Annotated in this window: 110 protein-coding genes and 2 tRNA genes (2 of these 112 cut by a window edge); 55 read left to right on the top strand and 57 right to left on the bottom strand. The window is 62.1% G+C overall.

Annotation, left to right across the window (positions count from 1 at the left end; genetic code table 11):
* From AC1DLV_RS02535 to AC1DLV_RS02495, 9 genes are all read right to left on the bottom strand, one after another.
* Window positions 1-247 carry the 5' end (the start) of an ABC transporter ATP-binding protein gene (locus AC1DLV_RS02535; protein WP_476799641.1) on the bottom strand. The gene continues 506 nt to the left of window position 1, outside the view, so the window shows 247 of its 753 coding nt (coding positions 1-247); the start codon lies at window positions 245-247; the stop codon falls past the left edge of the window.
* On the bottom strand, window positions 247-1,074 hold the full coding sequence (locus AC1DLV_RS02530; protein ID WP_476799642.1) for an ABC transporter permease: 828 nt from the start codon (window positions 1,072-1,074) through the stop codon (window positions 247-249). Before AC1DLV_RS02530 ends, AC1DLV_RS02535 begins: the two co-directional genes overlap by 1 nt.
* Complete coding sequence (locus AC1DLV_RS02525) at window positions 1,071-2,057, bottom strand: ABC transporter permease (protein ID WP_476799836.1); 987 nt, start codon at window positions 2,055-2,057, stop codon at window positions 1,071-1,073. Before AC1DLV_RS02525 ends, AC1DLV_RS02530 begins: the two co-directional genes overlap by 4 nt.
* 284 nt (window positions 2,058-2,341) lie before the next feature.
* Window positions 2,342-3,949 carry an ABC transporter substrate-binding protein gene (locus tag AC1DLV_RS02520; protein WP_476799643.1) on the bottom strand — a complete coding sequence of 536 codons (1,608 nt, stop codon included), beginning with the start codon at window positions 3,947-3,949 and terminating at the stop codon, window positions 2,342-2,344.
* Between the two features lie 241 nt (window positions 3,950-4,190).
* On the bottom strand, window positions 4,191-5,018 hold the full coding sequence (locus AC1DLV_RS02515; RefSeq protein WP_476799644.1) for an ABC transporter ATP-binding protein: 828 nt from the start codon (window positions 5,016-5,018) through the stop codon (window positions 4,191-4,193).
* Window positions 5,015-5,869: an ABC transporter ATP-binding protein gene (locus tag AC1DLV_RS02510; protein ID WP_476799645.1), complete on the bottom strand. Its 855-nt coding sequence runs from the start codon at window positions 5,867-5,869 to the stop codon at window positions 5,015-5,017. Before AC1DLV_RS02510 ends, AC1DLV_RS02515 begins: the two co-directional genes overlap by 4 nt.
* 1 nt (window position 5,870) lies before the next feature.
* Window positions 5,871-6,779 carry an ABC transporter permease subunit gene (locus tag AC1DLV_RS02505; RefSeq protein ID WP_476799646.1) on the bottom strand — a complete coding sequence of 303 codons (909 nt, stop codon included), beginning with the start codon at window positions 6,777-6,779 and terminating at the stop codon, window positions 5,871-5,873.
* Between the two features lie 9 nt (window positions 6,780-6,788).
* Window positions 6,789-7,793: an ABC transporter permease subunit gene (locus AC1DLV_RS02500; protein ID WP_476799647.1), complete on the bottom strand. Its 1,005-nt coding sequence runs from the start codon at window positions 7,791-7,793 to the stop codon at window positions 6,789-6,791.
* A gap of 110 nt (window positions 7,794-7,903) precedes the next feature.
* The gene (locus AC1DLV_RS02495) at window positions 7,904-9,499 is read right to left on the bottom strand and encodes an ABC transporter substrate-binding protein (protein ID WP_476788767.1); all 1,596 of its coding nucleotides are present in this window, start codon (window positions 9,497-9,499) and stop codon (window positions 7,904-7,906) included.
* A 732-nt stretch (window positions 9,500-10,231) separates the two neighbouring features.
* Between AC1DLV_RS02495 and AC1DLV_RS02490 the strand changes: the two genes are divergently transcribed.
* Window positions 10,232-12,253, top strand: a complete 2,022-nt coding sequence (locus AC1DLV_RS02490) for a long-chain-fatty-acid--CoA ligase (RefSeq protein WP_476799837.1) — start codon at window positions 10,232-10,234, stop codon at window positions 12,251-12,253.
* Window positions 12,254-12,372: 119 nt separating this feature from the next.
* Here AC1DLV_RS02490 and AC1DLV_RS02485 read toward each other — a convergent pair whose 3' ends face one another.
* From AC1DLV_RS02485 to AC1DLV_RS02465, 5 genes are all read right to left on the bottom strand, one after another.
* Window positions 12,373-13,893 carry a DUF1254 domain-containing protein gene (locus AC1DLV_RS02485; RefSeq protein WP_476799648.1) on the bottom strand — a complete coding sequence of 507 codons (1,521 nt, stop codon included), beginning with the start codon at window positions 13,891-13,893 and terminating at the stop codon, window positions 12,373-12,375.
* Window positions 13,894-13,912: 19 nt separating this feature from the next.
* Entirely contained in the window at window positions 13,913-14,410 is a 498-nt protein-coding gene (locus tag AC1DLV_RS02480) for a hypothetical protein (RefSeq protein ID WP_476799649.1), read from the bottom strand.
* Between the two features lie 14 nt (window positions 14,411-14,424).
* Window positions 14,425-15,843 carry a DUF1254 domain-containing protein gene (locus AC1DLV_RS02475; protein WP_476799650.1) on the bottom strand — a complete coding sequence of 473 codons (1,419 nt, stop codon included), beginning with the start codon at window positions 15,841-15,843 and terminating at the stop codon, window positions 14,425-14,427.
* A gap of 783 nt (window positions 15,844-16,626) precedes the next feature.
* Window positions 16,627-17,079, bottom strand: a complete 453-nt coding sequence (locus AC1DLV_RS02470) for an SRPBCC family protein (protein ID WP_476799651.1) — start codon at window positions 17,077-17,079, stop codon at window positions 16,627-16,629.
* Window positions 17,080-17,152: 73 nt separating this feature from the next.
* Window positions 17,153-17,893, bottom strand: a complete 741-nt coding sequence (locus AC1DLV_RS02465) for a class I SAM-dependent methyltransferase (RefSeq protein ID WP_476799652.1) — start codon at window positions 17,891-17,893, stop codon at window positions 17,153-17,155.
* 190 nt (window positions 17,894-18,083) lie between these two features.
* Between AC1DLV_RS02465 and AC1DLV_RS02460 the strand changes: the two genes are divergently transcribed.
* Window positions 18,084-19,886 (top strand): IlvD/Edd family dehydratase, encoded by a 1,803-nt coding sequence (locus AC1DLV_RS02460; RefSeq protein WP_476799653.1) that lies wholly within the window; start codon window positions 18,084-18,086, stop codon window positions 19,884-19,886.
* 323 nt (window positions 19,887-20,209) lie between these two features.
* Here the strand turns inward: AC1DLV_RS02460 and AC1DLV_RS02455 are convergent, their stop codons facing one another.
* From AC1DLV_RS02455 to AC1DLV_RS02440, 4 genes are all read right to left on the bottom strand, one after another.
* Window positions 20,210-20,977, bottom strand: a complete 768-nt coding sequence (locus AC1DLV_RS02455) for a DUF899 domain-containing protein (protein ID WP_476799654.1) — start codon at window positions 20,975-20,977, stop codon at window positions 20,210-20,212.
* Window positions 20,978-21,057: 80 nt separating this feature from the next.
* Window positions 21,058-21,507 (bottom strand): GFA family protein, encoded by a 450-nt coding sequence (locus AC1DLV_RS02450; protein WP_476799655.1) that lies wholly within the window; start codon window positions 21,505-21,507, stop codon window positions 21,058-21,060.
* A 105-nt stretch (window positions 21,508-21,612) separates the two neighbouring features.
* On the bottom strand, window positions 21,613-22,074 hold the full coding sequence (locus AC1DLV_RS02445) for an SRPBCC family protein (protein ID WP_476799656.1): 462 nt from the start codon (window positions 22,072-22,074) through the stop codon (window positions 21,613-21,615).
* Window positions 22,058-22,417: an ArsR/SmtB family transcription factor gene (locus AC1DLV_RS02440; protein ID WP_476799657.1), complete on the bottom strand. Its 360-nt coding sequence runs from the start codon at window positions 22,415-22,417 to the stop codon at window positions 22,058-22,060. Before AC1DLV_RS02440 ends, AC1DLV_RS02445 begins: the two co-directional genes overlap by 17 nt.
* 146 nt (window positions 22,418-22,563) lie before the next feature.
* On the opposite strand from AC1DLV_RS02440, the gene AC1DLV_RS02435 reads away from it, so the two are divergent.
* Window positions 22,564-23,274 carry a DUF6065 family protein gene (locus AC1DLV_RS02435; protein WP_476799658.1) on the top strand — a complete coding sequence of 237 codons (711 nt, stop codon included), beginning with the start codon at window positions 22,564-22,566 and terminating at the stop codon, window positions 23,272-23,274.
* Between the two features lie 78 nt (window positions 23,275-23,352).
* Here AC1DLV_RS02435 and AC1DLV_RS02430 read toward each other — a convergent pair whose 3' ends face one another.
* The gene (locus AC1DLV_RS02430; protein WP_476836108.1) at window positions 23,353-23,703 is read right to left on the bottom strand and encodes a hypothetical protein; all 351 of its coding nucleotides are present in this window, start codon (window positions 23,701-23,703) and stop codon (window positions 23,353-23,355) included.
* Window positions 23,704-23,869: 166 nt separating this feature from the next.
* Between AC1DLV_RS02430 and AC1DLV_RS02425 the strand changes: the two genes are divergently transcribed.
* Together AC1DLV_RS02425 and AC1DLV_RS02420 are read left to right on the top strand one after the other, a co-directional pair.
* On the top strand, window positions 23,870-25,453 hold the full coding sequence (locus AC1DLV_RS02425; RefSeq protein WP_476799660.1) for a peptide ABC transporter substrate-binding protein: 1,584 nt from the start codon (window positions 23,870-23,872) through the stop codon (window positions 25,451-25,453).
* Between the two features lie 99 nt (window positions 25,454-25,552).
* Window positions 25,553-25,951, top strand: coding sequence for a hypothetical protein (locus AC1DLV_RS02420; RefSeq protein ID WP_476799838.1), 399 nt, complete (start codon window positions 25,553-25,555; stop codon window positions 25,949-25,951).
* 10 nt (window positions 25,952-25,961) lie between these two features.
* Here AC1DLV_RS02420 and AC1DLV_RS02415 read toward each other — a convergent pair whose 3' ends face one another.
* Window positions 25,962-27,551 (bottom strand): trimethylamine methyltransferase family protein, encoded by a 1,590-nt coding sequence (locus AC1DLV_RS02415; RefSeq protein ID WP_476799661.1) that lies wholly within the window; start codon window positions 27,549-27,551, stop codon window positions 25,962-25,964.
* Between the two features lie 179 nt (window positions 27,552-27,730).
* A complete protein-coding gene (pdxR, locus tag AC1DLV_RS02410; protein ID WP_476799662.1) occupies window positions 27,731-29,224 on the bottom strand; it encodes a MocR-like pyridoxine biosynthesis transcription factor PdxR in 1,494 nt (497 codons plus the stop codon).
* Window positions 29,225-29,473: 249 nt separating this feature from the next.
* On the opposite strand from pdxR, the gene pgi reads away from it, so the two are divergent.
* From pgi to AC1DLV_RS02395, 3 genes are all read left to right on the top strand, one after another.
* Window positions 29,474-31,132, top strand: a complete 1,659-nt coding sequence (pgi, locus tag AC1DLV_RS02405) for a glucose-6-phosphate isomerase (RefSeq protein ID WP_476799663.1) — start codon at window positions 29,474-29,476, stop codon at window positions 31,130-31,132.
* 92 nt (window positions 31,133-31,224) lie between these two features.
* Entirely contained in the window at window positions 31,225-31,935 is a 711-nt protein-coding gene (locus tag AC1DLV_RS02400; protein WP_476799664.1) for an HAD family hydrolase, read from the top strand.
* A 38-nt stretch (window positions 31,936-31,973) separates the two neighbouring features.
* Window positions 31,974-32,435: a GNAT family N-acetyltransferase gene (locus tag AC1DLV_RS02395; protein WP_476799665.1), complete on the top strand. Its 462-nt coding sequence runs from the start codon at window positions 31,974-31,976 to the stop codon at window positions 32,433-32,435.
* Window positions 32,436-32,694: 259 nt separating this feature from the next.
* On the opposite strand, the gene AC1DLV_RS02390 is transcribed toward AC1DLV_RS02395, so the two are convergent.
* Window positions 32,695-33,870, bottom strand: coding sequence for an Mrp/NBP35 family ATP-binding protein (locus AC1DLV_RS02390; RefSeq protein ID WP_476799666.1), 1,176 nt, complete (start codon window positions 33,868-33,870; stop codon window positions 32,695-32,697).
* A 238-nt stretch (window positions 33,871-34,108) separates the two neighbouring features.
* On the opposite strand from AC1DLV_RS02390, the gene AC1DLV_RS02385 reads away from it, so the two are divergent.
* The 14 genes from AC1DLV_RS02385 (at window position 34,109) to AC1DLV_RS02320 (ending at window position 46,472) form a co-directional block, all read left to right on the top strand.
* Window positions 34,109-34,522 (top strand): VOC family protein, encoded by a 414-nt coding sequence (locus tag AC1DLV_RS02385; protein ID WP_476799667.1) that lies wholly within the window; start codon window positions 34,109-34,111, stop codon window positions 34,520-34,522.
* A gap of 33 nt (window positions 34,523-34,555) precedes the next feature.
* Window positions 34,556-34,963, top strand: a complete 408-nt coding sequence (locus AC1DLV_RS02380; RefSeq protein WP_476799668.1) for a DoxX family protein — start codon at window positions 34,556-34,558, stop codon at window positions 34,961-34,963.
* Window positions 34,964-34,989: 26 nt separating this feature from the next.
* Window positions 34,990-35,541 carry an SRPBCC family protein gene (locus tag AC1DLV_RS02375; RefSeq protein ID WP_476799669.1) on the top strand — a complete coding sequence of 184 codons (552 nt, stop codon included), beginning with the start codon at window positions 34,990-34,992 and terminating at the stop codon, window positions 35,539-35,541.
* Between the two features lie 85 nt (window positions 35,542-35,626).
* On the top strand, window positions 35,627-36,004 hold the full coding sequence (locus AC1DLV_RS02370) for a VOC family protein (protein ID WP_476799670.1): 378 nt from the start codon (window positions 35,627-35,629) through the stop codon (window positions 36,002-36,004).
* Window positions 36,005-36,432: 428 nt separating this feature from the next.
* On the top strand, window positions 36,433-37,332 hold the full coding sequence (locus tag AC1DLV_RS02365; RefSeq protein ID WP_476799671.1) for a LysR family transcriptional regulator: 900 nt from the start codon (window positions 36,433-36,435) through the stop codon (window positions 37,330-37,332).
* 139 nt (window positions 37,333-37,471) lie between these two features.
* A complete protein-coding gene (locus tag AC1DLV_RS02360; RefSeq protein ID WP_476799672.1) occupies window positions 37,472-37,951 on the top strand; it encodes a formate dehydrogenase subunit gamma in 480 nt (159 codons plus the stop codon).
* Window positions 37,948-39,504, top strand: coding sequence for a formate dehydrogenase beta subunit (locus AC1DLV_RS02355; protein ID WP_476799673.1), 1,557 nt, complete (start codon window positions 37,948-37,950; stop codon window positions 39,502-39,504). Before AC1DLV_RS02360 ends, AC1DLV_RS02355 begins: the two co-directional genes overlap by 4 nt.
* An 11-nt stretch (window positions 39,505-39,515) precedes the next feature.
* On the top strand, window positions 39,516-42,395 hold the full coding sequence (gene fdhF, locus AC1DLV_RS02350) for a formate dehydrogenase subunit alpha (protein WP_476799674.1): 2,880 nt from the start codon (window positions 39,516-39,518) through the stop codon (window positions 42,393-42,395).
* A gap of 7 nt (window positions 42,396-42,402) precedes the next feature.
* On the top strand, window positions 42,403-43,230 hold the full coding sequence (gene fdhD / locus AC1DLV_RS02345; RefSeq protein ID WP_476799675.1) for a formate dehydrogenase accessory sulfurtransferase FdhD: 828 nt from the start codon (window positions 42,403-42,405) through the stop codon (window positions 43,228-43,230).
* Entirely contained in the window at window positions 43,220-43,471 is a 252-nt protein-coding gene (locus tag AC1DLV_RS02340; RefSeq protein WP_476799676.1) for a formate dehydrogenase subunit delta, read from the top strand. The genes fdhD and AC1DLV_RS02340 overlap by 11 nt, the downstream gene beginning before the upstream one ends.
* A 194-nt stretch (window positions 43,472-43,665) precedes the next feature.
* Window positions 43,666-45,117: an alpha/beta fold hydrolase gene (locus tag AC1DLV_RS02335; RefSeq protein WP_476836118.1), complete on the top strand. Its 1,452-nt coding sequence runs from the start codon at window positions 43,666-43,668 to the stop codon at window positions 45,115-45,117.
* 106 nt (window positions 45,118-45,223) lie between these two features.
* Window positions 45,224-45,697 (top strand): carboxymuconolactone decarboxylase family protein, encoded by a 474-nt coding sequence (locus AC1DLV_RS02330; RefSeq protein WP_476799677.1) that lies wholly within the window; start codon window positions 45,224-45,226, stop codon window positions 45,695-45,697.
* Between the two features lie 52 nt (window positions 45,698-45,749).
* The gene (locus AC1DLV_RS02325) at window positions 45,750-46,112 is read left to right on the top strand and encodes a nuclear transport factor 2 family protein (protein ID WP_476782735.1); all 363 of its coding nucleotides are present in this window, start codon (window positions 45,750-45,752) and stop codon (window positions 46,110-46,112) included.
* A 42-nt stretch (window positions 46,113-46,154) separates the two neighbouring features.
* Entirely contained in the window at window positions 46,155-46,472 is a 318-nt protein-coding gene (locus AC1DLV_RS02320) for a hypothetical protein (protein WP_476799678.1), read from the top strand.
* Here AC1DLV_RS02320 and AC1DLV_RS02315 read toward each other — a convergent pair.
* Together AC1DLV_RS02315 and AC1DLV_RS02310 are read right to left on the bottom strand one after the other, a co-directional pair.
* On the bottom strand, window positions 46,469-47,086 hold the full coding sequence (locus AC1DLV_RS02315) for a DedA family protein (protein WP_476799679.1): 618 nt from the start codon (window positions 47,084-47,086) through the stop codon (window positions 46,469-46,471). The genes AC1DLV_RS02320 and AC1DLV_RS02315 overlap by 4 nt on opposite strands.
* The gene (locus AC1DLV_RS02310) at window positions 47,083-47,682 is read right to left on the bottom strand and encodes a class I SAM-dependent methyltransferase (RefSeq protein WP_476799680.1); all 600 of its coding nucleotides are present in this window, start codon (window positions 47,680-47,682) and stop codon (window positions 47,083-47,085) included. Before AC1DLV_RS02310 ends, AC1DLV_RS02315 begins: the two co-directional genes overlap by 4 nt.
* A gap of 209 nt (window positions 47,683-47,891) precedes the next feature.
* Between AC1DLV_RS02310 and AC1DLV_RS02305 the strand changes: the two genes are divergently transcribed.
* Both AC1DLV_RS02305 and AC1DLV_RS02300 read left to right on the top strand, forming a co-directional pair.
* Window positions 47,892-48,566, top strand: coding sequence for a response regulator transcription factor (locus tag AC1DLV_RS02305; protein ID WP_476799681.1), 675 nt, complete (start codon window positions 47,892-47,894; stop codon window positions 48,564-48,566).
* Window positions 48,563-49,948 carry a sensor histidine kinase gene (locus AC1DLV_RS02300; protein WP_476799682.1) on the top strand — a complete coding sequence of 462 codons (1,386 nt, stop codon included), beginning with the start codon at window positions 48,563-48,565 and terminating at the stop codon, window positions 49,946-49,948. Before AC1DLV_RS02305 ends, AC1DLV_RS02300 begins: the two co-directional genes overlap by 4 nt.
* Before the next feature lie 3 nt (window positions 49,949-49,951).
* On the opposite strand, the gene AC1DLV_RS02295 is transcribed toward AC1DLV_RS02300, so the two are convergent.
* Entirely contained in the window at window positions 49,952-50,716 is a 765-nt protein-coding gene (locus AC1DLV_RS02295) for a DeoR/GlpR family DNA-binding transcription regulator (RefSeq protein ID WP_476799683.1), read from the bottom strand.
* A 213-nt stretch (window positions 50,717-50,929) separates the two neighbouring features.
* Between AC1DLV_RS02295 and AC1DLV_RS02290 the strand changes: the two genes are divergently transcribed.
* From AC1DLV_RS02290 to AC1DLV_RS02280, 3 genes are all read left to right on the top strand, one after another.
* Window positions 50,930-51,814: a phosphotransferase gene (locus AC1DLV_RS02290; RefSeq protein WP_476799684.1), complete on the top strand. Its 885-nt coding sequence runs from the start codon at window positions 50,930-50,932 to the stop codon at window positions 51,812-51,814.
* A gap of 2 nt (window positions 51,815-51,816) precedes the next feature.
* The gene (locus AC1DLV_RS02285) at window positions 51,817-54,258 is read left to right on the top strand and encodes a GcvT family protein (protein WP_476799685.1); all 2,442 of its coding nucleotides are present in this window, start codon (window positions 51,817-51,819) and stop codon (window positions 54,256-54,258) included.
* Between the two features lie 74 nt (window positions 54,259-54,332).
* Window positions 54,333-54,824, top strand: a complete 492-nt coding sequence (locus AC1DLV_RS02280) for a CAP domain-containing protein (protein WP_476799686.1) — start codon at window positions 54,333-54,335, stop codon at window positions 54,822-54,824.
* A 204-nt stretch (window positions 54,825-55,028) separates the two neighbouring features.
* Here the strand turns inward: AC1DLV_RS02280 and AC1DLV_RS02275 are convergent, their stop codons facing one another.
* The 7 genes from AC1DLV_RS02275 to AC1DLV_RS02245 form a co-directional block, all read right to left on the bottom strand.
* Window positions 55,029-55,949 carry a DMT family transporter gene (locus AC1DLV_RS02275; RefSeq protein ID WP_476799687.1) on the bottom strand — a complete coding sequence of 307 codons (921 nt, stop codon included), beginning with the start codon at window positions 55,947-55,949 and terminating at the stop codon, window positions 55,029-55,031.
* Window positions 55,950-56,060: 111 nt separating this feature from the next.
* Window positions 56,061-56,306, bottom strand: a complete 246-nt coding sequence (locus tag AC1DLV_RS02270) for a hypothetical protein (RefSeq protein ID WP_476799688.1) — start codon at window positions 56,304-56,306, stop codon at window positions 56,061-56,063.
* A gap of 84 nt (window positions 56,307-56,390) precedes the next feature.
* Entirely contained in the window at window positions 56,391-57,683 is a 1,293-nt protein-coding gene (locus tag AC1DLV_RS02265) for an amidohydrolase family protein (protein ID WP_476799689.1), read from the bottom strand.
* Window positions 57,680-58,621, bottom strand: coding sequence for an ABC transporter permease (locus AC1DLV_RS02260; RefSeq protein WP_476799690.1), 942 nt, complete (start codon window positions 58,619-58,621; stop codon window positions 57,680-57,682). Before AC1DLV_RS02260 ends, AC1DLV_RS02265 begins: the two co-directional genes overlap by 4 nt.
* 2 nt (window positions 58,622-58,623) lie before the next feature.
* On the bottom strand, window positions 58,624-59,673 hold the full coding sequence (locus tag AC1DLV_RS02255; protein ID WP_476799691.1) for an ABC transporter permease: 1,050 nt from the start codon (window positions 59,671-59,673) through the stop codon (window positions 58,624-58,626).
* A complete protein-coding gene (locus AC1DLV_RS02250) occupies window positions 59,663-61,201 on the bottom strand; it encodes an ABC transporter ATP-binding protein (protein WP_476799692.1) in 1,539 nt (512 codons plus the stop codon). Before AC1DLV_RS02250 ends, AC1DLV_RS02255 begins: the two co-directional genes overlap by 11 nt.
* Window positions 61,202-61,357: 156 nt before the next feature.
* Window positions 61,358-62,383: a BMP family protein gene (locus AC1DLV_RS02245; protein ID WP_476799693.1), complete on the bottom strand. Its 1,026-nt coding sequence runs from the start codon at window positions 62,381-62,383 to the stop codon at window positions 61,358-61,360.
* Between the two features lie 221 nt (window positions 62,384-62,604).
* Between AC1DLV_RS02245 and AC1DLV_RS02240 the strand changes: the two genes are divergently transcribed.
* From AC1DLV_RS02240 to AC1DLV_RS02225, 4 genes are all read left to right on the top strand, one after another.
* Window positions 62,605-64,359, top strand: a complete 1,755-nt coding sequence (locus AC1DLV_RS02240) for an ABC transporter ATP-binding protein (protein ID WP_476799694.1) — start codon at window positions 62,605-62,607, stop codon at window positions 64,357-64,359.
* 165 nt (window positions 64,360-64,524) lie between these two features.
* The gene (locus AC1DLV_RS02235) at window positions 64,525-65,172 is read left to right on the top strand and encodes a glutathione S-transferase family protein (protein WP_476799840.1); all 648 of its coding nucleotides are present in this window, start codon (window positions 64,525-64,527) and stop codon (window positions 65,170-65,172) included.
* A 12-nt stretch (window positions 65,173-65,184) separates the two neighbouring features.
* Complete coding sequence (locus tag AC1DLV_RS02230; RefSeq protein ID WP_476799695.1) at window positions 65,185-65,538, top strand: ArsR/SmtB family transcription factor; 354 nt, start codon at window positions 65,185-65,187, stop codon at window positions 65,536-65,538.
* A complete protein-coding gene (locus AC1DLV_RS02225) occupies window positions 65,535-66,005 on the top strand; it encodes an SRPBCC family protein (RefSeq protein ID WP_476799696.1) in 471 nt (156 codons plus the stop codon). Before AC1DLV_RS02230 ends, AC1DLV_RS02225 begins: the two co-directional genes overlap by 4 nt.
* A gap of 2 nt (window positions 66,006-66,007) precedes the next feature.
* Here the strand turns inward: AC1DLV_RS02225 and AC1DLV_RS02220 are convergent, their stop codons facing one another.
* From AC1DLV_RS02220 to AC1DLV_RS02180, 9 genes are all read right to left on the bottom strand, one after another.
* Complete coding sequence (locus AC1DLV_RS02220; RefSeq protein WP_476836107.1) at window positions 66,008-67,489, bottom strand: aldehyde dehydrogenase family protein; 1,482 nt, start codon at window positions 67,487-67,489, stop codon at window positions 66,008-66,010.
* 120 nt (window positions 67,490-67,609) lie between these two features.
* Window positions 67,610-68,254, bottom strand: coding sequence for a carbonic anhydrase (locus AC1DLV_RS02215; protein ID WP_476799698.1), 645 nt, complete (start codon window positions 68,252-68,254; stop codon window positions 67,610-67,612).
* 419 nt (window positions 68,255-68,673) lie between these two features.
* Complete coding sequence (locus AC1DLV_RS02210) at window positions 68,674-69,987, bottom strand: BatD family protein (RefSeq protein ID WP_476799700.1); 1,314 nt, start codon at window positions 69,985-69,987, stop codon at window positions 68,674-68,676.
* Window positions 69,984-71,549: a vWA domain-containing protein gene (locus AC1DLV_RS02205; RefSeq protein ID WP_476799701.1), complete on the bottom strand. Its 1,566-nt coding sequence runs from the start codon at window positions 71,547-71,549 to the stop codon at window positions 69,984-69,986. The genes AC1DLV_RS02210 and AC1DLV_RS02205 overlap by 4 nt, the downstream gene beginning before the upstream one ends.
* Window positions 71,546-72,553 carry a vWA domain-containing protein gene (locus AC1DLV_RS02200; protein WP_476799702.1) on the bottom strand — a complete coding sequence of 336 codons (1,008 nt, stop codon included), beginning with the start codon at window positions 72,551-72,553 and terminating at the stop codon, window positions 71,546-71,548. Before AC1DLV_RS02200 ends, AC1DLV_RS02205 begins: the two co-directional genes overlap by 4 nt.
* Window positions 72,540-73,067, bottom strand: coding sequence for a DUF4381 domain-containing protein (locus tag AC1DLV_RS02195; protein ID WP_476799703.1), 528 nt, complete (start codon window positions 73,065-73,067; stop codon window positions 72,540-72,542). Before AC1DLV_RS02195 ends, AC1DLV_RS02200 begins: the two co-directional genes overlap by 14 nt.
* A 2-nt stretch (window positions 73,068-73,069) precedes the next feature.
* Window positions 73,070-74,068, bottom strand: a complete 999-nt coding sequence (locus tag AC1DLV_RS02190; protein WP_476799704.1) for a DUF58 domain-containing protein — start codon at window positions 74,066-74,068, stop codon at window positions 73,070-73,072.
* Window positions 74,069-74,079: 11 nt separating this feature from the next.
* Window positions 74,080-75,054, bottom strand: a complete 975-nt coding sequence (locus tag AC1DLV_RS02185) for an AAA family ATPase (RefSeq protein ID WP_476799705.1) — start codon at window positions 75,052-75,054, stop codon at window positions 74,080-74,082.
* Window positions 75,055-75,133: 79 nt separating this feature from the next.
* Window positions 75,134-76,720 (bottom strand): arylsulfatase, encoded by a 1,587-nt coding sequence (locus tag AC1DLV_RS02180; RefSeq protein WP_476799706.1) that lies wholly within the window; start codon window positions 76,718-76,720, stop codon window positions 75,134-75,136.
* 348 nt (window positions 76,721-77,068) lie between these two features.
* Between AC1DLV_RS02180 and AC1DLV_RS02175 the strand changes: the two genes are divergently transcribed.
* The 12 genes from AC1DLV_RS02175 (at window position 77,069) to AC1DLV_RS02120 (ending at window position 91,006) form a co-directional block, all read left to right on the top strand.
* Complete coding sequence (locus AC1DLV_RS02175) at window positions 77,069-78,076, top strand: HAD family hydrolase (protein ID WP_476799707.1); 1,008 nt, start codon at window positions 77,069-77,071, stop codon at window positions 78,074-78,076.
* Between the two features lie 141 nt (window positions 78,077-78,217).
* Complete coding sequence (locus AC1DLV_RS02170; protein ID WP_476799708.1) at window positions 78,218-79,171, top strand: formylglycine-generating enzyme family protein; 954 nt, start codon at window positions 78,218-78,220, stop codon at window positions 79,169-79,171.
* Window positions 79,172-79,331: 160 nt separating this feature from the next.
* Window positions 79,332-79,577: a hypothetical protein gene (locus tag AC1DLV_RS02165; protein ID WP_476799709.1), complete on the top strand. Its 246-nt coding sequence runs from the start codon at window positions 79,332-79,334 to the stop codon at window positions 79,575-79,577.
* A gap of 390 nt (window positions 79,578-79,967) precedes the next feature.
* Window positions 79,968-80,963 carry a BMP family lipoprotein gene (locus tag AC1DLV_RS02160; protein WP_476799710.1) on the top strand — a complete coding sequence of 332 codons (996 nt, stop codon included), beginning with the start codon at window positions 79,968-79,970 and terminating at the stop codon, window positions 80,961-80,963.
* A 17-nt stretch (window positions 80,964-80,980) separates the two neighbouring features.
* Window positions 80,981-82,564, top strand: coding sequence for an ABC transporter ATP-binding protein (locus AC1DLV_RS02155; protein WP_476799711.1), 1,584 nt, complete (start codon window positions 80,981-80,983; stop codon window positions 82,562-82,564).
* A complete protein-coding gene (locus AC1DLV_RS02150) occupies window positions 82,539-83,636 on the top strand; it encodes an ABC transporter permease (protein WP_476799712.1) in 1,098 nt (365 codons plus the stop codon). The genes AC1DLV_RS02155 and AC1DLV_RS02150 overlap by 26 nt, the downstream gene beginning before the upstream one ends.
* 2 nt (window positions 83,637-83,638) lie before the next feature.
* The gene (locus AC1DLV_RS02145) at window positions 83,639-84,598 is read left to right on the top strand and encodes an ABC transporter permease (RefSeq protein WP_476799713.1); all 960 of its coding nucleotides are present in this window, start codon (window positions 83,639-83,641) and stop codon (window positions 84,596-84,598) included.
* A gap of 1 nt (window position 84,599) precedes the next feature.
* Window positions 84,600-85,397, top strand: a complete 798-nt coding sequence (locus tag AC1DLV_RS02140; RefSeq protein WP_476799714.1) for a purine-nucleoside phosphorylase — start codon at window positions 84,600-84,602, stop codon at window positions 85,395-85,397.
* Window positions 85,398-85,444: 47 nt separating this feature from the next.
* The gene (locus tag AC1DLV_RS02135) at window positions 85,445-86,431 is read left to right on the top strand and encodes a sugar-binding transcriptional regulator (RefSeq protein WP_476799715.1); all 987 of its coding nucleotides are present in this window, start codon (window positions 85,445-85,447) and stop codon (window positions 86,429-86,431) included.
* Window positions 86,428-87,663: a phosphopentomutase gene (locus AC1DLV_RS02130; RefSeq protein WP_476799716.1), complete on the top strand. Its 1,236-nt coding sequence runs from the start codon at window positions 86,428-86,430 to the stop codon at window positions 87,661-87,663. The genes AC1DLV_RS02135 and AC1DLV_RS02130 overlap by 4 nt, the downstream gene beginning before the upstream one ends.
* Complete coding sequence (deoC, locus tag AC1DLV_RS02125) at window positions 87,656-88,663, top strand: deoxyribose-phosphate aldolase (RefSeq protein WP_476799841.1); 1,008 nt, start codon at window positions 87,656-87,658, stop codon at window positions 88,661-88,663. The genes AC1DLV_RS02130 and deoC overlap by 8 nt, the downstream gene beginning before the upstream one ends.
* Before the next feature lie 15 nt (window positions 88,664-88,678).
* Window positions 88,679-91,006, top strand: a complete 2,328-nt coding sequence (locus AC1DLV_RS02120) for an aldehyde dehydrogenase family protein (RefSeq protein ID WP_476799717.1) — start codon at window positions 88,679-88,681, stop codon at window positions 91,004-91,006.
* Window positions 91,007-91,430: 424 nt separating this feature from the next.
* Here AC1DLV_RS02120 and AC1DLV_RS02115 read toward each other — a convergent pair whose 3' ends face one another.
* From AC1DLV_RS02115 to AC1DLV_RS02100, 4 genes are all read right to left on the bottom strand, one after another.
* On the bottom strand, window positions 91,431-92,045 hold the full coding sequence (locus tag AC1DLV_RS02115; protein WP_476799718.1) for a hypothetical protein: 615 nt from the start codon (window positions 92,043-92,045) through the stop codon (window positions 91,431-91,433).
* Window positions 92,046-92,318: 273 nt separating this feature from the next.
* Window positions 92,319-92,395: transfer RNA gene (locus tag AC1DLV_RS02110), tRNA-Arg, on the bottom strand.
* Between the two features lie 200 nt (window positions 92,396-92,595).
* The gene (locus tag AC1DLV_RS02105) at window positions 92,596-93,111 is read right to left on the bottom strand and encodes a GFA family protein (RefSeq protein ID WP_476799719.1); all 516 of its coding nucleotides are present in this window, start codon (window positions 93,109-93,111) and stop codon (window positions 92,596-92,598) included.
* 2 nt (window positions 93,112-93,113) lie between these two features.
* On the bottom strand, window positions 93,114-93,761 hold the full coding sequence (locus AC1DLV_RS02100; protein ID WP_476799720.1) for a TetR/AcrR family transcriptional regulator: 648 nt from the start codon (window positions 93,759-93,761) through the stop codon (window positions 93,114-93,116).
* A gap of 124 nt (window positions 93,762-93,885) precedes the next feature.
* Between AC1DLV_RS02100 and AC1DLV_RS02095 the strand changes: the two genes are divergently transcribed.
* Window positions 93,886-94,251 (top strand): VOC family protein, encoded by a 366-nt coding sequence (locus AC1DLV_RS02095; protein WP_476799721.1) that lies wholly within the window; start codon window positions 93,886-93,888, stop codon window positions 94,249-94,251.
* Window positions 94,252-94,268: 17 nt separating this feature from the next.
* Entirely contained in the window at window positions 94,269-95,102 is an 834-nt protein-coding gene (locus AC1DLV_RS02090) for an alpha/beta fold hydrolase (protein ID WP_476799722.1), read from the top strand.
* 24 nt (window positions 95,103-95,126) lie between these two features.
* On the opposite strand, the gene AC1DLV_RS02085 is transcribed toward AC1DLV_RS02090, so the two are convergent.
* The 3 genes from AC1DLV_RS02085 to AC1DLV_RS02075 all read right to left on the bottom strand — a co-directional run bounded on the left by AC1DLV_RS02085 (window position 95,127) and on the right by AC1DLV_RS02075 (window position 97,808).
* A tRNA-Arg gene (locus AC1DLV_RS02085) sits at window positions 95,127-95,203 on the bottom strand.
* A 172-nt stretch (window positions 95,204-95,375) separates the two neighbouring features.
* A complete protein-coding gene (locus AC1DLV_RS02080; RefSeq protein ID WP_476799723.1) occupies window positions 95,376-96,212 on the bottom strand; it encodes a universal stress protein in 837 nt (278 codons plus the stop codon).
* Between the two features lie 108 nt (window positions 96,213-96,320).
* Complete coding sequence (locus AC1DLV_RS02075; protein WP_476799724.1) at window positions 96,321-97,808, bottom strand: ATP-binding protein; 1,488 nt, start codon at window positions 97,806-97,808, stop codon at window positions 96,321-96,323.
* A gap of 349 nt (window positions 97,809-98,157) precedes the next feature.
* Between AC1DLV_RS02075 and rpmH the strand changes: the two genes are divergently transcribed.
* The 5 genes from rpmH (at window position 98,158) to yihA (ending at window position 102,103) form a co-directional block, all read left to right on the top strand.
* On the top strand, window positions 98,158-98,292 hold the full coding sequence (gene rpmH, locus AC1DLV_RS02070) for a 50S ribosomal protein L34 (RefSeq protein WP_287093473.1): 135 nt from the start codon (window positions 98,158-98,160) through the stop codon (window positions 98,290-98,292).
* Between the two features lie 16 nt (window positions 98,293-98,308).
* Window positions 98,309-98,677 (top strand): ribonuclease P protein component, encoded by a 369-nt coding sequence (rnpA, locus tag AC1DLV_RS02065; protein WP_476799725.1) that lies wholly within the window; start codon window positions 98,309-98,311, stop codon window positions 98,675-98,677.
* Window positions 98,678-98,686: 9 nt separating this feature from the next.
* On the top strand, window positions 98,687-100,495 hold the full coding sequence (gene yidC, locus AC1DLV_RS02060) for a membrane protein insertase YidC (protein ID WP_476799726.1): 1,809 nt from the start codon (window positions 98,687-98,689) through the stop codon (window positions 100,493-100,495).
* A gap of 298 nt (window positions 100,496-100,793) precedes the next feature.
* A complete protein-coding gene (locus tag AC1DLV_RS02055) occupies window positions 100,794-101,444 on the top strand; it encodes a CatB-related O-acetyltransferase (RefSeq protein WP_476799727.1) in 651 nt (216 codons plus the stop codon).
* Window positions 101,441-102,103, top strand: a complete 663-nt coding sequence (gene yihA / locus AC1DLV_RS02050) for a ribosome biogenesis GTP-binding protein YihA/YsxC (RefSeq protein WP_476799728.1) — start codon at window positions 101,441-101,443, stop codon at window positions 102,101-102,103. Before AC1DLV_RS02055 ends, yihA begins: the two co-directional genes overlap by 4 nt.
* Before the next feature lie 36 nt (window positions 102,104-102,139).
* On the opposite strand, the gene AC1DLV_RS02045 is transcribed toward yihA, so the two are convergent.
* From AC1DLV_RS02045 to AC1DLV_RS02025, 5 genes are all read right to left on the bottom strand, one after another.
* Window positions 102,140-102,472, bottom strand: coding sequence for an antibiotic biosynthesis monooxygenase family protein (locus AC1DLV_RS02045; protein WP_476799729.1), 333 nt, complete (start codon window positions 102,470-102,472; stop codon window positions 102,140-102,142).
* Window positions 102,473-102,562: 90 nt separating this feature from the next.
* Window positions 102,563-103,060, bottom strand: a complete 498-nt coding sequence (msrB, locus tag AC1DLV_RS02040) for a peptide-methionine (R)-S-oxide reductase MsrB (RefSeq protein WP_476799730.1) — start codon at window positions 103,058-103,060, stop codon at window positions 102,563-102,565.
* Window positions 103,061-103,226: 166 nt separating this feature from the next.
* Window positions 103,227-103,778 carry a fasciclin domain-containing protein gene (locus tag AC1DLV_RS02035; RefSeq protein WP_476799731.1) on the bottom strand — a complete coding sequence of 184 codons (552 nt, stop codon included), beginning with the start codon at window positions 103,776-103,778 and terminating at the stop codon, window positions 103,227-103,229.
* 192 nt (window positions 103,779-103,970) lie between these two features.
* Window positions 103,971-104,684 (bottom strand): anti-sigma factor, encoded by a 714-nt coding sequence (locus tag AC1DLV_RS02030; protein WP_476799842.1) that lies wholly within the window; start codon window positions 104,682-104,684, stop codon window positions 103,971-103,973.
* Entirely contained in the window at window positions 104,681-105,220 is a 540-nt protein-coding gene (locus AC1DLV_RS02025) for a sigma-70 family RNA polymerase sigma factor (protein WP_476799732.1), read from the bottom strand. The genes AC1DLV_RS02030 and AC1DLV_RS02025 overlap by 4 nt, the downstream gene beginning before the upstream one ends.
* Window positions 105,221-105,401: 181 nt before the next feature.
* On the opposite strand from AC1DLV_RS02025, the gene argB reads away from it, so the two are divergent.
* From argB to AC1DLV_RS02010, 3 genes are all read left to right on the top strand, one after another.
* Window positions 105,402-106,304: an acetylglutamate kinase gene (argB, locus tag AC1DLV_RS02020; protein WP_476783454.1), complete on the top strand. Its 903-nt coding sequence runs from the start codon at window positions 105,402-105,404 to the stop codon at window positions 106,302-106,304.
* 12 nt (window positions 106,305-106,316) lie between these two features.
* On the top strand, window positions 106,317-106,985 hold the full coding sequence (locus AC1DLV_RS02015) for a transporter substrate-binding domain-containing protein (RefSeq protein WP_476799733.1): 669 nt from the start codon (window positions 106,317-106,319) through the stop codon (window positions 106,983-106,985).
* A gap of 228 nt (window positions 106,986-107,213) precedes the next feature.
* Window positions 107,214-107,954: a DUF1194 domain-containing protein gene (locus AC1DLV_RS02010; RefSeq protein WP_476799734.1), complete on the top strand. Its 741-nt coding sequence runs from the start codon at window positions 107,214-107,216 to the stop codon at window positions 107,952-107,954.
* A gap of 9 nt (window positions 107,955-107,963) precedes the next feature.
* Here AC1DLV_RS02010 and AC1DLV_RS02005 read toward each other — a convergent pair whose 3' ends face one another.
* Window positions 107,964-108,440, bottom strand: coding sequence for an Lrp/AsnC family transcriptional regulator (locus AC1DLV_RS02005; RefSeq protein WP_476799735.1), 477 nt, complete (start codon window positions 108,438-108,440; stop codon window positions 107,964-107,966).
* 134 nt (window positions 108,441-108,574) lie between these two features.
* On the opposite strand from AC1DLV_RS02005, the gene phhA reads away from it, so the two are divergent.
* Window positions 108,575-109,408, top strand: a complete 834-nt coding sequence (phhA, locus tag AC1DLV_RS02000; protein ID WP_476799736.1) for a phenylalanine 4-monooxygenase — start codon at window positions 108,575-108,577, stop codon at window positions 109,406-109,408.
* 9 nt (window positions 109,409-109,417) lie between these two features.
* On the opposite strand, the gene AC1DLV_RS01995 is transcribed toward phhA, so the two are convergent.
* The 3 genes from AC1DLV_RS01995 to AC1DLV_RS01985 form a co-directional block, all read right to left on the bottom strand.
* A complete protein-coding gene (locus tag AC1DLV_RS01995; protein WP_476799737.1) occupies window positions 109,418-110,323 on the bottom strand; it encodes an EamA family transporter in 906 nt (301 codons plus the stop codon).
* Window positions 110,324-110,467: 144 nt separating this feature from the next.
* The gene (locus AC1DLV_RS01990) at window positions 110,468-111,913 is read right to left on the bottom strand and encodes an MFS transporter (protein WP_476799738.1); all 1,446 of its coding nucleotides are present in this window, start codon (window positions 111,911-111,913) and stop codon (window positions 110,468-110,470) included.
* A gap of 448 nt (window positions 111,914-112,361) precedes the next feature.
* Window positions 112,362-113,123, bottom strand: coding sequence for a GGDEF domain-containing protein (locus AC1DLV_RS01985; RefSeq protein ID WP_476799739.1), 762 nt, complete (start codon window positions 113,121-113,123; stop codon window positions 112,362-112,364).
* A 161-nt stretch (window positions 113,124-113,284) separates the two neighbouring features.
* Here AC1DLV_RS01985 and AC1DLV_RS01980 point away from each other — a divergent pair, with 161 nt between their 5' ends.
* Window positions 113,285-113,330, top strand: the 5' portion of a protein-coding gene (locus AC1DLV_RS01980; protein ID WP_476799740.1) for a pyrimidine 5'-nucleotidase. 665 nt of this gene lie beyond the right edge of the window; the window shows 46 of its 711 coding nt (coding positions 1-46); the start codon lies at window positions 113,285-113,287; the stop codon falls past the right edge of the window.

The raw sequence follows: 113,330 nt of genomic DNA, 5'->3' as shown, positions 1-113,330 counted from the left end.
AAACGAACCCGATGTCGCGGCCGTTTCGCGCCACCCGCCCCAGTTCCGGCCAGTCGATGCTGCCTGTAACCTTCGCTGCAGGTGGCAAAAGCCCAGCGATGGCGCGTGCGAGCGTGCTCTTGCCGGAACCGCTCTCGCCAATGACCGCCAGCCGCTCGCCGGCATCGAGGTCGACATCGACACCTTCAAGCGCCAGGACATCATTGCCATAGTGGACACCCAGCCCGCGCACGGTGAGCAGCGGCATCACGAATTCCCCCGCTTGGTCGCCGCGCTTTCGACGATGCCCTCGCCGGCGAGGTAGACGCCGAGCACGGCGAGCACCAAGGCGATGCCGGGGATGATCGACAGGAAGGGTGCCGAGCGCAGCACCGCCCTGCCCTCCGCGATCATGCCGCCCCAGGTGACGCGGTTGGGGTCGCCGAGGCCGAGGAACGACAGCGCCGCCTCGGTCAGGATCGCCGCCGCCACGATCACTGACGAAAGCGCCAGCACCGGCGGCAGCGCGTTGGGCAGCACCTCTCGGAACGCGATCTCAAGCGGATGCATGCCGATCACCCTCGCGCTGGCGACATAATCGCGCTCGCGGATCGACAGAACTTCGGCACGCGCGATGCGCGCCGGCCCGGTCCAGGCGCTGAGCGCAATCGCTACCACGACGACGCCGAGCGAAGGTCCGACAACGCTGACCAGCGCCAGCGACAGCAAGAAGCCGGGCACGGTCTGGAAAGCGTCGGTGATGCGCATCAGCACCTCGTCGACAAGCCCACCGGCAAAGCCGGCGACGGTCCCAACAATACTGCCGACAAGGATCGAGGCGGCAGCCGCCGCAAGGCCTACGGCAAGCGAGGTGCGCGCGCCATGAAACAGCCCGGCCAGCACGTCGCGGCCCAGCCTGTCGGTGCCGAGCGGTGTCGCCCAATCCTGAAACGGCCGCAGCAAAGCGGGGCCAGCGATGGAAAGCGGGTCGCGTGGAAACAGCACCGGTGCCAACAGCGCCATCAGCACCAGGCAGCCAAGAATGATGAAGCCGGCGACAGCCTCGGGCGAGCGTGTCAGGCGAGAGAACGTCATACGTTCACCTCGCTTGCGCCGACGCGCGGATCGAGCACGGCATAAAGCAGGTCGACGACAAGGTTGATCAGGATCACCAGCACGGCACTGACCAGGATGATGCCGATCAGCAGTGGTGTGTCACGCGCCCCGACCGCTTCCTGCGCCAGCCGGCCGAGGCCGGGAATGGAAAACACGCTTTCGATGACGACGCTGCCGCCGAGCATCGCCGCCGACTGCAGGCCAAGCATGGTGACCAGCGGCAACAGCGCATTGCGCGCGACGTGCCTCAGCACGATGCGGCGGCGGCCGATGCCCCGGGCCCGCGCGGCAAGGGTAAAATCCATGCGCCAGACCTCGGCCATGCCGGCACGCATCATCCTGAGATAGAGCGCGAGATAAATGATGCCGAGGCTCGTCACCGGCAGCACGAGGTGCCAGGCGATATCAAGCGCGCGCGAAAAACCGGTTTTGTCAGAGGCAATCGTCTCGATGCCGGAGAGCGGCAGCCAGCGCAGTTGCACCGAAAAGACAATCGTCAGCACCAGTGCGAGCCAGAAGCCAGGCACGGCATAAAGCGCCAGCGAACCGATCGAAAGAAAGCGGTCGCGAAAGCTGCCCGGCCGCGAGCCCGCGACGATGCCGAGCGCCGTGCCAAGGAAGAACGACAGCGCTGTGGCGCTGCCCATCAGCAACAGCGTGTTCGGCAACCGCTCCAGCACGACTGACAGGACCGGCCGCGACAGGGCAACAGAGTGGCCGAGATCGAGATGCAGCAGCGACCAGAGATAGGCGGCAAGCCGCGTGGCCGGCGAAGCATCGAGCCCCCAGCTCTGCCGCAGCGCCTCGATCATGCCGGCGTCGCCGCCGACCGAAGCGATATAGGCGTCGACGGCATCGCCGGGCGCTGCCTCCAGCAGCAGGAACGAGCCGACGACAACGATCAGCAGCACCGGAATGCTGCCAATTAGCCGGCGCCGGAGAAGGCGAAACGCGCGGTTCATCGCGGCACCGCCGATGCCCCAACTTTGAAACGACCACGCAGGGCGGCGCTTGATGGCGCCCCCCTCTGGCCCGCCGGCCATCTCCCCCTCAGGGGGGGATAATAGCTCTCGTCCAACCTACCCCTAATCTTCAACGTTGAAAGAACGCACGCTGACACCCGCGACAGCTGATCTCCCCCCTTGAGGGGGAGATGGCCGGCAGGCCAGAGGGGGGTCATTCTAGGCACTGCAATTTCCAGGGGCATGCTTACGAACAGATCATCATCCCAACTGGAAAGATGATGTCACGTTTCGACATAGGTGTCCGCCCAGTTCGAAACCGCCCAGCGCGGGTTGTTCGCGACGTTCTTCACGCTGTCGCGGGCAACGGTGATGAAGCCCCATTCGGCGACGTTGATCAGCGGCAGGTCCTCGACCACCATCTTCTGGAACTCGTCGTAGAGATCGGTGCGAGCCTTGTCGTCCAGCGTCTCCGCCGCCTTGGCGATCAGCGCGTCCAGTTCCGCGTTCTTGTAGCCGCCCTGGTTTGAGAAGGGCACGCCATCGGGGATGCCCGATTGCACCAGTATGGTCGTCGAGATCGCCGGGTCGCCACGGAACACCGGCGGCGCGATGGCAAGGTCGAAGGCGTGGTCGGTGTAAACCGCCTTCTGGTGCGCGGCGGAATCGTTGTTGACCAGCTCGGCATCGATACCGACGGCGGCGAGCGCCTGGCGCAGATAGTCGCCAAACTGCTTGGTCTCGCTGAAATAAGGCGCGGGCAAAAGCTTCAGGCTGAAGCGGTTGCCGTTGTCGCCCTTGGGATAACCAGCCTCGTCCAGCAGCGCATTGGCCTTGGCGACATCGAAGGCGTAAGTCGGCACGTCAGTTGAATAGAACTGCTTGTCGTTGACCGGCACCGGCCCGGTCGAGGGCGTGGCATGGCCGAGGAAAATCGTCTTGACGACAAAATCCTTGTCGATGGCGTGCGCGATCGCCTGGCGCACCTTGAGGTCGGCGAGTTCCTTGCGGCGATGGTTGATCTCGACGACGAGCTGATAGGTCAGCGCCTCATAGCCCTCGCCGATGACCCTGATGCCCGGCACCTTGGAGATGCGCTCGAGGTCGGCCAAGGGCACCGCCGAAAACGCAGCGAGCTGGATCTCTTCCGCCTCCAGCGCACCGGCCGCAGCCGCACGGTCGGGCAGCACACGATAGATGATCTCGTCGAGCTGCGGCTCGCCTTCGCGCCAGTATTTGTCGTTGCGCTCAAGCCGGTAATATTCGCCCGCCTTATGCTCGGCAAACTTGAACGGCCCGGTGCCGATCGGCGCATTGTTGGCCGGATTGGCGGCAATGTCGGTGCCTTCATAGACATGCTTGGGCACGACCGACGTCAGCGCCGGCAGCGCGTTCTTGATCAGCTGCAGCGGCGTCGGCGTGGAGAATTTGAAGACGGCGGTGTGCGCGTCGGGCGTCTCCACCGCTTCGAGGTTCTTGAAGACGACGCGGCCGAGATTTTGCAGCGGCTTCCAGATGCTGAGCGCCGAAAACGCCACGTCGGCCGAGGTGAACGGCTTGCCGTCATGCCAGGTCACGCCCTCGCGCAGCTTGAAGGTCACCGACAGCCCGTCAGCGGAGCCTTCCCAGCTTGTCGCAAGGCGCGGGGCGAGCCCGCCCTCGCCGTCGAAGGAAGCTTCGGCCAGCGGCTCGATCACCTTGCTCGAAACGAAGAACACGCCGTTGGAGGCAACGATCGCCGGGTTGAGATTGCGCGGCTCGGAATCGGCGGCAACGACCAGGCGCCCGCCCTTCCTGGCCTGCGTCCAGCCAATCGACGGCAGCGCGGTCGAAGCCAGCAGCAATGCCGACCCAGCCAGTACCTTGCGCCTGGAAATTTTGAAATCAGCCATGACAGCCCCCTGAACCTTCGGCGCAGCGACATCGCCGGCCCGTCAATTGATGGCCGGGATTATGATCCGGGAAAGCCGTTTTGCGAGAGACGAAATTGGCGTTTTCGGCCTCTGGCCCAAAACATTGTGCTCTTTGAGCGACGATCGGCTCTCAAACACCCACCTACGCGTCGGCCCGGAAACCGTTTTCAGGTTTCCGGGCCGAGACTTTGAGCCGTCAGTCGAAGATTCGGGGCAGCCGTCAGGCGGCCTTCTTCTTGGCCAGGCGGGCGCGGATGCTTTCGACATCGGCGCGCGGCGTCGCCGCAAACAGCGTCTTGGTGTAGCTGTGCTTGGGGTCGGTAAAGACCTCATCGCGGGTGCCATATTCGACCGCCTCGCCGAAATACATCACCATCACCTCGTCGGCGATGTAGCGCACCACCGACAAGTCGTGGCTGATGAAGACGTAGGTCAGCTGGAACTCGTCCTGCAAGTCGGCCAGAAGGTTGAGCACCTGGGCCTGCACCGACAAATCGAGCGCCGAGACAGGCTCGTCCAGCACCAGCAGCTTCGGGTTCAGCATCAGCGAGCGCGCGATGGCGATGCGCTGGCGCTGGCCGCCCGAAAACATGTGCGGGTAGCGATTGTAGTGCTTCTCTTCGAGGCCAACCTTCTTCAGCAGCTTCATCGCCCTGTCGCGTCGTTCGTCGGCGGGCGTGTCGGTGTTGATGACCAGCGGCTCGGTCAGGATGTCGCCGATCTTCTGGCGCGGATTGAGCGAGCCATAGGGGTTCTGGAACACGATCTGCACCTTGCGGCGCATCTCCGGCGTCAGATCGCCCTTGGCGATGTCGACCTTCTTGCCTTCGATCAGCAGGTCGCCCGAGGTTGCCGGGTCGATCAGGGTCAGGATGCGGCCGAGCGTGGACTTGCCACAGCCGCTTTCGCCGACGATGGCAAGGGTCTTGCCCTTTTCGACGGTGAAGCTCACGCCTTTGACGGCGTGCACGGTCTTGGCCTTCTTCAGAAAGCTGCCGGGCACGTGGTAGTCGCGCACGATGTTGCGCGCTTCGAGAATGACGCTCATCGTGCGGCCCCTTCCAGGTTCTCGTCGTCGACGAAGAGTTCCGAGATCGTCGGCAGGCGGTCGCCCGTCGCATTGTCCGGCAGTGCCGCCAGCAGCGCGCGCGTGTAGTTGCTCTTCGGGTTTTCGAACAGCGTCAGCACGTCGGCTTCTTCCATCTTTCGGCCCTTGTACTGCACGACGACGCGGTCGGCGGTCTCGGCCACGACACCCATATTGTGGGTGATCATGATCAGGCCCATGCCGTGGTCGGCCTGCAGCTTCATCAGCAGGTCGAGGATCTGCTTCTGGATCGTCACGTCGAGTGCTGTGGTCGGCTCGTCGGCGATGAGCAGCTTGGGATTGCAGGCAATCGCGATGGCGATCATCACGCGCTGGCACTGGCCGCCCGACATCTGGTGCGGATAGGAGCCAAGGCGATCGGCCGGGTCGGGAATGCCGACAGATTCAAACAGTTCGATCGCGCGCTTGCGGCGGGCGGCCTTGTCGAGCCCCAAATGGACACGCAGGACTTCCTCGATCTGGAAGCCGACGGTGAAGCACGGGTTCAGGCTCGCCACCGGCTCCTGGAAGATCATGGCAATGTCCTTGCCGATGATCTTGCGCCGTTCGTTGGCGGGCATGGAAAGCAGGTCGCGGCCGTTGAAGGTCAGCTTGTCGGCGGTGACCTTGGCTGTCCAAGGCAACAGCCCCATGGCGGCCAGCATCGACACCGACTTGCCCGAGCCAGACTCGCCGACGATAGCGAGAACCTCGCGCTCATGGACCTTCATCGACACGCCGTTAACCGCCCGGAAGGGGCCGGAGGCCGTCTCAAATTCGACGACCAGGTTTTCGATTTCGAGAAGCGCCATGTCAGGACCTCTTCAGCTTGGGATCGAGCGCATCGCGCAGGCCATCGCCCATCAGGTTGATCGCCAGCACGGTGATAAGGATCGCCACGCCGGGGAGCGTCACCACCCACCACTTGCTCTGGATGAACTCGCGTGCCTCGGCGAGCATGGTGCCCCATTCCGGCGTTGGCGGCTGCGCGCCCATGCCCAGGAAGCCCAGTGCCGCCGCATCGAGAATGGCGCTCGAAAACGACAGCGTTGCCTGGACGATCAGCGGCGCCATGCAGTTCGGCAGGATCGTCTTGAACATCAGGCGGGCATGGCTCGCCCCTGCGACCTTGGCGGCGACGACGTAGTCGCGGGTCTTTTCGCTCATTACGGCGGCGCGCGCCAGGCGCACGAAATGCGGTTGGTACACCAGCGAAATGGCGATCATCGCGTTGACCAGGCCCGGCCCGAGGATGGCAACCAGCACAAGTGCCAGCAGCAGCGACGGGAATGCGAGGATGATGTCCATCACGCGCATGATGACGGTGTCGACCCAGCCGCGGTAGTAGCCGGCGATGACGCCGAAGGTGACCCCGACGGCGAGCGACAGCGTCGTCACGATGACGCCGACAAACAGCGAGAACTGGGTGCCGTAGATCAGGCGCGAAAGCATGTCGCGGCCGACGGCGTCGGTGCCAAGCAGGAAGTCGGTGCGCCCGCCCTCCTGCCAGAACGGCGGAACCAGAACCGCGTCGCGGTATTGCTGGGTCGGATCATGCGGCGCGATCAACGGTGCGAAGATCGCCAGCATAACCAGAAAAATGAAGAACACGAGGCCGATGACGGCGCCACGGTTTTCGGAGAAATAGTACCAGAATTCAGCCAATCGCGCCCGGCGGGACGGATCGGTCGAAATGGCGCTTGTTGCAGCAGCTTGAGACATGACGTCCTCCTAGTGCCGGATGCGCGGATTGATGAGACCGTAGAGCAGGTCCACGGCGAGGTTCACCAGCATGATCACGGCAGCGATCATTAGCAGGCCACCTTGGATGACGGCATAGTCGCGGCGCGACACGGAATCGACCATCCACTTGCCGATGCCCGGCCAGGAGAAGATCGTCTCGGTCAGGATCGCGCCGGCCAGCATCACACCGACCTGCAGGCCGACTGTGGTGACGACCGGGATCATGGCGTTGCGCAGCGCATGGATGCCGACGACGCGGAAGGTCGAAAGGCCCTTGGCACGCGCCGTGCGGACATAATCCTCCGACAGCACTTCGAGCATCGCCGAGCGCGTCTGGCGTGCGATGACGGCGAGCGGGATGGTGCCCAAAACGATGGTCGGCAGGATCAGGTGGCTGACGGCCGACTTGAACGCGCCGGCTTGGCCGGACAGCAGCGAGTCGATCAGCATGAAGCCGGTGACGGAGGGGAAATAATACATCAGCGAGATGCGGCCGGAGACGGGCGTCCACCCGAGCACGCCGGATATCAGCATGATCAGCAACAGGCCCCACCAGAAGATCGGCATGGAGAAGCCGACGAGTGCCGTTCCCATCATCGCCTGGTCGGCAAAGGAGCCGCGCTTGATCGCGGCGATAATGCCGGCGGGGATGCCTAGCAGGAGGGCGAAGATGATGGCGCAGAGCGAAAGTTCGACGGTCGCCGGGAACAGTTCGAAGAACTGGTCGACAACCGGCCTCTTGGTGACGATCGACGTGCCGAAGTCGCCACGGACAACGCCCCAGAGATAGTCGAGGTACTGGATGACGATGGGTCGGTCGAAGCCGAGCTGGGCGGAGATTTCCGCGTGCCGCTCTGGCGACATGACGCGTTCGCCTGACAAAAGGGCGACAGGATCGCCGGGCAGAAGTCGGATGAACGAGAATGCAATGATGGAAACCCCGATGAATGTCGGGATGAGGACGGCGAGCCGCCCCAACAGGAACCGGAGCATGTCGAACCTTTAAGTGAATGTTCCGAGAAAAGGTAAGGGTAGCACAAAATGTGCATTGGGGCGCTTGTGATCCAAGCGCCCCAACCCAAGGCTGGCCTGTTTAGGCAACCTTACTCGGTGATGTCAACACCGTCGAATGCGAAGTCGCCGAGCGGGCTCTGGACGAAGCCTTCAACGCCCTTGCGCATCGGGACGATCGACAGCGAGTGGTCGATGGTCGCCCAGGGAGCTTCCTTCTTGAACACAACCTGCGCCTGCTCGTAGAGCTTGGTGCGCTCGGCCAGGTCGGTCGTCTCCTTGGCCTTCTTCACCAGATCGTCGAACTCCTTGTTGCACCACTGCGCGCGGTTGTTGCCGCCCACGGCCGTGCAGCCAAGCAGGGTGTCGAGGAAGTTGTCCGGATCGCCATTGTCGCCGGTCCAGCCGAGCATGACAGCGCCGTCACGATCCTTGGCCTTCGACTTGTCGAGGTACTCAGCCCACTCGTACGAGACGATCTCGGCCGTGACGCCAACCTTGGCGAAATCGGACTGGATCAGCTCGGCCGCGCGGCGGGCGTTGAGCATGTAGGGACGCGAAACCGGCATCGCCCACAGCTTCATCTTGAGGTCCTTGACGCCAGCGGCTTCAAGCGCCTTCTTCGATGCTTCCGGATCGTACTTATCGTCTTCGATCGACTTGTTGTACGACCACATCGTCGGCGGGATCGGGTTGGTTGCAGGGGTTGCTGCACCCTGGAACACGGCGTCGACGATGGCCTGCTTGTTGATGGCCTGGTTCAGCGCCTTGCGCACTTCAGCCTTGTCGAACGGAGCCTGGGTGGTGTTGTAGGCCATGTAAGCGACGTTCAGGCCTTCCTGCTCCATCACCTTCAGGTTCGGATCGGTCTTCATCGCAGCGACGTCGGCAGCGTTCGGGAACGGCATCAGGTGGCATTCGCCGGCCTTCAGCTTCTGGTAGCGAACCGATGCGTCAGGGGTGATCGCGAAGACCAGGTCGTCGATCTTCTGCTTGCCGCCCCAGTAATCCGGGTTGGCCTTGTAGCGGATGATGGCGTCCTGCTGGTAGGCAACGAAGCTGAACGGACCGGTGCCGAGCGGCATCTGGTTGAGCTGGTTCATCTTGCCGTCAGCCTGCAGCTTGTCGGCATATTCCTTCGACATGATCGATGCGAAAGGCATCGCGATGTTGGCCAGGAACGGAGCTTCCTTGCGGGTCAAGGTGAACTTGACGGTCAGGTCGTCGACCTTTTCGACCGACTTGATGACTTCCGGGAAGCCCATGCCTGCCGAATATTCCCACGAAGCGCCTGCAACGTACTTGTTCCAGGGATTGTCGGCCTTGAGCTGGCGCTCATAGGAGAAGACCACGTCGTCGGCATTGAAGTCGCGGCTCGGCGTGAAGAACTCGGTGGTCTGGTACTTGACGCCCGGACGCAGCTTGAAGGTGTATTCAAGGCCGTCGTCGGAAATCGTGTAGCTCTCGGCCAGGCCCGGCTCGGTCTCGGTGGTGCCCTTCTTGAACTCGAGCAGACGGTTGTAGACGGTGTGCGCAGACGCGTCGAAGGTCGTGCCGGCGGTGTAGAGGCCCGGATCGAAGCCTTCGGGCGAACCTTCCGAGCAGTAGACGAACGTCTTCGCGCTCGCCGCACCGCTCAGGACGGTTGCAGCCAGCAACGCGGCCGCAAAGGTCGTTTTTTTGATCATTGAACACTCCCTATGATTTTGCCCAAGCCCATCCCAGTTCAGGCTCGCAGGCGCGCATATAAGCACCGTTTATTGAGCATTGGAACTCCCCGTCTACCTGCCCTTTGGTAAGCAGAATAATTTACCCACAGATGACTTCAAAATAGTCGAAATTGGCCAGTTGCATTGCGCGCGCCGGAATTTGCACTTCACGTTAGATTCGACTGCGGAAAGTTTTATCTACGCAACGATGGGCAATTCGGGCTGCCCGGATCTGTGCTGCGCGATGTAACTGCGAATCCCGAAATTCGTTCTCCAAGGTGACGTTGGGTGATACTTGCCGTGCACGTCAGCTAGCAATACAAACAACTACAACATGCCCCGACGCGGCACTGTTCTTATGGCGCTGCGACGTTGACGAGGGCGAAAGCCGGCGGACCACCACAGCCGGAAACAAGAACATCGAGGGAGGTTGCATTGGCTAAATCCACCGGCAAAGCAGGCACGGCGCAGACCGCCACCAACAAGGCGGCGACCCAGCCAGCCGACAAGGCAAAATCCGAAACCAAGCTCGCCGTGAAGGCAGAGGCAGCGCCCGCCAAGACGGCAAAGCCGAAGACCGCACCGGCCAAGGCAGCACCAGCACTCAAGCCGACGGTAACAGCAGATGCCGCAAAGCCGGCAGCCAATACACCCGCCAAGAAATCACCCGCCAACAAGATTGAAGCAAAGCCTGCAGCCAAGGCTGCTGCTGTGAAAGTCGAAGCTGCAAAGCCAGCGGTCAAAGCCGCCCCGAAGCCGGCAGCAATCAAGGCCGCTCCCAAGCCTGCCGCAGCCAAGGTCGAAGCTGCCAAGCCCTCCACGGCAAGGGCCGAACCATCCAAGCCAGCTCCAGCCAAGGCCGCAACAGCCAAGGCAAAGCCAGCCGCGGCAAAAACCAATGGCGTGGCCCCCGCAGCAGTAGTTAAGGCCGAAGCCGCCAAGCCGGCAGCTGCCAAGCCCGCAGCCGCCAAGGCTGCTCCTGCCAAGACCAATTCAGCTGCTGCGCCCGCAAAAGCCGCGCCCGCTGCCAAAGCCGCCCCCGCTGCCAAGGCCGTGGCTGTCAAGGCCGACGCCAGGCCGTGGCTGAAGAGCTATCCCGCCAACATGCCGGCCGAGATCGCGCCGCTCGCCCACAACTCCATCGGCGACCTTCTGTCTGCCGCCTGCCACCAATATGCCGGCCGCCCGGCCTTTTCGTGCATGGGCAAGTCGCTGAGCTATGGCGAGCTCGACCGCATGTCGACGGCCTTTGCCGCATGGCTGCAGTCAAAAGGCCTGGCCAAGGGCGCGCGCGTGGCGATCATGATGCCCAACGTGCTGCAATATCCGGTCGCGATGATGGCGATCTTGCGCGCCGGCTACACGGTGGTGAACGTCAACCCGCTCTACACGCCGCGCGAACTCGAGCATCAGCTCAAGGATTCCGGCGCCGAAGCCATCGTCATCCTCGAAAACTTCGCCACCACGCTCCAAGCGGTCGTTGCCAAGACCCAGGTCAAGCATGTGGTCGTCGCCTCGATGGGCGAGATGCTCGGGCTCAAGGGCCTGCTGGTCAATCTTGTCGTGCGCCGCGTCAAGAAGCTGGTGCCGGCCTGGTCGCTGCCCGGCCACATCAAGTTCCAGGCGGCGCTGAACGAAGGTGCGGCCAAGACCTTCAAGCCGGTCGCCGTCAAGGCCGACGACATCGCCTTCCTGCAGTATACAGGCGGCACCACCGGCATCTCCAAGGGCGCGATGCTGATCCACTCCAACGTGCTGGCCAATGTCGCCCAGCTCGCATTGTGGGTGGAGGACGCCTACACCGTGCGGCCCAAGCCGCCGCATCTGACCTTCATCTGCGCGCTGCCGCTCTATCATATCTTCGCGCTGACGGTGAACGCGCTGATGGGCATGCAGCAGGGCGGGCTCAACGTCCTGATCCCCAACCCGCGCGACATCCCTGGCTTCGTCAAGGAGCTGAAGAAGTTCAAGTTCAACATGTTCCCCGGCCTCAACACGCTGTTCAACGCGCTGACCAACAACGAGGAATTCCGCAAGCTCGACTTCAGCGGGCTGATGCTCAGCCTCGGCGGCGGCATGGCGGTGCAAAGGCCGGTGGCCGAACGCTGGAAGAAGGCGACAGGCAACCACATCACCGAGGGTTACGGCCTGTCGGAGACGTCGCCGGTGGCAACCGCCAACAAAGCCAGCTCGCCCGATTTCACCGGCACCATCGGCCTGCCCCTGCCCTCGACCTACATCGCCATCCGCGACGAGGATGACAACGACCTGCCGCTCGGCGAGGTCGGCGAGATCTGCATCAAGGGCCCGCAGGTCATGGCCGGCTACTGGAACCGCCCCGACGAAACCGCCAAGGTCATGACCGCTGACGGCTACTTCAAGTCGGGCGACATGGGCTTCATGGACGAGCGCGGCTTCACCAAGATCGTCGACCGCAAGAAGGACATGATCCTGGTCTCGGGCTTCAACGTCTATCCCAACGAACTCGAAGACGTCGTCGCCCAGCATCCCGGCGTGCTCGAGGTCGCTGCCATCGGCGTACCCGACGAGCATTCGGGCGAAGTGCCAAAACTGTTCGTCGTGCGCAAGGACCCCAACCTCACCGTCGAGATGCTGATCGCCTACTGCCGTGAAAACCTCACCGGCTACAAGCGTCCCAAACATATCGAGTTCCGCACCGAGCTGCCGAAGACCAATGTCGGCAAGATCTTGCGGCGCGAGCTGAGGGGCTAAGGCTCCGCTCTATCGCGATGAAAAACAGCCACCGTGGAGAGCTTCTCCACGGTGGCTTTTTTTGCAGCAGGCATTTGCCGGCACGGCAAACCGCTATTCAGTTGGGCAATGCCCTTCTTTCAGCCTGCCTTCTGCACCGCCGGCGGTGTCCAGGAACCGTCCATGACAGGCGTTTTCGGCCAGTAGGCGCGCACATAGAGTGAAAAGTCGCCCTTCGGCGCTGGCAGCCAATTGGCGCGTGCGACCGGATCGGTCGGCTCTTCGGCCTGCACCGTGATCGTCAGCGAACCATCGGCGGAAAGCTTGAGATCCTTGTTCTTGGTGCCGACCGAGAAGCGGTTTATCGGGTTAGCGACGAAGAAATGGTGCTCGTTGTAGATCGAAAGGGACCAGAACCCGTTCACGGGCGGCGTCCCGTCCTTGGCAAACGTCACGGTATAGCGGTTGTTGCTATTCAGCCGTTCGCCCGAGGCATCGAGGTCCTGGTAGAAATACTTCGTCTCGTCGGGCGAGTTGACCAGGATGTTCGATTTCGCAACCGCCGTCCGCGTAAAATAGTCTGTTCCGAACGCGGACTCGTTTGAGATCGTGCTCCAGTGGTGCGGCAGTTGCTGGCCGTAATTGCGGAACTGGAACAGCGGATTGACGAGCTTGTCTTCGGCGTCCTTGGCGGCATCGACCATGGCCTGCTTGATTTTCGGATCGTTCTTGGCGGCGGCGAGTACAGCCAGCAACTGCGCATAGCGCGCTTCTTCGCCGGGCAGCGGCGGCGCGTCGGCGAGCACCACGGGCAGCTCATCAAAAAACTTCTCGGGGAACACCCATCGCGTTTCCTCTTCGCCGTGAGGGGCGCCTGGAACTTTCGGCAGCTCGCTCCACTTGATGCTCTTCAACCGCCCGTCATAATCCGCGAGCGGATACATCACGATGCCGGTCAGCGCGTCCTGAATCGCGCGCTTGTCTTCCGGCGTGTCATTTTGGGCGATACGTGGCGCAACAAGGCCGGTCTTGCTCGACGACCGGAAGACGCGCGTTATTCCCTTCGGCACGTCACCATCCCAGTCGGGTCCGACCAGGAGGTAGAAGCCGGGAGTGCTGCCATGCATCTTGCCGAGTTGCGCGAAGCTATCCGTGCGCAGATCGACAATCTGGTAGACCCAGAAACGGTCGCCGAAATCCGGCACCTGGATGACGACAGGGGAAACATCAAGCGCTAGCAGTCCAAGACCGTAGACCACGTCCTGGTTCGGGCACGCCACATTGCGCTCTTCCGGATCGACGTAATCGGTGAGCATGGTCAACGCGTTGAGCGGCGATTCGAGCAACGGGCCGACGTATCTGTGTTCCTTCATCTTCGCGAAAGCGAGCCGACGGTTGTACATATTGACCAGCGGCCACGCCCAGAAGAAGGCGTCGCGCGCGACATGGGCGGCATAGGCCTCGGTGATCTTGACGCTTGCGTCCGGTCCCGACGGCAAAGCGCGCGCCCAATCCGGCGAGGGCGGTAGCGGCTGGGGGTTCAGTTCCGAGGCCTGCGCTGAAGCGACGGCCGCGCCGCTGGCGCCGAAGGCCGTGGCCGCTGTGAGCGTAGCGGCGCCGAGCAACAAGTCACGGCGGTCGAGTTTGGCATTGCTGATCATGACTGTTCCTGTCTCATGCCTAAGCGGTTCCTGGGATTGTCTTGAGGGCACGCCACACCGTACCGAACATCAGCAGCGCGCCCGCGAAGTAGAGTGCTATGAAAAACGCCTGGCCGAGCAGCCAGGCGTTCTTTCCCACCGCGATGGGCGAGTAGTAGTAGCCGGGCCAGATCGCGTCGAAGACGAAATAGCCGGGATAGCCGACAGCGAAGACGCCGAGGAGCCCGATCACGCAGAGCCAGAGCGCGCCCGAGCCTTTTTCGTCGACCGCCGCTCCTGAGCGGGCGGCGACCATGGAGGTCAGCCCCAGCGCCACCATGCCAAGCCCGCCGCCCTGCACGGCGGCGACCGACAGCGTCCAGGGGCAGGCCCACCAGAGCGTGATGTTTTGCATGAACAGCCCGCCGGTCGGCCAGCGTGCGCCGACACAATAATGGGCGATCATTCCAAAGGTCAGGAACACGCCAAAAATGAAGAGGCCGAGGCCCCATTTCGCGAAACGGGCACCTATGGTCATGGCAACCTCCCAGGCTACTGTGCCGCGACCTTCTCCACGTCAGGCAGGGTCCAAATCTTCTTTTCGAAGAATTCCGGCTTCGGTCCGTAGAGCCGGAACATGAACTCGAACTTTCGCTTGGGATCGGTGGGTACCCAGTTCGTTTCCTGGCCCTTAGGCGCCTTGGGGCCGATGTAGATGTCGACCGAACCGTCCGGGTTCTTCTTCAGCTCCTGGGCATTCGAAGCGCGGCTGGCGCGGTCGACACCTTTGATCAGCGCATGCGTCTCCCGGTCGTAGGCCGTGACAGACCAGTATTGATCGACCGGCACATTCGCTGGCACGTGAAGCTTGTAGGTCTTTGAGCCGTCATAGGCCTCGCCGTCCTTGTCCTTGATGTTGATGAGATAAAACTGGCCGGCCCCGAGCCGCTTTATGCCGATATATCCGTAGGTGTACGTGAGCCCGCGTGCGTCGACGGGATAGGCATCGGGGTCGGCGAAGCCTTTCGATACCGCGAGCGGGAGTTCCGGGTTGGTCGGAAAGGTCCAGTGCGTGCCTTCGAAGAAGGTCGGCTGGCCCGCATCATATTTTGCCTCAAGGTAAGCATGCGCTTCGCCGATACCCGCATTGAGAGACTGCTTCGTTGTCTCGTCGGGCGCGAAATTCTTGCCCTTCTCGATGCCCAGCGTCCGCAACGGGTCGATCATCGCACGGTCGCGGTCGAGCCAGGGCTCGTTCTGGATGATGCGATCGAGGTGAACGAAGAAGCTGTCGTCGTAACGGATCGTGGTATCGAACAGGATGTCCTTCACGTCAGTGAAGACGGTCTTAGGCGGGTTTGCCGCCTGCGAAAGCGGGTAGACCTTGACCTGCTTTGCATAAGCAATCGACTTGGCCACGTCCGCGTCGCCATGGCTCTTCATGTTCGAGCGGATCAGCACGTAGCTGCCATGGGTGTTCGGCTGCAGCGCGGCATATCCGTCCGGAATCGCCTTGGAATATCCCGGCGGCAATATCAGCAGCTTAATGCCTTTGCCCTTGTCGACCCCGAGAAGGCCAGCGTCTTCCATCGGCTCCTGCCAGATGTTGACGAAATTGGCATTGAGGGAGCCGTCGGCCGTGGCCGGCGGTATCTCGACGACGATCGGCCCGACCTCCTGCGTGTTGAAAAACGACATCAGGTAGAGTGTGTCGGGATTGGGCGTCAGCGTCTGGTTCTTCCAGTCGAGCGGCTTCCCCCAATAGATGACCTCGTTCACCTTGCCGGGCGTCTTGGTCAGCATCTCCTGCAGCATGATGTCGTAGTTGACGGCAGGCATGCCCCAGTTCGCCGCCTCGACGGCGCGCCGCTCGATGGCCCGCTTCTGCAGTTCGACAGGGGAAAAGTCTTGCGCGTGCAACAGGCCGGTAGCCATAGCCAGAGCTGCCGTGGCCATGATCAATCGCCTCATCGCATCCTCCTGGTGGTGGTTGCGAGATCATGGCGGGAAGGTTCGGCCGGAGCAAGCCTGTATTCGTTGCGGAGCGGTGACCCTCTCGCGAGATAGAAGCCGTGTACTGCCCTATTTGCAGTGCAACGTCGGCTCGGGTCGACGATTAGCTGTAAGCCCCCATGCCTTCGTCATCCTCGGGCGGAGCAGGAGCGAAGCGACGCGCGGGGGTCGCGCAGCGACGGGATCCATGCCGTGAAGTGGCAACTACTGCTGCGGTCCAGAACCCGCGAGCAGCTACGCTAGCTGTCACCATGTGTCAGCAACCATCGTGGATAGCCACGCCGGTTTTTCCACGCCCTGAAAACCTGCCGTATCATTCTCCTCGCGATCTTCCACGGGACCCCGGTGCGCACCGGGCTCGGGGGGAAGCGCCGGTGCCGGGCTGGTGTGAGGTCGGTTCTCCTGCTGGGTGATGAGCCCCCAAGCCCGGGCCTTGCGGCGGCTGGCGGTGAAAGCCGAGGCGACTGAGCGGGGCAAGAACACCGAGCGGGGCGCGAACGTCGCGCCATACAATTACTATCGGAAGGCACGGCCTCGCGCCCCGCTTCCCGAACTTTTCATGAGCAATAGCCAGACCGGAAACGGGGCGTGGCGGTGAACAAGCTTGGCTCCTTCGCCCCGTTTACGGGGAGAAGGTGCCGGCAGGCGGATGAGGGGCGGTGCGAACTTGCATAATTTAGTGCTGCCCCTCACCCGGCCCTTCTGGCCACCCTCTCCCCGTAAACGGGGCGAGGGAAATTCCTACGCCCCGCCCACCTTTTCGCCGAAGGTCGAGAAAAACTGGCCGGCCAGCTTCTTCGAGGTCGAGGTGATCAGGCGGCTGCCGAGCTGGGCGATCTTGCCGCCGACATCGGCCTTGGCCTCGTATTTCAGGATCGTCGTGTCTGGCCCGTCCTCGGTCAGCGTAACGTCCGCCCCACCCTTGGCGAAACCGGCGATGCCGCCCTTGCCTTCGCCAACGATGGTATAGGAGTGCGGTGGGTTGAGGTTCTTCAGCGTTACCTCGCCGGTGAAGGTCGCCTTGATCGGACCGATCTTGAGCACCACCTTGGCGGCCATCTCGGTGGGCGAACTCATCTCCAGGCTCTCGCAGCCGGGAATGCTCTCTTTCAGGATTTCGGGATCGTTGAGCGCCTTCCACACCACGTCGATGGGGGCGGCGATCTTTTCTTCGCCTTCGATCACCAGGGCCATGCGCAATCCTCCCGAATGCCAATCCTTGAGGGGTAACGCAGCGCCCAGCGATTGTCCATCACACCAGCGGGGGTCAGCCCTTGTGGCCGATCGGGATGATCTCGGGTGCGTCAGATGCATAGGGCGCGCCCTGCCAGCTGCCGAGCCAGCGGTCGACGACAAGCCCGGCATCGGCCATCATCGCGGCGAGCGGAGCCTGTGCTGGAAAGGCAATGCGCGACTGGGCATGGATCTGCCGCCCGTCAGCCGGGATACGGTAGAAAGTGTCGTAGGTGACGATGCCGGTCGCCTCATCCTGGACGGCGTCGTTCCACGCCTCGACCGCGCCGAAGGTCGGGTGCTCGATCATGCGCTGCGAGTCAGCGGGGCCCCACTCCAGCCAGGCCTTCGCCGCCGGATTGCGGGTGTCGAAGATGAAGCGCCCGCCAGGTGCGAGATGGGCGGCGATAGTGTCGAGTGCCGCGCGCTGGTCCTCAGGTGTCAGGAACACCTGGAAGGCATGACCGGTCAAAAGCACGAGGTCGAATCTCTTGCCGAGACGCAGCGAACGGGCATCGCCCTCGACCCATTCGACATTGTCGCCGCCGGGGCGCTTGCGGGCGACATCGAGCATGGCGGCAGCCGGATCGGCGCCTGTGACTGCCCGACCGGACGACAGTGCCACCGTCAGCGCGCCGGTGCCGCAGCCGAGATCGAGCACGGTCTTCGCCTCGCCGGCGAATCGGAGGATGAAATCGACGTCGTCGCCACCCTCGTTTTCAAGATCGTAGAACTGCACAAGCTCGGGGTCGATATAGAGGCGGTCGTCGATCAAGGCACTGGCCCTCATGTCACTGGCGGCGTTTTCATAACATCGCCGCGGCGCAAGGACAGCCCAGATGTTTGGGCCAGCAGCGGCTTTCGAAGCCAGCGCGATCTCATGTCTCACGCGCCGCACCTTCGTCGCTCTTGCAGCGGTTTGGTCCTTGCCATAACGATGAAGGTCCGGATTTCGGGAGGAATTGATGGCCGGCCAAAAGACAACGAAGAAGCTCCGTTCGCAGGAGTGGTTCGACAATCCCGACAATCCCGGCATGACCGCGCTTTATCTCGAGCGCTACCTGAATTTCGGCCTGACGCGCGAGGAGCTGCAATCGGGCAAGCCGCTGATCGGCATCGCCCAGACCGGCTCGGACCTGTCGCCTTGCAACCGCCACCACATCGAACTGGCCAAGCGTGTGCGTGAAGGCATCATCGCAGCCGGTGGTGTGCCGTTCGAATTTCCCTGCCACCCGATCCAGGAAACCGGCAAGCGCCCCACCGCCTCGCTCGACCGCAACCTGGCATATCTCAGCCTCGTCGAGGTGCTCTACGGCTACCCGCTCGACGGCGTGGTGCTGACTATCGGCTGCGACAAGACCACGCCGGCACTCTTGATGGCGGCGGCCACCGTCAACATCCCGGCGATCGCCCTGTCGGTCGGGCCGATGCTCAATGGCTGGCACAAGGGCGAGCGCACCGGCTCGGGCACCATCGTGTGGAAGTCCCGCGAAAAGCTGTCGTCAGGCGAGATCGACTACGACCAGTTCATGGACATCGTTGCCTCTTCGGCGCCCTCGGTCGGTTATTGCAACACCATGGGCACGGCCACGACGATGAACAGCCTTGCCGAGGCGCTGGGCATGCAGTTGCCCGGCTCGGCGGCGATCCCCGCACCGTATCGCGAACGCGGCCAGATTTCCTACGAGACCGGCAAGCGCATCGTCGACATGGTGCGCGAGGATTTGAAGCCGTCCGACATCATGACGCGCGAAGCCTTCGAGAACGCCATCGTCGTCAATTCGGCGATCGGCGGATCGACCAACGCGCCGATCCATCTCAATGCGATTGCCCGCCATCTCGGCGTGCCGCTGGACAATGACGACTGGCAAAGGATCGGCCATCATGTGCCGCTGCTGGTCAACCTCCAGCCAGCCGGTGAATATCTCGGCGAGGATTTTCACCATGCCGGTGGCGTGCCGGCGGTCGTTGCCGAACTGATGAAGGCCGGCCTGCTGCCGCATCCAAATGCCGCCACCGTCAACGGCAAGACCATGGGCGAGAATTGCGGCGTGGCCGAAAACCACGATGAAAAGGTCATCCGCGCGGTCGCTGATCCCCTGAAGAAGGACGCCGGCTTCATCAACCTCAAGGGCAATCTGTTCGACAGCGCGATCATGAAGACCAGCGTGATCTCGAAGGAATTCCGCGATCGCTATCTGTCGAACCCGCGCGACCCCGAAGCCTTCGAGGGCACGGCCAAAGTGTTCGACGGGCCGGAGGACTATCACGCCCGCATCGACGACCCGGCCGAGAATATCGACGAGAACACAGTACTGTTCATGCGCGGTGCTGGCCCCGTCGGCTATCCCGGCGGCGCCGAGGTGGTCAACATGCAGCCGCCGGCCTATCTGCTCAAGCGCGGCATCCACGCGCTGCCTTGCATCGGCGACGGCCGCCAGTCGGGCACGTCCGGTTCGCCCTCGATCCTCAACGCCTCGCCAGAAGCTGCGGTTGGCGGCGGACTGGCGCTGCTGAAATCGGGGGACCGCGTGCGCATCGACCTGAAGAAAGGCACCGCCGACATTCTGGTCACCGACGACGAGATCACCCGTCGCCGCGCCGAACTGCAGAACAATGGCGGCTATCACTTCCCGGCGCATCAGACGCCGTGGCAGGAAATCCAGCGCTCGATGGTCGACCAGCTGTCGGAGGGCATGGTTCTGAAGCCGGCGGTGAAATACCAGCGCGTGGCGCAAACCAAGGGCATCCCGCGCGACAACCACTAGGGAATGCCGCGCGGGATTTTGGTTAGTTCAGCCTCGATATCTGCTGCTTGCTTTGACGGCCAATAGAATTGCCGTCGCAGATGGGTTGAGACCAAATCTCGGCCAGGATGGTGCGCCGATGGTTTTCGGCGCGTTCGCCGTAATGCTGAAAATGTTGCGCGGCAGTTGCCGTCCCAGCACCAAGGCCCAGAGCCACGGCAATCGCCGCAGCCCGTCGCGATGCTGAATGCCAACCCGACGCCGCCTTCAGCAAGCGGCGCCAGGCTGCCATCACGGCGATGACCAGCGCTCCAATGGCGCAGCACATCGGTGCATCTCCTCGCTCAGGCGTGCTTGCTGCAGCCGCAATCGGCCGGATGGTAGCGGCCTGTCGGCTCGACCATTCCGCCCTTGCCATACATGTCGTGCGGCCGCACCCAGCTTGTCAGGTTGGCAGGTGCGGCTTCGTTGCGGCCCTTGGGCATGACGTCGAGAATGCCGTAAGCGCCGAGATACATTTCGCCACCTCGACCGAAGTTCGCGTAGGTCAGAAATATCTGACCGTCTTGGTCCTTGTAGAAGACGCTGTTGCCCGAGAGGTCCTCGATCTCGAAGTCGAACGCCTCGAAGTTGTAGACCGCGCGTTTCGCCGCCAACTGCTCAGGCGTGTAGGAAACGTTGAAGTCGTAGTTGAAGTCGCTGCCGAATGAGGAGACGAAGTTCAAGCGCCAGCCCATGCGCCGCTTGAGGACCTCGATCTCGGCCAGTGGTGCGCGCGCCACCGCGACATAGGTGACGTCGTGGTTTTCGAGATGCACCAGCACGCCTTCGGCATTGTCGACCTCGAACGAGCAGCCGACACAATGGTGGACCTGGCCCGGGCCCATCATGAAATGCTTGATGAACAGCTGACTGCGCCCATCGAACAGATCGGCAAGCGACATCTTGCCCTTGGGGCCCTCGAAAAAATACGGCTTGTCGATCTTGATCCAGGGCAGCGACCGTCTCTCGGCGCTCAACTCGTCGCGCGCCCTGGTCATTGCCTTTTCCTTGGCCAGCAGCGCACGGCGCGCCACCACCCACTCATCTCGCGTCACGATTTCATGCTGCATCACGCTCTCCATCGTTTGGACACAGGTGTCCCGCCGGCCGCAGGGTTGCGCCCGGTATGCTTGAAGCTCGTACTTTGCTGCTAGAGATAGGCCGTCTGGGTCGGAGGCCGGTCCCAGGCATCGTTCTTGCCGTCCTCGTAGATGATTGGCACTTCGGCGAGCGCTTCTGGCGCAACATCGTCGAGGCAGGCGACATTGATGGCGATGAAATCACCGCCCATCGGCTCGAAGCTTGCGGTGGCGAAGGGATGGACACCGCAACGGCTGCAGAAGGTGTGGCGGATGGCCCGTTCGCCGAAGCGGTATTCGGTCAGCATCTCGGCGCCCTCCGTCACGCGAAAGCCCGACGGACGGGCAAAGGCCTTCCAAATCCGCGTCTTGGCGCACCACGAACAGTTGCAGCGGAAGCTCGACGTCCACCAGACGCCGTCAAGCTCAGGCTTGGAGCGCTGGCCCGCCGGCGCGAGGTCAAGCTGGCATTCGAAATGCACAGCCCCGCAATGGCAGCTGCCGCGATAGGTCTTCAACATCGTCCATCTCCAAGGCATGGCGCATCGTCCCAAAAATCGGCGGCGATCTTCGGTAAGTGCTGGTTTCAATGTTCAAGTCAGCTAGCGCGCATGGCGCGCAAAGGTTCAGATCACCGGACGGCCAGCGAGCGCGTCGGCCAGACGATCGAGGCATTGGCCCCAGCCACCCAGATGGGAGTCGCGGGTTTCGACGTCGAGGAACGGCTCCTGGCGGAAGGTCAGCCGCGTGCCGTCGCCCTCGGCCTTCAGCGTTATCGTCACCAGGGTCTGCCAGTCCGGATCGTGATCCCAGGCGAAGGTGAAGACGATCCTCTCGTTTTCGACGATCTCGCGGAAGGTGCCGGACATGCCGTTGTCGCTGTCGCCGTGGATCAGCAGGTGGTAGCTGCCGCCCTTGCGGAACTCATGCGTCTCGCAGCTCGACGTGAAGCCCTTCGGGCCCCACCAGCGGCAGAGATGCTCGGGGCTCGACCACATGCGAAAGACGAGTGCCGGCGGCGCATCGAAGACGCGCGAGAATTCGAGGACAAGCGACTGGGCGGCGACGGTGTCAGTTCTTGCGGTCATCGGGTCCTCCGTTGGGTTGAGCGGTCTGCAATTCCTTGAGGTAGTCGGCCATTCGGTCGAAGCTCGCATCCCAGAAGCGACGGTAATGCTCGACCCAGTTGGCAATGTCCTTGAGCGGGCCTGCCTCCAGCCGGCACGGCCGCCACTGCGCCTCGCGACCCCGGCTGATGAGCCCTGCGCGCTCCAGCACCTTCAGGTGGCGCGAGATCGCCGGCAAGCTCATGGCGAAAGGTTCAGCGAGTTCGTTGACGGTTGCCTCGCCAAGCGCCAGGCGGGCGAGAATGGCGCGCCGCGTCGGATCGGCGAGCGAGGAGAAGGTGGCGCTGAGGCGATCGTCGGTCATTTATTTAGCAATCATGTTAATTAACATATCGGTTAATTACTGCCAATAAGGTTTACTGTCAAGCGCGGCCTTCTGAATGCCCAAGCGCGCCTCGTGGAATAGACGTCGGCCCCGCGCGTTCTCCCGCCATCACGCAGGAGAAAACGATGTTTCCATTTTCGTCGAAGCCGCCCTCGATCCGCTTTTTGTGCCGACCGGAAGATGACGGCGTCATCCCGCCGCCCGTACCGGCCAAGACCTTCCTGCCCGACTGGTTCCGCAAGCTGCCCGCGGTCGACCCATCCAAGCTTTCGACAGGAGACAGTGGCCTCACCATCAAGCGCTGCATGCCGTTTCTCGATGCCATGACGGCAGGCTGGATCATCAGGCTCGCAGCCACTGTGCGCATGGAAATCTCTGACGGTGGCAAGACGGTAGATACCGCCTGGGATTTCGACCGCACGCTGATCTCCAATCACGGCGCGCACCAGGTTGCAGGAAATCCGCGCCAGCCGGCGCCGCCGTGCAAGTTCCACAACTACTGGAGCGTACGCACGCCGCCCGGCTGGAGCTGCCTGTTCGTGCAGCCGCTGAACCGGCCAAACGGCATCTTCGAACTGGTCTCGGGCGTGGTCGATACCGACACCTATACGGCTGAAATCCACTTTCCGTTCTTTGCGACAGGCGCCGACGGCTTGCACATCATCGAAAAAGGCGCGCCGTTGGTGCAGGTCATTCCTTTCGAACGCAAGGCGCTTGAACTGACCGCCGATATACGCGCCGAGCGCAAGGATGAAGAGCAGGACCGCCGTCGTATCTTCCGCAACACCATCGCGTCCGATGGCTGGTATCGCAAGGTCGCGCGGGCACCACGTTAAGATGCAGGCCTTGTGCCAAACGCAAAGGGCCGGTGGAATTTCCACCGGCCCTTCTGCTTGATGATGCCGTGTCCGCGATCAATCGTCGTCGGAAGAGGAATTCGACGAACTGTTCGAGCTCGAGTTCGATGAGGAATTCGAGCTGGAATTGGACGACGAGTTGGAGCTCGAATTGCTCGACGAATTGGACGAGCTGTTGGAGCTTGAGTTGTTTGACGAGTTCGAAGAACGGTTGGAACTCGAATTGTCCGAAGAATTGGACGAGCGGTTGCTGCTGGAATTCGACCAACCACTACGGTCGCTCGAATTCTTGCCGCCTGAAACGACCGACTTGAAGAATTTCGAAACATCATTGTCCGCCATCGCAGGCGTCTGCGTAGCAGGTGCTGCGACCAGCATTGCGCCAAGAACGGCGAGGATCTTTTTCATCTGTCATCTCCTGTTCGACAATCTTGGTGATTGCCTGGGAGGAACGGGAGACCTTTTGGTCTATTCCATCGATGGGAGAAAAATCGGCAGGCAAGGGCAAAGGCGCGCAGCTTCACTCATGCAACCCCGTGATGTAGGTTGCGACAGCAACAGAGGGGCAATGGCCATGCGTAATCGCATCGCATCCTGGCTGAGTGCATTCATCCTGGTTCCGATATTGCTGACAAACGCGGCCCTGGCAGCGACGCTTGACATCCAGACATCGGCCGAACCGGCGACACTCGACCCGCAGAAACTGACCGGCGATTGGCCGGATCTGATCATCGGCGATCTGTTTGAAGGGCTGGTCACGGAGGATGCTTCCGGCACTCCGGTGGCGGGCCAGGCGGAATCCTGGAAGGTATCGTCGGACGGTTTGACCTATACGTTCAAGCTGCGCGACGGACTGAAATGGAGCGACGGCGAAGCGCTGGAGGCGAACGACTTTCTGCTTGGGTTGCGCCGCGTGCTCGACCCCAAGACCAAGGCCGATTTCGCTTTCATCCAGTTCCCCATCAAGAACGCGGAGGCCTTCAACAGCGGGCAGGTAACCGACCCGTCAGCGCTCGGCGTGGCCGCACCCGATGCCCAGACGCTTGAAATCAAGCTCGAACGGCCGATGCCCTATTTCCTGCAGGCGCTGGTGCAGGCGAGTGCCTATCCGGTGCCGCAGCACATCATCGAGAAGTTCGGCGATGACTGGGCCAAGCCCGAACATCTGGTGGGCAATGGCGCCTTCAAACTCGCCGAATGGAAGCCTGGGAAGACGCTGCGCGCGGTAAAGAACGACAGATATCGTGAGGCTGGCGAGGTCGAGCTCGACGAGGTCGTTTATCATTTCATCGACGACGAAGGTGCGACGCTTGCGGCCTACAAGGCCGGCAACATCGATATCGCCACGCAGTTCCCTGCCGCGCAAATGGATGAATTGCAGTCGAGCCGGCCAGGCGAGGCGCGCATCGTGCCCGCGCTCGGCATCTGGTACTACGTGCTCAACCTGAAGACCCAGCCCTTCAACGATCCACGGGTGCGGCGCGCATTGTCGATGGTGATCGACCGCGAGCAAATAGGCACAGTTCTGGAGACCGGACAGCTGGCCGCCTATGGGATGGTACCGCTCGGCGTGCCGGGCTTTGGCGACACTCCCTACATGCCCGACTGGAGCGCGAAGACGCACGAGCAGCGCGTCGCCGAGGCGAAAACGCTGATGAAATCCGCCGGCTACGGACCCGCCAAGCCGCTCAAATTCCAGCTGCGCACCTCCAACCTGCCCCTGCAGATCAAGACCAGCGAGGCGGTCGCTAAGGCATGGAAGGAGATCGGAGCGGAAGTGGAGTTTGTCAGGGAGGAAATCCCTGAACATCAGGACGCGCTCAAAAAGGGCGATTTCACCGCCGGCAGCACGCGATGGATCCTCGACTATGCGGACGCAAACGACTCGCTCGCGTTGATGAAAACCGGCCACCCAAACAATTATGCGGGCTATTCGAATCCGGGCTTCGACATTCTTCTCAGCAAGGCAGCGACCGAACAGGATGCCGCGGAGCGGGTCCTGCTGCTACGGGTCGCGGAAAAGATAGCACTGGACGAAACGGCGGTGATTCCGCTGACCTGGGCCGTATCGAAAAACCTGGTGTCGCCGAAAGTTGTCGGCTTCGAAGACAATGTCCGTGACGTGCACCGCTCACGCTGGTTGTCGCTCAAGGAGTGACGGTTGGAGCTGCTTCTGGATCGACATCCATGCTCGCGCAGTTGGCCTTTGAATTCCGTTTCCAAACCGCCTAGGTGATGAGGAAACGGCAGGGACATGATGGCCAAACGACGCTCTTCCCTTGGATTTCTCGGCATGTTCGGCCGCTCGGGCGATCTGCGCGAGCTGGATGCGGCCTTGCGCGCCGCCGACCTGCATCCCGCGCTGGTGCCGGAAGGTGTGAAACTCACCATCGTCAATCTGATGAAAGATCACTGGCCCGAAGAGCCGCCCTCACAAGCTTACCCGCCGGTGGCGCAGCTGTTTGGCTATTGCATCGCCGGGCCGGAAGCGTTCGAGCGGGCCAACGGCCGCGATTATATGGAGCAAGCCGAGCAACGGATCGAGGCAGCGCTGGAAGCCGGCGATGGTTTCGACGCCGAGATCGTATTGCTTGCGCTGCATGCCAAGCTGATCAACCCCGAGGTGGTCGAGCGTTTCGGGCTGACCGCCGACTGAGCAGCCGCCCCTACCCGCCCATGCCGCTGCGCGGCAGCCTGATCAGTTCGCCGAAGCGGGCGCGCAGCTTGTCGTCGGTGGCTTTTGCAACATGGCGCGGAAAACGTTCGGCCAGAATGCGTTTCTTCTCTGATATCGCCTTGCCCAGCAAATCGGGCTTGCCCTTTTCGATCCACTCCTTGGGCGAAAAGCGGTCGGCGACGGCGGGATAGAAATATTCGGTCTGCATAAGCCTGAGCGTCTGCTCGTTGCCGAGATAGTGGCCGGGGCCGTTAAGGCACACCTCTGATATGGTGTCGATCGAAAGTGCAGCGTCCGTGACCTCGATGCCGCGCACGCAGCGCAAGCATTGGCCCAGCATGTCGTTGTCGATGATCAGGCTTTCCAGGCAAAAGCCGAGCAGCGAGGCATGCATGCCCGCGGACTCATAGACCAGATTGAGGCCGGAGAGGCCGGCCATGACGTTGGTGATGCCCTTTTCGTAACCTGACTGGATGTCGGGCAGCTTGGAGTCGGCCATGCCGGCAGCCGAACCGCCGGGCAGGTCGTAGAACTGTGCCATCTGGGCGCAAGCCGCAGTCAGCAGCGCCTGCTCGGCCGAGCCGCCCGACATGGCGCCGGTGCGCAGATCGGAGACGAAGGGCCAGGTGCCGAAGATCGCGGGGTGGCCGGGTTTGAGCGCGTTGACATAGACGAGACCGGCAAGCACCTCGGCTACGGCCTGGACCACGGCGCCGGCAATGGCCGCCGGTGCGGTCGCGCCCGCCTGGCCAGCGGAGAGCAACAGGATCGGAATGCCACCATCGACGCAGGCTTCGAGCACGCCGCAGGCATCTTCGGCGAATTTCATCGGCGGCACGACGAAACAATTGGAATTGGATACGAAAGGCCGCGCCCTGAAATTCTCCTCGCCGCCGGCGATTTCGTAAAGCATCTCAAGTGCCGGGGCGACGTTTTCGCGCACGGTGAAGCTGGTGCCGACGTGCTTCGACGTGCCCGACACGCAGGCGTAGAGCGTGTTGAAATCCATTTCGAGCGGGTCGGGGATGTCGCGCGGTACCATGGGGCGCTGGAAGAAGTGGATGTTGTCGAGCCCATCGACGATGCGGGCCGCGTCATAAATGTCCTGCAGCAGGCTTTCGCGGTATTCGCGCTTTTCGACATCGACAAGATGCACGGCGGCGCCGGCCGTGCCGTAGTGCACGCGCTTGCCCTGGATCAACATGTCATGCCTGGGGTCCTGGCCGCAGAGCGTGAAGTTGCGGGCGGCGTTCTTGATGGTGGAAAGCACTAGCTCGCGCGGGAAGCGGATGCGGCCATCTTCGCTATGTGTCGCGCCGACCCGCGTCAGGGCCTCGATGCAGCTTGGAATGGCGTTGGCGAAGCCGACTGTTTCGAGCAGCGTCAGCACCGCTTCATGGATGCGTTCGAGGTCGTTTGGGGCCAATGCCTTGAAGCTGCCGCCTTCTAGGCCGGCGCGGATGGGTCGGACGTCGTCGGCGAGCGGTGCTGCGCGCATCGCCCGCCTGGCCTCCCGGCCACCGGACCGGCGCGAGCGTTGCTCCAGCGACAGGTCATGGCTTTCGATGGCATGCGACATGCAGGTCCTCCGAACTCTGTGAGGCTGGCCCGCAGTGATTATGCCACCGTCGTGTCGCCTCGTTCCCTTTGCGCGACTATGCCGCGTCCATTGGCCCAGACTATGGGCCAGCGGATTCCGCCGGATATGCCAGAGTACTGATATAAGCCGGCGACACGGAGGAGCCGCCGGCGAAAGAGCTACGCGGCTGCGGGGCGGCGCCCGGCAGCGGTCGCCAGCTCGCGGATTCCGGGCTCGATGTGCTGGAGGGCAATCGAGGAAATGCCCAGTCGCATGAAACGTGTGGGCTTGTCGGAATGCTCGAAGAAGCGTTCGCCTGGTTCGATGATGACGCTGCGCGCCGCAGCTGCCGCCGCAAGCCCGCGCGAGTCGGTGCCACGCGGCCCTTCGAGCCACAAGGACGTGCCTCCGGCAGAGTCGGTCGACTGCCAGTCTGGCAGGAAAGCCGAGAGCGCGTGGACCAATCGCTTGCGCCTCTCGCCGAAGGCCGTGGACAAGCGACGCACCAGCGCCTCGTGGTGGCCGAGCGACAGGAACAGCGCGACCGCGCGCTGGTTGTTGGCCGGGGGGTGACGCAGCATGAAGCGGCGCAGCGCGCGCAGCTCGGAGATCAATCCGGCAGAAGCGACGATGTAGCCAAGGCGCAGGCCAGGTGCGAGCGTCTTCGACATCGAGCCGACATAGACGACACGACCGGAGCGATCGAGGCTCTTCAAAGCCTGCTGGGGGGCTTCGTCGAGCAACTGGCTGTCGTAGCCGTCCTCGATGATGATCTGGTTGTTGCGCGTGGCACGCGCCAAAAGGTCCTGCCGGCGCTCGGCGCTGAGCGGCACCATTGTCGGGCACTGATGGCTCGGCGTGACGAAGACAAAGCCGGCATCGGAAGGGATCGCCGAGGTGACGATGCCCGAATGATCGACCGGGACCGGCTCGATGTCGGCACCGGCGAGCCGGAAGATCGAGCGCGCATCGGGATAGCCCGGGTCCTCCATCGCAACCTTGGAGCCCTTGGTCATGAGCAGCGTGGCGAGCATATAGAGCGCGTTCTGGGCGCCAAGCGTGACGATGATCTCGTCGGGATTGGCGAAAATGCCACGGCGCGGCAGCAGGCGTGCCTGGATCTGCTCGATCAGAAGCGGATCGTCGCGGTCGACCATGTCGGCCGCCCAGTTGCGGATTTCGAGCACGGCCAGCGCCATACGGTTACACTCGCGCCATTCGGCGGTCGGAAACAGCGTCGGATCGAACTGGCCATAGACGAAGGGGTAGGACGACTTGATCCAGTTTTCGAGCTTGGCGGGCGGTGGCATGTCGGAGGCAGCGATCTTGCGGCGCGCCTTCCAATCGATTTCATTGGCTTGGTCGGGGCTCTTCTGATGTGGCTTGGCCGGTGTTGCCAGCACTTCGGGATTGACGAAATGGCCACGGCGCTCGCGCGCCACAAGGAAGCCCTGGTCGACCAGCTGCTGGAAAGCCAGCACCACGGTGCCACGCGCAACGCCAAGCTTTTCAGCAAGGATGCGGCAGGACGGAAGCGGCATCGAAGCCGCGATCTGGCGGTCGAGAATGGCGGCGACGATCGCCTGCCTGATCTGCGCCTGGAGCGTCTGACCTGATTCCGCTGAAATCCGGAACAGGCCGGACCAGATCGCCGTGTCGTTTCGCTGTGGCATAGAACTCTTCCCGCATGTCCAGTCGTTTTGACTTTGCTGGACCATAGAAAGCTATCCTTGGTACAAGCGGTTGCACCAATCAATTTTTCTAATCCTATAGATTTATGCCAGTGAACCTTTCCAGCGCCGGTTGAAAATGAAGGCAATTGAACCGATTGAAATTTGGGACGATAGTCCGCCGCGTGCCTCTCAATGACTCTCAAGGTCTGCTAGGGTGATGCCAGCAGCTCACATACCCGGAGTTTCCAGATGATCGACCAACCCTTTCATGCGGCGCTGACCGCGCTTCGCAACCATCATCCGGACGCGCCGAAGAATTTGCGCGCGGCATTCGCCTCCGACCCGAAGCGGTTCCAGCATTTTTCGGTGACCGACGGCGACTTGCTGTTCGACTGGTCGAAATGCGCAGTCGACGCCAACACCATGGCGCTGCTTGAAAAGCTGGCGCAATCGGTCGACCTCGCTGGCAAGCGCGCGGCGATGTTTGCCGGTGAGCGCATCAACGTCACCGAGGATCGCGCCGTGCTGCATACGGCATTGCGCAACCCTGTCGGCGAACCGGTGATGCTCGACGGCCACAACGTGACGGTCGACGTGCACGCAGTGCTCGACGCCATGGCTGCGTTTGCCGACGACGTCCGCTCGGGCAAGGCGGCAGGTGCCACCGGCAAGAAGATAACCGACATCGTCAATATCGGCATCGGCGGCTCCGACCTCGGCCCGGCGATGGCGACACTGGCACTTGCGCCCTATCATGACGGGCCGCGCGCGCATTTCGTCTCCAATATCGACGGCGCCCATATCCATGACACACTGAAGGATCTCGACGCCGGAACAACGCTGTTCATCATCGCGTCCAAGACCTTCACCACCGTCGAGACCATGACCAATGCAGCGACCGCACGGCGCTGGGTCGAAGAGAAGCTTGGCGCGAAGGCCGTCGGCAGCCATTTCGCGGCGGTGTCGACCGCGCTCGACAAGGTCGCCGCCTTTGGCATCGAGCCCGCCCGCGTCTTCGGCTTCTGGGACTGGGTCGGCGGACGTTACTCGCTTTGGTCGGCGATCGGCCTGCCGATCATGATCGCCATTGGCCCCAAGAATTTCCGCGACTTCCTGGCCGGCGCGCATGCCATGGACCAGCATTTCGCCACCGCGCCGCTGCTCAAGAACATTCCGGTGCTGATGGGGCTGGTCGGCTTCTGGCATCGCGCGGTCTGCAATTACCCGGCGCGCGCGGTCATTCCTTATGACCAGCGCCTGTCGCGCCTGCCGGCGTATCTGCAGCAGCTCGACATGGAATCGAACGGCAAGAGCGTGACGCTTGCAGGCGGCGGGGTGGTGACACCGACCGGGCCGCTGGTCTGGGGCGAGCCGGGCACCAACGGCCAGCACGCCTTCTTCCAGCTGCTGCACCAGGGCACCGATTTCATCCCGGTCGAGTTCCTGGCGGCAGCCGAGGGCCATGAACCCGATCTGCAAGAGCATCATGATCTCTTGCTCGCCAACTGCCTGGCACAGTCGGAAGCGCTGATGAAGGGCCGCACGCTGGAGGAAGCACGGCGGCAGATGCTGACCAAGGGCATCAAGCCCGAGGAGGTCGACAAGATCGCGCCGCACCGTGTTTTCTCAGGCAATCGGCCGTCGGTGACCCTGCTCTACCGCAAGCTCGACCCGCATATGCTGGGCCGGCTGATTGCGCTTTACGAGCACCGGGTGTTCGTCGAGGCGCAGCTGTTCGGCATCAACGCCTTCGACCAATGGGGTGTGGAGCTTGGCAAAGAATTGGCCACCGGGCTGTTGCCTGTCGTGGATGGGCGAGAAAATGCCGCGCGTCACGACTCCTCGACAGCCGGCCTCGTGGAGCATATCCACCGGCTTAGAGCGCCGCGCGTCCATTCGGACGCGTGAAGGACGCTCCAGGACTTTGAGCCTGCGCATCGTGCTTCTTGAAAATCGAAACGATTTTCGGGCAGATGCGCCAGGGCACAGGAGTAAAAGCATTGCGGGGCATCAAGGGCATACTTTTCGACAAGGACGGAACCCTTGTCGATTTCCAGGCGACGTGGTTCGCCATCGGCGAAATGATGGCGCTGAAGGCAGCCGACGGCGACAAGGCACGCGCCAACGCGCTGATGGAATCAGCCGGCTACGATTTTGAAGCGCATGGCTTTCGCGCCGATTCGGTGTTTGCCGCCGGCACCAACGCCGATATCGTGGCACTGTGGTATCCCAACGCCAGCAATGGCGAACGGGCAGCGCTGGTCAAGGTTTTCGACCAGGTGTCGGCCGAACAGGGTTCGGCAAAGGCTGTGCCCCTGCCCGGCAGCAAGGACGCGCTGGCAAGCCTGCATAGTGCTGGCTTCCGGCTCGGCGTCGCCACCAACGATTCGACCAGCGGCGCGGAAAAGACGCTTTTGACGCTCGGCGTCGCCCAGATGTTCGAGGCCGCCTATGGCTATGACGCGGTCGCCAATCCAAAGCCGGCGCCGGATTCGATCCATGCCTTTTCCGATCTCACCGGGCTGAAGCCGTCGGAGATCGCCATGGTCGGCGACAATCGCCACGACCTCGAAATGGCCCGCGCCGGCGGTGCAGGTCTCGCCATCGCCGTGCTTTCTGGCACCGGCACGCGCGAGTCGCTGACGCCGATGGCCGACGTGGTGCTCGATTCGATCGCCGACCTACCGGCCTATCTGGCGTCCAACAACTGATAAGGCGGCATCGGCACAAGCCGCGAATGGCGGGTCCCATGGCATCCGAACTCACCATTCGCCGGGCGACCCGCGACGACCTGCCTGAGCTGATTCAGCTCTACCGTCACCTCGTGCCCGGCGACGAGCCCCTGAATAGCGAAGAGGCCGGCCTGATCTGGGACCGGTTCTCACGCTTCGACGGCAGCGCGATTTTCCTTGGCGTGCGCGATGGGGAGCTCGTTGCCACTTGTACGCTGGTGGTCATCCCGAATTTCACACGGGGCGGCGCGTCTTACGCACTGATCGAGAACGTGGTGACCCATGCCGATTTTCGCGGGCTGGGTTACGGCAAGGCAGTGCTTGCCGAGGCCGTGGAGGCTGCGTGGGCGTGCGGATGTTACAAGGTAATGCTGCTTACCGGCTCGAAGGTTCCGGCGACGCTCGGGTTTTACGACAATGCGGGATTTGCGCGAACGAAGACAGGTTTTGAGATTCGAAGGTTGCCGGCGCGGGAGTGAGGAGCGCTGCGCGTACTTGGCAGGGCTGCGCGACAGTCAATTGAAGTCGCGATCCTTCCCACCCCCCTCTGTCCTGCCGGACATCTCCCCCGCAAGGGGGGAGATTGGCAGCTCGGGCGCTGCCGCACATCCTGCAATCCTGGTGATGGCGAAATTCGACATGACGGCTGATCTCCCCCCTTGCGGGGGAGATGTCCGGCAGTACAGAGGGGGTGCGAAGGAATGAGACCTGGTCTCACAAACCTCGAACCCGAAGCCCCTATTCAAACACGATAGTCGGCACAGCTGCTTCGGCAGCACCCTGTTCTTCCTGGAGCCGGGTCCAAACCTTTGACGCGATGTCGCGGTAGATTTTCGCTTCGGCGCCGTCTGGTTTCGACACCACGACAGGTGTGCCGGCGTCCGAGCTTTCGCGGATGCCCATTTCGAGCGGCACTTCGCCCAAGAAGGTCACGCCGAGACGTTCGGCTTCCTTCTTCGCGCCGCCATGGCCGAAGATGTCGTAGCGCTTGCCGGTGTCTGGCGCGATGAAATAGCTCATGTTCTCGACGATGCCGAGCAGCGGCACATCGACCTTCTTGAACATGTTCAAGCCCTTGCGGGCATCGATCAGCGCCAGGTCCTGCGGGGTGGAGACGATGACAGCACCTGCCAGCGGCACCTGCTGCGCCATGGTCAGCTGGGCGTCGCCGGTGCCGGGCGGCATGTCGACGACGAGCACGTCAAGCGGACCCCATTCGACCTCGCGCAGCATCTGGGTCAGCGCCGACATGACCATCGGGCCGCGCCAGATCATCGGGGTTTCCTCATCGACGAGGAAGCCCATCGACATGACCTTGAGGCCGTAATTGCCCATCGGCTTCAGGATCTTGCCGTCAACCGTTTCGGGCCGGCCATGGATGTTGAGCAGGCGCGGCATGGACGGGCCGTAGATGTCGGCATCGAGCACGCCAACCTTGAGGCCAATGGCCTGGAGGCCAAGCGCGATGTTGACGGCGGTGGTCGACTTGCCGACGCCGCCCTTGCCCGAGGCAACCGCGATAATTGCAGCGATGCCCGGAACACCGCGCTTGCCCTGGCTGTGCGAAGCAGGCGCATGCTGCGCCGGACGTGCTGCGGGCGCAGGTGTTGCTGCGGGACGCGGAGGTGCTGGACGGGACGGGACCGGAGCTTCCATGCCGCCGCCCTTTTTCTCGGCGGTCAGGGCAACGACAGCCCCCGTGACGCCGGGAATGGCCTTGACGACACGCTCGGCAGCGGCGCGCAGCGGCTCCATTTCCTGGGCACGGGCGGCCGGAACGGTGATCGAGAAGAACACCTTGCCGTCAGCGATGAAAATGTCGGACAGCAGTCCGAGATCAACGATGTTGCCTGAGAAATCCGGGCCATTGACCGTCTTGAGACGCTCCAGAACGGTTTCTTTGGTGACTGTCATTTGGGCCTTGCCTCACTAGTTTATTGCGCAATGAGATAGTGCAGTTCGCCGCAAGAACCAAGCTACCCGATGCGGCAGCCTGCCCGTGGCCTAATGGGCAAGCGCGACAATCGCCCCAGATTGGTTCGGTAAAAGAAGTTCGGGCTCGGCAAAAGAAATTCGCGCAGGCATGTCGGCTCAGCGATGCCTGCGTCGTCCTTGGGGCAGAACTGAGAGCAAACATCCAGGGAGAACTGACATGAAATTCGTCAACTACCTCTTCTTCAATGGCGACACCCGCGAGGCTTTCGAATTCTACGCCAAGGTCTTCGACGGCAAGATCACAGGCATGCTCACCCATCGCGAAACACCCGCCACCAAGGATGTCTCCGAGGAGTGGCAAGACAAGATCATCAACGCTCAACTCGTCATCGGCGACCAGATGCTGATGGCCTCGGACTCACCACCCCAGTACCGCACGGAAATGTCGGGCTTTTCGGTGTCGGTCGACATGGGCGACCTCACCAAGGCCGAACGCGTCTTCAATGCTCTGGCCGATGGCGGCACCGTCAACATGCCGTTCAGCCCGACCTTCTGGGCCAAGGGTTTCGGCATGTTGAAAGACAAGTTCGGCACGCCCTGGATGATCAGCAGCGGCAACGCCGGCGAATAATTCAAACGATCGGCATCATGAGGGAACCAGACCATGCATTCGGCACTTGAAACGCCAACAATTTCCAGCCCTGCCCTATGGACCGGACGTGTCCTCAGCGGCGCCCTGATCGCTTTCCTTGTCTTCGACGCGGTGATCAAGCTCGTGCCGTTGCAAGTGGTGATCGACACCACCGCGGCACTTGGCTTTCCGCCGGAGATGGCGCGAACACTCGGTGTGCTGACGCTTGTGTGCACGGCACTCTACGGCTGGCCGCGGACGGCGATCCTCGGCGCGATCCTTTTGACCGGCTATCTCGGCGGCGCCATCGCCATTCACCTGCGCATCGGCAATCCGCTGATTTCGCACACTTTGTTCGGCGTCTATCTCGGGCTGATGGCTTGGGGCGGGCTCTATTTGCGCGATGAGCGGCTGCGGGCGCTGATCCCGTTTCGCCGCTGAACGCAACCATATCCACGGAGACGACAATGCAGATCCTTGCCATCATCCTCGGTGTGATCGTTCTCGCTGTCCTTGCCATCCTGGCGATCGCCGCGACCAAGCCGGCCAGCTTCACGGTGCGGCGCACGGCAGACGTCGATGCCGCACCCGAAGCGATCTTTCCTTTGCTCAACGACTTCCGCAAATGGCGGGAGTGGTCGCCTTATGAGGGCAAGGACCCCGACATGACGCGCACGCTGAGCGGCGCCGAGGCCGGTCGGGGCGCGGTCTATGAATGGGCCGGCAACAAAGACGTCGGCACCGGCCGGATGGAAATCACCGATGCAACCCGGCCGAACAAGGTGGTGATCAAGCTCGATTTCATGCAGCCGTTCGAGGCGCACAACGTCGCCGAATTCACCATCGAGCCGAAAGGCGGCTCGAGCCGTGTGACCTGGGCGATGCGCGGGCCGTCTCCGTTCATGTCCAAGGTCATGCAGGTGTTCATGAATTTCGACGTCATGATCGGCAAGGATTTCGAACAGGGCCTCGCCAATCTCAAGGCCATTGCCGAACAAAAACGCCTGGTCAGCTCTTAAGAACTTCCGCTTGCAAAACCCTGCCGCCCGGATGGGGCGGCCCATCTCTTGATCGGAATGCGGGGACGACACAAAGGAGAACGTCATGCTTGGTCAAACCAACGCCGTTGCCAATCTCGCAGTCAGGGATATCGCCCGCGCCAAGGCCTTTTACGAGCGCACGCTTGGCCTGAGGGAAGTCGACCATATGGGCGAGGACGTGTCGGTGCTGAAGAGCGGCGACACGGTGATCAACGTCTATCGCTCGGACTATGCCGGCACCAACAAGGCGACAGCCGTCACCTGGAACGTCGGCGACAAGATCGACAGCATGGTCAAGGAACTCAAGACAAAGGGCGTGAGCTTCGAGCATTACGACCTGCCGGATACCCGCCTCGAAGGCGACGTCCATGTCTTCGGCGATATAAAGGTCGCCTGGTTCAAGGATCCCGACGGCAACATCCTAAACCTGATCAATCAGTAGAAGTTGCGTTCCCGCAACTCCGGAGCTGGCTTGCCGGGAAGTTGCCCCGGCTGGCCAGCCAGTTCTTGTCTGATCCTTGCTTCATATCTGTCGCGGCATGGATTCCCGACACTCTCCGCTCGTTTCACTCGCTCACGAGGTCGGGAATGACGCATTTCATTTGCCGTTGCCGTCAATCGCCGAAGTTGGAGCACGAGGTTGGAGATTTGCGGAAGCGTTCCCTGCAATCCGTCATTCCCGACCTCGCGAGCGAGTGAAACGAGCGGAGAATGTCGGGAATCCATGCCGTGACGTCGATGAACAAGTCGAAATGCCGACATCCGACAGGAACCACCGGCCGCGACGATGCCACGCGCCGCTCAGACAAGGGAAACGACTGGTGCGTAACCAGTCTGGCGCAAGACATCGGCTGCAGATAGCTTGTCGGCATGATCGATAAGCTGGAATTCTTCATCGCACTCGCAAGGGAGCAACATTTCGGACGCGCCGCCGAGCAATGCGGCGTCACGCAACCGACGCTGTCGGCCGGCATCAAGCAGCTCGAGGACATTTTGGGCGTGATGCTGGTGCAGCGCGGCTCGCGTTTCCAAGGCCTGACGCCAGAGGGTCGGCAGGTGCTGGACTGGGCGCGGCGCATCGTCGGCGATACGCGCGCCATGCGCGACGAGATGCGTGCCGCCCGCCACGGCCTGTCGGGCCGCATCCGCATCGCCGCCGTGCCGACCGCGCTTGCCATGGTGCCCAAGCTGACCACGCCGATGCGCGAAAAGCATCCAGGCGTCACCTTTTCGATCCTGTCGCGAACCTCGATCGAGATCCTGTCGCTGCTCGGCAGTTTCGAGATCGACGCGGGCATCACCTATCTCGACAACGAACCACTCGGCCGCGTCACCTCGGTGCCGCTCTATGCCGAGCGCTACCAGCTGATCACGGCTGCGGGGAACGAGTATTCCGAGCGCGACAAGGTGACGTGGGAGGAAGTGAGCACCTTGCCGCTGTGCCTGCTCACCCCCGACATGCAGAACCGGCGCATCATCGACCAGCATCTCGCCGAAGCCGGCGTGCAGGTGCGCCCGACACTCGAATCGAATTCGATGATCGTGCTGTTCTCCCACATCCGGACCGGCAAATGGTCCTCGATCATGCCGCTCAACCTCGCCGAGACGTTCGGGTTCGCCGAACCGATCCGGGCGATTCCGATCGTCGAACCTGATGCAAGCCACAGCGTCGGGCTGGTGGCGGCGCCGCGCGAGCCGCATACGCCGCTGGTCAAGGCGCTGCTTGACGAAGCCATGGCGCTGGCGGGCGATTTCCGTCGCAAGGCCTGAGCTACAACTACCCTCCATCGTCCACTCGATAGAAAATTTTTATCATGTGACGAAACAGCTTTATTGATTCCGGGGTTGGATATCGGGTTCAATAGACGGAATGCGCCTAAGTGGGCGCCAGTGTCAGGGAGGGCGCTGCATGGTTTTGCAGCCTGCAAGTACCGAACTCGCAGCGAGAACCGCTGCGGTGATCAGCGAATTGAAGAACCTCGAGGGTCCGCTGATCCCGATACTTCACGGTGTCCAGGAGGAGTTTGGCTACGTTCCGCAGGAAACCCTGCCGATCATCGCCGAAGCGCTGAACCTGTCGCGTGCCGAAGTGCACGGCGTCTTCACCTTCTACCACGATTTCCGCCATCACCCGGCTGGCCGCCATGTGCTCAAGGTCTGTCAGGCAGAAGCCTGCCAGTCGATGGGCAGCGACGCGGTTGCCGCCCAGATCAAGCAGAAGCTCGGCATTGGCTTTCACGAGACGACCAAGGACGGCGCGGTAACCCTGGAGCCGATCTATTGCCTCGGCCTCTGCGCCTGCGCTCCTGCCGCCATGCTCGACGGTGAAGTGATTGGCCGGCTCGACGCCGACAAGATCGATGAAATCGTCGAGGAGGTACGCTCATGAGCGTGACGATCTACGTTCCCGGCGACTCCGGCGCCCTTTCGCTCGGTGCCGAAAAGGTCGCCAAGGCTGTCGCCAAAGAGGCCTCTGAGCGCGGCATCGACGCCAAGATCGTGCGCAATGGTTCACGCGGCCTGTACTGGCTCGAGCCGATGGTCGAAGTCGTCACGGACGCTGGCCGCGTTGCCTACGGTCCGGTCTCGGCCAAGGACGTGGCGTCGTTGTTCGACGCAGGTTTCGTCACCGGCGGCGCGCACAAGCTTTCGCTCGGCGATCCGGAAAAACTGCCATTCGTCGCCAAGCAGACTCGGCTGACCTTTGCCCGTTGCGGCATCACCGATCCGGTGTCGCTGGAAGACTACGAAGCCCATGGCGGCCTGGTCGGCCTGCGCAACGCCGTTGCAATGGCACCCGCAGACATCGTCAAGCAGGTGACCGAGTCCGGCCTGCGCGGCCGTGGCGGCGCGGGCTTCCCGACCGGTATCAAGTGGAAGACGGTTCTCGATACGCCGGGCGAGCAAAAATACATCGTCTGCAACGCCGACGAAGGCGACTCGGCGACCTTCGCCGACCGCATGATCATGGAAGGCGATCCCTTCGTGCTGATCGAGGGCATGGCGATTGCCGGCCTGGCGACCCACGCCACCAAGGGCTACGTCTATATCCGCTCCGAATATCCGCATGCGATTGCGGTAATGGAAAAGGCCGTGAAGGTCGCCCGAAGCGCAGGCGTGCTCGGCAAGAGCGTGCTCGGTGCTGCCCAAGGCTTCGACATCGAGATCCGCTCGGGCGCAGGCGCTTATGTCTGCGGCGAAGAAACCTCGCTGCTCAACAGCCTCGAAGGCAAGCGCGGTGTGGTTCGCGCCAAGCCGCCGCTGCCAGCGATCCAGGGCTTGTTCGGCAAGCCGACCGTCATCAACAACGTCATCTCGCTCGCCTCCGTGCCGATCGTCATGGACAAGGGCGCGCAGTACTACAAGGACTTCGGCATGGGCCGCTCGCGCGGCACCATCCCGATCCAGATCGCCGGTAACGTCAAGCATGGCGGCCTTTTCGAAGTCGCCTTCGGCCTGACGCTTGGCGAGATCGTCGACGAGATCGGCGGCGGCACGGCAACCGGCCGCCCGGTCAAGGCGGTGCAGGTGGGTGGCCCGCTCGGTGCCTATTTCCCGCGCGCTTTGTTCGACACGCCGTTCGACTATGAGGCGTTCGCCGCCAAGGACGGCCTGATCGGCCATGCCGGCATCACCGTGTTCGACGACAGCGCCGATATGCTGAAGCAGGCGCGCTTTGCCATGGAATTCTGCGCCATCGAAAGCTGCGGCAAGTGCACGCCCTGCCGCATCGGCTCGACGCGTGGTGTCGAAACACTCGACAAGCTCAAGCAGAACATCGAGCCGGAAAAGCAGCTCGCGCTGGTGACCGACCTCTGCAACACGATGAAATTCGGTTCGCTTTGCGCTCTCGGCGGCTTCACACCTTATCCGGTGATGAGCGCCATCAACCATTTCCCCGAAGATTTCCGGCCGGCAGCGGTCGCTCAGGCAGCGGAATAGGAGACGGCATCATGGGTCTCATTCACGAAATCGATTTCGGCACCCCCGCCTCCACTTCCGAAAAGCAGGTCACGCTGACCGTCGACGGCTTCACGGTCACGGTGCCGGAAGGCACCTCGATCATGCGCGCATCGATGGATGCGGGTATTGCCATACCAAAACTCTGCGCCACCGACATGGTCGACGCCTTCGGCTCCTGCCGGCTCTGCCTGGTGGAGATCGAGGGCCGCAACGGCACGCCGTCTTCCTGCACGACGCCTGTTGCGCCTGGAATGGTGGTCCGCACCCAGACCGGCCGTCTCAAGGACATCCGCAAGGGCGTGATGGAGCTCTACATCTCCGATCACCCGCTCGACTGCCTGACTTGCGCTGCCAATGGCGACTGCGAATTGCAGGACATGGCCGGTGCAGTGGGCCTGCGCGACGTCCGCTACGGCTATGAAGGCGACAACCACGTTCGCGCCAAGAACGACGGCGTCGAAAACTTCAAGTGGATGGCCAAGGACGAGTCCAACCCCTATTTCACCTACGATCCGTCCAAGTGCATCGTTTGCTCGCGCTGTGTGCGGGCCTGCGAAGAGGTGCAAGGCACCTTCGCGCTGACGATCGAAGGCCGTGGCTTCGGCAGCCGCGTTTCGCCGGGCGCGCATGAACTGTTCCTCGACAGCGAGTGCGTCTCCTGCGGCGCCTGCGTGCAGGCCTGCCCGACCGCGACGCTGACGGAAAAGTCGGTCATCCAGATCGGCCAGCCCGAGCATTCGGTGGTCACCACCTGCGCTTATTGCGGGGTCGGCTGCTCGTTCAAGGCGGAGATGCGCGGCGACGAGCTGGTGCGCATGGTGCCGTGGAAGGACGGCAAGGCCAATCGCGGCCACTCCTGCGTCAAGGGCCGCTTCGCCTATGGCTATGCCACCCACAAGGAGCGCATCCTCAACCCGATGATCCGCGAGAACATCGCCGATCCCTGGCGCGAAGTGTCGTGGGAAGAAGCACTCGAGTACACGGCCAAGGAATTCCGCCGCATCCAGTATCAGTATGGTCGCGGTGCCGTCGGCGGTATCACCTCTTCGCGCTGCACGAATGAAGAAACCTTCCTCGTCCAGAAGCTGATCCGCCAGGGCTTCGGCAACAACAACGTCGACACCTGCGCTCGCGTCTGCCATTCGCCGACCGGCTACGGTCTCGGCCAGACCTACGGCACCTCGGCCGGCACGCAGGACTTCGACTCGGTCGAGCACACCGACGTCGCGCTGATCATCGGCGCCAACCCTGCCTCGGCCCACCCGGTGTTCGCATCGCGGCTGAAGAAGCGGCTGCGCGCCGGCGCCAAGCTGATCGTCATCGATCCGCGCCGCACCGAGATGGTGAAGTCGGCGCATATCCAGGCCGAGCATCACCTGGCGCTGAAGCCGGGCACGAACGTCGCCGTGGTCACCGCGATGGCGCATGTCATCGTGACTGAAGGCCTGTTCAACGAGAAGTTCATCCGCGAGCGCTGCGACTGGTCGGAATTCCAGGACTATGCCGAGTTCGTCTCGGACCCGCAGTACGGCCCTGAGGCAGCGGAAAAGCTGTCGGGCGTTCCGGCGGAGACGATCCGCGGTGCAGCCCGCCTCTACGCTACCGGCGGCAATGGCGCGATCTACTACGGCCTCGGCGTGACCGAGCACAGCCAGGGCTCGACCACGGTCATCGGCATCGCCAACCTCGCCATGCTGACCGGCAATATCGGCCGCAAGGGCGTTGGCGTGAACCCGCTGCGTGGCCAAAACAATGTGCAGGGCGCCTGCGACATGGGCTCGTTCCCGCACGAACTGCCGGGCTATCGCCACATTTCGGGCGATGCGGTGCGCGAAATCTACGACAGCCTGTGGGGCGTGAAGCTCGACGACGAGCCGGGCCTGCGCATCCCCAACATGCTGGATGCCGCCGTCGACGGCACGTTCAAGGGCATCTACATCCAGGGCGAGGACATCCTGCAGTCGGACCCCGACACCAAGCATGTCTCGGCTGGCCTCGCTGCCATGGAATGCGTCGTCGTGCAGGACCTGTTCCTCAACGAGACGGCGAACTACGCGCATGTGTTCCTGCCAGGCTCGACCTTCCTCGAGAAGGACGGCACCTTCACCAATGCCGAGCGCCGCATCAACCGCGTGCGCAAGGTGATGGCACCGAAGAACGGCTATGCCGACTGGGAAGTGACGCAGAAGCTCGCCCAGGCGATGGGGCTGAACTGGAATTACCAGCACCCTTCCGAGATCATGGACGAAGTGGCCAAGACGACGCCGAGCTTCGCCAACGTCTCCTACGAGTTCCTGGAAAAGATGGGCTCGGTGCAGTGGCCGTGCAACGACAAGGCGCCTGAGGGCACCCCGATCATGCACATAGACGGCTTCGTGCGCGGCAAGGGCAAGTTCATCCGCACCGAATATGTGGCGACGGACGAAAAGACCGGTCCGCGCTTCCCGCTGCTGCTCACCACCGGCCGCATCCTCAGCCAGTACAATGTCGGCGCGCAGACCAGGCGCACCGAAAACGTCGCCTGGCATGCGGAGGATTTGCTGGAAATCCACCCGCACGACGCCGAATTGCGTGGTCTGCGCGATGGCGACTGGGTGCGGCTGCAGAGCCGCGCCGGCGAGACGACCCTCAGGGCACAGATCACCGATCGTGTGTCGCCTGGCGTGGTCTACACCACCTTCCACCACCCCGACACGCAGGCCAACGTCATCACCACCGATTTCTCCGACTGGGCGACCAACTGTCCGGAATACAAGGTGACGGCGGTTCAGGTCGGCGCGTCCAACGGGCCGTCGGAATGGCAGAAGGAATATACCGAGCAAGCGCAGCAGAGCCGCCGCATCGCCGGCCAGCTGGAAGCGGCGGAGTAGCCTAGAGGTGACGGACCGCCCCGCCATCAGCCAGACAAGCCGCCTCGCCCGCCGGGCGAGCGGCACGACAATCGCCAACCGCATGGTGCCGGAAGAGACGCCGATCGCCTTGTCTTATGGCGGCACCACGCATGCGGTGATGATGGCGAGCCCGGCGGATTTCGAGGATTTCGCGCTTGGCTTCTCGCTGACCGAAGGCATCATCGGCTCAGTTGAAGAAATCGAGTCGATCGAGGTGCTTGATGTCGAAGCCGGCATCGATATCCAGATCAGGCTCAAGGACAAGGCCAACAAACGCTTCGAGTTGCGCCGTCGCCGCCTCGCCGGCCCCGTCGGCTGCGGGCTGTGCGGCATCGAATCCATCGAAGAAGCGATGCGCTCGGTCGACGACGTACACACGCCGACGCTCAGGCTTTCGGCCGACGACATCGTGCAGGCGGTGAAGCTGTTGTCCAAGGCGCAGCCGCTGCATGCGGAAACCGGCGCGGTTCATGCCGCGGGCTTTTACGTGCCCGGCAAGGGCATTGTCGCCGCACGCGAGGATGTCGGCCGTCACAACGCGCTCGACAAGCTCGCCGGCGCGCTCGACAAGGCCGGCATTTCGGGCGGATCGGGTGCCGTGGTGGTGACCAGCCGCGTGTCGGTGGAAATGGTTCAGAAGACGGCCGCCATCGGCGCGCCCTTCATCATCGCCGTCTCAGCCCCCACGGCCCTTGCCATCCGCACCGCCGAACAGGCCGGCATGACGCTCGTCGCACTTGTGCGCGGCGACGATTTCGACATCTTTACCCATCCAGACCGCGTGAGTACCGGAGCCGCCAAAAATGTCGCATGAAGAGCACAAGATGGGGACGAAGGAAAAGCTCGTCTACATGGCGAACCAGATCGCCACCTTCTTTGAATCCAAGCCGCATGACGAAGGTGTCGCGGGCGTTGCCGAACACATCAACAAGTTCTGGGATCCGCGCATGCGCCGCCAGTTCTTCGAGATGTTCGACGAAGGCGGCAAGGGCATGAAGCCGCTGGTGATCGAAGCGGCGGCCACGATCAGGCGTCCCAGGCAGGACGCCGCCTGACTGCATCGAGGCCTGCGGAACAGGCCGTTCCTCTCGACCAAACATCTGCTATGTTAGCAATCCCTAATGGTTTATGCCGACGGGATGGCTCCGATGAGGCCGATCGCGACCCGATATGCCCGTAGTGGTGACGTGCGGATCGCCTATCAGGTGGTTGGCCAGGGTCCACTGACCTCGTCTTCGTTCCCGGCTTCATTTCCAATCTCGACCTGCACTGGGAAGACGAGGGCTACAGCCGGCTGCTTTCGCGCCTGTCAGCCTTTTCCCGCCTGATCCTGTTCGACAAGCGCGGCACCGGGCTTTCCGACCGCGTCGATACGCATGCGCTGCCGAGCCTCGAAATGCGCATGGATGACGTGCGCGCGGTGATGGATGCCGCGGGCTCCAGTCGGGCGGCGATCCTTGGCGCCTCGGAAGGCGCGCCGATGGCGATCCTGTTTGCCGCGACCTATCCTGAGAGGACGCGATCGCTGGTGCTTTACGGCGGCTACGCGCATTTCCACAAATGGGTGATGAGCCCCGAACGGCTGGACGCTTTCATCGAAGCGGCCGAGACGTCCTGGGGTACCGGGGCGACACTTCAGAATTTCGCGCCGGGGCGGCTCGACGATGTACGTTTTGCCACCTGGTGGGCGCGTTTCGAACGGCTGTCGGCAAGCCCGACGGCGGCAGCGGCACTTTCCCGGATGAACGCCGAAATCGACGTGCGCGGCGTGCTGGGCAGTATTCGCGCACCGACCTTGCTGATCCATCGCCGCAACGACGCACGGGTCGATCCCGATGCCAGTCGCTATCTCGCACAGAAAATACCAGGCGCGCGGCTCGCCGAGATCACCGGACGCGACCATCCGATCTGGACGGGCGACGTCAACCACGTCGCCGACCTGATCGAGGAGTTCCTGACCGGCACCCATGCACCGCCCGACACCGAGCGTGTGCTCGCCGCCCTTTTGGTGACGCGCATTTCCGATACAGCACGCCTGGGCGACCGGATGTGGAGCGAACGCAGCCAGCGCTTCCACGAGACCTGGCGCCTGCTGGTAGGCCGCCATGGTGGCCGCATCGCAGACGAGCATGGCGAAGTACTTGTCTCGCGCTTTGATGGACCGGCACGCGCGGTCCGTTGCGCTCAGGCGCTGCGCGAAGCGGCCCAGGATATCGGCATCGCCAGCGCCCAAGGGGTGCATGTCGGCGAGATCGAGATGCGCGGCCCGCCATCGGGGCTCACGATGCGCGTCGCAGCACAGATCGCCGACCATGCCGGGCGCGGCGACATCCTCGCCTCGCGGCTGGTCGCCGATCTCGCCGCCGGCTCGGGCCTGCATTTTGCCGATTCCGGCAAGGTAACGCTCGACGATCTCGACGAGCCATTGGCATTGGTGCAGGCGACATCGGAACAGCATCTCGAGCCGGCCTGCCGCAGCCGCGTGATCGCTGTCGAACCATCGGCACTGACGGCGCGCGAGAACGAGGTCGTGGCGCTGATCGCCGACGGCAAGAGCAATGCGGCGATCGCAGCCGAGCTCAATCTCAGCGAACACACGGTCAAGCGCCATGTCGCCAACATCCTGCTGAAGCTCGACCTGCCTTCGCGGGCGGCGGCGGCGGCGTTTGCCGCACGGCAGACTGGCCCGGACGGGCCATAGCCGGTGTGGCCCTTTCGGGCGAAGCGGAAGGGCAGCGCCAAGGACTACAAATTCTCCCCATGCAGGCAGGCTGAAACAAGCCTCTGACCTGCGGATGGAGGAAGACATGACCAAGGCAACAGGAATATTCACATCGCTGGCGATAGCCGGCCTGGCAGCGTTCATCTCAACGAACGCCTTTGCCGAGGATAGCTCGGCTGCGGCAGCCTACAAGGACATCGAAGCCACGCTCGGTTCGGTACCGAGCTTCTTCAAGGCCTTTCCGGAGTCCGGCGTTGCCGGCGCATGGGCCGAGTTCAAGAGCGTGCAACTCAATCCCAAGACCGAGCTGAACGGCAAGACCAAGGAGCTTATCGGCCTCGCCGTCGCTGCACAGATACCGTGCCAGTACTGCATCTATTTCCATACCGCAGCCGCAAAGGCCAATGGCGCGACGGACGAGGAAATCCGCGAGGCCGTGGCGATGTCGGCGATCGTGCGGCACTGGTCGACGGTGCTGAACGGCATGCAGGTCGACCTGCCCCAGTTCAAACAGGAGGTCGACACGGTGATGACCGCGGCCAAGCCCAAGTCGCAGTGAAAAACAGCAACGAGATCGGGCCGCCCAAAGGGCCGGCCAACAGGAGGATAAAATGCTTGCCACCAAGGAAGCCGTGACTGGTGCCTCGATCAAGAAGGCGATCGAAAGCCGCGACGGCAAGATGCTGTCCAGCTTCTACGCCGACGACGCGCTGGTGCGTGTCATCGACCGTAACAACCCGCCGAGCAAGCCGCGCGAAATCCGCGGCCGCGCGGCGATCACCACTTTCTGGGACGATATTTGCAGCCGCGCGATGAGCCATCGCGTCGACACCACCATCGCGCAAGGCGACAGCCTCGCATTCTCGCAAGCCTGCGCCTACCCCGACGGCACCAAGGTCTTCTGCGCCGCCATGCTCGAACTCAAAGATGGCAAGATCGCGCGGCAGACCGTGGTGCAGGCCTGGGACGAATGATCGAATGCGGGCGAATGGTCGCCCGTAAAAAAGGAGGAAGCCATGTTCGTCGCACGCTGGAAGATCGAGGCCCGCTTCGGGCACAAGCAGGCCGTAATCGAGCTTTTGCGCCAATGGGAACGCGAGATCGGCCCGCAGGCCGGTGTCGACAAGATGGCGATGCAGATCCTGAGCGGATCGGTCGGTGCCAAGGAAGCCACCATCGAGGTCAATCATACGGTGGAGAGCCTGGCTCAGCTGGAAGATATGTTCGCCAAGATCTCCAAGATCGACGCCCATGCCAAATGGGGCAAGCAGCTCGAGCCGCTGGTTGTTTCAGGCTCGTCCTACTGGAACATCTACCGGGTGATCCAGGATTAAGGCTGCGTTTTGCCCGAGGGATGGTCTTCGGCTGTCCCTCGGGTGCTGTGGCGCAGCGCCAGGATGAAGACGATCTCGGCGACGACGACGATGGCGACGATGCGGAAACCGATGGTCACCGGGTCGTGGTCGCCGTCGCGCATCAGATAGCCGCCGATCAGGAAGGCGGCGTTCCAGAGAAAAGCGCCGCACATGGTGGCAAGCGCGAACGGCGCGAAGGAAAGGCGCAAGACGCCAGCTTCGAGCGCGAGATAGGTGCGCGCCACCGGCACCAGCTGGGCGATCAACGAAGCGCGGAAGTTGTTGCGGCGATACGCGTGCGTCAGCTTTTGATAGGTCGCGTGCTTGAGGAAGACATATTTGCCGAAACGCTTGACGAAGGCATCGGCGCGGTCAGGCCCCAGCCAATTGCCGCCCTTGTACCAGATCATCGAACCCAGGGTCGAACCGAGCGTGGTCGCAAACATCAGCGCGACAAGCATCGGCACGTCGGGTGCTGCCGTCATGCCGAGAAACAGCAGCAGCACATGCGAGGGGGGAACCGGCGAGACCTTTTCGGTAAAGGCAAGACATGCCGCGCCGAGCAGACCGAAACCCAGGAACGATGGAATCATGCAAAGCGCCAGTCGTAACTTTTTGCCGGCTTCATCCTGGTGATCCGATAGACAGCCGCCGGCGGCAGATTGCGGAAAGTATGGCCAACACGCTCCACTTCGAGATCGAGCCTGTCGAGCAGCGGCTGATCAATAGGGCACCGGAAGCCGTAAGTGAACATATACATTGCCCCGTCGGGCCTGAGATTGGCAAAAATGCCTTCGAGGATGGCGAGCGTCTGGCGCGGCGGGATCGCCAGGAACGGCAGGCCGCTGATGGCGGCACCGGCGAGTGGGCCCTCGTAGAGCGGACGGTGGCGCAGTTCGGCCGCATCCATTTCCAGCACGCGCGATTTGGGAAAGCGGCACCGGAGCAGGTGGGCGAAATCGGCGTTGAACTCGATCAGCGTCATGTCGCTTTCCTTGACGCCGCGCGCCAGCATGGCACGGGTGAACGGCCCGGTACCGGCTCCAAGCTCAAGCACCGGCCCGGTTTCGGGGCCGAGGTCCCTTGTCATCAGCGTTGCCAGGCTGGAACTGGACGGCGTTATGGAAGCGACCTTGAGCGGTGCGGTCGCCCATGCCATGAGGAAGGATAAAGTGTCGTTTGCGGCCATTGCGAACCTCTTTCGAAATCGTCAGCCGGCGAATCGGTCGCCAGCCCTTAGCGAAAGCTGTTTGCGACTGCTGGATTACACATGCATTGCGGGAATGGCGCAAAACCAGGCATTTTGGCGGTTGCACCTGTTGCCGTCTTTATTTCGCAATGCTTCCGCAATGTTCATGACGTAGCCGGGCGGCACTCAAAGGCCCTTCGAGGAAACAAATGCGCATTTTGCTGGTGGAAGACGAGCCAGAACTGGCATCGGCTATGCGTACGGCGTTGCGGCGGTACGACATGGTGGTGGACCACGCCACATCATTGCTGGAGGCGGGCGATTTCGCCGCCAGCGAAAGCTATGACGCGATCCTGCTCGATCGCCAGTTGCCCGATGGCGATGGCCTGACCCTGGTGCCCAAGCTGCGCGCACGCGGCAACGCAACGCCGGTACTGGTGCTGACGGCACGCAGCGACACCTCCGACAAGGTCGACGGGCTCGACATGGGCGCCGACGATTACCTGGCCAAACCCTTCGCCTTCGAGGAATTGCTCGCGCGGCTGCGCGCCCTGCTGCGCAGGCCGGCCAACGTGCAGACGCAGGTCATCCGCGCCGGCGACCTCGCCTTTGATTTCGGCCACCGCGAGGTCTCGGTTCGCGGCGAACCGATGACCTTGCCGCGCCGCGAGCTGCTGGTCCTGGAAGCGCTGTTGCGGCGCACCGGCCGCATGGTGCAGCGCTCGTCGCTGATGGAAGCGGTCTTCGGCCTCGACGACGAGATCCAGTCCAACGCGCTCGACACGCATGTGTCGCGGCTGCGGCGCAAGCTGGCGGAAGCCAACGGCAAGGTAGAGATCAACGGTGTGCGCGGCGTCGGCTATCTTTTGCGCGAGATTTCATGAACTTCTTCTTGCGGATTCTCTGGTCGATCGCGCGCTTCTTCCGCCCGATTTCGCTGAAATGGCGGCTGGTTTGGCGGCTCGTGGTGCTGCAGGTCGTCCTGCTCACGCTGCTGATCTTCATGATCCTCGGCGCGCTCATCGTCACCGGTGTCATTCCGGACGAGTATGAAGGCCGCGCGGTCGAAGTCCTCAAGAAAGCGGTCCAAAAGGACGCATCGGGCGAACTCGTTCTCAAACAGGGCCGGGCGCTGACCGACCTGCGTGAAGAGGTGCCCGACCTGTGGTTCGTGTTGCGCGACGAGCAGGGGCATACGCTGTCGGAAGGCACCGTCCCGCCCGAATTCACCCGCATGGCCGCCGCGCTCGACCACATAGACAACGCCAAGCTGGTCTGGAAGAAAGGCACGACACTGCCCGCAGCGACGGTTCAGTGGTACGACACCAGCGCTGGCAGAGTTCAGATTTTCACCGGCGCGCAAGGCCGGTTCCAGATCACCGCATTGCTTGCCGTGACACCCGAACTCTTCATGGAGGTCATCCTGCCTGTCGGCGGGGTGATGGCGGTGGCGACGTTGCTGGTGATCCCGCTGGTGGTGCGTAGCGCCTTTAGGGGCCTGAGGCAGGCAGCCGCGCTGGCTGAGAAGATCGATATCGACGAGCGCGGCGTGCGACTGCCGGTCGATCGCATCCCCTCGGAGATCGCGCCGCTGGTCAAGGCCGTCAACGGCGCGCTCGATCGCCTCGACAAGGGCTATGAACGGCACAAAAGGTTCCTGATCGACGCAGCGCATGAATTGCGCACGCCAGTGGCGATCCTCAACACCCGCATCACCTCATTGCCGGCGACGCCCGAGCGGGCGAGGCTCTTGCAGGACACGGCGCGGCTGTCGACGCTGACCGATCAGCTGCTCGACATCCAGCGCCTCAGCCGGCAGGCACAAAGCTTCTCCCGCATCGACCTGGTGGCGGTGGCGCGTGGAGTTGTCCTTGATCTGGCGCCGATGGCGTTTGCGGCAGGCTACGAGATGTCGTTCGAGCCCGCGCGCGGCGAGCTGTTCGCCAAAGGCGACCGCACCGCGGTCGAACGCGCCATCACCAATCTCGTCCAGAACGCGATCGAACATGGCGGCGGCACGGGCAAAATCACGATTGCGGTGAACAGCCCGGCCATCGTCGAGGTTTCAGACGAGGGCGACGGCGTGCCGGCGGCCGAGCGTGAAAAGATCTTCGAGCCTTTCTACCGGCTGCGGCCGCGCGGCCATGGCGCGGGCCTCGGGCTCAACCTGGTACAAGAGATCATGCAGATACATGGCGGCCGCATCGAGCTTGCATACAGCGAGCAAAAAGGCGCCTGCTTCAGGCTGGTCTTCGCACAGGCTTAAGTCTCAGGCGCCGGCGATTGTGAGCTGCGCGCCAGCGTCTGCAAGCGCCTTCGCCAGGTCGGCCGATGGCTGCTGGTCGGTGACCAATTCGGTGAAGCCGGAGAAACCGCAAACCTGGACCAGGCCCTGGCGGCCAAACTTGGTGTGGTCGGTGACCACGACCGAGCGCTGACCGCGCGACAGCACCACACGGGCGAACTCGGCCTCTTCCAGATTGTAGTCCATCACGCCGTTGGCCACGTCGACAGCACCGGCCGAGATCACGGCATGGGTGACGGCGAAACGGCTGACGAATTCGATGGCTGAGACACCGAAGGCCGCACCGCTGTCGCTGCGCAGCTCGCCGCCGGCCATATAGACCTTGTTGCCGTTGACGGTGGCAAGCGTACGGGCGATGTCGGACGAATTGGTCACGACCGTCAGGCGACGGTGGCCGAGCAGCTCGCGGGCGAGGTAGCTGGTGGTGGTGCCGGTGTCGAGCATGACGGCCTCGCCGTCATGGATCGTTGCCGCGACCGCCTTGGCGATGGCGCGCTTGGCGTCGGCATTGTCGCGCATGCGCCGTTCGAAAGGCGCTTCGCCCACCACAGACGGCAGGCCGATGGCGCCATGCATCTTCAGGATCGACCCGTCCGCCGTCAGAGGCTTGACGTCGCGCCGCACGGTTTCGAGCGACACGCCAAGCTTGTCGGCAAGATCGGCGATGGTGATCGTGCCCTCGTCGTTGAGCAGGCGCAGGATTTCGCTGTGGCGCTTGGAATGGTTCATATGCTGCCCTGGTCGATGCGCGGCATGGCCGCATCTGAGGAGTTTACTGCCCGAGTCTACCGCAATATTGCGCTTCATCTCAACAGACACGGTCAAAAAAGCAACTAAAGCCACAAACTTGCGTTGACACCGGCGCTGCCGCTGCGTGAGACTACCACCTAACAATAAAGGCGCGACAATGGGGAACGCGTCATGCACAGCGCGGAGGGCTTGATGACAACGAGCGAGGACCGCATCCGCGGCCTGCCGCTGTGGAACGGGGCGGTGACGGTCGCGCCGCTCAAGGGCGGCATCAGCAACGAAAGCTGGGTGGTGACGGACGCTATGGGGCGCCACGTCGTGCGCTTCGGCAAGGACTTTCCTTTTCATCACGTCTTTCGCGACCGCGAGGTCATGGTTGCCCAGGCGGCCTACGAAGCTGGCTTCGCGCCGGAACTGCAATATGCGGCGCCGGGCGTGATGGTGACCGAATTCCTCGGCGCCAAGACCTATGGCGCCGACGATGTACGCGCCAATGCGGCACGTATCGCGAAGCTGGTCAGGCGCTTCCATGACGAGATGCCCCGGCATGTCTCGGGCCCCGGCTTCATGTTCTGGGCGTTCCATGTCATCCGCGATTATGCCCGCACGCTCGAGTTAGGCAAAAGCCGGATGGCCGCGGAGCTGCCGCGCTATCTCGCATTGGCCGACGCGCTGGAAAAGGCGCAGACGCCGCTGCCGATCATCTTCAGCCACAACGACCTGCTGCCGGCCAATTTTCTCGACGATGGCGAACGGCTGTGGCTGATCGACTTCGAATACGCCGGCTTTTCGACCGCCATGTTCGACCTTGCGGGCACGGCTTCCAATGCCGGGATGACACCGGAAGAGTCGGACGATCTGCTTGCCGCCTACTTTGGCGCGGCGCCCGACCAAGAAATGAAGCGCTCGCACGCGGCCATGCAATGCGCCTCGCTGCTGCGCGAATCCATGTGGAGCATGGTCTCGGAACTCCACCTCTCCGCCCCCGGCGTCGACTATGTCGCCTACACCGCCGAGAACCTCTGCAAGTTCGAGGCGGCGCTCGAAACCTATCGCACGCAATACGGAAAGCTCTGATCATGGCCCTTCCCTCACATGCGCAGATCGTCGTCATCGGCGGCGGCATCATCGGCTGCTCGACGGCCTACCATCTTGCCCGCGACCATAAGGCCGACGTCATCTTGCTCGAACAGGGCAAGCTGACCTCTGGTTCAACCTGGCACGCGGCCGGTCTTGTCGGGCAGTTGCGCTCGTCGGCATCGATCACCCGCGTGCTCAAATATTCGGTCGATCTCTACAAGGGGCTGGAGGCCGAAACCGGGCTCGCCACCGGCTGGAAGATGACCGGGTGCCTGAGACTTGCCACCAACCAGGACCGCTGGACCGAATACAAGCGGCTGGCAACGACAGCGAAAAGCTTTGGCATGGACATGCAGCTGGTGTCGCCGCAAGAGGTCAAGCGCATGTGGCCCTTGATGGAGACGTCCGATCTCGTTGGCGCCTCGTGGCTGCCGACGGACGGACAGGCAAGCCCCTCCGACATCACCCAGTCGCTCGCTAAGGGCGCGCGCATGCATGGCGCCAAGCTGTTCGAGAACGTGCGGGTGACCGGCTTCGAGATGAAGGACGGCCGCATCCTGAAAGTGAAGACCGACCAGGGCGACATCGCCTGCGACAAGGTGGTGAACTGCGCCGGCCAATGGGCGCGGCAGGTCGGTGCCATGGCCGGCATCAATGTGCCGCTGCAGCCGGTCAAGCACCAGTACATCATCACCGAAAAGGTGCCTGGGCTTTCCACCGACGCACCGACCATCCGCGATCCCGACCGGCGCACCTATTTCAAGGAAGAGGTCGGCGGGCTGGTGATGGGCGGCTATGAGCCAAACCCGCAGGGCTGGACCACCGGCGACGTGCCCAATGACTGGGAGTTCCGCCTGTTCGACGACGATTACGACCATTTCGAACAGCACATGACGCAGGCCATCGCGCGCGTTCCCGCGCTAGAGACCGTCGGCGTCAAGCAGATGATCAATGGCCCGGAGAGTTTTACGCCCGACGGCAATTTCATCCTGGGCGCTGCGCCTGAATGCTCCAACATGTTCGTGGGTGCCGGCTTCAACGCCTTCGGTATCGCCTCGGGCGGCGGTGCGGGCTGGGTGCTGGCGCAGTGGGCAGTCGATGGCGAGGCGCCGCTCGACCTTTGGGTCGTCGACATCAGGCGCTTTTCAAACCTGCACCGCGACCGCCAATGGGTGTCGGACCGCACGCTCGAAGCCTATGGCAAGCACTACACGATCGGTTTTCCGCATGAAGAGTATGAAAGCGGGCGGCCCTACATCGTCTCGCCGCTCTATGAGCGGCTGAAAAGGCACGGTGCGGTGTTTGGCTCCAAGCTTGGCTGGGAGCGGCCGAACTGGTTCGCGCCGCAAGGCATGGAGGCCAAGGACATCTACTCGATGGGACGGCAGAACTGGTTTGCCCCCGTCGGCGATGAGCACGAACATGTGCGCAAGGCGGTCGGCATCTTCGATCAATCGTCCTTCGCCAAATACGAAATGACGGGCCGCGATGCGCAACAGGCGCTCGATTTCATCTGTGCCAATGACGTATCGAAACCTGCGGGACGGCTGACCTACACCCAGTTGCTCAACACGCGCGGCGGCATCGAAGCCGATCTCACCGTCGCGCGGCTGGCTGATGACAAATTCTACATCGTCACCGGTACCGGCTTCCGCACCCATGACCTTGCCTGGATCAGCGATCACATTCCGGCTGGATTGGACGCCAGGCTTGTCGATGTCACCGAAGAATTCGGCACGCTTTCGCTGATGGGACCGAAGGCCAGGCAGGTGCTCGAAGCCGTGACCGACACCGATGTTTCAAACGCGGCGTTCCCGTTTGGCCATGTCCGCGAGATCACCATCGCCGGCACGACTGTCAGGGCGCTGCGCGTAACCTATGTCGGCGAACTCGGCTGGGAGCTGCATGTGCCGATCGCCGCCACCGGCGAGGTATTCGACGCGCTGATGGCTGCGGGCCAGGCGCACGGCATCCGCCCCGTCGGCTATCGCGCGCTGGAATCGCTGAGGCTCGAGAAAGGCTACCGCGCCTGGGGATCCGACATCACGCCCAATGACACCCCCTTCGAAGCAGGGCTTGGCTGGGCGGTGAAGCTCAGGAAAAACACCGATTTCCTCGGCCGCAAGGCGCTGGAAAAACTTGCCGGCGCAGCCCTCACCAAACGTCTTGCCGGCTTCACCGTCGACGACAAGGATGTCGTTTTGGTGGGGCGTGAGACGATCCTGCGCAATGGCGAGCCGGTCGGGTATCTGACCAGTGGCGGCTATGGCTACTCTCTGGGCAAGAACATCGGCTACGGCTATGTCCGCAACGCTGCCGGCGTCAGCGACGACTTCCTCAAATCGGGCGAATACGAGCTTGTCGTGGCAATGGAAAAAGTGCCCGCCAAGATCCATCTCGAACCGATGTTCGATCCGACAGCAGCGCGGGTGAAGGCCTAAAGGTCACCGGAATTCGCCAAAAAGCCATGATCTGCACTATCAAGACTGGCGGGGGACGGAACAAGGATCGGACAATGGCTCAGCGGATGATCAGTGCGGCGGCGCGCGCAATGGCGATGGGCGGCTTGCTATTCCTGGCGGCCTGCCAGACGGGTTCAAATTCAAATGTTGTCGGCGAAGGCGGTGGTGCTTCATCGACCGGAGTCGCCTATCTCCAGACCATCCGCTCGGAGCACGGCCTGCCGCCATTGAAGCCCGATGCCACGCTGGAGCGCGCCGCCTTGCAGCAGGCGGACTATATGGCGCGCGCCGGGCGCATGGCGCACACCACGGGCTGGGGCAAGGATTTTGCCGCGCGCATGAAAGACAATGGCGTCCAGGGCGCGGCGGCCGAAAACATCGCCCATGGCCGCATGGAGCCGGCCAAGCTGTTTTCGATGTGGATGAACTCGGACGGCCATCGCCGCAACATGCTCGACCCGCGCTTTTCCAGCTTTGGCCTGGCCTATGTCCGCGCCGATGCCGGAAGTGAAGAACGCTACTGGGCGCTGGTGCTGGGGCGGTAGCTCAAGCTCCAGTGCAACCCTTGCCCGTCTTTAGCACGTTCAAAAATACCCCCACCCCTAACCCCTCCCCACAAGGGGGAGGGGAATCCCAGCTCTTGCCCGCCGGCGACACACAACCTCGTTGCTGAGAGCACGCCAAAGTCCCCCTCCCCCTTGTGGGGAGGGGTTAGGGGTGGGGGTGTCGTCAATTGAGAGGTGGCCTGCTCAATGCACGCTGGTCGGGACCGTCTCGGGCTCGGCTTTGTCGACCACCTTCTGGCGATGGAAGATGAACAGGCCGGCAACGACGATGATGGCCGAGCCTATGAGACCCTGCGCGTCCGGGTAATCGCCGAAGAAGACGATGCCCATCACCACCGCCCACAACAGCAGTGTGTATTGCAGCGGCGCCAAGAGCGATGCAGGCGCAAGCTTGAGCGCGCGCGTGATCATCAGATGTGCCGCGCAGGAGACGACGCCCAGCAGCAGCATGGCCGACCAGTCGAGCGCAGTCGGGGTGCGCCAGTCGGCGATCGCAAGCACGCCGCCGACAGCCAGTGCACCAAGCGTCTGCCAGGTGACGAGCGTGGTGTCGTTGGTTGCACGCAGCTTGCGGCTGAGGATCAGCGTGATGGAGAAGGACAGGCTGCCGACGATGGCAAAGAGCGAAGGCCACGACAGCGAGGCGGTGGACGGGCGCAATGCGATGACCACGCCGCAGAAGCCGAGCACGATGGCGATCCAGCGCCGCCAGCCGACCTTTTCGCCCAGGAAGAAGTGCGACAGGGCAGCGATGTAGATCGGCCCTGCCATGTAGAAGGTCATGACGTCGGCGAGCGGCAGATAGGCGACAGCGGCATAGAAAAACCCGGTATCGGCGGTGGCGAGCACGACGCGCAGGACCTGCAGGGCGGGACGCTCGACCTTGGTCAGCGGGCCTGTACCTTGCTTGGCGATCATCGGGCCCAAGATGATGAAGGCGCCGATGGAACGGATCAACAGAACCTGGCCGACGGAGAAGCTGGTGACCAGCCATTTGCCCATGGCGTCGTTGAGCGCGAACATAAAGTCGCCCAGCAACATGAGAAGGATGCCCGCAAGAACAAGATTGTTCTTCGGGAGGGCGATGGCTTGTCGGAAGGTCATTGGCAAGGAATCCGCCGGGCAACGAGCCCGAATGGCGCTATCTAGGCCGAGAGGGCCGCATTTGCGAGGGTTAACTTGGCCATCGCGATGCGTTGCGGCGTCGCACGCCGGTCAACCCCTGACAATGACCGGGCGATAGATGACAAATGGCTCATTGAAGTCGTCATATGACCTCTGCCTGAAGGCGGCGCTACGGTCGAGATCGATGCGTTGCATGCACGTTGCGAAAGCATCGTTGCGCTTGGTGAAGCCATAGGAGCGGCACTTTGCTTCGTCCGCGGCGCGCTGTTCCTCGGCAGTGACGCAGCCGGCGAGCAATGCGGCCATGAAGAGCATCGAAATTGTCTTGATCCTCATGGCCTTTTTCCTTCTGCCGTCATCAGAATACGGACCTCGATTGTAAGCTTTTCATGCGGCCACGAAAAGCTGTCGGCCAAGACTTCAGCTCGCCTGCGGCGGCACGATGTGGCGACGATTGACCGAGGTCGGGCGGCCCTTGATCGACAGGCTGGTTTCGCGCTTTTCCCGCTCGGCAACGACCTTGCCCTTGGCAATGACGCAGAGCCGCTCGGCGCGCAGGCGCACCGCTTCGATCGGGTTGCCGGCGTCGAGCACGACAAGGCTCGCGGTCTTGCCGACAGCGAGGCCAAGATGGTCGAGCCCCATGATCTCGGCGTTGACCTTGGTGACCATGTCGAAGCAGCGGCGCATGTCGGCCGGGCTCGACATCTGGGCAACGTGCAGGCCCATGAAGGCGACGTCGAGCATGTCGGCTGTGCCGAGCGAATACCAGGGATCGAGCACGCAATCCTGGCCCCAGCCGACGCGGATGCCGGCCTTCAGCATCTCGGGCACGCGGGTCATGCCACGGCGCTTGGGGTAGCTGTCGTGGCGACCCTGCAGCATGATGTTGATCAGCGGATTGGGTATGGCCGACACGCCTGCTTCGGCGATCAACGGGATGAGCTTGGAGACATAATAGTTGTCCATCGAATGCATCGAGGTCAGATGCGAGCCCGCCACCCTGCCCTGCAGGCCGAGGCGCTGGGTTTCATAAGCGAGCTGCTCGATGTGGCGCGACAGCGGATCGTCGGTCTCGTCGCAATGCAGATCGACCATCAGGCCGCGCTGTGCGGCGATCTCGCAAAGCTCGGTCACCGAGCGTGTGCCGTCGGCCATGGTGCGCTCGAAATGCGGAATGCCGCCGACGATGTCGACGCCCATATCGAGAGCCCGGATCGTGTTGTCGCGCGCATTGGGCGAGCGGTAGAGGCCGTCCTGCGGGAAAGCGACAAGCTGCAGGTCGATATAGGGCGCGATCTCCTTCTTGACCTCGAGCAGGGCTTCCACGGCCAGCAAGCGGTCGTCGCAAGTATCGACATGGGTGCGGATGGCGAGCAGGCCCATGGACACGGCCCAGTCGCAATAAGCCAGCGCGCGCTCCTTGACCGCTTCATGAGTCAGCAGCGGCTTGAGTTCGCCCCAAAGCGAGATGCCTTCGAGCAGCGTGCCCGAGGCATTGATGCGCGGCAGGCCGTAGGACAGCGTAGCATCCATGTGGAAATGCGGATCGACGAAGGGCTGGCTGACCAGGTTGCCTGACGCGTCGACAATGGTCTTGGCCGCAGCCTCGATCCTGGGCTCAATCGCTGCGATCTTGTCACCCTTGATGCCGATGTCGGCAATGGTTCCGTCGGGCAGCGTGCCGCCCTTGACGATCAGGTCGAAGCTCATCTCTCGCCTTTCTGATAGGGGATCATCAGCGCCTTGGGATAGGTGGCGCGGCGCGCCACCAGGATCAGCGCCAGGATCGATAGTGCATAGGGCATCATCAGGAACACCTGATAAGGAACGATACCGCCGGAAAGCTGCTGCAGCCGCACCTGATAGGCATCGAAGGCAGCAAACAGGATGGCGCCAAGCAGCGCCTTGCCCGGCCGCCATGAGCCGAAGACGACAAGTGCGATGCAGATCCACCCGCGACCGTTGATCATCTCGAAGAAGAACGAGTTGAAGGCCGACATGGTGAGGAAGGCGCCGCCGACCGCCATCAGCGCGCTGCCGACCATCACAGCACCCATGCGGATGGCGGTGACTGAGATGCCTTGCGCCTCGACGGCGGATGGGTTTTCGCCGGCGGCGCGGACGGCAAGACCGACCGGCGTGCGGTAGAGCACCCAGGCGACGACAGCGACTGTCGCGAAGGCGAGATAGGTCAACGGCGTCTGCGAAAACAACGCTTCGCCGAGTAGCGGGATTTTCGACAGGCCAGGGATCGGCAAGGGCTGGAACGGTTCGATCTTGGGCGGCGACGTCACTTCCGGCAACGCCAGGCGGTAGGTGAAATAGGTAAGACTAGTGGCGAGCAAGGTGACGCCGATGCCGACGACATGCTGCGACAGGCCAAGCGGCACGGTGAGCGTAGCATGCAGAAGGCCGAACGTCGCACCGGCAAGGGCAGCGACGAGCACCCCGGTCCACAGGTCGCCGCCGGCATACACGGTGAACCAGCCAGCGAAAGCGCCGGCGGTCATGATGCCTTCAATGCCGAGGTTAAGCACGCCAGCGCGTTCGCAGATCAGCTCGCCCATGGTGGCAAAGATCAGCGGCGAGGCGATGCGGATGGCAGCGACCCAGAACGAGGCGGTGAAGAGGATTTCAAACGCGTCCATGGTCACTTCCACCTCACCCGGAACCGCGTCAACAGGATCGCCACCACCATCGTCAAGAGTGACGTGGCGACCATGACGTCGGCGATGTAGCTCGGCACCTTGGCAACACGGCTCATGGCGTCGGCGCCGACGAAGATGCCGGCAACGAAGATCGCCGAGGCAATGACCCCAAGCGGATTGAGCATCGCCAGCATGGCAACGACGATGCCCGAATAGCCGTAGCCCGGCGACAGGTCGAGCGTCAGATTGCCCTTAAGGCCCGACACCTCGGAGAAGCCGGCAAGGGCGGCCAGACCGCCCGACAGCAGTGCGGTCTTCATCAAGACGCGATTGACCGGAATGCCGACGAAACGCGCGCCCTCAGGATTGTGGCCTACCGCCCGCATCTCGTAGCCGAGCACGGTCTTCTTCATGATGACCCAGACGACGATCGCCGAAACGATGGCGACAACGAAGCCATAGTGCAGGCGCTTGCCCTGGATGATGCGCGGCAGCTGGGCCGAGGCGATGACCTTTTGCGACTGCGGCCAGCCAAGCCCCATCGGGTCCTTGAGCACGCCTTCGAGCAACATGGAGACAAACAGCAGCACGATGAAATTGAGCAGCAGCGTGGTCACGACCTCGTCAACGCCGAAGCGGGTCTTGAGGATCGCCGGGCCGAGCAGCAACAGGCCACCGGCGAGCATCGCAGCCGCCATGATGACGGGGATGAGGATCACCGAGGGCAGCGGCAAGGCGCCGGTGCCGAGCACGACCGTGACGATGCCGCCGATATAGAGCTGGGCTTCGGCGCCGATGTTCCACAGCTTGGCGCGGAATGCGACGGCAACGGCAAGACCGGTGAAGATCAGCGGGGTGGCTCTGGTCAGCGTCTCGAGCAAGGCGAATTGCGAACCGGCCGCGCCCTTGGCGACGAGGTAAAACACCGACAGCGGCGAGGCACCGGCTGCGAGCACGAGCAAGGAGGTGAACACCAGCGTGGCAGCGATGGCCGCCAACGGAAACAGCAACGTCATGCCGAGCGAGGGTGCGGGTTTGGGCTCAAGCCGCATCCTTGCCTCCCTCTTCGCCGTGTCCGGCCATCAGTTCCCCCAGTTCGCGAATGCTGCGTTCGCCGCGAGCAGACGGGCTCGACAGCCGGCCCTTGGACATCACCACGATGCGGTCGGACAGGGCCAAAATCTCTTCAAGGTCTTCGGAAATCAGCAGGATCGCAGCTCCCCTTTGCCGCGCGGCGAGCAGCATGCGGTGGACATAGGCGACAGCGCCGACATCAAGGCCTCGCGTCGGCTGGCTGGCGAGGATGACGGATGGCTCGGGATCAAGCGCGCGGCCAAGGATCAGCTTTTGCATGTTGCCGCCTGAGAGAAGGCGGATGCGTGCCTCAGGCGACGGACATTTGACGTCGTAGTCGGCGATGATCTGTTCGGCGAAATCACGCGCTGCCTTCCAGTCGAGAAAACCCATGCGGCTGAAGCGCGGGCTAGCGTAGCGCTCGGCGATGACATTCTCCGTCACGCTCATGTCGCCGATGGTGCCGACGGCATGACGGTCCTCGGGAATGCGGGCGATGCCGTGACCAAGGGCTGCCTTAGGTGACCAGTCGCCAATTTGCCTGCCGCCGATCACGACTTGCCCGCTTGTGGGTCTTTCAGTGCCGGCGAGCAGCGCGGCGAGTGCTGCCTGGCCGTTGCCGGAAACGCCCGCAAGGCCAGTGATTTCGCCGGCACGCAAGGCGAGCGAGACGCCATCGAGTGCGGCACCATTGCGACGGCCGGTGGACACTGCATCGAGCACGAGAAGGGCCGCGCCCGGCTCGACCGGCACGACTTCCGCGGGCTTGACCTCCTGGCCGACCATCAGCGCCGCAAGCTCCTTGCGGTCGGTTGCGGCAGTGGCGCGCTCGCCGGCAAGGCGACCTGACCGCAACACCAGCACGCGGTTGCTGACGGCCATGACTTCGTGCAGCTTGTGCGAGATGAAGATGATCGACAGACCCTTGGCGACGAGCAGCTTGAGCGTGCGAAACAGCGCTTCGGTCTCGGCCGGCGTCAGCACCGCCGTGGGCTCATCGAGGATCAGGATGCGGGCGTCGCGGTAAAGCGCCTTGAGGATTTCGACGCGCTGGCGCTCGCCCACCGAAAGGCCCGACACAATAGCGGCAGGATCGACAGCCAGGCCAAAATCGGTGGCAAGCTGCTCAATGCGCAGGCGCGCTGCGGCCCGGTCGAGGCGCGGCAGCCAAAGGCTTTGCGTGCCGAGCGCGATGTTTTCCAGAACCGTCATATTGTCGGCGAGCGTGAAATGCTGGTGCACCATGCCGATGCCGGCGTCGAGTGCTGCGCGCGGGTCGCCCGGCTGCAAGGGCTTGCCGAACGCCTCGACGCTGCCCTCATCGGCAACGTAGTGGCCAAACAGGATGTTCATCAGAGTGGTCTTGCCCGCACCATTCTCGCCAAGCAGGGCGATGACCTCACCGCGCTTGAGCTCGAAGGATATGGCGTCGTTGGCCGTGAGCGGGCCGAAACGCTTGGTGATGCCGGACAGGCGCAGGACGGGGGTGGCAGGGGCGATGGACATGAGATGGCCGCAGCGATGGAGGTCCCTTCTCCCGTTCAAGGGAGAAGGCGGCCCGAAGGCCGGATGAGGGGCGGCATCAACTTCCGAGAGGCTGATGCTGCCCCTCATCTGCCTGCCGGCATCTTCTCCCCGTGAACGGGGAGAAGAGAGCTGTCATCAGCTCGATTTCGGCTCAGCGTCGTTGATCTCGACAGTGAACGACCCGTCCTTGATCGCCTTTTCTCTCTCGGCAACCTTGGCCTTGACGTCATCAGGCACCTTGCTTTCGAAAGTGCCAAGCGGCGCAAGCGAGGAGCCGCCGTTCTTCATGAAGGAGTAGACGCCGTAGTCCTCGGCCTTGAAGGCGCCGGCCTTGACCTCTGCAATCGCCTTGTCGAGCGTCGGCTCGAAGTGCCAGAGCGCGGAGGCAACCACGGTTTCGGGATATTCTGCCTGGGTGTCGATGACGTTGCCGATCGCCAAAACTTTCTTTTCCTTGGCGGCATCGGAAACGCCAAAGCGCTCGGCGTAGAGCAGGTCAGCACCGCCGTCGATCTGGGCGAAGGCGGTTTCCTTGGCCTTGGGCGGATCGAACCACGAGCCGATGAAGGAGACCTGGAACTTGGTGTCGGGCGCGGTTTCCTTCACGCCGGCCATGAAGGCGTTCATCAGGCGGTTGACCTCGGGGATCGGGTAGCCACCGACCATGCCGATGTTCTTCGACTTGGTCATGGCACCTGCGACAATGCCCGAGAGGTAGGATGCGTCCTGGATGTAGTTGTCGAACACCGAGAAATTCGGCACCGCGGCATCCGGCTTGAAGCTCGATCCCATCAGGAAAGCAACGTCGGGATAATCCTTGGCGACGGCGCGTGCTGCGTCTTCGACGCCGAACACTTCGCCCAGGATCAGCTTGTGGCCGGCCTCGGCGTATTCGCGCATGACGCGCTCATAGTCGTTGTTGGCGGTGTTTTCCGAATAGACATATTCGATGTCGCCGCGTTCCTTGGCGGCGTTTGCAGCCTTGTGGATACGGCTGACCCACTGCTGCTCCACAGGCACTGTGTAGACAGCGGCGACCTTCAGCGGCTCAGCCGCAAACAGGCGCACGGGCAGACCGGCCATCGCGACAGCCGCGGACGCACCCGCAGCCTTGATCAGGGTACGCCTGGACAAGCCGAAATCAGTTGAATTTCTTGGCATTCTTTCCACCTCTGGCTGGTTTTGGTCTTCTTTGGCGAAGGCGTGTTTTTATCGTTTGGTCAAGGGTATGCGAAATCGCATATGGCAGCAATCGCTCCCCACCCGCTGTCCACCAGTCCTTGCCACCCGCGACCGTTGGTCCCGAATTTTGCCGGTTTCCCTTCGCCAAACGTTGCTTTATATAGACCCGCGCAGGGGTACGACCCAAGGGACTCATTGATTTGTTTGGTTTTTTTCGTCCGACACAGAACCATCTCCTGATCTGGCGGCTGATCCGGGAGTCATTCCGCCAGCATGCGCTCGGCTATGGCATTGCCATCGCTTCGATGATGGTGGTGGCCGGCATGACGGCTGCGAGCGCCTGGATCATGCAGGACATCACCAATGAGTTCGTGATCGGCAAGGATCTCAACCGCGTCTACCAGATCGCGGGCTTGGTTGCCGCGATCTTCATCACCAAAGGGATCGCCACCTTTGTCCAGGCGTTTTTCCTGAGCCGTGTTGGCAACAGCATCATCGCCGATCGCCAGCGCAAGATTTACGACCGCATCCTCGCCCAAGGCATTTCTTTCTATCACTCGGTCCCCTCGTCGGACCTGATCACCCGCGTGACACACAATGCGCAGGCGGCGCGAGCGGTGCTTGACGTCATCGTCACCTCGTTTGTGCGCGACCTGTTTTCGCTGCTCGGCCTGATCTTCGTGATGGTCTACCAACAGCCGGTCATGTCGCTGGTCGCCTTCATCGTCGGGCCGATCGCCATTTTCGGCGTCAATCTGATCCTGCGCCGGGTGCGCAAGATTATGGAGGCGGAGTTCCTGTCGCTCGCCCAGATCGTCCAGGTCATGCAAGAGACGACGGTCGGCGTCAGGATCGTCAAGTCCTTCAATCTCGAGCCGATCATGCGCAGCCGCATGCATCGCGCCGTCTCCGACGTGGAAAAGCGCGCCAACTCCATCGCCGCGCTCGAAGCAGGCACCAGCCCGATCATGGAAACGCTGGCCGGCCTTGCCATCGCCGGTGTGGTCCTCGTCAGCGGCTATCTGGTCGTCCAGGGCGGACAGACGCCGGGCAGCATCATGTCGTTCATCACAGCCCTGCTGCTCGCCTATGAGCCTGCCAAGCGGCTGGCGCGCTTCCGCGTGTCGCTGGAAGCGGGCCTGATCGGCGTGCGAATGATGTTCGAACTTTCGGACCGTCCGCTGACGCTTTCCGAGCGACCCGGGGCGACGCCACTGGTGCCCGGCTCAGGCACGATCGAACTCAAGGATGTCAGCTTCTCTTATGCCGATGGCGAACCGGTGCTGCGCGATCTCGACCTCATTTTCCCGCCCGGCAAGATGACGGCACTTGTCGGCCCGTCTGGCAGCGGCAAGTCGACGGTCATGAACCTGATCATGCGCATGTACGATCCCGACAGCGGCGAGGTGCTGTTCGACGGACAAGACATCGCCCATGCGACGCTGCACTCGGTGCGCGACCGCATCGCTTACGTCAGCCAGGACACGTTCCTGTTCTCCGGCACGATCATGCACAACATCCGGCTCGGCCGCGAAGGTGCGAGCGACGAAGAGGCGATCGAAGCCTCCAAGGCCGCCAATGCGCATGACTTCATCATGTCGCTGAAGAACGGCTACGACACCCAGGTCGGCGAGAACGGCGCGCTGCTTTCGGGCGGCCAGAAGCAACGCCTGTCGATCGCACGCGCCATCCTGCGCGACGCCAACGTCCTGCTGCTCGACGAAGCGACCAGCGCGCTCGACGCCGAGTCGGAGTCGCTGTTCCGCGAGGCGCTGGAGAAGCTGGCGTCAGGGCGCACGACGATTGCCATCGCGCACCGCTTGTCGACCGTGCACCAGGCCGACAACATCGTGGTGATGCAGGACGGCAAAGTGGCCGAACAGGGTCGCCATACCGACCTGATCAAGGCCGATGGCCTCTATCGCAGGCTCTACGAATTCCAGCTCATGGGCTGAGCCGAACCAGCCCAGAGGATTTGCGAAAGCCGCGACCGGGATGCCGGCCGCGGCTTCTTTCATTTTGCACGTATTCTCCAAGCGCACTTGCCGGTGTCCTGATGTCGTGATACTTAAGCAATTACTTCAGTGTTTGAACCCAACACGTTCCATGAGGTTTCCGGCATGTCGTTGACGCTGCATTTCCACCCTCTTGCCTCGTTCTGCCACAAGGCACTGATCGCCTTGTACGAGAACGAGATCCCGTTTGAGCCGCTGATCGTCGACCTTGGCGAGCCGACATCACGAGCGGCGTTCCTGAAGCTCTGGCCGATCGGCAAGATGCCGGTGTTGCAGGATCATGCGCGTGACCGCGTCGTGCCGGAATCGAGTATCATCATCGAATATCTCGAACAGCATTACCCCGGTCCGGTGAAGCTTGTGCCTGTCGATCAAGATGAGGCGACGCGGACACGGCTCAGCGACCGCTTCTTCGACCTCTATGTCCAGGTGCCGATGCAGAAGATCGTGACCGACAAGATCCGGCCGGCCGGCAGCAACGATCCGCACGGCGTGGCGGCGGCACGGGCACAGCTCGAGACCGCGCTCGGCATGGTGGAACACGACATGCAGTCCAGGACCTGGGCGATGGGCGAGAACTTTACGATGGCCGACTGTGCGGCGGCTCCTGCCCTGTTTTATGCCGACAAGATCATGCCACTCGCGGCAAACCATCCCCATTCCGCCGCCTATCTCGGTCGGCTGATGGCGCGACCTTCTGTGGCGCGCGTGTACAGGGAAGCGGAGCCATATTTCCACATGTTCCCTGGCTGATGGATAGTCCCGATGCTGCATGATCCGGCACAACTCGACCTGATGTTCCAGGCGCTGGCCGACCCGGCCCGCCGGGGCATGGTCGACCGTCTGTGCCAGGGGCCGGCATCGGTCAGCCAGTTGGCCGAGCCTTTCGCCATGTCGCTGTCGGCAGTGATGCAGCACCTGCAAGTGCTGGAGTCCAGTGGCCTCGTGCGCACTGCCAAGGTGGGCCGCGTGCGCACCTGCCAGATCGAGCCCACGGCACTGAGGCGCGCGGAGGGCTGGATTTCCGAACGCCGCACGCTGTGGGAACACCGCCTCGACAGACTGGGCGAATTCCTGGCCGAGACATCCGACGAAGCCGAGCAAGGGAGCTCGAAATGACCAAGCGATCCGTCACCCACGCCACATTCACCATCGAACGCCGCTATGATGCGTCACCGGCACGGGTTTTCCATGCGCTGAGCGATCCTGTGGCCAAGGCACGCTGGTTTTCGGGGCCCAAGGAATGGGACACGCTGGAGCGCAAGTTCGACTTTCGCGTCGGCGGCCGCGAGGTGAATTCGGCAGGGCCGAAGGGCGGGCCGGTGCACAGCTTCAACGCGATCTATCAGGACATCGTCGCTGATCAGCGCATCATCTACAGCTATGACATGCATCTCGGCGACACCCGCATTTCGGTGTCGCTGGCAACCTTCGAGCTTGCGCCTGACGGCCAGGGCACGCGGCTTACCTTCACCGAGCAAGGTGCGTTTCTCGATGATTACGACGACGCTGGCGGCCGCGAGCGTGGCACTCGCCAGTTGCTCGACGCGCTCGGTGCCGAGCTGGAACGGCAGGCGGTCGCCTGAGTTCAGTCGATGCGGATGAACACGCCCTTGGTGTTGAGATATTCGTAGAGGTGCTCGGCGCCGCCCTCGAGGCCGTAGCCGCTCATCTTGTAGCCGCCAAAAGGCATGGCCGGGTCTATGGCGTGGTAGGTGTTGACCCACACCGAGCCGGCATGGAGCCGCCGCGACAGCTGGTGCGCGGTGGCGAGGTCGCGGGTGAAGACGCCGGCGGCAAGGCCGTAAGGCGTGTCGTTGGCGCGTCGCACCACCTCGTCGAGCGTGTCGAAGGGTAGTGCCGAAATGACCGGGCCGAAAATCTCCTCACGCGCAATGCGCATCGTGTCGGAGACGCCGGCAAAAACGGTGGGTGCAACGAAGTTGCCGGCAGCGAACGCACCAGCAGACAGCCTGTTGCCGCCGGCGACGAGGCGAGCGCCCTCCTCCGTGCCGGCGCGCAGATATCCCTCGACGCGGTCGAGCTGGCGCGGAGAGATCAGCGGGCCGATCTCGGTACTCGGGTCGATGCCGTTGCCGATGCGCAAAGCTCCTGCATAGGCGGCGAGACGCGCGACGAATTCGTCATGGATGGAACGCGCGACAAACAGCCTGGAGCCGGCGATGCAGATCTGACCGGAATTGGCGAAGACCGACATGGCGGCAACAGGCACCGCGCGTTCGAGATCGGCGTCAGCGCAGACGATGACCGGCGACTTGCCGCCAAGTTCGAGCGACACGCGCTTGAGGTTGCCAGCCGAGGCGCGGACGATGCTCTGGCCGGTGGCGGTGGAGCCGGTGAAGACGATCTTGTCGACGCCCATATGTTCGGCGAGTGATGCACCCGCCTCCGTTCCCGTGCCGGTGACGATGTTGACGACGCCGTCAGGAACGCCGGCCTCGGCCATCAGTTCGGCGATCAGGAGCGGTGTCAACGGCGCTTCCTCGGACGGCTTCAAGACCACCGTGCAGCCGGTGGCCAAAGCCGGACCGATCTTCCACACTGACGCGGCGGTGGGCGCATTCCACGGAATGATGGCACCGACGACGCCGACGGGTTCCTTGCGGGTGTAAGAGACGATGTCGCCAGCAAGCGAGTTTTCGATGGTCTGGCCGTGGATGGCAGTGGCCATGCCGGCGTAGTAGCGCAGCATGCCGAGAACGCGGTTGGCGTTGCCCCGCGCCCTGACGATGGGCAGGCCCATATCGGTGGTGTCGGAAATGCAGATCTCTTCCCAGTGGCGCTCGAACAGATCGGCGATCTTCAGCAACAGCTTCTGCCGCTCATGCGGCTTGAAACGGCTCCACGGGCCGTCAAAGGCATTGCGAGCGGCAGCGACGGCGCGTTCGACGTCTCGCTTGCCGCCACGCGGCACGGTGGCGATAACCTCGCCGGTGGCGGGATTGCGCGTCTCCATCGTCTGGCCGGACGCGGCCTCCACCCACGCGCCGCCAATGAACATCGGGCGATGGCGGCCGTCGAGCAGATGGCGGGGCTGGGCGATGGTCATGACTTGGCTCCTCGCTGGCGCAACAATGGGCACAGGCGCCCAAAGCTTTGCCGGCGCTGCAAAGCTAGGCCAGAGACATCAAGCCATTCAAGTCTTTGAGATGGGGCCAGCCGCCAAACGTCAGGCGATGGAGGTGCGCTCGAAATCACCCGTGTCGCGGTCCATGACCCACAACTCGCCCGCCGAGATGTCGAACCAGGCGCCGAAAATCTCCAGCCGCCCCTTCTGCTCGAGAATCTTGACGCAAGGGAACGTGCGCAGATTGGCGATCGAATAGCGGATCGAGATGCGCTCAAGCGCGGTCTGCCGCTCGGCCTGGGTCATCATCGTGTTGCCGGTCACGGTCTCGGCGGCGGGAGCCACCAGGCTCATCCACTTGCCGATGAAATCGCCGGGCGAGAGCGGTGCCATGTTGGGATCGAGCGCTGCTCGGATGCCGCCGCAGCGGCCGTGGCCCATGACCACGATATTTTTCACCTTGAGCGCCTGCACCGCGAATTCGAGCGCCGCCGAGGTGGAATGGAACTCGCCATCGGGCGAATAGGGCGGCACGAGATTGGCGACGTTGCGAACGACGAAGAGCTCGCCCGGGCCGGAGTCGAAGATGGTTTCAGGCGCGGCGCGGGAATCGCAGCAGGCAATGACCATGGTCTCGGGCGATTGGCCTTCGCGTGCCAGAGACTTGTAATGGTCAGTCTCGGCCGCATAGCGTCCGGTCATGAAGTTGCGGTAACCAGCGAGCAGTGTCTCAGGCAGATGCGACATGCGTTTGCCCTTAAACAAAAATGGCCGTCGCGGCAAATGCAAATACGCAGGCACGGCCAGGCTTTCCACTCCGGCATGAGCGCTCCTTGCCTGCACAACCACCAGCGGGGCACCTGACGCTTTACCGCGGCGGCAGTTGGGTTATGCTGCGCAAACGGCCGTGAGAAGACGCCTAGGCAGGTGTGCCCGCCCGTTGCGGCCAACCCAATCTGCAACGCATCAAGGAGAGTGACATGCGCTTGCTCCTTTTCGCAGTTTCGATCTTGAGCCTGCTGGCTGTGCCCGCCACGCCGTGGCAGTTCACCTCTCGTGCGCAAGCGCAGGAGTGCACAGGGGATCATTGCCCCAAACCGAGCGGCCAGGGCCGGGACTGCGAACAAAAGAAAGAAAAGACCGTCAGCTGACGCTAAGCAAAAGGCTCAAGGATTGAGCGCAGGCAAGGCCGAAGCGAGCGAGATGCTACCTGCGCTGCCGGCCAGCCATTGTTTTCTGGCGCGCGCTATTCCGGCCTGAAGTTTCTGGGGATCGCAAGGCACGGCATCCGGCTTCGCTGCGAAGATTGCACCTTCAAGCCGCTCGAATTCCTGCTGCGTCCCCGTGTCGCCGGTCTGGCGCAGCCAGGATGACACCGGAGCGACACCCGCCCGGCGCGCCCAGGAATCGAGCGCCGCATAGATGTCGGGCAACTTGCCCGACCGGCAGGCGTGCTCGAAGTGCTGGAAGTAGGCAGCCTCGGATTGTTCGTGTTCCAGCCTGCGCGCGTGACGCCGGGCGGTAAGACGCGGCAAGGCGCGGGTGATGAGCCAGGCCAGGACCGCCAGCCCGGCAATTGCAGCCGCCGCCCATGGCCAGTATTTCAGCCATGCTTCCCAAGCCGGAGGCGCCGGCTTTTCGGGAGCAGCCGGCGGTGCGATGGCGGGTTTGAAGGCTGCGGCCTCGGCGACCGAGACAGCGATCTCGGGAGCCTGCGCCGTCTCATGCTTTTGCGATGCCGGATCGTACCAATCGATCTCGATGGCGGGCAAAATGTAGCTGCCCGGCTTTTCGAAGGCGTAGGTGACGCGGTCGATGCGCTTGCCGTTGCCATCCTGATCGGACAGCACGGGATCATGCGGATAGATACGCACGCCGTCGGGGGTGGCAAAATCCGGCACCGGGATCATCATCGCCTGCATGCCCTGGGCCTCAGTGGTGACGGTGCGGACCAGCGTGTCGCCAGCCTTCAGCCCATTGGGCTCGCGGTCGAGGTTTTGGCTAACGGTCAGCGCGGCCGCGGCCGCCACGTTGCCCGCGGGTGCACCCGCCACGCCCGCAACTGTGAATTTCACCGGCGGCAGCTTCACCGACCCGTTGGTCGCCTGGCCTGGAACCGCCGCATAGGCAAACGTGATCTCCGCCGGCGGCAACACATAGTCGCCGGGTGCTTGCGGAGTGACGAGATACAGTCGGCGAATGCCCGAAAAACTCTCGCCGTCGATTGTCTCGACCATGTTCTGGGCCCGTATGTCGGGCAAGGTGACGACCGCGTTCGGAATATCGAGGTTCGGAAACTGCGGCGGCGACATGAAGAAATTCGGCACCAGGACATCGACCTGGACCTGAACCTGCTGGCCCGCAACGATGGGCGCCGGCGTCAGTATGTCGACCCGGACGATCGGCTCGGCGGCATAAAGCGGTGCAGCAGCTGCGAAGACGAAGAACAGGGCAGCCAGGCAGCGGGCGAAAAGGCTCATTGCTTCGCTCCCCCTGCTTCAAGGGCAAATCGGCGGGCAAGCAGGTCGGTGGGCGTGACCTGGATGTTGCGCATCCACATTTCGGCGGTCTGCCGGGCAAGGTCGACCGTGCCCGCCTTGCCCTTCTTGCCCTTGTCGTCGAACTGGACCTGGTCCGGCTTCTCGTTGGGGTCCTGTTGCTGCTCGTCCTCTTCGTCCTTCTTCTGGGCGATGAGCTTTTCCAGAATGACGAGGTTGGCCTTGGCTTCGGGCCAGTCGGGTCGCAGCTTCAGCGCCTCGTTGAGGCTGGCTACTGCCTCGTCGAGCTTGTCGAGATGGGCCAACGCGCTGCCCTGGTTGTAATAGCTCTCGGCGGTCCTGACCTGCGCGAAGGCGTCGATCGCGTCGGAAAACTTGCCCGCCCGATAAAGTGCTACGCCGCGCCACATGGGGTCGCGGAAATGCGCCGCGGCACCGGCATAGTCGCCCTTGTCGAAGGCAAGCCGCCCTTGCTGGTCAGGCGTCAGCCACATGCCGGCGAAATCGAACCCGGCAGCATTGGCGCGGCCCGGGGCAACAAGGGTTGCCACGACGAGTGCCGCAAAAGCCCATTGCACCGTCCAGCCGCGACGGAACCAGAACGCACCCAGCACGGCGATGGGAATGATGAGCCACCAGCCGACATCGAGCCAGCGTGTGTGGCCTTCGGCGAGCTTGGCCTGCAGATGAGATTGCACGCGCTGCGCGATCCAGCGGATGTCGCTGTCATCCATGGTGATGGTGGCGACGCGGACGCCGGCATCGCGCCCGAGCGCCTGCAACTGGGCCACATCGAGTTTCGCAATGACGCGGCCGCCGCCTTCGGACAGGAACTCGCCCTCCCCGGTCTTCACCGGCCCGCCTTCTTCCGTGCCGACACCCAGAACCATGATCTCATTGTTGCCGGCATAATTCTTGAAGGCATCGGTCGCCGCCGGCTCGACGCCGTCGGTGAGGAAAAGCAGCGTGCCCGGAACCTCTTCGTTTTTCAGCCCGGCTTCGACGGCTAACAGCGCCTTGGCAGTATCCTTGCCCTGCACGGGCATGATCCGTGTCTGCAGCGCATTGACATAGGTCTTGACCAGATCGGCGTCGTCGGTCAGCGGCAGCACCATGTGGGCCGAACCGGCATAGGCGTAGACTGCGGTGCGGGCGCCGGGCCTGAGCTTGAGCAGGTCCTGGACCTTGAGCTTGACGCGCTCGAGCCGCGACGGCGAAATGTCGATGGCGTCCATCGTCTGCGACACGTCGATCGCCAGCACCAACGGCGCCCTGTCTTCGACAAAAGGCGGCTGCTGGCGCTGCCAGGTCGGCCCGGCTGCCGCGATGGCGCCGAGCGCTATGAGGACGGCGATGAAATGCACCGGCCGCCACCGCTTGCTGCTTTGCCGGTCGATCAGAAGGCTGTCGAGCAGATGCGGCGCGATGAGCCCACTCAACCTTGCCCGCGCGTCGGTCTGCCGGGACACCAGAAACACCAAGGCAATGGCGGCAAGAATAGCCAGAAGCCACCATGGTCGCAGGAAATGAAAATCCCCGATCATGAGGCCTGCCCTGTGCGGTCGGCCGGCCTGCGGCGCAGAACGACCCATAGCCACGCGAACAGGTGATAGGCGATCAGCAACAGCAGTGCGGCACCCAGGGGATAGCTGAACAGTTCGATCTTGGGACGCCAGGAAAGGGTTGTCTGGTTGGCGGGCGTGATCTTGTCGAGGGTGGCGTAAATGTCCGCCAGCTGGTTTTGGTCCTGCCCGAAAAAATAGCGGCCGCCGGTCGTTGCGGCGATTTTTTGCAGCGCGCCGACGTCGAGCTTGTCTTCGCCCGTAGCGCTGGGGTCGCCGATGCCGACCGTGTGGATGACGATCTTGTTTTGGCTGGCGATATCGGCCGCGCGGTCCGGCGGCATCTTGCTTGCGGTGTCGTTGCCGTCCGTCAGAACGACCAGTACCTTTTCCGGCGCCTTGCTGTCGGCGAACATTTTGATGGCAAGGCCGATGGCATCGCCCAGTGCGGTTCGCGGCCCCGCCATGCCAGGCAGCGCATCCTCGATCATGGTCTGGACAGTGAGATGATCGAGCGTGAACGGCACGAGCGGATAGGGCGCGTCGCCGAAGGCGATCAGCCCGACGCGGTCGCCCTGCCGGCGCTTGACGAAGTCGGCGACGACCTGCTTCACGGCATCGACGCGGGCTTCGAGCTGGCCAGTGGGATCGCGAAAATCGCGCGTGTCCATCGATTGCGACAGATCGAGCGCCAGCATCAGGTCGCGCTGCGGTTCGGTCTTGGTGATCGGCGGCTCGACAAACTGGGGCCGTGCCAGAGCCAGCACGATGAGAAACCAGCACAGCGGTGCGAGCAGCCTTTGCACCCAGTTGGTGCGCGGTATGACCGAGCCTTGGGTCGGCACCACGCCGGCAGCATCCGCCACCTCGCCGAAGAACGGGATGCGGATGGCGGCGGTTTCCTCGCGATAAGCCGGCACCAGCCACCAGATCAGCAAGGGCAGCGGCAGCACGGCGAGCAACCATGGATACTCAAGCTGATACACTGTGGCCCTCGATCCATCGGCGCGCGGAGGCCGCAAACATGCGCGCGTCATCCTCGCTGACGGCGGTGCGTGTTTGCCTCGAACGGTATTCGAGATCGTCCAGCAGTTGTGCTGCCGGCTCAGGAAAGGATTTGTCGCCGCCATGCTTGCGCAGGAAAGCGAGCCAGTTTCCGCCGCTGAGCGAGGCCACAGCATCGCGCGGCCAGGCGGCGAGCGCGACACGCTTCAGCAGGTCGGGCATGGCCTCAAGGGCTTCGGCGCGCGCCGCTGCATCGCCGAGCTTCTGTTCGATCCGGGTCAGCTCGGCAAGTGCTTCGCGGCGATAGCGGTTGGCGATGCGCCGCCTGTGCCAGCGCCACACGGCAAGGACAAGCAATGCTGCGGCTAACAGCGCAAGCAGCGCCCAACCCCAGGTCTGCGGCATCCATGAGACCGGCGCTGGAACGGCGATGTCAGCCAGTTTTTCCAGCGCCAGTCTGGTCAGCGGATCCTGTTGGGTTTGCGCCGGCTCCATGGTCAGCGCCTTCTTTGTCGCCAGGCAAGCTGGCCGAGCGTGCGGCGCAGTTGCGGTGCGGTTGCCTCGGCTGCGGAAACCAAAAGCATCGGCAGGCCGAGTTCCTGTTGCCAGGCCATCAGCTCATCGCCGCGCTTTTTGGCGAAATCGGCAACCCCACTCCGGACCTTGCCGTGGCCGAGAGGCAGCTCGGCCTGCATGGAGCCGCCGCTGACGACGATGTGGCCGGTCTCGGGCAGGTCGAGCAGGAATGGATCGTAGACCAGCACGGCAATCACGTCGTTGCTGATCGTCAGCCGCAAAAGCAGGTCGCGGGTGCGCGGACCATGGCCCTCGAAATCGCTGATGACGACGACCAGATGATCGTGACGCGCCACATTGGCGACAGCCTCCAATGCGAGGTCGAGCTGGCCCGAGCCGCGATGATCGGACAGGTCCGCTTTCAGTTCGGCGTTTTGCCGCGCGATGGCGCTGGCAAGCTCGATGACTGCGGCCCGGCTGCGATGCGGCCGCAACTCGTCGATGCGGGTGTCGTTGAAAACAAAGCCGCCGACACGGTCGCCGAGGTTCAACACCCGCCAGGCGCAAAGTGCTGCCGTCTCCGCCGCCGACACCGATTTCATCATCAGACGGCTGCCGAAGAACATGTTCATGCGCTGGTCAACGACGATCAGCGCGGGCCGGTCCTTCTCCTCGTCATAGACGCGAACAAAAGGCTTGCCGGTGCGCGCCGTCACCCGCCAGTCGATGGTGCGGACGTCGTCGCCGGGCAGATAGTCGCGCAGTTCCTCGAAGGAAAGGCCGCGCCCCCGCATGTTGGAGGCGTGGCGGCCGGCGAGCAGGCGATTGACGGGCTGCTTGCGGAGAAAATTGAAGTCCCGCGCCGCAGCCTCCAGCGCCACCAATTGCTCGACCGTCGTATAGACGCCCTCGGCAGACGCCGTGGTGCGCGGCCTGACCAGGCCCTTCGACCGTCCCAGTGCCGACAAGGAGAAGCCCATGGATGCCTCCGTCAGGCGACCGCCACCAGTTCGACGATACGATCGACCACCTGGTCGGCGGTGACGGCGGCGGCATGTGCCTCGTAGGACAATATCAGGCGATGGCGGAAAACGTCATGCACAACCGCCTTCACATCGTCGGGACTGACATAGTCGCGGCCCTTGAGCCAGGCGTAGGAGCGGGAAACCTTATCGAGCCCGATCGAGCCGCGTGGACTGACGCCGACCTGGATCCAGCTCGCCAGATCCTTGTCCAGCTTGGCCGGCTCACGCGTCGCGTAGACGAGCGCGACGATGTAGTTCTCCACCGCTTCGGAAACGGTGATGCCGCCGATCTGCTTGCGCGCGTCAAAGACCGATTTGGGGTCTAGCTTGGCGGCCTGCTTGCCTGCGGGTTTGGCGCTGCCGTCCTCTTCGCTGCGCACCAGCCGCATGATCTGGGCTTCGGCCTCGCGCGCGGGATAGTCGACCCGCACATGCATGAGGAAACGGTCGAGCTGAGCTTCGGGCAGCGGATAGGTGCCCTCCTGCTCAATCGGGTTCTGCGTCGCCATGACCAAGAAAAGTTCAGGCAAGGGATGGCTGTCGCCGCCGACCGTGACCTGCCGCTCCTCCATCGCCTCCAGAAGCGCCGACTGCACCTTGGCGGGCGCGCGGTTGATCTCGTCGGCGAGGATCAGATTGGCGAAGATCGGCCCTTCCTGGAACTTGAATTCGCCCTTGCCGCCTTCGCTGAAATAGACCTCCGAGCCGGTGATGTCGGAGGGAAGAAGGTCGGGCGTGAACTGGACGCGAGAGAGTTTGGCGTCGAGGTTTTTTGCCAGGCTCTTGATGGCACGGGTCTTGGCGAGCCCAGGCAGGCCTTCGACCAGAAGGTGGCCATCGCTCAAAAGGCCCAGCAGCAGGCGCTCGACCATGGCGTCCTGGCCGATGATCGACTGGCTGATGTGTTTGCCAAGGCTGACGATGTCGTCGCGTGCGGTCATGGCGGCCTCGATTTTCGGGTGTCGATTGAAGGACGCGCCAACTTGCGGGTTGGCGCGTCCGATCTACTGCCTTGCGCGGCTATTTTGCGCTTGGATTTTGATCGAGCGACTTCGTCAGCGCTTCAAGCATCTGATCGACGCTGAAGCTCGCCGGCCGCTGGCTGGGCGGATAGTCCTTGAAGGTCCCGAGGAACGGGGCAACCCTCCAGACGCCATACTGGATCAAGTAGGCGTTCTTTGCCGTCCAGTCATAATACTGATCCGAAACGACGTCCGCACGCTCGTAGGGATCCATGCGCAGGTTGAAGACCTTGGGCGCACGCAGTGGCGTGAAGGGATTGGCCCAGACGACAAAGCCGCCCGGCGCGCGCTGCTCGGAGAATACGATCTTCCAATCCTTGTAACGGTATGAGACGAGCGTTCCGTCATCGTTGAAGTAGTAGAAGTCTTCGCGGGCGGACTTCGGCTGCTCGCCGGTCAGGTATGGCAACTGGTTGTAGCCGTCGAGATGGACCTTGAACTCCTTGTCGCCGAGCTTGGTGCCCTTCAGCAAGCGGTCCTTGACGTCCGTGTCGCCGGCAGCGGCAACCAGGGTCGGGAACCAGTCGAGGCCCGACACCATATCGTTGGAGACTTCACCCGGCTTGATGTGGCCCGGCCAGCGGACCATGGCCGGCACGCGGAAGGCACCTTCCCAGTTCGTATCCTTCTCACTGCGGAACGGCGTCGTCGCGGCATCCGGCCAGGACCATTGATTGGGGCCGTTGTCGGTTGTGTAGACCACGATCGTATTGTCGGCGATCTTGAGGTCGTCGAGTGCCTTCAGCAGCTTGCCGACGTCGCCGTCGTGCTCGATCATGCCATCGGCATATTCGTTGCCCGGCATGCCGCTCTGCCCCTGCATGGATTCGCGGACATGGGTGAACGCATGCATGCGCGTTGTGTTCATCCAGGTGAAGAAGGGCTTTCCTTCCTTTGCCTGCTTTTCCATGAAGGTGATTGCTGCCGCAGTGGTCTCGTCGTCGATCGTCTCCATCCGCTTTTTGTTCAGCGGACCGGTATCCTCGATCTTGCCGTCGGCGAAGCTGTGCAGCACACCGCGAGGCGAGTTATTCTTGACGAATTCTGCGTCATTCTTGGGATAATAGGGCCTTTCCGGCTCCTCTTCCGCGTTCAGGTGGTAGAGGTTGCCGAAGAACTCGTCGAAGCCGTGATTGGTCGGCAGATATTCGTCGCGATCGCCGAGATGATTCTTGCCGAATTGCCCGGTTGCATAGCCGAGCGGCTTGAGAGCCTGGGCGATGGTCACGTCTCGCGCCTGGAGGCCGACCGTCGCGCCCGGTATGCCAACCTTGCACAGGCCGGTGCGCAGGCACACCTGGCCGGTGATGAATGTCGAACGACCCGCCGTGCAGCTGTTCTCGGCATAATAGTCCGTGAACATCATGCCTTCCTTGGCAATGCGGTCGATGTTGGGCGTCTTGTAGCCCACCAGGCCCATTGAATAGGCCGAGATATTGGTCTGGCCGATGTCGTCGCCGAAGATGACGAGGATATTGGGCTTCTTCGCCTCTTGCGCGCTGGCGGACGAAACCGCCCCGATGGCCAGGCAACTGGCCGCAGCGATCATCGCCGCCCTCAAAATACTTCTCTTCCGCATAGTCATACTCCTGAGCGAAATCAGTTGGAACGAACCGGTGCTTTCAAGACAGGGGTGTCCGCCAAAATGTCGACGGACTTTGTGCCGGGCCTCCTTTCGGCACAGTCACTGTATTGGCGCACTTCACGCAAGGGAAGACGGAACGTATCAGGAATGTATCGGGAATGTATTCGTCGGCGCCAAAGCTTACGCATTGTAAATAAACTGCTAATCCGACGGTCTTCTTTCGGAGCATGTATGAGATTGTATTAGTATCAACGAGTGCTAACAGAAACGGCACTCGGTTTGGCTCTGGAGGATTGGAGAAAACGCATATAGCATCGCAGATGAGCAGTTCAGCCGGAGGCGATTTTTATGACCCCCTCACGCAACTTCTTCCTGCAAACATTCCTGGCACTTCCTCTTCTTTTGCTGGCACTTGCCTCCAGCGCGCTTGCCCAATCGGATGCGTTGCCTTCGTGGAAGGATGGCGCGGTGAAGTCGGCGATCACGGATTTCGTCGCCAAGGTGACGAGGGATGGCGGAGCGGATTTCGTCAAACCCGAAGAGCGCATCGCCGTCTTCGACAATGACGGAACGCTGTGGTCGGAGCAGCCCGTCTATTTCCAGCTGGCTTTTGCTCTCGACCGCATCAAGGCGATGGCGCCGCAGCACCCGGAATGGAAGGACACCGAGCCTTTCAAGTCCGTGCTGGCAGGCGATGTAAAAGGGCTAGCCGCATCGGGCGAAAAGGGCCTGATGGAGCTGATGGCGATGAGCCATTCGGGCATGACCACGGATGAATATGCCGCCATCGTTGCCGATTGGCTGAAGACAGCGCGCCACCCCCGTTTCGATCGCCCCTACGACGAACTGGTCTACCAACCGCAACTGGAGCTTCTCGACTATCTCCGCGCCAACGGCTTCAAGACGTTCATCGTCTCGGGCGGTGGCGTCGAATTCATGCGCGGCTTCGCTGAAAAGGCCTATGGCATTCCTCCCGAACAGGTCATCGGATCGGCCGGGGTGACGAAGTTCGAATTGCGCGACGGCAAGCCGGTTCTGGTCAAGGAGCCCAAGGTCGAGTTCATAGACGACGGCCCCGGCAAGCCTTCGGGCATCAACAATTTCATCGGCCGCCGCCCGATCCTTGCCTTTGGCAATTCCGATGGCGACCAGCAGATGCTGGAATGGACGGCGGCCGGCGACGGCGCGCGCTTCGTGGGCATCGTCCACCACACCGACGCCGACCGCGAATGGGCCTATGACCGCCAGTCGCATATCGGCAAGCTCGACAAGGCGCTCGACGAAGGCACCGCCAAGGGCTGGACGATCGTCGACATGAAGAGCGACTGGCTCGCCATCTATCCGCCGGCAAAATAGCCGGCGCCGCGCGCAAGCAGCTCGCCGACGAGAAATCCTGAGGGGCCCCAAAGCACGCGCGCCGGCGGCTGAAATGATCGACACCGCCAAGGCAAGGTGTATGCTGCCACGCCGTGCGAAGCCGTTGAAAGAGAGATCGCCATGAACGAAAGCGCTGTCATCGGCAAGGCGGATATGCTGTGGATTCCAGGCGGCACGTTCCGCATGGGCTCGGACAATCACTATGCCGAAGAGCGCCCTGCCCACCGCGCCACGGTGGACGGGTTCTTCATGGACAAGACCCCGGTCACCAACCGCCAGTTCAGGCGTTTCGTCGAGGCGACGAACTACACCACCTTCGCCGAGATTCCGCCAAACCCGGCTGATTATCCCGGCGCCCTTCCCCATATGCTGCAAGCCGGCTCTCTGATCTTTTCGCCTCCCAAAGGCCCGGTGGACCTGCGCAACTGGGGGCAGTGGTGGGCATTCAAATTCGGCGCCAACTGGCGCCGTCCCTACGGCCCAGGCAGCAACATCAAGGGGCTCGACGAGCACCCTGTGGTCCATGTCGCTTATTGCGACGCGGAGGCCTATGCCAAATGGGCGGGCAAGGAGCTGCCGACCGAAGCCGAGTGGGAGTTTGCCGGCCGTGCCGGGCTGGAGGATGCCGAATATGCCTGGGGCGACGAACTCACGCCCGGCGGCAAGCACATGGCCAACACCTGGCAAGGCATGTTCCCGCACGAAAACCTCAAGAGCGACGGCTACGACCGCACCTCGCCGGTGACCGCCTTTCCGGCCAACGCCTACGGCCTCTACGACATGATCGGCAATGTCTGGGAATGGACCAGCGACTTCTGGTCGACCAAGCACACGGAGGATGCGCCGAAGGCCTGCTGCGTGCCTTTAAATCCGCGCGGTGGTCCGATCGAATCGAGCTTCGACCCGAACCAGCCCCAGATCAAGATTCCGCGCAAGGTGCTGAAGGGCGGCTCGCATCTGTGCGCGCCCAACTACTGCCGCCGCTACCGCCCCGCCGCCCGGCACGCCGAACCGGTCGACACCTCGACCAGCCATGTCAGCTTTCGCTGCGTGCTGCGGCAAAGGCCGGAGTAAGGCTGAGAGGCTTCAGCCGGCCGCGCTGCAACAGTCATTGGAATACAGGGTTACGAGGGCGCTACCGGCGTTCACTGAACCTGGCCGCCAAGTTCTTATGACATTTTGATTTCCGTGCCGTTTCGGTCACCTCGAAAACCTTATGCGCCGAGACGTATTGGTGTCGCGCAAGCTGGCACTCAAGGAGCTGGCGACATCGGGTGGCGGAACGACCATGTGGCTCAGCGCGATAGATCAAGGATTGCAGTGGCACGACCGATTGCAGGTCTTTTCACCAGGCGATTCGTTCGAGCGCTTCGTTCCGCAGGGCGTGAAAACGTCCGGTTTGGAGACTTTCGGCGCCGTAGCCATGGTCTTGTCGGTCATCGGCTCCGCCGCCGCGATGCTCGGGAAAATCCTGCTCTGACGCGTCCGGACCGCGTGTGGCCTGACGGGCATCTGCAAGCGTGCGGCCACCGAAAAGCGGCGCCTCGACCACACCTCGCGGAAGATGGATGCAGGCTGTCGTGCCTTCGACAGCATATGTGAAACGAAGCGTCGGGAGCGATCATACAGGCCTCGATCTGCTTGCCACCTTGCCTGACTCACCTTGCCGACGTTGGATCGCCGCCACCACACAAAGCTGTGGATGGTCTCAGTGGGCCGCTGCTCCCCCGGTCGCTAACCACTCGATTTTCTTGCGCTTCTGCGACCCAATTGCTGCGCCAGCACCCGCTGGAAAATGGGTTTGAATAATAATTCATAGTGTGCATTATTATCAATCAAGGGTCGGGAGCCCTTGTTTGGAGAGGACATCATGAATCTTTTGCGCGCCGTCGTCGTAGCCGGCTCAATGCTTGGAGCTGCGTCTGTGGCCCTGGCCGATGCCAACCCGGCGGTCATTTTCGACCTGGGTGGAAAGTATGACAAATCGTTCAACGAGGCGTCGTCTGTGGGAGCCGAAAGGTTTCGCCAGGAAACCGGCATTGCCTACCGGGAATTCGAGCTGCAGTCGGATGCGCAAAGAGAGCAGTCCTTGCGGCGTTTCGCCCAGCAAGGGCACAATCCGGTGGTCGTCACAGGGTTCTCGTGGGGCCCGGCGGTAAAGGCGGTTGCACCGGAATACCCTGATACGAAGTTCGTGCTCATCGATTCCGTTGTCGACCTTCCCAACGTGCGATCGGTGACGTTCAAGGAGCAGGAAGGCTCCTACCTGGTGGGCCTCATGGCCGCCATGGCCTCGAAATCAAACAAGGTTGGCTTTGTCGGCGGCATGGATATCCCGATGATCCGCGCCTTTGCCTGCGGATACAAGCAGGGTGCCAAGTCGGCCAAGGCCGACATCGAAATCCTCGAGAACATGACCGGAACCACCGGCGCTGCCTGGCGCGACCCTGTGAAGGGCGGCGAGCTGGCCAAGTCGCAGATCGGCCGTGGCGCCGACGTGGTCTACCATGCCGCTGGCGGAACGGGCATTGGCGTGCTGCAGGCGGCGGCCGATGCTGGCGCGCTTGGCATTGGCGTCGACAAGAACCAGAACCATCTGCATCCTGGAAAGGTGCTGACTTCGATGCTCAAGCGCGTCGATGTCGCCGTTTATCAGGCCATGATGGACGTTCAGAAAGACGCCTTCACGCCCGGCCTTCAATCGCTCGGCCTGGCTCAGGACGGCGTCGATATCGCCGTGGACGACAACAACAAGGCGCTCATCTCGCCCGAGATGGCTGCGGCTGTCGCAGCGGCCAAGGCCCGGATCGTCTCCGGCGAGACCAAGGTGCACGACTACCGCACTGACGACACCTGCCCGCTCTGAAAATTTGAGGCCGTCAGATGGTCAGCAACGAGATAGGGGAGACCATTTCGGTCTCCCCCGCGATTGAGCTCATTGGCATATCCAAATCGTTCGGTTCTGTTCACGCAAACAAGAACATCTCGATGACGGTTGCCAAGGGGACCATTCACGGAATCGTAGGTGAAAACGGCGCCGGCAAATCGACATTGATGTCGATCCTGTATGGCTTCTACCAAGCCGACAAGGGCGAGATACAGGTCAACGGCAAACGGGTGGCGATCCGCCACTCCAACGATGCGATCGCGGCCGGAATTGGCATGGTTCATCAGCATTTCATGCTGGTGAAGCCGTTCACGGTGCTGGAAAACATCATTTTGGGCGCCGAAGACGGCGTGCGCCTGCAGCATTCCTACAGCAAGGCGCGGCGGATCCTGAAGGAACTGGCGAGCGAGTACGGTCTCGAAGTCGATCCCGACGCGGTGGCGGGCGATCTTTCCGTCGGGTTGCAGCAAAGGGTCGAGATCCTCAAGGCGCTCTATCGCCAGGCCGAAATCTTGATCCTCGACGAGCCGACGGGTGTCTTGACGCCGGCGGAAGCCGACCATCTGTTCCGCATTCTGCAAGGCCTCAAGGCGCAAGGCAAAACGATCGTTTTCATCACGCACAAGCTGCGCGAGATCATGGCGATCACCGATACGGTCAGCGTCATGCGGCGTGGCGAAATGACCGCGACACATCCGACCGCCGACATGAGCGTGACGAAGCTTGCCGAACTGATGGTTGGGCGCTCCGTCGAGTTGAAAGTGCTCAAGCCCGCTGCGAAGCCCGGCAAGGACGTACTTTCCGTCCATGATCTGACGGTCGCAAAAGACGGCGTCGAGCGGCTGAAGTCCGTCTCGTTCAATATTCGCGCCGGCGAGATCCTTGGCGTGGCAGGGGTCGCCGGCAACGGCCAATCCGAACTGCTGGAGATCTTGTGCGGGATGCGCCCGGCAACAAGCGGCGAGGTCCGGCTGAACGGTTCAGTCCTCGACGTCTCGCGCGGCGGCCGCGCGGCGGAAAAGCGCCAGAAACGGATCGGCCATGTTCCCGAGGACAGGCACCGCCACGGGCTCGTCATGCCATTCAGCGTCTGGGAGAATGCAAGCTTCGGCTATCACCGCAAGCCTGCCTTCACAAACGGGCTGTTCTCGCGCCCCAGCAAGATGAAACAGGCCGCGCGTGCGCTGATAGAAGCATTCGACGTCCGGCCAGACGATCCGTTCCTGAAAACCGCCAATCTGTCGGGCGGAAACCAGCAAAAAATCGTCCTGGCACGCGAGATCGGACAAAACCCCGACCTATTGCTGATCGGGCAACCGACGCGAGGGGTGGATATCGGGGCCATCGAATACATTCATCGCGAGATCATTTCGCTGCGCGAGCAGGGCAAGGCGATCCTGCTGGTTTCGGTCGAGCTGGACGAGATTCTCGGTCTGTCGGATCGGGTGATCGTGATGTTCGATGGCAGCATATCGGGCGAGCGATCTGTTGACGACACCGATGAAAACGACCTCGGCCTGCTCATGGCTGGCGTGAACCAAAGGGAGAGCTCCCATGCCCCAGCTGCCAAAATGGGCTGATGTATTTCTGGTTCCGCTGCTGAGCGTGTGTCTGGCGCTTGTCGTATCGGGCCTCGTTGTGCTGGCAATCGGAGAAGACCCGCTGAAGGCCGTTCGCGTGATGGCCACAGGCGCATTCGGCAACAGCTACAATCTCGGTTTCACCCTCTTTTACTTCACCAATTTCCTTCTCACTGGCCTCGCGGTCGCTGTCGCCTTCCACGCCGCGCAGTTCAACATCGGCGGTGAAGGCCAGGCGATTTTTGCCGGGATCGGCGCAGGGCTTGTGGGGCTTTCGCTCGACCAGACGCATTGGCTCATCGTGCTGCCAGCGGGAATTCTGGTTGCGTTCGCCTTTGGTGCGGCATGGGCTGCGATACCCGCTTATCTGCAGGTTCGCCGCGGCAGCCACATCGTCATCACCACGATCATGTTCAACTACATCGCGGCCGGCTTGCTGGTTGCGCTGCTCAGCAACATCCTCAAGCCCATCGGCGCATCCGCTCCCCAATCCCGTACCTTCGACGACGCCGCCCACCTGCCCCGGATCGATGAAGTGCTGGCCTGGTTTGGCTTTGAAGTGCAGCGCATGGAGGGCAACATCATGTTCTTCGTAGCACTCCTGGCTTGCTTTCTGGTCTGGCTGCTGCTGTGGCGCACCCATTTCGGATACGAGATCCGCGCCTTCGGCCATAGCGAGAAAGCCACCGACTACGCCGGGATATCGAGCTTCCGGATCGTCATGCTTGTCATGCTGATCTCAGGCGGGCTGGCAGGATTGATGGCGACCAATTCGGTCCTCGGGCAGCAACACGCACTGGTGCTTGGATTTGTCGAAGGCGCGGGCTTCACCGGAATTGCGGTCGCGCTGATGGGACGCTCCCATCCGTTCGGGGTCGCCCTGGCCGCGCTGTTGTTCGGCGCGCTTTACCAAGGTGGCGCGGAACTGGCGTTCGAGATGCCGGCGATCCCCGCGAAGATGATCGTCATCATCCAGGCGCTGATCATCCTGTTTGTCGGCGCGATGGAAAACCTCGTCCGCATCCCGCTCACCCGCCTGTTTGCATTCGCCCAATTCTCGCGGAAGTCGTGATTATGGACGTCGATATCATCATTCAAATTCTTGGTGCGACGCTGCGCGTGGCGACGCCCATCCTGCTGGCGTGCCTGGCAGGACTGTACTCCGAACGTTCCGGCATCATCGATATCGGGCTGGATGGGAAAATGCTGATCGCAGCCTTTGCGTCGGCGGCGACGGCAGCCCTTGTCGGCAATATCTGGATAGCACTTCTCGTTGCCGTTCTGGCGTCTTCGGGCTTTGCGCTCATCCATGGCCTGGCATCGATCACGCTGCGCGGCAACCAGCTGATTTCGGGTGTCGCCATCAACATGCTGGCGCTCGGCATCGCTTACCTGCTGGCGCAAACGATATTCGGAACGGGCGGTCAAACGCCTGGTCTCAATGCCGACCAGCGCTTCCTGGGCATCGAGTTGCCCTTCCACAATCAGCTGGGCGGCGTTTACCAACAGGTGATCTCCGGCCAGAGCGTGATCGTCTACCTGGCGCTTGCGCTGGTACCGTTGACCTGGTGGGTTTTGTACCGGACACGCTACGGCTTGCGGCTAAGGGCTGTGGGCGACGCACCGAGTGCTGTGGATACGGCCGGCATCAGTGTCACCAGGCTTCGCTATTCGGCTGTCTTGATCGGCGGCGTGCTCTGCGGCGTCGCCGGCACCTATCTTTCCACCGCCCAGGCCGCCGGCTACACGGATGGGATGACGGCGAACCGGGGTTTCATCGCCCTTGCAGCGTTGATCTTTGCGAAATGGCGCCCCTACCCCGCCCTTGGCGCATGCCTGCTGTTCGGCTTTGTCGAGGCCGTGGGATATCAGGTTCATGGCAACCTGCACTTCGACAGCCGCGTGCTCGCAGCACTGGTCGAGTTCCTTGAAAGCTCGCTTCCCTACATCTTGACGATCGTAATCCTTGCCGGGTTCGTCGGAAAAGCAACACCGCCTGCCGCAGGCGGCATTCCCTACACAAAGGAACGTTGAAATGAGCACTGAAGAGTCCCTGAAGGTCATCAATGCCCGCCTTGGCAATCCCAAGGTCCGCATCGGCTTCATCCTAGGGTCGGGCCTGGGGCATTTGACCGAAGCCGTTGACGGCGTCGCCATCGACTATACCGATCTGCCCGGCTTCCCGCATGCCGGCGTCTCCGGCCACACCGCCAAGCTTGTTATCGGCAAGCTCGAAGGCGTCGATGTCGCCGTCTTTGGCGGACGCGCGCATTTTTATGAAAAGGGCCAGGCCGACGCGATGCGCGTTCCGCTGGAAGTCCTTGCTGCCCTGGGTGCCGAACAGCTGTTTGCGACGAATGCCTGCGGTTCATTCTCGACCGATATTCCTCCGGGCGAACTGATGCTGATTTCGGACCACATCAACTTCTCGGGCCGCAGCCCGCTCATCGGCGAGCCAACCGACAAGCGGTTTGTAAATCTGGTCGATGCCTATGATCCTGCAAGCCGCAAAAGGCTGATGGAAATTGCCGCTGCCGAAGGCATCGCGCTGAAGGAAGGCGTCTATTCCTGGTACTCGGGCCCGAACTTCGAAACGCCGGCAGAAATTCGCGCGCTGAAAATCCTCGGCGCCGATGCCGTTGGCATGTCCACCGTTCCCGAAGTCATCCTGGCCAGGTTCCTCGGCATGAAATGCTGTGCCGTGTCGGTCATCACCAACATGGCCGCGGGCCTCGGCACCGAGCACATCAGCCACGAGCACACCAAGGCCAGCGCGCCCATCGGCGCGATGAAGCTCGAAAAGCTTATCCGTGGCTTTCTGCGTGGCCTATAAGTAGCTTACGGCATCGCCGTTTGCATCGGCCAAGGGAGACAAGAACGATGAAAGAAACATCCGGCGACTGGCACCAGTACAATGTGGTCAAGGCTGCCTGGATGTATTTTGTCGGGGGCAAAAGCCAGGCTGAGATCGCAAAAGCACTGAACATGTCTCAGCCCAGCATAAACCGCCTGATCGCCCAGGCGCAGCGCGAGCGGATCGTGCAGGTCTCGGTCAGCCGGCGGCCGAGCGAGTGCATCGAGCTCGAGATGGCGCTTTGCGCCGAGTTTGGGCTCGACAACTGCGTCGTCGTGCCGGTCGATGCTGCGTCGTCGCGCCGGTTCGAAGACGTTCTTCAGCCCGTCAGCAAGATCGCGGCAGCTTATCTGACCTCGGTGCTGTCAGATGCCTCGATCAAGCGCATCGGTATCGGCATGGGCAGAACCTTGGCTTGCACGTTCGCCGAAGTGGTTACGATCGAGCGGCCGGATCTGGAGGCGGTGTCGATTTCCGGCTCGTTGACCCGGTCGCTCGCTTCCAACCGAATGGACCCGGTTCAGGTTCTTGCCAGGAATGTTCGCGGCGACATGTACTTCCTGCCGGTTCCCTACCTGGCCAACAGCGTAGAGGAAAAGAACGTTTTCCTGTCCCAGCCGAGCGTTCAGCAATTGTTGGACAAGGCCCGCGCATCGGATCTGTTTGTTGTCGGCATCGGCTCGCTTGGGCGCGAAGACCACCTGTTTGCAAATCAGGTCATCACCGAGGCCGAGTACGAAGAGCTGGTTGCCACCGATGCGGTGGGCGATCTGATGGGCCGGTTCTTCGACATCAACGGAGGGCTGGTTCCGGTTGAACTCGCCGACAAGGCTGTCGGCATATCTCCCGCGGAAGTGTCGGATCGGCGATGCATCGCCATCGTTTGCGGTGAGACCAAGGCGAAGGCAACGCTCGGCGTGCTGCGCAGCGGGTACATCAACGAGCTCGTCATCGACGAAGCTCTTGCAACACGCATGCTCAAGAGCTTCGATAGCCGAAAATTGGTATCATGACGAACAACCGAGCCATCTTGATCGTATTGGATTCCGTCGGCATCGGCGGTGCCGACGACGCAGTCCTTTACGGCGACAACGGGTCCAACACCTTGGGCCACATCATCGAAGCGGCAGACCAGGGCAAAGCCGATCTCGCAGGCATTCGCCATGGGCCGCTGATGCTGCCCAACCTGGCCAAGCTGGGGCTGTTCAATGCACTGCGACTGGCTGGCGGCGAGGCAGACTTAAGCGACCCTGCAACCGGTACATGGGGCGTTGGAATAGAAAGCTCCAAGGGCAAGGACACGACATCGGGCCATTGGGAGATTTCTGGAACGCCTGTCAGCAAGGACTTCCACTATTTTCCGAATCAGGTTCCGACTTTTCCCGACAAGCTGATCGACGACATCGTCACGCGCTTTGGCCTGCCGGGCGTGATTGGCAACAAACATGCGTCGGGCACGCAGGTCATCGAGGAATTCGGCGTCGAACACCTCGCCACCGGCAAGCCCATTATCTACACCTCCGCCGATTCCGTCATCCAGATCGCGGCCCATGAAACCCATTTTGGCCTCGAGCGGCTTTATGCGCTTTGCGCGCTGACGCGCGAGCTGGTCGACCCGCTGGTGGTCGGACGCGTGATTGCCCGGCCATTTGTCGGCGAAGAGAATGGCTTCGTCCGGAGCTCCAACCGCCGCGACTTCTCGATGCCGCCCTTCGACCAGACTCTGCTCGACGAGCTGGTGGCGGCGGGACGACACGTGATCGGCGTTGGCAAGATCAGCGACATATTTGCCGGCCGGGGCATATCGGAATCGCGAAAAGCGATAGGCATCGAAGGCACTGTCGATGTGACGCTTCAGGCGATGCGCGATCTGCCGCCCGGTGGGCTGGTCTTCTCAAACATCGTGGAATTCGACAGCGAATTCGGACACCGCCGCGACGTGGGCGGCTACGCCAACGCGCTGGAAGTCGCTGATGGTCTCATTCCCTCCATCCTGCGCGAGTTGGGTCCAGGTGACCTGCTTATCCTGACCGCCGACCACGGCAACGACCCCACCTGGCCAGGAACAGACCATACCAGGGAAAGGACGCCGATCCTGATCGCTGGGCCGGGCGCAAAACCAGGATCCGTCGGTCTCAGAGGGTTTGCCGATATCGGCGCGACGATCGTGGCGCATCTTGGCGTCAAGACGAACATGCAAAGCAACAGTATCGATTGGAAGGGGAACGTGGATGTCCATGCCTGAAATTGGCGAAGGGATGATCCCTTCTGCCCCCATTGCCCCGCATGGGCACAACCTGCCGCGCAATCCGGGGATGTCGCTTGATCTCGATTGGGTCGAGGCCGTGCGGGCAAATACCTCGGCGATCGAGCGCCGGACCAAGAGCCTCGTTGCGAGGCGCACCGCCAAGAAGGACTATCAGGCGGCCTGGCTACTGCGAGCCGTGTCCTGCATCGACCTGACCACCCTGTCGGGCGACGACACCGAAGGGCGCGTGCGGCGCCTTTGCGAAAAGGCCAAGCGTCCGATACGCGCCGACATCCTTGAAGCGCTCGGCATGTCCGGGGTGAACCTGACGACGGGCGCGGTCTGCGTCTATCACGAGATGGTCGCGCCGGCGAACCGGTTCCTGCGTGGCAGCGGCATCCCGGTCGCAGCTGTTTCCACCGGCTTCCCCGCAGGTCTTGCACCGCTTGAGCTGAGGCTGAAGGAGATCGAGGCGTCCGTTGCGGCGGGCGCTAGCGAAATCGACATCGTGATCTCGCGCCGCCACGTGCTCACCCAGAACTGGGGCGCACTTTACGACGAGGTATCCGCCTTTCGCAAAGCCTGTGGCGATGCGCATATGAAATCCATTCTCGCAACGGGTGAGTTGAAGACACTGCGCAACGTCTACAAGGCGTCTCTCGTGGCGATGATGGCCGGCTCCGATTTCATCAAGACCTCGACCGGAAAAGAGGCGGTGAATGCGACGCTTCCGGTGTCGCTGACCATGGTACGCGCCATTCGCGACTACCATGAACGAACCGGCCATTTTGTCGGCTACAAGCCGGCAGGCGGTGTCAGCACGGCCAAGGACGCGCTTTCCTACCTGATCCTGATGAAGGAAGAGCTGGGGCGCCGCTGGATGGAACCAGACCTGTTCAGGTTTGGCGCATCGAGTTTGCTTGGCGACATCGAGCGCCAGCTCGAGCATCATGTCACCGGCGCATACTCCGCCTCTTTCCGCCACCCGCTTGTCTAAAGGGGCTCAAAGGCAATGAACGTAAGAGAGATCTTCGAAACAATGGAATACGGCCCGGCACCCGAGAGCAAGACCGAGGCCCTGGCCTGGCTGAACGCTCACGACCGCCGGTTTGGCCTGTTCATCAATGGCGCCTTTTCGGCTCCCCTGTCCGGCTCCACCTTCAAGACGTCCTCCCCAGCCACTGGCGAGACGCTGGCAGAGATCGCGCTTGCCGGCGACGGCGATGTCGATGCGGCCGTCAAAGCGGCGAGACGCGCCCAACCGGCCTGGGCAGCATTGAAGGGAAGCGAGCGTGCCCGCTTCCTCTACGCGCTGGCCCGCCACCTGCAAAAGCACGCACGGCTCTTTGCCGTGCTTGAGAGCATGGACAATGGCAAAACGATCCGCGAAAGCCGCGACATCGATATCCCGCTCGCGGTACGGCATTTCTATTATCACGCCGGCTGGGCCTCGCTTCAGGCGAAGGAGTTCGCCAACTATGAGCCGCTTGGCGTTGCCGGGCAGGTCATCCCCTGGAACTTCCCGCTTCTGATGCTCGCATGGAAAGTTGCGCCCGCGATCGCAATGGGCAACACGGTGGTGCTCAAGCCTGCCGAGCAGACCCCGCTTACCGCGCTCCTGTTTGCAAAGATCTGCCAGGAAGCGGGACTACCTGACGGCGTCGTCAACATCGTCACCGGCGATGGCACAACGGGCGCAGCGCTTGTCGACCATCCAGACGTCAACAAGATCGCGTTCACCGGGTCTACGGCCGTCGGCAAGCTCATCCGCGAGAGCACCGCCGGCAGCGGCAAGAGCCTGACGCTGGAACTGGGCGGCAAGTCTCCGTTCATCGTGTTCGACGATGCCGATCTGGACAGCGCTGTCGAAGGGATCGTGGATTCGATCTGGTTCAACCAGGGTCAAGTTTGCTGTGCCGGCTCGCGTTTGCTGGCCCAGGAAGGCATTGCCGAAAAGCTGTATGGCAAGCTTGCCGCGCGCCTGCGCACGCTGCGCGTCGGCGACCCGTTGGACAAATCGGTCGACATGGGGCCCATCGTTTCGGCCGAACAACTGGAGCGCATTCGCGAGCTGGTGAAAATTGGAACCAGCGAGGGGGCCGAACTTATCCAGGCGTCCTGCGATCTGCCTGACACCGGCTATTTCTACCCTCCGACGCTTTTGACCCATGTCGAGACATCCCATCTGCTCGCGCAAGAAGAGATCTTTGGTCCCGTCCTGGTGGCGATGACGTTCAGGACGCCAGGCGAGGCGGTCGAGATCGCCAATCACACTCGCTATGGGCTTGCAGCGAGCGTGTGGACCGAAAACGTCAACCTCGCGCTCGACATGGCGCCAAAGTTGAAGGCCGGCGTGGTGTGGATCAATTCGGCCAATCTGTTCGATGCGGCCGCCGGCTTCGGTGGCGTCAAGGAATCCGGCTATGGCCGCGAAGGCGGACGCGAAGGGCTGTTTTCCTACCTCAAGCCCATCGCACCTGCAAAAGCAGCACAAAAGCCAGCCAGGAAAAACAAGGTTCAGGCGGTCGAGGGCGTCGATCGCACGCCCAAACTGTATATCGGCGGCAAGCAGGCGCGGCCCGATGGCGGATACTCGATGGAGGTCACCGCACCTGACGGTTCCTTGCTTGGCCATGTCGGCCTGGGCGGCCGCAAGGATATCCGCAATGCGGTGGAGGCCGCGCAAAAGGCAAGCAGCTGGGCCGGTGTGTCGGGCTACAACAAGGCGCAGATCCTCTACTTTGTCGCGGAAAACCTGGCCGCCCGTCGCCAGGAATTCGAGGCCAGGATCGCGGCGATGACCGGCCGCGACGACGGTGCCGCCGAACTGGATGAAGCGCTCGACATCCTGTTCACCTATGCCGCATGGGCCGACAAATATGACGGTGCGGTACATTCCGTGCCGATCCATGGCGCGGTTCTGGCGATGAACGAGCCCAACGGCGTCGTTGGCATTGTCTGCCCGAATGAGCGTCCATTGGCTGGATTGCTTGCGCTGGTCGCGCCAGCGCTTGCCACGGGAAATCGCGTGGTCGTCATTCCAAGCGAAACACACCCGCTGTCGGCCACCGATCTCTACCAGGTATTCGACACATCCGACCTGCCGGCCGGCGTGGTGAACATCGTGACCGGCCATACGCTTGATTTGGCGCAGGTTCTGGCTCAGCACAATGAAGTCGACGCGCTTTGGTATGACGGACCTGTCGAGGGCGTAGCCCCGGTAGAAAAAGCGTCTGTCGGCAATCTGAAAAAGGTCTGGATCGTCGGCCCCGAAGGTGACCGCGACGTTCTTCGTCACGCGACACAGGTCAAGAATGTCTGGATCCCCTACGGAGAATAGGGCCAGCTGCTCGGTCGACGCCAATCTCTAGCCAGAGGCGTCGACCGGTTCGGCCGCAGCACATTTGCAACGGAGCTTCAAAATGACAGCTATCCAAGAAGATCCTCCGATAGCAGTCCCCTCACACCCTGAGGAAATCAAATCCACTTTCGATCTGCGCGTGGGGAAAAACATTACCTTGCAAGGGAGTGCCAGAATAACGCCAGCCGGCGTGATCTGCACCGGAATTGCGGTCGCCGCCATGACGCTTGCAGCGGCTTACCTCATATCGTCAATGCGGCGTCGCGGGAGTTAGGCTGACGTCAGTTGGGCGAACAGGCAATCACCTTGCAACGGGTGCGGCGGCCCGGCGAAGTGGAATCACTTCGCCGAACAGGATTTCGCGCCAAATCGCTCACAATCTTCTACTTGGCGGGATTTTGCTCTAGGACCACTGAAGCGAGCTCACCTTGTCCGCCAGAATTCCAAAGTCGGTCCGGTCGCCAGCAAAGTCGATCATTGCGCCCATGAAGTCGCGATGCTCAAAGAGTCTCGCACGACAATTGGCGAAGGTTTTGATTGATTCTGCCTCGTCATTCCAATCATTGCCAACATATGGCTCTGCGAAATCTATGTCGGAGAGCTGCCCGCTGCAGTCAGCATCGGCGGTGTACGTCAAAGAGCTGCCTCCAAAATTGGCGTCAGAGTGCAGAATGGCAATGACGCGCTCTACGCCTCTTGGCTGGATGTCATCGTTTTTCTGTTCACCAGTGGGCCTCAATCTCTCCAGGAGGCGCTGATCGTTCATCGCCGTCACCACATCGGCCGGCGCATCGGTGATCTGGCCACCGGTCGCCGCCCGTATGGCATCTGTGAAAGTGTCATAGCACGCGGTTTGGGCTTTAGGTTTCGCCAAGCTCATGACGCAGTGTCGAGAAACCTCTGCGGATTGAGCCATCGTTGCGCTGGGCGTGAGCCAAAGTGCCGGGATGGCGATAGCGGTCGCAGCCACAAGCATGATCGTGGCAGGCACTGTATGATTGCGTACAGGGTGCGTCATGGAAGTGCTCCTCATCATGAGTTCAACCTCCCCTTGCGGGAGTGACCGTGAGGCTGCCTGATGGGGGCCTTCATATCGCTTACGGGCGGGCGAAGGGCCGACGCGGCAATGCCTCTTCGGCCTCAGCCGGCACGCGGTTCTGTCCCGATGCTGTTGGCGCTATCTCTGAGCGTTTCGCCATAGGCACAAGCGCGGCCAATTCGATGCTGGTTACCCATTTGTAACCAGGCCAAAATGCCCAAGCTATCGATTTGCTATAAGCTATTGAATTAATGGCGCGCCCGAAAGGATTCGAACCTCTGACCCCCAGATTCGTAGTCTGGTGCTCTATCCAGCTGAGCTACGGGCGCGCAACAGGCCATCAAAGAAACGGCCGGGACGCTCCGATCAATCGACCGCAGCGACCGGCGCTACCTAGCCGCTGACATGGCGAATTGCAAGCCGCAGCAGCCAAACTTTTCCGGGAAAACGATCCACCCGCCCATGACGGGCTGAGATACCCCCGGCAAAACGGCCACGGCTCGCGCAAATACCCGTGCCGATACGCTTCTCAGCGGCGCAGCATCATTGCAATGTTTGATGTCACCAGCCTGAGGATGAAGCCGAATGGGTACATATTGGAGCTGGGGACATCTTTGGGAGTCTCGACGCCTTCAGCTTTGAACTTCGTGCAGATGCGCCACTGCAAGGGCGGCGCATCGCCTTTAAAGCGCGCCCGGTAGATCGGCAGCCAGTGCTTGGAATCGTCGAATTTCATGGCCATGGCCGCGTTGCAGCAAGAGGCGACAAGACGATTCGTCGCCGATGTCTCCTTGATCTTGTGGCTCTGCAAAAGCTGAGCACCCTTGGCGTATCGGACGCGATCGGTGCGGTAGAGAACATAGGCCGTGCCACCATCGGCATCTTGGACGGCGCTAGCATTCGGCAACGCTTCGAGTTGGCGCGAGCCGGCCTGGCAGTCGTCGCAATAGCACACGACACTTGCGATGGGTGCGCCGGTGGCTTCGAGTTCCACGCTGCCGCATGAACAGCGCGCAGTGGTCGCGGATTTCGGTGCCTGGGCCATGATCATTTCTTTCCGTATGCGGCGAGGAAGACGCGGACACCGTCGGCGGCATGTCGGCGAAGTTCGGCAGGGCTTGGTATCGCTTCATCGCCCAAAAGCATGGCCCGGTTCACCGGAGTGGACATGACCAGCCAGTTGAAATGCGATGCGGCCACGTGAGCGTCATCGATGGTAAGCAGGCCGCGGTCGGCCAGGCGCTGGAACGACGCGGCAAGGGCGTCCATCGCGCGTTGGGGTCCGCGTTCGTAGAGCACCTTGGCCAGTTCGGGAAAACGGCTGACCTCGCCGATCACCAGGCGGCGCAGCTGCATCAAGCGCGGTGTCAGCACCACCATGAGCTGGCGCTCGGCATAGTCGTAGAGATAGGTGGCCAGATCGCCGCTGGCGTCGAAATCGGGGACCTGGTCATGAACACGGTCACCGGCTGCACCAGTCATGCTGGTGACGATCTCGATGAACAGTGCCTCCTTGCTGGCAAAGTGCTTGTAGACTGTCTGTTTCGACACCTCAGACAGGGCCGCGATCTCGTCCATGTTGGTGCCGAGATAGCCGCTTTTCAGAAAAACCTCGGTCGCGGCCGCCAGGATTGCCTGGCGCTTGCGGGTCGATCGCGGCCCATCCGTTTTTTGCTGTGAAGCCACATCCGCCATGAAACTGCCCGCTGAAATCGAGACTCAGATTGACTCGATAGTACTGGACGGTCTAGTTTTGTGCAATATCGGTACTGGACCGTCCAGTCCATTTCATCAAAGCCAGATTGGGGAGGAGCCCACCATGCATATTCAGTTTGCCGAGTTGCCGGTGTTCGACCAGGACCGCGCCAAGGCGTTTTACGTCGACCATTTCGGCTGCGAGGTCGCAGCCGATGCGCCGATGGGCAAGGACGGGTGGCACTGGATCGAGCTCAAATTTGCCGGTGCTGAAACAGCACTGCACTTCGTCAGGCGCGCCGATGACGCACCCTCGGCCGAGCCTGTTCTGGTGCTGGTCGACAACGACGTCGCAGCCACGGTCGGGAAGCTCAAATCGCTAGGCGTCGAGATCATCAGCGAACCGCAGGAAGCACCCTGGCAACCCGGCCGCATCGTCGCCGAGTTCCGCGACAGCGAAGGCAATCGCCTGGTGCTCGGCAGCAAATGAAAACGGGAGAGATGGACGTGAACACTAAATCATCAATGCTGAAAGTCCCTGGGGCGCACATCTACTACGAGATGTCGGGATCCGGACCCTTGCTTCTGACGATCGCCGGCGGGCCTAGCGATGCCGGCGTTTTCACTGACCTAGCGCGCCGGCTTTCCGATCGTTACACCGTCATTGCCTATGACCCACGCGGAAACTCGCGCAGCCATTTCGACGGCGAGGCCGTGGAGCAGCAGCTCGATATCCATGGCGACGATGCAGCCCGACTGATCGAGGCGCTGGGGAACGGGCCAGCCTATGTGCTTGGCAACAGCGGCGGCGCCCAGATCGGACTCAACCTGGCGGCACGGCATCCTGAACGGGTACGCGTTCTGGTGGCGCACGAACCGCCATGTCTTGTCATGCTCGATGATCCAGCGGAGGCCATAGCGGCCGACAGGGAGATCTACGAAACCTACCACCGCGAGGGAGTGGGCCCAGCAATGGCGAAATTCATGGTCATGGCCGGCCTCGACGACGAATTCGACGACGCATCGTCAGAATTGGCACCGACACCCGAAGACATCGCAACGTTCGCCAGGATGGAAACGAATTTCGAATATTTCATCGCCCATGGGCTGATGCCACTTTCGCTCTATCGTCCCGATGTTGCTGTCTTGCGCACAGGCAGGCCCCGTATCGTGATCGGCATCGGCGAGGAGTCCGTCGGGCAGATCACCCACCGCACCAGCACGGCGCTGGCCACGAAGCTAAGCGTTACCCCGTTTGTCTTCCCTGGCGGGCACGACGGCTTTGGCACTCACACCGAGGGCTTCGCAAAAGCCCTGCATCAGGCGCTTGGCGGCGATTAACAATTAATGTGGCAGTAAAGAAAATGGCGCGCCCGAAAGGATTCGAACCTCTGACCCCCAGATTCGTAGTCTGGTGCTCTATCCAGCTGAGCTACGGGCGCGCATCAGGCCATCGACAATGGCCGGGTCGTTTCGATCCGTGGATCGCAGCGACCGGCGCTACCTAGCGGGTGGCTTTGCGAAATGCAAGCCGCCGCCGGCAAAGTTTTTCCAAGCCACGGCCGGACGCAAGGTCACCCGGCCGTTCGTCTTGCGACACGCCGATGGATGTCATCAGTGCGACAACAGCACCGGCAGCCGCAGGTCGCTCAGGATGCCCTCGGTCGCACCGCCAAGCACGAAGTCACGAATACGGGAATGGCCGTAGCCGCCCATGACTAGAAGCTTTGCCCCGAGCGACGTCGCGGTTTCCTGAAGGGTGACACCAATGGAGGAGCCGTCGATTCGGGTCGGCACCGCCTCGGCTGCAAGGCCGCGCTGGCGCAAGCCTTCGGCCAGCTGTTCGGCGGCGTCCGTGTCGCGCAGCTTCTTTTCATTGAGGACGGTGATCACCGAAATCCTTGATGCCTTTTCCAGGAACGGGCGCGCGTCGGCAACGGCGCGCGCTGCAACGCGGCTACCGTCCCAGGCGATGGCGACATGGTCGACAGCACCCACAGTCACAAGGTTCGGCAGCATCACCGTCGGGCGCCCGGCGCCGAAGACAACCGCTTCGGCCAGCATGCGCGAGGTCTGATTGCCCACTTCCCAGCCGAGCAGTGCGAGGTCGAAATAGCGGGCCTGCCCGCACGCTGCCTCGCCAAGCGCGGCCGAAGACACGGCTACCTCACCGGTGGTGACGTCGACGCCGGCCTCTTTGGCACTCGCCTCCACGGCGGCGAGAAGTTGCTTGCCGTGCCTGCGGCTTGAAGCCTCGGCATCACGGATCATCTGCGGGGTATCGAGCAGCAATTTCGAAAGCGCGTTGGAAACCTGAGGAATGGCCGGATTGAACACCACAGCACTCAGGCTCGCGTTGAGCTGGGCTGCGATCGACGCTGCACTCGATGCCACCGCCTCGGAATTGGGCTCGGGATAAGTGGCAAGGGGAAGGAAAAATTGCGGCTTCATCGGAGTGCTCCTGTTTTGACGCGCCGAACCTTGCGGCGTTGGCGCGAACTCGACTGAGATTACCCTATGGCGCGCAGCCCTTCATTGAGCTGGATCAAGACAGACTTCTCACGCCGGACGGCGCAGACCGTGACGTGCTTCATCGAGGCGAATCGGCTGGTCGGGGATGGCAACGGCAAAGACGGTGCGGCCACCGGAACTCTCGACGAGTTCCAGCGTGCCGCCATGGGCGCGCACCAGTTCCTGGGCGATGGCAAGGCCAAGGCCGGTACCGCCGCTGCGGGCCGAGCCGCGGAAAGCGGTAAACAGATTTTCGCGCGCCTTTTGCGGCAGGCCCGGGCCGGTGTCGGCAACCAGGATGCGGCTGACGCTGCCTTCGCGTTCAGCATAGACGGTCAGCCGATTGACGATGGCGCTGTCAGCAACGCCGGCCATCGCCTGGATGGCGTTGCGGCAGAGGTTGGTTAGCACCCGGAAAAGCTGGTCCGGATCGGCATCGATCTCGAAATCGCTGTCAACGGCATTGTAGAATTCGATACCCGATTCAGGCTCCAGGCCGAGCAGACCATGGACATCATCGACCAGTTGGGCGAGCCGCAAGCGCCGCCGCGCCGGCGGCAGTTCCTGGGCACGGCCGTATGACAGCACGTTTTCCGAATAGGCGACGGCGCGGTCGAGCGTCCTCAGCAATTTCGGGGCAAAAGCCTGGACGGCGGGGTCCTTGACCATGCGCAGGCGGTCGGACATCAGCTGGGCGGAGGCCAAGATGTTGCGCATGTCGTGATTGATCTTGGATACGGCAAGACCGAGATCGGCGAGGTGCTTCTGTTCGTTCAGCATCTTTTGCAGATGCATCTGCATTGCCGACAGTTCGCGTTCGGCGAGGCCGATCTCATCGGAACGCGCTTCCGGAACGATGACGCCGGCGGGACTGTCAGGGGCATCGGAAAAGGTCAGCATCGAGCGTGTCATGGCGCGGATGGGCTTGATCATGATGCGGTTGATGGCGAAGTAGACCAACGCTGCCGTGCACAGCGAAATCAATAGCGAGACAAAGACGATGTAGCGCGCATTGGCCAGCATCGCGCGATGCAGCCGATAGTCGGAGATGACCAGCTCGAATTCCTTGGGGCTTTCACCGACCGTGCCATAGACGCGCAGCATCCGATTGCCGCCGAACAGCAGCGTGTCGATCGCAGCCGGCATCGAACTCAGCACGCCGGTCTTTGCAATCTCGATATGTTCGTCGACCTCGGGCGGCATGTCGGCAACGACGAGCAGCCTTGAAATGCCGCCATCTCGCACGGCAATCGCCTTGGCGCCGATGGCCGCCAGCACATCGTTCTGGGCGGCGCGCGACAACGAAGTCGGATCGCCCTGCACAAGGATCGTCGCAACGGCCGCTGCGGTCGCCAGCCGCTCCTCGAGCCAGCGCATACGGAAGCTTGCTATGGAAGGCAGGAAGAACAGCACTTCGGCGAAGAGCACGAAAGCAACAGTCAACAGCAGCAGCTTGGCCGACAGGCTGCGCGAGCGCGGAACCGACCGTTCCGCCTGTTTTCCAGCATATACGCCGGTATCGGCTGCTTCAGTCATATTGATCTTTGCAAGTCCGCCCTGGGAGAAATTGCCTCGGCTCCGTCATTTCCCGAAACGCCTATGCTTCCCGTTCTGGCAAAGATAGGCTATCGCAGCGCAGTTGCAAATTTTGCAACGCAAAAAGCAACCTTTCGGGCCTGCTGCGCGGGATCAATCGCCGCAGGCGACAACAGTTGTGGCGTCCAACGCGAGCCGATTGACTTCGCGGCACCTTCTTTCTATAAGCCCGCACACGCTCGGGACCCGCTTCCGTCGCGGTTTTTGATCGCGTCGAAGCAAGCTGAGCCAAGCTCCTGTTACAAAGTGACAGAATCAAGAAGGGCCGCACCCCGCGGTATAAAAACAAATGAAGCGTACCTATCAGCCGTCCAAACTCGTCCGTAAGCGCCGTCATGGTTTCCGTGCTCGCATGGCAACCAAGGGTGGTCGCGACGTCGTCGCAGCTCGCCGCAATCGCGGCCGCAAGCGGCTCTCCGCCTAAGCCATAGGCGGGAACCTTGCCCGCTGACAGCAAGCCTGAGGGGTCTGCTCCGCATGGACGCGGCCCCGAACGGCTTCTGAAAAGAAAACAGTTTCTGGCCGTCCGCCGCGGTGAAAAGCGGCGCGGACGGTTTTTTCTCGTCGAGGTTTTGGATCGCGACGACAAAGCGGGGCCGCGTGTCGGCTATACGGTCACCAAGAAGGTCGGCAATGCGGTTGTCCGCAATCGTGTCAAACGGCGCCTCAGGGAAGCCGTTCGTACACATGCCGCAGGTGACATGGCGGCTGGCAAAGACTATGTGATCGTCGGGCGCGAAGACGTGCTCACCGCCCCTTTCGGCCAGGTTACGGCCGAACTTTCTCGGCGCATTCGCGGAACGCGATAAGGGCTTTCGATGGAAAACAACCGTAATTTCTTTATCACCATCGCCTTGTCGGTGCTGATCCTGACGCTCTGGCAGGTGTTCTACATGAACCCCCGCGTCGAAACGCAGCGGGAAACCGCGCGGATCGAAGCCGAGCGCGTGGCCCAGCAGCAGAAGGCTGCCCAGCCGGCCGGTACCAGCACCGGAACGCCAACAGCACCGCAGGCAGGCATTCCCGGCGCGCCTGCGACCCAGGTCGCGGTCGCCGACCGTGCCCAGGCGATTGCCGCTTCGGGCCGCATCGCGCTCGACACGCCAAGCCTGAAAGGCTCGATCAACCTGACTGGTGCGCGCATCGACGACATCAGCCTCAAGCACTACCGCGTCGCCGTCGATCCCACTTCGCCCGTTATCGAGCTGTTGAACCCGCAGGCGCTGCCATCCGGCTTCTACAGCGAAATCGGCTTCGTTGGCAGTGAAGCAACCGGTGCCGTTCCGGGCCCCGATACGGTCTGGACCGCCGAAGGCAACCAGACGCTGACGCCGGCAACGCCGGTGACGCTGACCTTCACCAACGAAAAAGGCCTGACCTTCAAGCGCACAATCGCTGTCGATCAGAACTACATGTTCACGGTCACCGACACGGTGACCAATGCCAGCGGTGCCGATGTCTCGCTGTCGAACTACGGTCGTATCACCCGCTTCGACAAGCCGCTGCATGCCTCGACCTACGTGCTCCACGAAGGCCTGATTGGCGTTACCGGCACCGAAGGCCTGCAGGAAATCAAGTACGCCTCGATCGAAAAGGACAAGCAGGTCCTGCCCGGCAAGTCGACCGATGGCTGGCTCGGCATCACCGACAAGTACTGGGCAGCCACGCTGGTTCCCTCGGGCAAGCAGCCGTTCCAGCCGCGCTTTTCCTATTTTGAAGACGGCCGTCCGCGCTATCAGGCCGATTATCTGACCGACCCGATCACTGTCGCTGCCGGCCAGTCGGCAACGGTCGAGACGCTGGTCTTTGCCGGCGCCAAGGAAGTGGCCAAGATCAATGCCTATGAGAAGGATCGCCAGATCCGCCAGTTCGAGCTTCTGATCGACTGGGGCTGGTTCTACTTCATCACCAAGCCAATGTTCTGGCTCATCGACACGCTCTACAAGATGCTCGGCAATTTCGGTCTGGCGATCCTCGCCACCACCGTTATCGTCAAGGCCATCTTCTTCCCGCTCGCCAACAAGTCGTACAAGTCGATGGCGAACATGAAGATGGTGCAGCCCAAGATGCTGGAAATCCGCGAGAAATACGCGGACGACAAGATGAAGCAGCAGCAGGCGATGATGGAGCTGTACAAGACCGAGAAGATCAATCCGCTGGCCGGCTGCTGGCCGGTGCTGATCCAGATCCCGGTGTTCTTCGCGCTCTACAAGGTGCTGTACGTCACAATCGAAATGCGCCATGCGCCGTTCTTCGGCTGGATCCACGATCTGGCGGCACCCGATCCCACGTCGCTGTTCAACCTGTTCGGCCTGCTGCCATGGGGCGTTCCCGCCTTCCTGATGATCGGCGTCTGGCCGCTGATCATGGGCGTGACCATGTTCCTGCAGATGCGCATGAACCCGACGCCTCCGGATCCGACCCAGGCGATGATCTTCACCTGGATGCCGATCCTGTTCACCTTCATGCTGGCGTCGTTCCCGGCGGGCCTCGTCATCTACTGGGCGTGGAACAACTCGCTGTCGATCCTCCAGCAGGGCGTGATCATGAAGCGCCAGGGTGCCAAGATCGAGCTTTGGGACAACCTCATGGCGTTGTTCAAGAAAAAACCGACGCCGGCCGAATAGCCGGATATCTCGGAGAAAAGAAAAAAGGCCCTGGCTCGTCCGGGGCCTTTTTCTTTTCTCCATCTATCGGGCACGAAACTTTTGTGGCGGCGCCCGCGTAGCTTCGTGGTGCCTCTCAAGCATCAGCCTGTGGGGTGGCGGCTTCTGACTTCCCCCGGTCAGAATTGAACCGTCTCGGCAAGGCCGGGGTCCTGCATCCCTTGCGGGACCCCGGTTTGACTCTCCCCCAAACCTCGATCCCCTCGCCCGGATGTCATCGCCGCGGATCGCGCTATACTGTCATTCCATACGCATCAAAATGGACGCCGCCATGCAAGGACCGAACCCTTACATCAAGCACCCGATGCCGATGCACAAGCGCGTCGGCTTCCTCAAGCCCCTCGTTGATGCCGAAAACATCGAGATCGGCGACTTCACCTATTACGACGACCCCGAGGGGCCGGACTTGTTTCAGCAGAAATGCGTCCTGCATCACTACCCCTTCATCGGCGACAAGCTGATCATCGGAAAGTTCTGCGCCATAGCCGAGGGCGCACGTTTCATCATGAACGGCGCCAACCACGCCATGTCGGGTTTTTCGACCTATCCGTTCAACATTTTCGGCCATGGCTGGGAGGAAGGCTTCGACGTCGCCACCTGGCACAAGGAGGTGCGCGGCGACACAGTGCTCGGCAATGACGTGTGGATCGGCATGGAAGCGGTGATCCTGCCAGGCGTTCATATCGGCCACGGCGCCATCGTTGCTGCGAAATCGGTTGTCAGCAGGCACGTACCGCCTTATGCGATCGTAGCTGGCAATCCTTCGGTCGTGGTCAAGAAGCGTTTCGACGACAAGACCATCGAACGGCTTTTGACGATTGCCTGGTGGGATTGGCCGGTGGACAAGATCGGCCGCAACCTCAATGCCATTCGCGGCTCGGATATTTCTCTGCTGGAGGCAGCGGCTTGAACGAAAACACGACCAATGGCACGGTAGATGCCGAGCTTTTCAAACGCCCGTGGATCTTCATCCGTGGCGTGCCCTCAATGAAATTCCTGCCGCCCGAAGGGCCGCCGGAGATCGCCTTCGCTGGCCGTTCGAATGTCGGCAAGTCGTCGCTCATCAACGCACTGGTTCGCCATGGCGGGCTGGCGCGCACCTCGAACACGCCGGGGCGCACGCAGGAACTCAACTATTTCGTGCCCGACGGCTATTCCGGCGAGGCTGGCGACCTGCCACCGATGGCGCTGGTCGACATGCCGGGCTACGGATACGCCCAGGCGCCGAAGGAACAGGTCGATGCCTGGACCAAGCTGGTGTTCGACTATCTGCGCGGCCGGGTGACGCTCAAGCGCGTCTACCTGCTCATCGATTCCCGCCACGGCATCAAGAAGAACGACGAAGAGGTTCTGACGCTGCTCGACAAGGCTGCGATCTCCTACCAGATCGTCTTGACCAAGACCGACAAGATCAAGGCCGCCGGCGTTCAGCCGCTGATCGAAGATACGTTGTTGAAGATCAAGAAGCGGGCCGCCGCCTTCCCGACCGTCCTTGCGACATCGTCGGAGAAGAACGAAGGCCTGGACGAGCTGCGCGCGGCGATCGCCTTGGTGGTCAACGGCGGCTAAGCAGCCGCCATTGACTTTGTCCTGAGGTGACCGGCCTCAAGCCTGCGTCACCTCATGGACGACCTGATAATAGGCTGGCGTCACGCCCTCGATCAGCGGCCCGACCTTCGCGATGTGCTCGGCGAAGCCGTGCGTCTGGTGCACGCGCTGGTGATCGGCGACGGTGTCGAATGTGCTGATCATGATCGCCGTGTTGCCGTCGATCGACCGGTGCAGGCGGCTGCCACGCCAACCCGGAACATTGCCCACCGAACGGTCCAGATTGATCTTCTGCAGGGCGATGAACTCGTCCAGCTTGCCCGGCTTCAGGGTGAAGATGTTGACGAAAACCACCGGGCCGTCCTGCCCGTTCTCTGCGGTCTGGCTCATTGCTGCTCTCCTTGTCCATCCTGGATTTTCGTGAGAGCGCAGCCTGCAACCTCAATAAACCTTGAGGTCAAGAGAAAGTTCCAACAAAGATCAGGCTGCTGCTGGCCTGAAAGTCAGCGCCAGGCCGTTGATGCAATGGCGCATGCCGGTCGGCGGCGGACCGTCGTCGAAGATATGGCCAAGATGGCCGCCGCAGCGGCGGCAATGCACCTCGGTGCGGGTCATCAGCAGCGAGCTGTCCACCTTGGTACCGACCGCATTGGGTAGCGCTTCCCAGAAGCTTGGCCAGCCTGTGTGCGAATCGAACTTGGTGTCCGACGCATAGAGGCCGAGGTCGCAGCCGGCGCAGTGGAAGGTGCCCTTGCGGTGTTCGTTGAGAAGCGCGCTCGATCCCGGCGGCTCGGTGTCTTCCTGACGCAGGACGGCGAATGCGGCGGGCGAAAGAATGGCGCGCCACTGCGCATCCGTCTTGGTGACCTCGAAGTTTTCGGCCAATGCCGGGGCTGATATGGTCAGCCGCCTGGAGATCACCAAACCGGCAAGAACGACGATCGCTGCACTGCCCAACAGAAATGAACGGCGGTCCATGGCATATCTCCTATCCGACCATAGGCCGGTGTCGCATCACTGCAAAATCAACAGGGCTTGAGTGAAATGGACTGCGCCCCGCAATGGCCTGAGGCCGCTGCGGAGCGCTGCCGATCGCGCGAACCTCAGGGAGCGACAGTACGCGCAATCGCCCTGCCCCTAGGGCTTACATCTTGGGCAGCAGCACCTTGTCGATGACGTGGATGACGCCATTCGACTGGGCGACATCGGCAATCGTGACATTGGCGACGTTGCCGTTTTCATCGGTCACGGTGACCTTGCCGCCGGCGTCCTTCAGGGTCAGTTCGCAGCCGCCGACCGTCTTGGCCATGTGCGAGCCGCCGTCATCCTTGACCATCTTGGCAACGTCAGCCGACATCGCCTTGGCGCCAACGACATGGCAGGTCAGGATCTTGGCCAGCTTGTCCTTGTTTTCAGGCTTCAGAAGCGTTTCGACCGTGCCAGCCGGGAGCGCTGCGAAGGCTTCGTTGGTCGGCGCAAAGACTGTGAACGGCCCCTTGCCCTCAAGCGTCTTGACGAGGCCTGCTGCCTTGACCGCCGCGACGAGCGTGGTGTGGTCCTTCGAATTGACCGCGTTCTCGACGATGTTCTTGTTGGCATACATCGCAGCACCGCCAACCATCGGGTTGTCGGCATAAGCGAAGGTGGAGAGAGCGGAAAAAGCACCGGCGAGCAAAGCGAGAGAGATCTTACGCATATCAAAACTCCTTGGGTTGTTTCCGGAAATGGAAAGGCACAAGAAGTTACGGATAAGACCTCAGAGAGTTTCGCGTATTCGAGAAAATACACTTAGCCAATTCAAGTTGAAAAATCCAAAACCTTGTAGATACGAACGAGCCAGCGACAAAGTTTCAGCCGTTTTGCATTCTGGAACTTTTTCTTTTGGCGATCAGATGTTGCGGAGATCGCCCGCGGCGACCACGGGGCCGGTCGGCAGGCCGCTCGGCGAACCGCCCGCAGGCTCAAGGCTGACCGCGAGCACGGCACCTGTGGCGAGCTTGTCGCGCATCTCTTGCTTGACCGGCATTTTCATCGTGGTCCCGACCGGGATGACGCCCATGGAGACTGGTGGGTTTTTGCCTTCGATCATCCAGAGTTCGAAATCCTTGCCGGCGGCGCGCTCGCCCGCGACATGCGACAAGCCGACCTCGCCGGTCGCCGCGTCGTACATGACCATGTATTTGACGTCGCTGCCATCGGCGGCAAGCGAGGCCACCATGAACTGCTGCGGCGTCTGGGTGGGCGGATTGATGTAGGGCACGGCAATGTACAGCGCGAGAACCGCCACTGCTGCAGCCGCCAAGCCGCGCCAGAAGACGAGGCTCGACCATGGGTGCAGCCTTGACTGTTCCGCCGCGTCGCGGAGCAGCCGATGGTCGATGCCCCGCCTGACCGATACCGGCGCCTCGACCTCGGGGTATTCAGCCGCCAGCGGGGCAAAATGCACCTCCCATCTGTCGACGATGCGCGCGAAGGCCGGCTCTGCATCGATACGGGCGCTGGCCTGGCGACGCTCATCGGCAGACAGGACGCCAAGAACGTACTCGGCGGCGAGGATGTCGTCGCCTCCAGGTTCCGGTCCGTTGTCTTCCGCCAGTGTCATCTTTCCAGACATTCCCTCAGCTTCAACAGGCTGCGGCGCAGCCATGTGCGCATGGTATTGAGCGGCACGGCGTGGCGTTCCGCAAGTTCGGCATAACTTTCGCCTTTGAGATAGGCACCGCGGACCGCCGCCGCCCGATCCTTCTCCAGTTCCTCGAGGCAGCCATGGATGCGCCCGGCTTCGTCGCCGGCCACAGCCGCCGCCTCCGGCCCAGGTGCCGGGTCGGCAATCTCAAGCGCCTCGTCGATGGCGAGGGGCGCCTGACGCCGTGCCCGGATACGGTCGATCGCATGATTGCGCGCGATTGCCACAAGCCACGAAATGGGGCTGAGATCGGAGGCCGCAAACCTGTCCGCCTTCGTCCAGATCTTGACGAAGACCTCTTGCAGCGCCTCCTCGGCATCCGCCCTGTCATTCAATACACGCAGGCAGACGCCGAAAAGTTTCGAGCTGGTCTGCCGGTAGAGCAGATCGAAGGCCGTGCGGTCCTTCATCGAGGTCCGCACTATCAGTTTGGTGATGTCCTGCGGCGTCATGGTCGCCAAGTTACGTGGCGAAAGGCGAATTGCAACCGCTGTTTAAAGCGCGATGCTGGCGCAACCGATTTTGGCTTGAGATGAGTCACGGCGCCGCAGCCGCGCCAGGACCATCGAACCATTTGCCCCCTGCCCGGTTTCCGGGTAAGACCGCGCCGACCTTTTCCAGCTATCCGGGACCATGCCGATGACGACGAACGTCGCCGCCACCGCCGAAATGCAGGCCGCCCTGCTCTCCGCGGCTTTGCCCTACATGCAGCGCTACGAAAACAAGACGGTGGTGGTGAAATATGGCGGCCACGCCATGGGCGACATCGCGCTCGGCCGCGCCTTTGCCCGCGACATCGCCCTTCTCAAGCAGTCAGGCGTCAACCCAATCGTCGTCCATGGCGGCGGACCGCAGATTGGCGCCATGCTGGCCAGGATGGGCATCGAGTCGAAATTCGAAGGTGGCCTGCGCGTCACCGACCAGAAGACGGTCGAGATCGTCGAAATGGTGCTGGCCGGCTCGATCAACAAGGAGATCGTCGCCCTCATCAACGCCGAAGGCGAATGGGCGATCGGCCTGTGCGGCAAGGACGGCAACATGGTCTTCGCCGAAAAGGCCAAGAAGACCATGGTCGACCCCGACAGCAATATCGAAAAGGTGATCGATCTCGGCTTCGTCGGCGAACCGGTCGAGGTCGACCGCACGCTGCTCGACCTTCTGGCGCGCTCGGAAATGATCCCGGTGCTGGCACCCGTTGCCCCCGGCCGCGACGGCCACACCTACAACATCAATGCCGACACCTTTGCCGGTGCGATTGCCGGTGCGCTCGGCGCCTCGCGGCTGCTGTTCCTCACTGACGTTCCCGGCGTGCTCGACAAGGACAAGAAGCTGATCGACGAGCTGACGGTCGCCGAGGCCAAGGCGCTGATCAAGGACGGTACGATCTCCGGCGGCATGATCCCCAAGGTCGAGACCTGCATCGAGGCGATCGAACGCGGCGTCGAAGGCGTGGTCATCCTCAACGGCAAGACGCCGCATTCGGTGCTGCTCGAACTGTTCACCGAGCACGGTGCAGGAACGCTGATCGTTCCGTAAGGGGAGGAAGCGATGAAGTTCGGCTGGATCGCCGAGCCGCCCTTCAATTATCTGGAAGGTGGCGATCTTACTGGCTACGACGTCGAGTTGGCTAGGCAGATCGCCTCCAGGATGGGCGTCCCCTTTGAACCGGTCGAGACCAGCTTCGCGGACCTGCTCCCAGGGCTCGACGACGGTCGCTGGGACATGACTACAGGCATGTTCGTGACGGAGGAGCGCGGCAGGCGAGCATCCTTCACGATGCCGATCTGGGCGCTTCACGACGGACTTCTGGTCCGCGAAAGCAGCCGCGATCAAATTGCCGGATACCGCAGCCTCGCCGACGGAAATGGCAAGCTGGCCGTGCTTACCGGCCAAATCCAGGAACAGACCGCCCTGGGCCTAGGCGTTGGGGCGCACAACATCGTCGCCTTTCAGGACTACCGCGATGCCGCGCAGGCGGTCATAGACGGCACAGTCGACGCCTACGCAAGTGTCGAACTCGCGCATCAGGCACACATCGCACGGCATCCCGGAAGCGGCCTGGTAAGTGTTGGCGTTCCAGCCGCAGAGAAGGAACCCGCCTCCGGGGCGTTCGCGTGTCGCCAACGAGAAACGAGAGATCAAATCAACGCCGAGCTGGCCGGCTTTATCGGCACGCCAGAGCATGCGGCCCTTCTCGCCCAGTTTGGCTTGGCCTGATCGGGCCTTCTACTGGGTTCCATGACCTGCCTGTCATCGTCCAGAATGCCGGCAGGTCTACGCCCTCGAACCTTGCAGCCCGTCGCCGCCTTTGTTCACGAAGCTGTGAAGCGCTTCGGCTTTCATTTTTCCTGCTTTGCCGCACACTGATTGCGTCCGCTCGGAGGGCGATCGTCGCGACAAGCAATGTTGGCTGCGCTGGCAGTGATCCTGTGCACGAGTTGCGAGATGCCCGCCACACCGGTCGTCGGCGTGGGTGCGGAATCAGTCGATGTCGAACTGGTGCTCGCCGTCGATGTCTCAAGTTCGATGGACGACGGGGAGTTCGCGCTCCAGCGCGCAGGCTACGTCGAGGCGCTACGCCATCCCGACTTTATCAATGCCGTGGCTTCGGGCTTGAAGGGGCGCATTGCCGTAACCTATTTCGAATGGGCGGGAACCGTCCTGCAAGACACAGTCATTCCCTGGCAAATCATCGACGGCCGCGACAGCGCAAACGACTTCGCTAACAAGCTCGCAGCCAGTCCGATCGGTGGGTCTGGCGGCACCTCAATCTCAAATGCCGTGGTCTTCGGTGCCGGCCTGCTGCAACACAATGCGTTGAGTGGCGAAAAGAAGGTCATCGACATATCCGGGGATGGACCCAACAACACCGGTGCGCCGGTCGAGGTCGCCCGCAACAATGCGGTTGCGACCGGCATCATCATCAACGGCCTACCAATCCTCGTTCGGCCGACTGGAACCCTCGTAGGCATCGACCGCTACTATGCCGAATGCGTAACCGGCGGGCCCGGCTCGTTCGTACTGCCCATCCACCTTGCTTCCGAATTCGCGACAGCTATCCGGCACAAGCTAATCCTTGAGGTCAGCGGCGTGACCGACACATCGGGCATTGTGAAAATCGATGCAAAAAAGCCAGTCGACTGTCTCGTTGGCGAGCATTATCGACTCGTCTATCCAGACCCCTAGTTCCACGCTCTAGGCCCTCAGATGCGCAAGCGGCACGTGGCCTGGGCCCTTGATGTTCTGCAACACCAGTTGGGTGTGCACGTCGCGCACGCCCGACAGCCGCATCAGCCGGTGCATGACAAAGGCATTGAGGTCGTCGACGCCGGGCACCATGACGTGGAGTAGGAAGTCGTAGTCGCCGGTCATCGTCCAGCAAGCCGAGACTTCGTCCATGCGCTGCACGGCGGCGATGAACTTTTCCGGCGAATCATCGCTGTGGCTGACCAGCCTGACCTGGACGAAGACCTCGACCATCAGGCCCACCGCCCGACGGCCGATGCGCGCCGAAAACCCCTTGATGACGCCGGCTTCCTGAAGTGCTTCGAAGCGTCTGGTGCAGGGCGTGTTGGACAGGCCGATCTCCTGGGCGATCTCGGAAACCGGCTTGCGTCCGTCGCGCTGGAGGATATCCAGCATCTTGATCTCGAACTCGTCAAACTGAGGCATTTTTACCCTCCACGGCTTCTTTGACGGTGAACATACCTCAAAACCAGCCAGAACACGCGCAAAGAAGTGAATTCCGCTCTCCCAGTGAAGCTATGTTTTCGTATCGAAAGCCTGTTTCTGGGGAGGATCAGACCATGGGCATCAGCGTTCAGGATTATGCACGGGAATGTGCGGCCCAAGGGCTGCGCGGCGACTACACGGTCTGCCGTCCGGATTTCACCGTTGAACAAAAATACGACTACAGCGCTGCCGAGCAGGAGGTGTGGCGCACCCTGTGTGACCGCCAGACCAAACTGACCCAGCGGCTGGCACATAAATCCTATCTCGACGGCATGTCCGCGCTTGGGCTCGTCGACAGGATCCCTGATTTCCACGAGGTCAGCGAGAAACTACGCAAGCTCAGCGGCTGGGAGATCGTTGCCGTGCCAGGACTGATCCCGGCGCAGCCGTTCTTCGACCACCTCGCCAACCGCCGCTTTCCCGTCACCAACTGGCTGCGCACGCGCGACGAACTCGACTACATCGTCGAGCCTGACATGTTCCACGACTTCTTCGGCCATGTGCCGGTGCTGAGCCAGCCGGTGTTTGGCGACTTCATGCAGATGTACGGCGAAAAGGCCACTGATCTCATTGCCCTTGGCGGCGATGAGATGATCACCCGGCTCTACTGGTACACGGCCGAATACGGGCTGATGCAGGAACCCGGCCAGCCATTGAAGGCGTTCGGCGCCGGTCTGATGTCGTCTTTCACCGAGTTGCAGTTCGCGGTCGAGAGCCCCGATGCCCATCAGGTTCCATTCGACATCGAGACAGTGATGCGCACCACCTATGAGATCGACAAGTTCCAGCGCGCCTATTTCGTGCTGCCGTCATTCGACGTGCTCAGGGACGCGTTCCAGAACACCGATCTGGCCGGCATCATCAAGCGCTGGAAGGGCGAGGCGCCACGCGATCCGGCGACCATCTAGGTTCTCTGGCTAGCCTACGGCCAGCAGCACCAGGATACCGCCAACGATAAGCGCGCAACCGGCGATCTCGAGCCGGTTGATGCGCTCGCGGAAGAAAAAGACGCTCGACGCGAAGGTGAACAGCATCTCGATCTGGGCCAGCGATTTGACGATCGCCGCCTGCTGCAGCGTCATCGCCATGAACCATCCGAATGACGCGGAAGCACCGACCAAGCCGGTGAACAACGCCGGGCGCCACGCCTTGGCGATGCGCGGCAGCTCGTCGCGTTCCTTCCACAAGATCCAGGCCAGCATGAGCACGGTCTGGAAGACGATGACCACGGCAAGGGTGACTGCCGCCTGCATCATGAAGTTCGGCCCGCCAAGCGAAAGCGACGCGGCTCGGTAGGCGACGGCCGAAATGCCGAAGAACGTGCCCGAGGCGAGCCCGATCAGCGCATTGCGGCTGAGCACGGAGGTCACCAGCGTGCGCGCGGTGAATGCCGTGTGCGCGACCGAAATCAACATCACGCCGAAAACGCTGATGGCGATGGCGGCGACCGCGCCCGCGGTCGCCCGCTCTCCGAGGAACAACAGACCAAACAGCGCCGCCTGCGCCGGCTCGGTGCGCGAATAGGCGGTACCCACGGCGAAGTTGCGGAATGAAAACAGGTGGATCAGCAGGAACGTCGCGGCAATCTGGCCAAGGCCGCCGACCACCGCCCAGATGAAGAACGTCCTGTTCAAGGCCGGCAGGTTGTAGCCGACGATAAAATGCAGAACGCCGACGAAGGCGAGCGCGAAGGGGAAGCCGAAACCGAAGCGCACGAAGGTGGCACCGGTGGTGCCCATCACGCCTTTGAGGTGCTTTTGTACCACCGACCGCAGATTCTGCAGGAAGGCGGCAGCGATGGTAATGGGTATCCACAATGGCATGATGGTTCAGTGTCAGCTGGGAGGCGACCGGAGCGGCCGCACTTCCGCGTCTACAGCATCACTGTGAAAATCGGAATCGATTTTCGGCAGAGGCGAAGCGTCGGTTCAAAAGCGCCGCCCCGTCCAAGACGGGGCGCTGTCCCATCACATTTCCACAGGAAGCGGCACGGCCTTCCGCTCGTCGACATTTTGGCCCCGACTGCCATGCGGTGCTGCCGGCTTCAGGAAAAACACCAGCGCTGCGACCGTCGCGAATGCCATGATTTCGTAGATGAGTGCTCGCTCCATGGCGGCGATAAAAGCGGCGTGCGAAAGCTCGCCCGCCCTCAGGCGCCCATCCAGGGTCGCAAAGAATATCTGCCCGGTGATGGCAATACCAAGGGCAGCGCCGATCTGCTGGAAGGATTGCACTGCGCCCGATCCCGAACCGGCATCGCGCGGCGGAACAGTCGCCAGGACGGTCTGAAACAGCGAGGCGATGGCTATGCCCATGCCGAACCCGCACGTCAGCAACGGCAAGACAAAGTGCCAATGGTTCACGGCATCGCCGACGCTGGCAACGACGAAACGCAGCCACGCCATGCCTATGCCCATGACCAGTGCGCCAGCGACGATCCGCTTATGGGGCCAGCGGCTGCCCAGCCGCCCCGAAATAAGCGAAGCGATCAGCACGCCGAATGGAAACGGCACGGTGGTCAAGCCGGATTGCAATGGCGTCAGCCCGAAACCAGTCTGCAGGAAGACGGCCAGGACCAGGAAGAAGCCTGCGACGCCCGAAAAGAACGTCATGGTCATCACAGACCCGAGCAGGAAATTGCCGTTGGTCATCAGGCTGACCGGCAGCAATTGGCTCTGCGCCCGCTTCTCCCGCGCCTTTTGGTGCAGGAAGAAACTGACCATTGCGACAACTGAAAGACCAATCATCGCAAACGTCCATAACGGCCAGCCATAGGCATGCCCCTCGATCAGGGGAAACACCAAAAGGAAGACCGAAGCACTAGCGATCAGGATGCCGACCGGGTCCTGCGTAAGCTCAGGTCGGCCAGGCATATCAGGAATGAGGGCCCGGCCAGCAATCACAGCCAGAATCCCGACAGGGATGTTGACCAAGAAGATCGGTCGCCAGTCGAGGCCAAACAGGTCCGCACTGATCAGCATACCACCGACAAGGGGGCCCGCGACCGAGGCGAGCCCCGCAGACAAACCAAACAGCGAGAAGGCGAAGCCACGCTCCTGCGGCGGAAAGATCCCCTGGGTGATTGCCAGGACCTGCGGCATCATCATGGCGCCGGCGAGCCCCTGCAGCACGCGCGCCACGATCAACGTCGTCATGGTCGGTGCCAGCCCGCACAGTGCCGAAAACACGGTGAAACTCGCAACACCGATCAGAAACAGGCGTTTGCGGCCGAGCACGTCGCCGAGCCTGCCAAACGGCAGCAGGCCAAGCGCGAAGGCCAGGACGTAGGCCGCCACAACCCATTCGATCTGGCTGCTCGTCGCGCCAAGCCCGGACTGGAGGCGCGGCAGCGCAACGTTGACGATGGTCACATCGATCAGGTTCATGAACCCGGCCAGAAGCAGGATCGCCATAGCAATCCAACGCCTTGGATACGCGTCATCAGGCGTCATTGGCGAGCTATGGGAAAAAGTCATTTCCAGTTCCTTTGACTTCAGAAGCCGATCCTGGATCGCCGCCCCAGCGCGTTCGAAAGGCCGGCCAAACGATCGATGCAGCCATCTGCCTTTGAGATCGCATCAATGCATGCGGATGGATGTCGTTCCGCGCCGTGTGATTTCGACAGGTCCAGCAAAATGTCTCACCGGCCATCCGGCGACACCCAAGGCAATTCATTCGATCTAGAGCGAATCGTTCAGATTTCTAACCCCGAGCTCACATTTGGCGCAGCCATGATCGAAGTGAACAGCGATTTTCGTGGAGGAATTGCGCCGTGACCGGCAGTATCGGCATCGTATGGCAAAAAAGACGACGGCAAGCGCCACCGTCCGATAACAAGCGATCTTACAGATTCGAGCGCAGTTACGCCGCTTCGGAAATGCCCGTGTCGAAGATGGCGCGGTTGCGGCCACGGCGCTTGGCCTCGTAGAGGCGCTTGTCGGCTGCGCGCATCAGGTCCGACACATTGGCTTCCGACGCGCAGTTGGTGCCGCCGATGCTGACCGTCAGGGGTACCGCGGGCTCGTCATTGGGCTGGAAGCGCAGCCGCTCCACTTCGCTGCGGATACGCTCGGCGACAAGCTTGGCCTCTTCCTCCGAGGCACCGACCAGGTATGCGCCGAACTCCTCGCCGCCGATGCGGCCGAGAATGTCGCCACTGCGAACGCCACGGGTAATGGCAGCAGCGATCTGCAGCAAGGCCTGGTCCCCGGTCAGGTGGCCGAAGCTGTCATTGATCTGCTTGAAATGGTCGGCGTCGATGATCAGCAGCGCACCACGATCGTTCTTGCGCCTGGAGCCATCGAGCGCGGCAAAGAAATTCTCGCGGTTGAGCATGCCGGTCATCTCGTCGCGGCTGGCCTTTTCCGAAAGGCGACGATGGGCGGCGGCAAGCTGGGCGTGGGCACGCGTCAGATCGGCATGGGCGACTTTCAGCTTTTCGCCCTGGCGGAAGGTGAAGAAAGCCAGCGGCGTTGCGATGACCATCGGGCACAGGATGCACATCAGCCAGCCGATGGCACCAACGGTTCCCCCGAGCGCCGGCACTATCGTCAAGACGAGTGCCAGTGACCCCAAGATCGATATCAAGGTCACGGCGGCTGTTTTCAGAATGACACTTTTCATTTCAACTCCCTGCCGGCAGTTTGAATGCCAGCATCAGCTGAAGGTCATCTTTCATCGGTAGTTAAAATTTGACCCACTCTGCCGAATTTGGCCATCGTCGAGTGCAAGTGTGGCCTCATGCGGCGGCTTCCAAAATTCTCCAACCGTGCCATAAGGGCGTCATGACCGATATTCCCGATCCCGCCCGCTTCGACCACGTCACCGACT

It is taken from the genome of Aminobacter sp. 01T433, assembly GCF_056398585.1.
Note: the sequence above shows the minus strand (reverse complement) of the source record. Positions and strands in the feature narration are given on the sequence as shown.

Coding starts and splice junctions, on each gene's coding strand:
- AC1DLV_RS02420 (WP_476799838.1), top strand. CDS start 25,553: ATGGCCAAACGACGCTCTTCCCTTGGATTTCTCGGCATGTTCGGCCGC.
- AC1DLV_RS02245 (WP_476799693.1), bottom strand. CDS start 62,383: ATGCCAAGAAATTCAACTGATTTCGGCTTGTCCAGGCGTACCCTGATC.
- AC1DLV_RS02395 (WP_476799665.1), top strand. CDS start 31,974: ATGGCATCCGAACTCACCATTCGCCGGGCGACCCGCGACGACCTGCCT.
- AC1DLV_RS02230 (WP_476799695.1), top strand. CDS start 65,185: ATGCTGCATGATCCGGCACAACTCGACCTGATGTTCCAGGCGCTGGCC.
- pgi (WP_476799663.1), top strand. CDS start 29,474: ATGATCGACCAACCCTTTCATGCGGCGCTGACCGCGCTTCGCAACCAT.
- AC1DLV_RS02275 (WP_476799687.1), bottom strand. CDS start 55,949: ATGACCTTCCGACAAGCCATCGCCCTCCCGAAGAACAATCTTGTTCTT.
- AC1DLV_RS02500 (WP_476799647.1), bottom strand. CDS start 7,793: ATGCTCCGGTTCCTGTTGGGGCGGCTCGCCGTCCTCATCCCGACATTC.
- AC1DLV_RS02130 (WP_476799716.1), top strand. CDS start 86,428: ATGACGAACAACCGAGCCATCTTGATCGTATTGGATTCCGTCGGCATC.
- AC1DLV_RS02215 (WP_476799698.1), bottom strand. CDS start 68,254: ATGTCGCATCTGCCTGAGACACTGCTCGCTGGTTACCGCAACTTCATG.
- AC1DLV_RS02505 (WP_476799646.1), bottom strand. CDS start 6,779: ATGTCTCAAGCTGCTGCAACAAGCGCCATTTCGACCGATCCGTCCCGC.
- AC1DLV_RS02010 (WP_476799734.1), top strand. CDS start 107,214: ATGCCCGCCACACCGGTCGTCGGCGTGGGTGCGGAATCAGTCGATGTC.
- fdhF (WP_476799674.1), top strand. CDS start 39,516: ATGGGTCTCATTCACGAAATCGATTTCGGCACCCCCGCCTCCACTTCC.
- AC1DLV_RS02315 (WP_476799679.1), bottom strand. CDS start 47,086: ATGATTCCATCGTTCCTGGGTTTCGGTCTGCTCGGCGCGGCATGTCTT.
- AC1DLV_RS02015 (WP_476799733.1), top strand. CDS start 106,317: ATGAAGTTCGGCTGGATCGCCGAGCCGCCCTTCAATTATCTGGAAGGT.
- AC1DLV_RS02365 (WP_476799671.1), top strand. CDS start 36,433: ATGATCGATAAGCTGGAATTCTTCATCGCACTCGCAAGGGAGCAACAT.
- AC1DLV_RS02455 (WP_476799654.1), bottom strand. CDS start 20,977: ATGCAGCATGAAATCGTGACGCGAGATGAGTGGGTGGTGGCGCGCCGT.
- AC1DLV_RS02380 (WP_476799668.1), top strand. CDS start 34,556: ATGCATTCGGCACTTGAAACGCCAACAATTTCCAGCCCTGCCCTATGG.
- AC1DLV_RS02305 (WP_476799681.1), top strand. CDS start 47,892: ATGCGCATTTTGCTGGTGGAAGACGAGCCAGAACTGGCATCGGCTATG.
- AC1DLV_RS02115 (WP_476799718.1), bottom strand. CDS start 92,045: ATGACGCACCCTGTACGCAATCATACAGTGCCTGCCACGATCATGCTT.
- AC1DLV_RS02415 (WP_476799661.1), bottom strand. CDS start 27,551: ATGTCGCATGCCATCGAAAGCCATGACCTGTCGCTGGAGCAACGCTCG.
- AC1DLV_RS02425 (WP_476799660.1), top strand. CDS start 23,870: ATGCGTAATCGCATCGCATCCTGGCTGAGTGCATTCATCCTGGTTCCG.
- AC1DLV_RS02005 (WP_476799735.1), bottom strand. CDS start 108,440: ATGCCTCAGTTTGACGAGTTCGAGATCAAGATGCTGGATATCCTCCAG.
- AC1DLV_RS02485 (WP_476799648.1), bottom strand. CDS start 13,893: ATGATCAGCAATGCCAAACTCGACCGCCGTGACTTGTTGCTCGGCGCC.
- AC1DLV_RS02450 (WP_476799655.1), bottom strand. CDS start 21,507: ATGTTGAAGACCTATCGCGGCAGCTGCCATTGCGGGGCTGTGCATTTC.
- AC1DLV_RS02025 (WP_476799732.1), bottom strand. CDS start 105,220: ATGACGCCGCAGGACATCACCAAACTGATAGTGCGGACCTCGATGAAG.
- AC1DLV_RS02320 (WP_476799678.1), top strand. CDS start 46,155: ATGTTCGTCGCACGCTGGAAGATCGAGGCCCGCTTCGGGCACAAGCAG.
- AC1DLV_RS02095 (WP_476799721.1), top strand. CDS start 93,886: ATGCATATTCAGTTTGCCGAGTTGCCGGTGTTCGACCAGGACCGCGCC.
- AC1DLV_RS02180 (WP_476799706.1), bottom strand. CDS start 76,720: ATGACTATGCGGAAGAGAAGTATTTTGAGGGCGGCGATGATCGCTGCG.
- AC1DLV_RS02190 (WP_476799704.1), bottom strand. CDS start 74,068: ATGGGCTTCTCCTTGTCGGCACTGGGACGGTCGAAGGGCCTGGTCAGG.
- AC1DLV_RS02160 (WP_476799710.1), top strand. CDS start 79,968: ATGAATCTTTTGCGCGCCGTCGTCGTAGCCGGCTCAATGCTTGGAGCT.
- msrB (WP_476799730.1), bottom strand. CDS start 103,060: ATGGACCGCCGTTCATTTCTGTTGGGCAGTGCAGCGATCGTCGTTCTT.
- AC1DLV_RS02290 (WP_476799684.1), top strand. CDS start 50,930: ATGACAACGAGCGAGGACCGCATCCGCGGCCTGCCGCTGTGGAACGGG.
- AC1DLV_RS02255 (WP_476799691.1), bottom strand. CDS start 59,673: ATGCGGCTTGAGCCCAAACCCGCACCCTCGCTCGGCATGACGTTGCTG.
- AC1DLV_RS02370 (WP_476799670.1), top strand. CDS start 35,627: ATGCTTGGTCAAACCAACGCCGTTGCCAATCTCGCAGTCAGGGATATC.
- AC1DLV_RS02280 (WP_476799686.1), top strand. CDS start 54,333: ATGGCTCAGCGGATGATCAGTGCGGCGGCGCGCGCAATGGCGATGGGC.
- AC1DLV_RS02265 (WP_476799689.1), bottom strand. CDS start 57,683: ATGAGCTTCGACCTGATCGTCAAGGGCGGCACGCTGCCCGACGGAACC.
- AC1DLV_RS02035 (WP_476799731.1), bottom strand. CDS start 103,778: ATGCGTAAGATCTCTCTCGCTTTGCTCGCCGGTGCTTTTTCCGCTCTC.
- AC1DLV_RS02080 (WP_476799723.1), bottom strand. CDS start 96,212: ATGAAGCCGCAATTTTTCCTTCCCCTTGCCACTTATCCCGAGCCCAAT.
- AC1DLV_RS02150 (WP_476799712.1), top strand. CDS start 82,539: ATGCCCCAGCTGCCAAAATGGGCTGATGTATTTCTGGTTCCGCTGCTG.
- rpmH (WP_287093473.1), top strand. CDS start 98,158: ATGAAGCGTACCTATCAGCCGTCCAAACTCGTCCGTAAGCGCCGTCAT.
- AC1DLV_RS02460 (WP_476799653.1), top strand. CDS start 18,084: ATGGCCGGCCAAAAGACAACGAAGAAGCTCCGTTCGCAGGAGTGGTTC.
- AC1DLV_RS02325 (WP_476782735.1), top strand. CDS start 45,750: ATGCTTGCCACCAAGGAAGCCGTGACTGGTGCCTCGATCAAGAAGGCG.
- AC1DLV_RS02100 (WP_476799720.1), bottom strand. CDS start 93,761: ATGGCGGATGTGGCTTCACAGCAAAAAACGGATGGGCCGCGATCGACC.
- AC1DLV_RS02445 (WP_476799656.1), bottom strand. CDS start 22,074: ATGACCGCAAGAACTGACACCGTCGCCGCCCAGTCGCTTGTCCTCGAA.
- AC1DLV_RS02390 (WP_476799666.1), bottom strand. CDS start 33,870: ATGACAGTCACCAAAGAAACCGTTCTGGAGCGTCTCAAGACGGTCAAT.
- AC1DLV_RS02135 (WP_476799715.1), top strand. CDS start 85,445: ATGAAAGAAACATCCGGCGACTGGCACCAGTACAATGTGGTCAAGGCT.
- AC1DLV_RS01985 (WP_476799739.1), bottom strand. CDS start 113,123: ATGAAAAGTGTCATTCTGAAAACAGCCGCCGTGACCTTGATATCGATC.
- AC1DLV_RS02170 (WP_476799708.1), top strand. CDS start 78,218: ATGAACGAAAGCGCTGTCATCGGCAAGGCGGATATGCTGTGGATTCCA.
- AC1DLV_RS01990 (WP_476799738.1), bottom strand. CDS start 111,913: ATGGCGATCCTGCTTCTGGCCGGGTTCATGAACCTGATCGATGTGACC.
- AC1DLV_RS02515 (WP_476799644.1), bottom strand. CDS start 5,018: ATGAGCGTCATTCTCGAAGCGCGCAACATCGTGCGCGACTACCACGTG.
- AC1DLV_RS02375 (WP_476799669.1), top strand. CDS start 34,990: ATGCAGATCCTTGCCATCATCCTCGGTGTGATCGTTCTCGCTGTCCTT.
- AC1DLV_RS02030 (WP_476799842.1), bottom strand. CDS start 104,684: ATGACACTGGCGGAAGACAACGGACCGGAACCTGGAGGCGACGACATC.
- AC1DLV_RS02225 (WP_476799696.1), top strand. CDS start 65,535: ATGACCAAGCGATCCGTCACCCACGCCACATTCACCATCGAACGCCGC.
- AC1DLV_RS02340 (WP_476799676.1), top strand. CDS start 43,220: ATGTCGCATGAAGAGCACAAGATGGGGACGAAGGAAAAGCTCGTCTAC.
- argB (WP_476783454.1), top strand. CDS start 105,402: ATGCCGATGACGACGAACGTCGCCGCCACCGCCGAAATGCAGGCCGCC.
- AC1DLV_RS02175 (WP_476799707.1), top strand. CDS start 77,069: ATGACCCCCTCACGCAACTTCTTCCTGCAAACATTCCTGGCACTTCCT.
- AC1DLV_RS02360 (WP_476799672.1), top strand. CDS start 37,472: ATGGTTTTGCAGCCTGCAAGTACCGAACTCGCAGCGAGAACCGCTGCG.
- deoC (WP_476799841.1), top strand. CDS start 87,656: ATGCCTGAAATTGGCGAAGGGATGATCCCTTCTGCCCCCATTGCCCCG.
- AC1DLV_RS02475 (WP_476799650.1), bottom strand. CDS start 15,843: ATGAGGCGATTGATCATGGCCACGGCAGCTCTGGCTATGGCTACCGGC.
- AC1DLV_RS02105 (WP_476799719.1), bottom strand. CDS start 93,111: ATGGCCCAGGCACCGAAATCCGCGACCACTGCGCGCTGTTCATGCGGC.
- AC1DLV_RS02285 (WP_476799685.1), top strand. CDS start 51,817: ATGGCCCTTCCCTCACATGCGCAGATCGTCGTCATCGGCGGCGGCATC.
- AC1DLV_RS02055 (WP_476799727.1), top strand. CDS start 100,794: ATGGACGCCGCCATGCAAGGACCGAACCCTTACATCAAGCACCCGATG.
- AC1DLV_RS02205 (WP_476799701.1), bottom strand. CDS start 71,549: ATGATCGGGGATTTTCATTTCCTGCGACCATGGTGGCTTCTGGCTATT.
- AC1DLV_RS02470 (WP_476799651.1), bottom strand. CDS start 17,079: ATGGCCCTGGTGATCGAAGGCGAAGAAAAGATCGCCGCCCCCATCGAC.
- AC1DLV_RS02355 (WP_476799673.1), top strand. CDS start 37,948: ATGAGCGTGACGATCTACGTTCCCGGCGACTCCGGCGCCCTTTCGCTC.
- AC1DLV_RS02435 (WP_476799658.1), top strand. CDS start 22,564: ATGTTTCCATTTTCGTCGAAGCCGCCCTCGATCCGCTTTTTGTGCCGA.
- AC1DLV_RS02295 (WP_476799683.1), bottom strand. CDS start 50,716: ATGAACCATTCCAAGCGCCACAGCGAAATCCTGCGCCTGCTCAACGAC.
- AC1DLV_RS02155 (WP_476799711.1), top strand. CDS start 80,981: ATGGTCAGCAACGAGATAGGGGAGACCATTTCGGTCTCCCCCGCGATT.
- AC1DLV_RS02120 (WP_476799717.1), top strand. CDS start 88,679: ATGAACGTAAGAGAGATCTTCGAAACAATGGAATACGGCCCGGCACCC.
- phhA (WP_476799736.1), top strand. CDS start 108,575: ATGGGCATCAGCGTTCAGGATTATGCACGGGAATGTGCGGCCCAAGGG.
- AC1DLV_RS02520 (WP_476799643.1), bottom strand. CDS start 3,949: ATGGCTGATTTCAAAATTTCCAGGCGCAAGGTACTGGCTGGGTCGGCA.
- AC1DLV_RS02530 (WP_476799642.1), bottom strand. CDS start 1,074: ATGACGTTCTCTCGCCTGACACGCTCGCCCGAGGCTGTCGCCGGCTTC.
- AC1DLV_RS02250 (WP_476799692.1), bottom strand. CDS start 61,201: ATGTCCATCGCCCCTGCCACCCCCGTCCTGCGCCTGTCCGGCATCACC.
- AC1DLV_RS02430 (WP_476836108.1), bottom strand. CDS start 23,703: ATGAAAAAGATCCTCGCCGTTCTTGGCGCAATGCTGGTCGCAGCACCT.
- AC1DLV_RS02480 (WP_476799649.1), bottom strand. CDS start 14,410: ATGACCATAGGTGCCCGTTTCGCGAAATGGGGCCTCGGCCTCTTCATT.
- AC1DLV_RS02385 (WP_476799667.1), top strand. CDS start 34,109: ATGAAATTCGTCAACTACCTCTTCTTCAATGGCGACACCCGCGAGGCT.
- AC1DLV_RS02270 (WP_476799688.1), bottom strand. CDS start 56,306: ATGAGGATCAAGACAATTTCGATGCTCTTCATGGCCGCATTGCTCGCC.
- AC1DLV_RS02440 (WP_476799657.1), bottom strand. CDS start 22,417: ATGACCGACGATCGCCTCAGCGCCACCTTCTCCTCGCTCGCCGATCCG.
- AC1DLV_RS02045 (WP_476799729.1), bottom strand. CDS start 102,472: ATGAGCCAGACCGCAGAGAACGGGCAGGACGGCCCGGTGGTTTTCGTC.
- AC1DLV_RS02235 (WP_476799840.1), top strand. CDS start 64,525: ATGTCGTTGACGCTGCATTTCCACCCTCTTGCCTCGTTCTGCCACAAG.
- AC1DLV_RS02185 (WP_476799705.1), bottom strand. CDS start 75,054: ATGACCGCACGCGACGACATCGTCAGCCTTGGCAAACACATCAGCCAG.
- AC1DLV_RS02210 (WP_476799700.1), bottom strand. CDS start 69,987: ATGAGCCTTTTCGCCCGCTGCCTGGCTGCCCTGTTCTTCGTCTTCGCA.
- AC1DLV_RS02145 (WP_476799713.1), top strand. CDS start 83,639: ATGGACGTCGATATCATCATTCAAATTCTTGGTGCGACGCTGCGCGTG.
- pdxR (WP_476799662.1), bottom strand. CDS start 29,224: ATGCCACAGCGAAACGACACGGCGATCTGGTCCGGCCTGTTCCGGATT.
- AC1DLV_RS01995 (WP_476799737.1), bottom strand. CDS start 110,323: ATGCCATTGTGGATACCCATTACCATCGCTGCCGCCTTCCTGCAGAAT.
- AC1DLV_RS02140 (WP_476799714.1), top strand. CDS start 84,600: ATGAGCACTGAAGAGTCCCTGAAGGTCATCAATGCCCGCCTTGGCAAT.
- AC1DLV_RS02525 (WP_476799836.1), bottom strand. CDS start 2,057: ATGAACCGCGCGTTTCGCCTTCTCCGGCGCCGGCTAATTGGCAGCATT.
- AC1DLV_RS02495 (WP_476788767.1), bottom strand. CDS start 9,499: ATGATCAAAAAAACGACCTTTGCGGCCGCGTTGCTGGCTGCAACCGTC.
- AC1DLV_RS02300 (WP_476799682.1), top strand. CDS start 48,563: ATGAACTTCTTCTTGCGGATTCTCTGGTCGATCGCGCGCTTCTTCCGC.
- AC1DLV_RS02195 (WP_476799703.1), bottom strand. CDS start 73,067: ATGGAGCCGGCGCAAACCCAACAGGATCCGCTGACCAGACTGGCGCTG.
- yidC (WP_476799726.1), top strand. CDS start 98,687: ATGGAAAACAACCGTAATTTCTTTATCACCATCGCCTTGTCGGTGCTG.
- AC1DLV_RS02510 (WP_476799645.1), bottom strand. CDS start 5,869: ATGGCGCTTCTCGAAATCGAAAACCTGGTCGTCGAATTTGAGACGGCC.
- AC1DLV_RS02220 (WP_476836107.1), bottom strand. CDS start 67,489: ATGACCATCGCCCAGCCCCGCCATCTGCTCGACGGCCGCCATCGCCCG.
- AC1DLV_RS02330 (WP_476799677.1), top strand. CDS start 45,224: ATGACCAAGGCAACAGGAATATTCACATCGCTGGCGATAGCCGGCCTG.
- AC1DLV_RS02310 (WP_476799680.1), bottom strand. CDS start 47,682: ATGGCCGCAAACGACACTTTATCCTTCCTCATGGCATGGGCGACCGCA.
- AC1DLV_RS02260 (WP_476799690.1), bottom strand. CDS start 58,621: ATGGACGCGTTTGAAATCCTCTTCACCGCCTCGTTCTGGGTCGCTGCC.
- AC1DLV_RS02075 (WP_476799724.1), bottom strand. CDS start 97,808: ATGACTGAAGCAGCCGATACCGGCGTATATGCTGGAAAACAGGCGGAA.